66 protein-coding genes are annotated in these 85685 nt (G+C 57.8%); 34 read left to right on the forward strand and 32 right to left on the reverse strand.

The window, feature by feature from the left end; genetic code table 11:
• Positions 1-23: 23 nt before the first annotated feature.
• Genes icmH through ACR0NO_RS13830 form a run of 4 tightly spaced genes read left to right on the forward strand, consistent with a single transcriptional unit; the run spans position 24 to position 6434 of the window.
• Positions 24-1460 carry a type IVB secretion system protein IcmH/DotU gene (gene icmH, locus ACR0NO_RS13815; RefSeq protein ID WP_170666642.1) on the forward strand — a complete coding sequence of 479 codons (1437 nt, stop codon included), beginning with the start codon at positions 24-26 and terminating at the stop codon, positions 1458-1460.
• Positions 1460-5029, forward strand: a complete 3570-nt coding sequence (tssM, locus tag ACR0NO_RS13820) for a type VI secretion system membrane subunit TssM (RefSeq protein ID WP_480724349.1) — start codon at positions 1460-1462, stop codon at positions 5027-5029. Before icmH ends, tssM begins: the two co-directional genes overlap by 1 nt.
• Positions 5029-5715: a type VI secretion system-associated protein TagF gene (gene tagF / locus ACR0NO_RS13825; RefSeq protein ID WP_480724350.1), complete on the forward strand. Its 687-nt coding sequence runs from the start codon at positions 5029-5031 to the stop codon at positions 5713-5715. Before tssM ends, tagF begins: the two co-directional genes overlap by 1 nt.
• Complete coding sequence (locus ACR0NO_RS13830) at positions 5712-6434, forward strand: protein phosphatase 2C domain-containing protein (protein WP_170639703.1); 723 nt, start codon at positions 5712-5714, stop codon at positions 6432-6434. The genes tagF and ACR0NO_RS13830 overlap by 4 nt, the downstream gene beginning before the upstream one ends.
• 33 nt (positions 6435-6467) lie before the next feature.
• On the opposite strand, the gene ACR0NO_RS13835 is transcribed toward ACR0NO_RS13830, so the two are convergent.
• Entirely contained in the window at positions 6468-8660 is a 2193-nt protein-coding gene (locus tag ACR0NO_RS13835) for a serine/threonine protein kinase (RefSeq protein WP_480724351.1), read from the reverse strand.
• Positions 8661-8693: 33 nt separating this feature from the next.
• On the reverse strand, positions 8694-9266 hold the full coding sequence (locus tag ACR0NO_RS13840) for an OmpA family protein (RefSeq protein WP_170639701.1): 573 nt from the start codon (positions 9264-9266) through the stop codon (positions 8694-8696).
• A gap of 168 nt (positions 9267-9434) precedes the next feature.
• Between ACR0NO_RS13840 and ACR0NO_RS13845 the strand changes: the two genes are divergently transcribed.
• The 4 genes from ACR0NO_RS13845 (at position 9435) to ACR0NO_RS13860 (ending at position 17721) form a co-directional block, all read left to right on the forward strand.
• Positions 9435-10274, forward strand: coding sequence for a M15 family metallopeptidase (locus ACR0NO_RS13845; protein ID WP_209253432.1), 840 nt, complete (start codon positions 9435-9437; stop codon positions 10272-10274).
• A 123-nt stretch (positions 10275-10397) separates the two neighbouring features.
• The gene (locus tag ACR0NO_RS13850; RefSeq protein ID WP_480724352.1) at positions 10398-12182 is read left to right on the forward strand and encodes a ShlB/FhaC/HecB family hemolysin secretion/activation protein; all 1785 of its coding nucleotides are present in this window, start codon (positions 10398-10400) and stop codon (positions 12180-12182) included.
• The gene (locus tag ACR0NO_RS13855) at positions 12127-15768 is read left to right on the forward strand and encodes a two-partner secretion domain-containing protein (RefSeq protein WP_480724353.1); all 3642 of its coding nucleotides are present in this window, start codon (positions 12127-12129) and stop codon (positions 15766-15768) included. The genes ACR0NO_RS13850 and ACR0NO_RS13855 overlap by 56 nt, the downstream gene beginning before the upstream one ends.
• A 21-nt stretch (positions 15769-15789) precedes the next feature.
• On the forward strand, positions 15790-17721 hold the full coding sequence (locus ACR0NO_RS13860) for a caspase family protein (protein WP_480724354.1): 1932 nt from the start codon (positions 15790-15792) through the stop codon (positions 17719-17721).
• 2 nt (positions 17722-17723) lie between these two features.
• Here ACR0NO_RS13860 and ACR0NO_RS13865 read toward each other — a convergent pair whose 3' ends face one another.
• Entirely contained in the window at positions 17724-18779 is a 1056-nt protein-coding gene (locus ACR0NO_RS13865; protein ID WP_480724355.1) for an OmpA family protein, read from the reverse strand.
• Between the two features lie 121 nt (positions 18780-18900).
• Between ACR0NO_RS13865 and ACR0NO_RS13870 the strand changes: the two genes are divergently transcribed.
• Both ACR0NO_RS13870 and ACR0NO_RS13875 read left to right on the forward strand, forming a co-directional pair.
• Entirely contained in the window at positions 18901-20406 is a 1506-nt protein-coding gene (locus tag ACR0NO_RS13870) for a caspase family protein (protein ID WP_480724356.1), read from the forward strand.
• A gap of 139 nt (positions 20407-20545) precedes the next feature.
• Entirely contained in the window at positions 20546-21625 is a 1080-nt protein-coding gene (locus ACR0NO_RS13875) for a helix-turn-helix domain-containing protein (RefSeq protein ID WP_480724357.1), read from the forward strand.
• On the opposite strand, the gene ACR0NO_RS13880 is transcribed toward ACR0NO_RS13875, so the two are convergent.
• Entirely contained in the window at positions 21598-22488 is an 891-nt protein-coding gene (locus ACR0NO_RS13880; protein WP_480724358.1) for a LysR family transcriptional regulator, read from the reverse strand. The genes ACR0NO_RS13875 and ACR0NO_RS13880 overlap by 28 nt on opposite strands.
• A 103-nt stretch (positions 22489-22591) precedes the next feature.
• Here ACR0NO_RS13880 and ACR0NO_RS13885 point away from each other — a divergent pair, with 103 nt between their 5' ends.
• Positions 22592-23452 (forward strand): phytanoyl-CoA dioxygenase family protein, encoded by an 861-nt coding sequence (locus ACR0NO_RS13885; protein ID WP_170767539.1) that lies wholly within the window; start codon positions 22592-22594, stop codon positions 23450-23452.
• A gap of 9 nt (positions 23453-23461) precedes the next feature.
• Here ACR0NO_RS13885 and ACR0NO_RS13890 read toward each other — a convergent pair whose 3' ends face one another.
• On the reverse strand, positions 23462-24766 hold the full coding sequence (locus ACR0NO_RS13890) for a UDP-glucose dehydrogenase family protein (RefSeq protein ID WP_480724359.1): 1305 nt from the start codon (positions 24764-24766) through the stop codon (positions 23462-23464).
• A gap of 157 nt (positions 24767-24923) precedes the next feature.
• Between ACR0NO_RS13890 and gmd the strand changes: the two genes are divergently transcribed.
• The gene (gene gmd / locus ACR0NO_RS13895; RefSeq protein ID WP_170675829.1) at positions 24924-26048 is read left to right on the forward strand and encodes a GDP-mannose 4,6-dehydratase; all 1125 of its coding nucleotides are present in this window, start codon (positions 24924-24926) and stop codon (positions 26046-26048) included.
• Positions 26049-26058: 10 nt separating this feature from the next.
• Entirely contained in the window at positions 26059-27036 is a 978-nt protein-coding gene (gene fcl, locus ACR0NO_RS13900) for a GDP-L-fucose synthase (RefSeq protein ID WP_480724360.1), read from the forward strand.
• Positions 27037-27071: 35 nt separating this feature from the next.
• Here fcl and ACR0NO_RS13905 read toward each other — a convergent pair whose 3' ends face one another.
• From ACR0NO_RS13905 to ACR0NO_RS13920, 4 genes are all read right to left on the reverse strand, one after another.
• On the reverse strand, positions 27072-28142 hold the full coding sequence (locus ACR0NO_RS13905; protein ID WP_480724361.1) for a DUF2793 domain-containing protein: 1071 nt from the start codon (positions 28140-28142) through the stop codon (positions 27072-27074).
• Positions 28143-28292: 150 nt separating this feature from the next.
• Positions 28293-29723, reverse strand: coding sequence for a mannose-1-phosphate guanylyltransferase/mannose-6-phosphate isomerase (locus ACR0NO_RS13910; protein WP_480724362.1), 1431 nt, complete (start codon positions 29721-29723; stop codon positions 28293-28295).
• A gap of 40 nt (positions 29724-29763) precedes the next feature.
• Positions 29764-30657, reverse strand: a complete 894-nt coding sequence (gene galU / locus ACR0NO_RS13915) for a UTP--glucose-1-phosphate uridylyltransferase GalU (protein WP_170643338.1) — start codon at positions 30655-30657, stop codon at positions 29764-29766.
• A 404-nt stretch (positions 30658-31061) separates the two neighbouring features.
• A complete protein-coding gene (locus tag ACR0NO_RS13920; RefSeq protein WP_480724363.1) occupies positions 31062-32297 on the reverse strand; it encodes a lytic murein transglycosylase in 1236 nt (411 codons plus the stop codon).
• On the opposite strand from ACR0NO_RS13920, the gene ACR0NO_RS13925 reads away from it, so the two are divergent.
• Genes ACR0NO_RS13925 through ACR0NO_RS13945 form a run of 5 tightly spaced genes read left to right on the forward strand, consistent with a single transcriptional unit; the run spans position 32208 to position 36444 of the window.
• A complete protein-coding gene (locus ACR0NO_RS13925) occupies positions 32208-32453 on the forward strand; it encodes a hypothetical protein (RefSeq protein ID WP_480724401.1) in 246 nt (81 codons plus the stop codon). The genes ACR0NO_RS13920 and ACR0NO_RS13925 overlap by 90 nt on opposite strands.
• Positions 32450-33412: a cytochrome ubiquinol oxidase subunit II family protein gene (locus ACR0NO_RS13930; protein WP_480724364.1), complete on the forward strand. Its 963-nt coding sequence runs from the start codon at positions 32450-32452 to the stop codon at positions 33410-33412. Before ACR0NO_RS13925 ends, ACR0NO_RS13930 begins: the two co-directional genes overlap by 4 nt.
• The gene (locus tag ACR0NO_RS13935) at positions 33409-35496 is read left to right on the forward strand and encodes a cbb3-type cytochrome c oxidase subunit I (RefSeq protein WP_480724365.1); all 2088 of its coding nucleotides are present in this window, start codon (positions 33409-33411) and stop codon (positions 35494-35496) included. The genes ACR0NO_RS13930 and ACR0NO_RS13935 overlap by 4 nt, the downstream gene beginning before the upstream one ends.
• Complete coding sequence (locus tag ACR0NO_RS13940; protein ID WP_170639682.1) at positions 35493-36125, forward strand: cytochrome c oxidase subunit 3; 633 nt, start codon at positions 35493-35495, stop codon at positions 36123-36125. Before ACR0NO_RS13935 ends, ACR0NO_RS13940 begins: the two co-directional genes overlap by 4 nt.
• Positions 36118-36444: a cytochrome o ubiquinol oxidase subunit IV gene (locus tag ACR0NO_RS13945; protein ID WP_419741360.1), complete on the forward strand. Its 327-nt coding sequence runs from the start codon at positions 36118-36120 to the stop codon at positions 36442-36444. Before ACR0NO_RS13940 ends, ACR0NO_RS13945 begins: the two co-directional genes overlap by 8 nt.
• A gap of 8 nt (positions 36445-36452) precedes the next feature.
• Here ACR0NO_RS13945 and crcB read toward each other — a convergent pair whose 3' ends face one another.
• On the reverse strand, positions 36453-36815 hold the full coding sequence (gene crcB / locus ACR0NO_RS13950) for a fluoride efflux transporter CrcB (protein ID WP_170467499.1): 363 nt from the start codon (positions 36813-36815) through the stop codon (positions 36453-36455).
• Complete coding sequence (locus ACR0NO_RS13955; protein ID WP_480724366.1) at positions 36812-37180, reverse strand: fluoride efflux transporter FluC; 369 nt, start codon at positions 37178-37180, stop codon at positions 36812-36814. Before ACR0NO_RS13955 ends, crcB begins: the two co-directional genes overlap by 4 nt.
• A 266-nt stretch (positions 37181-37446) precedes the next feature.
• On the opposite strand from ACR0NO_RS13955, the gene ACR0NO_RS13960 reads away from it, so the two are divergent.
• Positions 37447-39027: an FMN-binding glutamate synthase family protein gene (locus tag ACR0NO_RS13960; RefSeq protein WP_480724367.1), complete on the forward strand. Its 1581-nt coding sequence runs from the start codon at positions 37447-37449 to the stop codon at positions 39025-39027.
• A gap of 3 nt (positions 39028-39030) precedes the next feature.
• Here ACR0NO_RS13960 and ACR0NO_RS13965 read toward each other — a convergent pair whose 3' ends face one another.
• Genes ACR0NO_RS13965 through ACR0NO_RS13980 form a run of 4 tightly spaced genes read right to left on the reverse strand, consistent with a single transcriptional unit; the run spans position 39031 to position 42946 of the window.
• Positions 39031-39687: an ABC-type transport auxiliary lipoprotein family protein gene (locus ACR0NO_RS13965; protein ID WP_170378328.1), complete on the reverse strand. Its 657-nt coding sequence runs from the start codon at positions 39685-39687 to the stop codon at positions 39031-39033.
• On the reverse strand, positions 39684-41000 hold the full coding sequence (locus tag ACR0NO_RS13970; protein WP_480724368.1) for an MlaD family protein: 1317 nt from the start codon (positions 40998-41000) through the stop codon (positions 39684-39686). The genes ACR0NO_RS13965 and ACR0NO_RS13970 overlap by 4 nt, the downstream gene beginning before the upstream one ends.
• A 13-nt stretch (positions 41001-41013) precedes the next feature.
• Complete coding sequence (locus ACR0NO_RS13975) at positions 41014-41820, reverse strand: ABC transporter ATP-binding protein (RefSeq protein ID WP_170639677.1); 807 nt, start codon at positions 41818-41820, stop codon at positions 41014-41016.
• A 1-nt stretch (position 41821) separates the two neighbouring features.
• Positions 41822-42946, reverse strand: a complete 1125-nt coding sequence (locus ACR0NO_RS13980) for an MlaE family lipid ABC transporter permease subunit (RefSeq protein WP_480724369.1) — start codon at positions 42944-42946, stop codon at positions 41822-41824.
• Positions 42947-43198: 252 nt separating this feature from the next.
• Here ACR0NO_RS13980 and ACR0NO_RS13985 point away from each other — a divergent pair, with 252 nt between their 5' ends.
• The 3 genes from ACR0NO_RS13985 to ACR0NO_RS13995 all read left to right on the forward strand — a co-directional run bounded on the left by ACR0NO_RS13985 (position 43199) and on the right by ACR0NO_RS13995 (position 47713).
• Complete coding sequence (locus tag ACR0NO_RS13985; RefSeq protein WP_480724399.1) at positions 43199-45064, forward strand: PAS-domain containing protein; 1866 nt, start codon at positions 43199-43201, stop codon at positions 45062-45064.
• Positions 45064-45765 carry a response regulator transcription factor gene (locus tag ACR0NO_RS13990; RefSeq protein ID WP_480724370.1) on the forward strand — a complete coding sequence of 234 codons (702 nt, stop codon included), beginning with the start codon at positions 45064-45066 and terminating at the stop codon, positions 45763-45765. Before ACR0NO_RS13985 ends, ACR0NO_RS13990 begins: the two co-directional genes overlap by 1 nt.
• Positions 45766-45898: 133 nt before the next feature.
• A complete protein-coding gene (locus ACR0NO_RS13995; RefSeq protein ID WP_480724371.1) occupies positions 45899-47713 on the forward strand; it encodes an ABC transporter ATP-binding protein in 1815 nt (604 codons plus the stop codon).
• Between the two features lie 60 nt (positions 47714-47773).
• Here ACR0NO_RS13995 and ACR0NO_RS14000 read toward each other — a convergent pair whose 3' ends face one another.
• The 4 genes from ACR0NO_RS14000 to ACR0NO_RS14015 form a co-directional block, all read right to left on the reverse strand.
• Positions 47774-49084: an HlyD family type I secretion periplasmic adaptor subunit gene (locus ACR0NO_RS14000; RefSeq protein WP_480724372.1), complete on the reverse strand. Its 1311-nt coding sequence runs from the start codon at positions 49082-49084 to the stop codon at positions 47774-47776.
• The gene (locus ACR0NO_RS14005) at positions 49068-51215 is read right to left on the reverse strand and encodes a type I secretion system permease/ATPase (RefSeq protein ID WP_480724373.1); all 2148 of its coding nucleotides are present in this window, start codon (positions 51213-51215) and stop codon (positions 49068-49070) included. The genes ACR0NO_RS14000 and ACR0NO_RS14005 overlap by 17 nt, the downstream gene beginning before the upstream one ends.
• A gap of 104 nt (positions 51216-51319) precedes the next feature.
• Positions 51320-52156, reverse strand: coding sequence for a SapC family protein (locus ACR0NO_RS14010; RefSeq protein ID WP_480724374.1), 837 nt, complete (start codon positions 52154-52156; stop codon positions 51320-51322).
• Between the two features lie 38 nt (positions 52157-52194).
• Positions 52195-56004: an Ig-like domain-containing protein gene (locus ACR0NO_RS14015; protein WP_480724375.1), complete on the reverse strand. Its 3810-nt coding sequence runs from the start codon at positions 56002-56004 to the stop codon at positions 52195-52197.
• Positions 56005-56232: 228 nt separating this feature from the next.
• Between ACR0NO_RS14015 and ACR0NO_RS14020 the strand changes: the two genes are divergently transcribed.
• The 6 genes from ACR0NO_RS14020 to ACR0NO_RS14045 all read left to right on the forward strand — a co-directional run bounded on the left by ACR0NO_RS14020 (position 56233) and on the right by ACR0NO_RS14045 (position 62098).
• Positions 56233-58281 (forward strand): dockerin type I domain-containing protein, encoded by a 2049-nt coding sequence (locus tag ACR0NO_RS14020; RefSeq protein WP_480724376.1) that lies wholly within the window; start codon positions 56233-56235, stop codon positions 58279-58281.
• A gap of 242 nt (positions 58282-58523) precedes the next feature.
• Positions 58524-59114, forward strand: coding sequence for a TetR/AcrR family transcriptional regulator (locus tag ACR0NO_RS14025; RefSeq protein ID WP_170666613.1), 591 nt, complete (start codon positions 58524-58526; stop codon positions 59112-59114).
• Positions 59111-59374 carry a hypothetical protein gene (locus tag ACR0NO_RS14030; RefSeq protein WP_170549563.1) on the forward strand — a complete coding sequence of 88 codons (264 nt, stop codon included), beginning with the start codon at positions 59111-59113 and terminating at the stop codon, positions 59372-59374. The genes ACR0NO_RS14025 and ACR0NO_RS14030 overlap by 4 nt, the downstream gene beginning before the upstream one ends.
• A 9-nt stretch (positions 59375-59383) precedes the next feature.
• Positions 59384-60535, forward strand: a complete 1152-nt coding sequence (locus ACR0NO_RS14035) for an aromatic ring-hydroxylating oxygenase subunit alpha (protein ID WP_480724377.1) — start codon at positions 59384-59386, stop codon at positions 60533-60535.
• An 18-nt stretch (positions 60536-60553) separates the two neighbouring features.
• The gene (locus ACR0NO_RS14040; RefSeq protein WP_480539047.1) at positions 60554-61027 is read left to right on the forward strand and encodes a hypothetical protein; all 474 of its coding nucleotides are present in this window, start codon (positions 60554-60556) and stop codon (positions 61025-61027) included.
• A gap of 12 nt (positions 61028-61039) precedes the next feature.
• A complete protein-coding gene (locus tag ACR0NO_RS14045) occupies positions 61040-62098 on the forward strand; it encodes a 2Fe-2S iron-sulfur cluster-binding protein (RefSeq protein WP_480724379.1) in 1059 nt (352 codons plus the stop codon).
• Positions 62099-62496: 398 nt separating this feature from the next.
• Here the strand turns inward: ACR0NO_RS14045 and guaD are convergent, their stop codons facing one another.
• The 5 genes from guaD to xdhA all read right to left on the reverse strand — a co-directional run bounded on the left by guaD (position 62497) and on the right by xdhA (position 70213).
• The gene (gene guaD, locus ACR0NO_RS14050; RefSeq protein ID WP_480724380.1) at positions 62497-63825 is read right to left on the reverse strand and encodes a guanine deaminase; all 1329 of its coding nucleotides are present in this window, start codon (positions 63823-63825) and stop codon (positions 62497-62499) included.
• A gap of 63 nt (positions 63826-63888) precedes the next feature.
• The gene (locus ACR0NO_RS14055) at positions 63889-65490 is read right to left on the reverse strand and encodes a xanthine/uracil/vitamin C permease (RefSeq protein WP_480724381.1); all 1602 of its coding nucleotides are present in this window, start codon (positions 65488-65490) and stop codon (positions 63889-63891) included.
• 43 nt (positions 65491-65533) lie between these two features.
• The gene (gene xdhC, locus ACR0NO_RS14060; protein ID WP_480724382.1) at positions 65534-66412 is read right to left on the reverse strand and encodes a xanthine dehydrogenase accessory protein XdhC; all 879 of its coding nucleotides are present in this window, start codon (positions 66410-66412) and stop codon (positions 65534-65536) included.
• Between the two features lie 3 nt (positions 66413-66415).
• Positions 66416-68734 (reverse strand): xanthine dehydrogenase molybdopterin binding subunit, encoded by a 2319-nt coding sequence (gene xdhB / locus ACR0NO_RS14065; protein WP_480724383.1) that lies wholly within the window; start codon positions 68732-68734, stop codon positions 66416-66418.
• 15 nt (positions 68735-68749) lie between these two features.
• Positions 68750-70213, reverse strand: a complete 1464-nt coding sequence (gene xdhA / locus ACR0NO_RS14070) for a xanthine dehydrogenase small subunit (protein WP_480724384.1) — start codon at positions 70211-70213, stop codon at positions 68750-68752.
• Between the two features lie 154 nt (positions 70214-70367).
• Between xdhA and ACR0NO_RS14075 the strand changes: the two genes are divergently transcribed.
• Positions 70368-71270 (forward strand): LysR family transcriptional regulator, encoded by a 903-nt coding sequence (locus ACR0NO_RS14075; RefSeq protein WP_170643360.1) that lies wholly within the window; start codon positions 70368-70370, stop codon positions 71268-71270.
• 42 nt (positions 71271-71312) lie between these two features.
• Here the strand turns inward: ACR0NO_RS14075 and ACR0NO_RS14080 are convergent, their stop codons facing one another.
• Positions 71313-72545, reverse strand: a complete 1233-nt coding sequence (locus ACR0NO_RS14080; RefSeq protein WP_480724385.1) for a urate hydroxylase PuuD — start codon at positions 72543-72545, stop codon at positions 71313-71315.
• Positions 72546-72646: 101 nt separating this feature from the next.
• Here ACR0NO_RS14080 and ACR0NO_RS14085 point away from each other — a divergent pair, with 101 nt between their 5' ends.
• On the forward strand, positions 72647-73561 hold the full coding sequence (locus tag ACR0NO_RS14085) for a LysR family transcriptional regulator (RefSeq protein ID WP_480724386.1): 915 nt from the start codon (positions 72647-72649) through the stop codon (positions 73559-73561).
• A 12-nt stretch (positions 73562-73573) separates the two neighbouring features.
• Here the strand turns inward: ACR0NO_RS14085 and uraH are convergent, their stop codons facing one another.
• Positions 73574-73927, reverse strand: coding sequence for a hydroxyisourate hydrolase (gene uraH, locus ACR0NO_RS14090; protein WP_480724387.1), 354 nt, complete (start codon positions 73925-73927; stop codon positions 73574-73576).
• A 146-nt stretch (positions 73928-74073) separates the two neighbouring features.
• On the opposite strand from uraH, the gene puuE reads away from it, so the two are divergent.
• A complete protein-coding gene (gene puuE / locus ACR0NO_RS14095) occupies positions 74074-75486 on the forward strand; it encodes an allantoinase PuuE (protein WP_480724388.1) in 1413 nt (470 codons plus the stop codon).
• Positions 75483-75968 carry an ureidoglycolate lyase gene (locus ACR0NO_RS14100; RefSeq protein WP_170666600.1) on the forward strand — a complete coding sequence of 162 codons (486 nt, stop codon included), beginning with the start codon at positions 75483-75485 and terminating at the stop codon, positions 75966-75968. The genes puuE and ACR0NO_RS14100 overlap by 4 nt, the downstream gene beginning before the upstream one ends.
• A 173-nt stretch (positions 75969-76141) precedes the next feature.
• Here the strand turns inward: ACR0NO_RS14100 and bhcD are convergent, their stop codons facing one another.
• From bhcD to bhcA, 4 genes are all read right to left on the reverse strand, one after another.
• A complete protein-coding gene (gene bhcD, locus ACR0NO_RS14105; protein ID WP_480724389.1) occupies positions 76142-77107 on the reverse strand; it encodes an iminosuccinate reductase BhcD in 966 nt (321 codons plus the stop codon).
• A gap of 111 nt (positions 77108-77218) precedes the next feature.
• The gene (gene bhcC, locus ACR0NO_RS14110; RefSeq protein ID WP_480724390.1) at positions 77219-78382 is read right to left on the reverse strand and encodes a 3-hydroxy-D-aspartate aldolase BhcC; all 1164 of its coding nucleotides are present in this window, start codon (positions 78380-78382) and stop codon (positions 77219-77221) included.
• 42 nt (positions 78383-78424) lie between these two features.
• The gene (bhcB, locus tag ACR0NO_RS14115; RefSeq protein ID WP_480724391.1) at positions 78425-79393 is read right to left on the reverse strand and encodes a beta-hydroxyaspartate dehydratase BhcB; all 969 of its coding nucleotides are present in this window, start codon (positions 79391-79393) and stop codon (positions 78425-78427) included.
• A complete protein-coding gene (bhcA, locus tag ACR0NO_RS14120; RefSeq protein ID WP_480724392.1) occupies positions 79393-80583 on the reverse strand; it encodes an L-aspartate--glyoxylate aminotransferase BhcA in 1191 nt (396 codons plus the stop codon). The genes bhcB and bhcA overlap by 1 nt, the downstream gene beginning before the upstream one ends.
• Positions 80584-80751: 168 nt before the next feature.
• On the opposite strand from bhcA, the gene bhcR reads away from it, so the two are divergent.
• The gene (gene bhcR, locus ACR0NO_RS14125) at positions 80752-81588 is read left to right on the forward strand and encodes an HTH-type transcriptional regulator BhcR (protein ID WP_170675794.1); all 837 of its coding nucleotides are present in this window, start codon (positions 80752-80754) and stop codon (positions 81586-81588) included.
• Positions 81589-81595: 7 nt separating this feature from the next.
• Here the strand turns inward: bhcR and ACR0NO_RS14130 are convergent, their stop codons facing one another.
• The gene (locus ACR0NO_RS14130) at positions 81596-82438 is read right to left on the reverse strand and encodes a bifunctional allantoicase/(S)-ureidoglycine aminohydrolase (RefSeq protein ID WP_170639647.1); all 843 of its coding nucleotides are present in this window, start codon (positions 82436-82438) and stop codon (positions 81596-81598) included.
• Positions 82439-82981: 543 nt separating this feature from the next.
• A complete protein-coding gene (locus ACR0NO_RS14135; protein WP_480724393.1) occupies positions 82982-84826 on the reverse strand; it encodes a DUF3604 domain-containing protein in 1845 nt (614 codons plus the stop codon).
• A 655-nt stretch (positions 84827-85481) separates the two neighbouring features.
• On the opposite strand from ACR0NO_RS14135, the gene ACR0NO_RS14140 reads away from it, so the two are divergent.
• Positions 85482-85685: sulfatase-like hydrolase/transferase (locus tag ACR0NO_RS14140; protein WP_480724400.1), on the forward strand; the 204-nt coding region annotated here is incomplete at its 3' end.

The raw sequence follows: 85685 nt of genomic DNA on the forward strand, positions 1-85685 counted from the left end.
GCCTTAGGGGAACAGGTCAAAGAATGTCCGACAAAGATCCATTTGCCGAACCGGACGACACCGACAAGACGGTCATTCGCCCCAATCCCGGTGGGCGACGTCAGGCGGGTGGCATGCCGCAACAGCCGGCTCCGCAGCAACCAGCCGGATATCCCGATCCGATGCAGGTGGCACAGCCCGATCCTATGGCGCAACCGGCGCAGGGCGGCGCGGGATACGGGGTGCCTCAACCCCAGACGCCTCAATCCCGGCCTGCCTCGGGCGGGGAAGAGGTTGCGACCACCGGTATGAACCGGCTGAACGCCTGCGCCGCGTCGCTGTTTTCTTTGATAAGCCGTATTCGCAACCGTGCGCAGCATATGGACCCAGACAAGCTGCGCCAAAGCGTTGTGGCCGAGGTACGCGCGTTTGAAAATGCCGCTTTGCAGGCAGGCATTGCAGCGCAGACCGTTAAGATCGCACGCTATGCTTTGTGCGCGACTTTGGACGACGTTGTTTTGAATACACCATGGGGGGGTCAGTCCAGTTGGGCGACCCAATCGCTGGTCGGCACCTTCCACCGAGAGACCGTCGGCGGTGATCGCTTCTATGACCTGCTGGCACGTCTCGAACAGGACCCGGCCAATAATATTGAGCTGCTGGAATTCGTCTACATGTGCCTTTCGCTTGGGTTCGAGGGGCGTTTGCGCGTCGAACAAGGCGGCGCGGACAAGCATATGCAAATCCGGCAGGGTTTGGCGCGGATCATTCGCGCGCAGCGTGGTGACGTGGAACGGGATCTCGCTCCGCATTGGGAAGGGGTCGATAAACCATACCGCGCCCTCAGCCTTTGGAAGCCGGTCTGGATCGCTGTTGGAGTGACTGCTCTGCTGCTGCTGATCGAATTTGGCGGGTTGTCTTATCTGCTGTCCAACAAGACCGAAAACCTTGTGGGGCAGATGTCGGTGATTGATGCTGGCCGGGTGACAGAGCTGCAGCGCCGTGCTCCACCGCCTCCTCCGCCACCACCGCAAGCCCAGCCGCAGGTCGAAAAGGTCGTTGCCTTCCTCCAGCCCGAGATCGACGAAGGGCTGGTTGAGGTCTTTGAGAAAGGCAACACGCTCATTATTCGGATCAAGGGATCGGGCATGTTCGGGTCGGGTTCTGACCACTTGCAGGACAAGTTCAAGGAGCCGGTGCGCCGCGTGGCTGTTGCGTTGGACGGCGAACCCGGAGGGGTCATCGTGACTGGGCACTCAGACAATGTGCCGATCCGCTCATCGCGCTTCCCGTCCAACCTCGCTCTGTCTCTGGCACGGGCCAAATCGGTGATGAACCAGATGGCGGGTGAGATTTCCGATCCCGACCGCCTAAGTGCCGAAGGCCGTGCCGATAGCGAACCGATTGCCGACAACTCGACCCGCGAAGGTCGGGCGACGAACCGCCGGATTGAAGTCCTGCTGGTTCAGGAGGAGAACTGATGATCCGCCGCGTTCTAAGATATGTTTTCATGTCGATCTATACCGTGCTGTTCTTCACGGCGACGGTTCTGGCCGGATGTCTGTACTATTTCGGCCCCTGGATCGGCTCCGATGAGTGGCGGCCGCTGGACGGGGTCGGGACGCGCCTGATCTGGTGCGGGGTGATCTATCTGGTCTTCTTCCTGATCGGTCTGACCATTTTCCTGTTGCGCCGACGTCGCGAAAAGAAGCTGACGGAGGAGATCACTGAATCCGTCGCCGATGGCGGCGACATGATCGATAGCGAGATTACCGAGCTTCGCGGCAAACTGAAAACCGCGATGGCGGCTTTGCGCAAGTCAAAGAACGGGCGGCGCCATCTGAATGAGCTGCCCTGGTACGTCATGATCGGCCCTCCGGGGGCTGGCAAAACGACAGCGATTGTGAACTCGGGCCTGAACTTCCCGCTGGCGGATGAGCTGGGCAAAACCGCGATTGGCGGTGTCGGCGGTACGCGGAACTGCGACTGGTGGTTCACCGAGAACGCCGTTTTGATCGACACGGCCGGGCGTTACACGACGCAGGAAAGCGACGCGGAGGTCGACAATGCGGCGTGGATCGGGTTCCTCAGCCTGCTAAAGAAATACCGCAAGCGGCAGCCGATCAATGGCGCCATGATTGCGATTTCCCTCTCTGACCTGTCCTTGCAGGACGAGGTCACGCAGAAAGAACACGCCAAGGCCGTCCGTCGCCGACTGGAAGAGCTGCGTGAAAAGCTCGGTGTGCGGTTTCCGGTGTACATCCTGTTCACCAAGGCCGATCTGATCGCAGGTTTTGCCGAATTCCACGACAATCTGGGCAAAGAAGACCGCGAGCAAGTCTGGGGCTTTACTCTGCCATTGGACAAGTCGCGCAGCGAGCAATCTCCGGTCGCGGCTTTTGATGAGGAATTCGCCCTGCTTCTGGGTCGTCTGAATTCGCAGTCCTTGGAGCGGATGCAGACCGAGACGGACCCGCAGCGCCGCGCGCTGATTGCCGGGTTCCCGATGCAGGTCGCCTCGGTTCGCAAAGTGGCGCATGAGTTCCTGACCGAGGTTTTTCAGGACAGCCGCTATCAGCACCGCCACATGCTGCGTGGGGTTTATTTCACGTCGGGCACGCAAGAAGGCACGCCAATTGACCGTCTGATGCTGGGTATGGCGCGGACCTTTGGGATCGGCCGTCAGGCCATCGGTTCAGGGCAGGGGTCGGGTCGGTCCTATTTCTTGACGCGCCTGTTCGATCAGGTGATCTTCCGCGAGGCTGGGCTGGTCAGCGCCGATGACAAGGTGGAAAAGCGCTACAAGATCACCAAATGGGCCTCGATTGCCGCGACTATTATTGCCGCCGTCACGGTCGGGGCTTTGCTGGTGCGCAGCTTCATGGGCAATACCGATCTGATCGCCGAGGCGCAGGAGGGTGTATCCGCCTATCAGGCCGCCGCCGCCACCTTGCCGCCCAGCCCCGTTGGCGACACCGATCTGGTTCCGGTCGTGCAAGCGCTCAACACGCTGCGCGATCTGCCGGCCAACCCGACGCTATCGGATCCGGACCCTGAAACACGTCTCACCTACGGTCTCTATCAGGGCGACGTGATCGGCACACAGGCGGCGCAAACCTACCGCGCTGCGTTGAACCAGCGTCTGTTGCCGCGTCTTCTTCTGCGTCTGGAAGAGCAGATGAGCGCCAACATCAACAACCCCGATGTGCTCTACGAGGCGCTGAAGGTCTATCTAATGCTAGGTCTACAAGGTCCGATGAACCAGGATCTGGTCAAAGAATGGATGAACATTGACTGGAGCGTGTCCTTCCCCGGCCCATCGCGTGAGGAATTCCGTGCGGATCTGAACGATCACCTCGACGCCATGCTGAGCCAGCCGATGCAAGAGATCGCCCTGAATGGTCCAATGGTCGATCAGATTCAGGGTATCCTGTCGGAACTCCCACTGGCGCAGCGTGTCTATAACGGCATCGTCTCCAGCCCCGCGGCCACAGCGCTGCCGGAGTGGCGGATCACCGAAGTGGGCGGCCCCGCTGTTGGTCGCGTTCTGGTGCGGTCCTCCGGGAAACCTCTGAACGACGGGATTGAAGGTATTTTCACCTATAATGGCTTCAATAACGTCTTCCTTGGTGAGGCGATTGGCGTCGCCAAACGCGTGCAGAAGGAAAGCTGGGTTCTGGGACCCCGAGGTGAGGCTGAACAAACCGAGCAGGCTCTTGCTGCCCTCAGCCGTGATGTTCTGGACCTCTACTACAACGACTACATCGCCCGCTATGATGCGATGCTGGGGGATATCGACATCGTACCGATGGAAAGCCTCAGCCACGCAGTTGAGGTCACCAATGTGCTGTCAGGCCCGACCTCGCCTATCGTGAATGTCCTGAATTCGATCTCGGATGAGACGCAACTGACCGAAAACCGGTCAATTCTCTCGGGCAACGATGCGATCAGCGAAGGCGTTTCCGGTGCCGCCGCGATTGAGCTGCAATCCGCGACCTCAGCCCAGACACAGATCCTGTTGGAGGCCCTGGCCAAAACCAGTGGTGTCAATGCCGGCGAACCCGTGCAAGCGCCGGGGCAGTATGTCGAGGACCGCTTCGATTGGTTGCATCAATTGGTTGAACGGCAAGAGGGTCAGCCTTCGCAGCTGGACATGCTGATGGGGTCGCTGACAAGCGTATATCAGGAGCTGAACAAAATGTCGTTCAGCGGTGTCTCTGGTGGTGAAACCGGGCAGGCTCTGCAGCAGTTCCAGCAAGAGGCCGCCCGTATTCCCGGCCCAATGGAACGCTGGGCGCTACAGATCATCGATGGCTCGTCCGGGATTACTTCGGATAGTACCCGTTCGTCCATCAACGCGCGGTGGCAATCGACTGTTCTGCCGTTCTGCGAGCAGGTTGTCGGGGATCGCTATCCGTTCAACCGCCGCTCGGGTGCGGATGTTGCGATGGGTGACTTTGGCAAGTTGTTCGGTCCGCAAGGTCTGATCGACTCGTTCTTCAACGAAAACCTCGCCAAACATGTGGATATGCGCACGCGACCATGGTCGTGGAAGTCCGGGGTCAATGCGACCGATCTGGGCATCAGTCAGGCGGTTCTGACCCAGTTTCAAAATGCCGCCGAGATCAAGGAGGCATTCTTTGCGGCAGGCCCGCAGCCGCAAATCCAGTTCCAAATTATGCCCGAGGCACTGGATCCAAAGGCCAAAGGCGTCAAGCTTGAGATTGATGGCCAAGTGCTGGAGTTCAAACATCGCGGTGGGCTGCCCTCACCCCTCGCCGTGACATGGCCGGGCTCGGTTGGGCTGGCGCGCGTCAGCTTTGAGCCGGAAAAGCGCAATATCGAAAGCGTTCTGTCCAAGGACGGCCCCTGGGCCTGGTTCCGCCTGCTGGACGCGGCCGAGGTAAGGCGCACCAATGTGTCTGACCGCAAGAAGGTGATCTTCAATGTCGGTGGTCGCATCGCAATCTTCCAGTTGCAGTCGGGTTCGGTCATCAACCCGTTCGCTTTGCCGGCGCTGCAGAAATTCAGCTGTCCCAAGTCGTTCTGATGCAAACAGGCGGGTTTGGTGCATTCGGCAAGATGCCCTCGGTCGGAGATTTCTTCCGCCTCGGGGTATCACACGCGTTTGTACAGCCGTGGGATGAGTGGATACAGTGCAGCATGTTGGCTGCGTCAGAAGCTTTGGGTGAGGCATGGGATTCCCACTACATGTCTGCTCCGATCTGGCGGTTTTGCCTGTCTCCGGGGCTGGCTGGCCCGCAAAAGATGCTGGGGGTTCTGATGCCTTCGGTGGATCGGGTCGGACGTCGGTTTCCTTTGACCTTGGTTGCCGGGGTCTCGAACGAAGGGTCTGCTGCGTTGGCGCATTTCCGGGCAGCTGAGGTCTACCGACAACTTGAAGATCTGGCGCTTGCCGCGCTCGAAGATGACATGACCCGCGACAAACTGGCCGAGGGTTTGGCCGCTTTGCCAGCCCCAACGCAGCAACCGACTGCGCCTGTGCGCGCACATGGTAACACGATGGTGCTGACCCGCGGGGAAGTCTCCGACAGCTTGTTGCCTGATCTGGCGGCGGGCTTGATGTCGCAAAGATATCGCACCCCAAGCGTTTGGAGCACTGAAATCGGCGGCGTCCCCCGAATGATGATCTGCGAAGGTTTACCGGATGGGGCAAACATGCAAGGCTTGTTCAACTTACACGCCGCATTGTGGACCGAGGCACGACCAATATGAATTCAAGTCACCGCGTTCGGTACAGTGCACGCAGCCATGTGGGCCTAAGGCGTAAGGTCAACGAAGACGCGGTGCTAGCGCTGCCCGAGGAAAGCCTCTGGTTGGTGGCTGATGGGATGGGCGGGCATGACGCGGGAGACTATGCCAGCCGATTGGTCGCGGATATGGTTGCCGCAATCCCGCCCGGTTTGGCCCCAGCAGATAGGTTGACCGCATTGCGGGACGCAATCCAGCGCGCCCATGCCGTGATCCGACAAGAGGCAGATGCCCGAGGTGGCGGCACGATTGGTACGACGGTTGCGTGCATGATGCTGGCCAATGGGCACTTTGTCGGGCTTTGGGCTGGGGATAGCCGTATTTATCTGCTGCGTGAGGGCAAGATCCAGATGCTTAGCACCGATCACTCGGTCGTGGCGGATCTGGTTCTGGCCGGTCAGATGAGCTGGGACGAGGCAGAGCAGCACCCTCAATCCAATGCGATCACACGGGCCGTGGGCGTTGGGGATGTTCTTGAATTGGACAAAGTCCGTGGCGAAGTGCAGTCGGGCGATCGTTTTCTGATCTGCTCAGACGGCCTTAGTAAATACGCAACGTTCCCGATGTTGGAGAAAGCGCTGTCGGATATGCCGATCGAGACCGTCTCGGATCAGTTGATACAGGTGGCGCTGGATGGAGGCGGGGCCGACAACATTACCGTGATTGTCGTCGACATCCTTTAACTTCACATTTTGACGCAGGAACGCCGCCGGAGCCTATTGCTCTAGCGTTGTCAGAATGCGGCTGTCCAGAGATAGAATTTGCGTTTCAACATTGCGGTCCTGCTCGCGCAAGGCCTCGGCATAACCTGCAGCGGATTCTGCCGTTGGGCGTATGGTGCTGAACAGTTGATTGTCGGTATGCAGAACGATCACCTTGCTTTTCCCCAGCGCGGTGTCATCGACCTGAAAGGCGATGCCGCCATTGTCTTGGCTTTCATCAATCGAATAGGCCACACGGACGGAAATCGGCCCGGACTCTCCGTCGCGCAGAGAGGCGATATCGTTGTCTTGGCGGGTGACGTTGGGCAGCAGGTGGAACACATTGCCTGACACATCCAAAACCGAGACGGACAGATACCCATCCTGAACATCGTCGGGCAGGTCGACATCAATGACCGGGTTTTGCCCGACAATGAAGTCTCCAGTCGGATTGGGGGCGTTGCCTTGCTCTCCGTTGAAGAACGCGATCGAGATATCGCTGGCAGGTGCTGAGGGCAGGAAATTCTCGATCAGACACAGGGTCGGGTTCAGCAGCGTGACCTGCTCAAGATCGATAGGGCGTGAACCAGCGAGGGCCGTCAGCGCGGTGTCCAACCCAACAAAACTGTCCCTTGAGGCCAACGTTCCGCCAACCTTGATCGGTGTTTCGGGGCCGTAGCCCGTGCTGGGTGCGTCGATCAGTTTCAACGCGCCGCAATCGGCCAGACCGGACAGGATGGGTCGGACCTCATCCGCGGACAGGAACAGCGACTCCAACTCGATATCTGCGGTGCCTTGTAGCCCGGCGGGCAGACCGGCGGAGTAGAGCTGCTCTAGCTCGGCATGTAGGGCCTGATCGGTGGTTTGTCCGGTCAGTCGGGCCTCATTGCCTTCGACCACGAAACGCCACTCGTCCAGATCCATTGCCGCGTCGATGACACCGGTCACCGCTGTTCCCCAGGTGTCGGAAATGTCGCCCGAGGCCAATGTGAGATCAACATCGCCCCCTTCGGATGTGATCTCGCCTGTCATGGCGTCCCGCACAGTCTCGGACGGAACAAAGCCTACGGCACGAGGGGCCTGACCGGGTCGTTTATCAGCCACCAGAGTATAGGGCGATACGGTTGGGTATTGCGGTGCAAGGAAGCTGTCAAACAGTCCGCCGAAATAGCCACCGGCACCAATGCCAACAACCGCAAGCGCGCCGACTGCAGCCACCACGCCTCCACGCGAGGACTTGGCAGGTTCAGCTTTGGTCGGGCTGGCCTTGGATTTCGGTTCCGGTTGCGTAACCGGGGCAACGGATGGCGCAGCGGCAGGGGCCGCGCGCGGCGCGATCACGGTTGCATCGTCCAGATCGTCTTGAAGCGCGGCCGATCCGTTCCGGGCCGCCGCCAGGGCGCGTAGAACATCTCCGGCGCTCTGGTACCGATCATCCGGGTTCGGAGCCGTCATCTTGTCGAGGATCGACTTTAGCGGCTCCGGTACGTCCTGAGTATTCAGCGGCTCTTTCTTGTTTTCGACCACTTCCAGCAGGTTGCGCCCGGCATCAGCTTTTTGCCCCCGGAAATTGGCCAGCAGCAAGGCGCCCAGAGAATAAATATCGGTGCGCTGGTCGGTTTTGCCTGAAAGTTGCTCGGGCGCGGCATAGGCGTATTTCCCGGCAAACTCACCGCCCACAATGGTTTCGGCACCCGGGTTTGTATCCTTGGCGATGCCGAAATCAATGATCACGGCCTGCCCCGGATCGCCATCGCGCAGGATGATATTGTCGGGGCTCAGATCGCGGTGAACGATGTTGCGGGCATGGGCGGCCTCAAGCCCCTCGCAAACCCGTTTGCACACGGTCAGCACGTCGCCCGCCGACATAGGGCCGGTTTTGAGCTTCTGGTCGAGGCCCGGTCCGTCCACATAATCCATCACCAGATAGACATGCCCGTCGGCGGTTCGGTTGTTTTCAGAATAGCGGACAACCGCGTCGTGGCGGATGTCGCGGATTTCTTCTTCGCGGGTCAGCAGGACCAGATAGTCATCATTGCTGGAAAACTCCGCTTTCAGAACCTTCAAAGCGGCAAGCCGCCCCGAAATCTCGGAGCGGGCTCGATAGACGTCAGAAGTACCGCCCCGCCCAAGTATCGCTTCGATCCGATAGGTATTGTTCACCAGATCGCCCGGCTGAAACAGGTCGCCTGCGCGGGAGTCCGTCATGCTGTCCTCGGTTTAGTTAGAGTGGTGGTGTAATCAGCCGAGGGCCTGGAATTCAACGCGACGGTTTTCGTCGGCGCGCGGATTGTCTTTGTTCAGAGGTTCAGCCTCGCCAACACCCAGCACCTCCAGCCGCTGTTCCGAGATGCCGCAATCGCCGACTAGGAAGCGTTTGACCTCTTTGGCACGCAGCAGCGACAGGTTCTGGTTGTATTCGGCGGAGCCTGCACTGTCGGTATGGCCGATGATCTGGAAAACGTTCACATCCACGTTCTTCATCGCCTGACACAGCGACGAAAGCTTGGGCTTTTCATCCTCGCGCAGCGCGGCCGACGCGAAATCGAAGCGGATCTGGATGTTGACCTGATCCTCGCTAGCGACCGGCTGGTATTCGGTCGGTGCGGCGGCAACGGTGGTTTCAGCTTCGGCCTCAGCCGTTTCGCCGGAATTCGACGGCACGATGACAAGGCCGCGCGTCTTCTGCTTGTTGAACGCGTCGGTGATTTCGTCTGCCGTCAACTCGCCTGACTGCGCCAGAGCAAACTGAGCGGTACACAGGACGGCGAATGCCGAGGTCCCGATGAACTTCCATGATGCAAATGCGGACATAACCCTAACCTTTCCGTGTTTGAGGGGAAGATTAGCCCCCCACCAGACGACCGACAATGAAGAATGTCACACAAGCGCTGGACATTTTTAGGTCAATAGCGTGACATCACGCGCCCAGCCTTTTAAGTTCATCTTATAAGGTGGCAGAATACAGGAAACATCAGGCAAATGCGCATCGTTCCGGCGATCATTCTTGGAGTGGCCATCATACTGGCTCCGATCATCTGGTACGTCTTTCCTTTGGTCGTCCCACTTGACGAGAATTTCGAAGGTCCCGCCATCGACTCAGGCGCCCGGATCGAGATCGAGATGCTCAGCCAGCAGCTGGATGATATGCGCGAACAGGTTGAACGACTTTCGCTTGAGGTGTCGCGCACCCAGAACGGTGCCGGGATCGTGCCGCAGGACAACTCGGCGGCGGATGACTATGGGTTTGACCGCTCCTCGCCCAATGAGATCATTGACGCCTATGCGCAGGTTGTTCTGATCGCCAACCGCAACAAGGTGAACCGGGAACTGGACTTGGCCGGATCGTCCTTCTTGCGCGAAACATTCGGCCTGCCGCGCGAGGATTTGACGGATGAATGCCAGTCGATGACCAACCCGCGGCTTGAGGAGCTTCTGGTGTTGGAAGAGGTCGGGCCGGTTCGGGTGCGGATGCTAAAACCTGCGGTTGATTCACTGCGGGCTGTATTTGAGAACATTCAACGCACCGACCCCGACCTTTATGCGCGTATCAATACGGCTGGGTCGTTGTGTGTGCGCCGTATTCGCGGGGCGACGTCTTCGGCTTCGGCTCATGCTTACGGTCTTGCAGTCGACCTGAATATCGACGGTGTTCTGGATACGCTGGGCGACGGAAAAACCCAGTTGGGTCTGACTATTCTGGCCGATTTCTTCCGCGAGGAAGGCTGGGTCTGGGGTGCTGCCTGGGGCCGTGAGGACTCGATGCATTTCGAGGTCAGCCGTAACAAGATCGAAGAGTGGCTTGAGGCCGGGCTGCTCTGATCGCGCTTCTCAAGCGGTTTGTGAAGTCCGTCACAGACGCAATGGGGTGCAAAGTAAATAAAGCGTTATCTGTTCCAAAGGGGGCTGCGGAATGTTGAGAACGACCTTGCCATGGTCCCTTCGATGGGATTTGCTCGATACGTTTCTGGCTCATTGGTTCGGGCCGGTACGGGTGAAGGGTGTTTTTCTGACATGACGCGGATTTGTCGTTTTCTGGTTTTGGCTTCCTGCGTCGTGATCGCGTCGACTGTGTTTTCTACGGTGGCGCAGGCGCAAAGCGCGTCGAACCTTGCGCCGTCCACCTTTCAACCTCAAAACCAACGCAGCACCGGACCTGTGACCGTAGCGCGCGATCCGGGCGCGCCGGTGCCCGAAGGCGCAGACAGGCTGTTTGTGACCGTTGGTCAGGTGCGGATCGAAGATGGTCTGCCTCAGATGGAGGCGGCAAATGCGGCTTTCATTGAACGCCTTACTGGCAAGCGCGTGGCCGTGTCCGAAATTTTCGCCGCCACCAACCGATTGGAAAGCGCCTATACCAACGCGGGTTTTGTCCTTAGCCGGGTGGTCCTGCCTCAGCAGACCCTGCGAGATGGGGGCACGTTGCGCATCGTCGTGATCGATGGCTTCATCGAACGCATTGATGCCGAAAAAGTGCCTCAGCAGGCGCGTGAGCGGGTGGTGATGATTACCAAACCTCTGATCGGCAAACGGGGCGTCAAGCTGCAACAGATTGAGCGCGCGCTTTTGCTGGCCGGGGATACGTTTGGCGTGCGATTGGCCTCGACCCTGTCGGCGGGCGATGCGCGGGGCGGTACCATTCTGACGCTGGATGGTGAGTTCAAAGAGATCACCGGCTCTTACGGCTTTGACAATACGCTGTCGGACGAGCTTGGGCCGGGCAACCTGAACCTCGGCCTTGAGGTCAACGGCGCGCTGGAGATGGGAGAGACCTTCTATTTCCGCGTTGGCGGTTCGCCCAAACGGTTCTTCTCAAGCGATGCGCAGTACCGGATTGCGGCAGCAGGGGCGGTCTTTCCGATCGGATACGACGGGATGACGTTCAACGCCGAATACACGCTCAGCGAGGCGCAGCCGGACGCAGAACTGGTGCCAAATACCAGTAAATTCGAACGCTTTTCCTTGCGGCTCTACTATCCTTGGGTGCGCTCGCGGCGTCACAATTTGTCGTCGCAGCTGATCCTGGACCGGATCAGCGACTCGCAGGATCTGATTGCCAGCTCAGGGTCGCTGCCGGTCTATGACGATGACCTCAGCGTCTTGCGGGCCACGCTGGATGCAAGCTGGACCTATGACAATGGCTCGTTTCTTTCTGCCGGGGCTGTTCTGTCACGCGGGCTGGATGCGTTCGGGGCCAGTGCCTCGGTCGGGGCGGGGGATACGCCCTTGTCACGGCAAGGCGCCAGTGCGCAATTCACCAAGCTTGTGCTGTCGGCGCAGTATCAGCGTCCGTTGAATGCCAATTGGTCGGTGAATGTGAATGGCCGGATTCAATCCAGCTTTGGCGATCCGCTGGTCACGTCGGAACAGTTCAGTGTTGCCAGCTCCAGCGAGTTGTCGGCCTTTGACGCGGGCGACCTGCGCGGGGACAACGGCTGGGTCGCAAGGGCCGAGCTTGGCCGGTCGCAGCAGACGCAGATTGCCGGCTTTCCGATCCTTTTCAAGCCCTATGTTTTTGGGGCCTACGGCGTGTTAGGTTTGGAACAACCCACTGTTCTGGAACAAGGCACAACCCGGGCATATGCCTACGGTCTGGGCTTTGATGTGTTTACGATTGAGGACTCGACCTATCGGTCCGGGTCAGTACGAGTGGAATATGGGAGGGGGGAACGTGATGACCTCGGAGAAGATGGAAACCGTTTCAGCATCACTGCCAGCCGCCGCTTCTGATGGCAGCGCAGCCATGACAGTTTCACGCCGCATTCTTTTGTCGGCCTCGGCGGTGCTGTGGGGGACGACCGCGCTGGCGCAATCCCTCCCGACCGGAGGGACGGTGGCTGCGGGTGATGTTGCGATCAGCCAACCCAGCGGTACTCAGTTGAACATCACGCAGGGGTCGAATGCGGCCATCGTGAATTGGAACGGGTTTTCGATTGGCCCCGGCTCGACCGTGAATATCAATCAGCCGGGCGCGCAAAGCGTGATTCTGAACCGGGTGACGGGTAACACGACTAGTCAGATCCATGGTCAGTTGAACGCCAACGGACAGGTGCATCTGGTCAACCCGAACGGCATTTTCATCGGCCCGAATGGCCATGTGAATAGTGGGGGCTTTGTGGCCTCGACCCTGAACATCTCGGACGACGACTTTCTGAACGGCCGCTATCACTATAACGGCAACGGAGCCTCAGCCGGGGTCGAGAATGCGGGCACGATTCAGGTTGTTCCCGGCGGCTATGCGGCCTTGATCGGCGGCAAAGTGTCGAACGCGGGTGTGATCCGAGTGCCGATGGGCAAAGTGGGGCTGGGCGCGGGAGAGCAGGTTACGCTCGACGTGTCCGGTGATGGGTTTCTACAAGTTGCGGTTCCTTCGAACAGTGATGACGCTGCGATGGAGGCTCTGGTCACCAATTCAGGCCGGATCGAGGCGGATGGCGGAGTCGTTCACCTCAAGGCTGCCAGCGCTCGTGATGCGGCGCGCCGGGTCGTGAATATGTCTGGAGTGATCGAGGCGCGCTCGGTCGGTGGCGTGTCCGGAGCAGTTGTTCTGGGCGGCAGCGGCGGTGCCGTGCAGGTGTCGGGCCGCATTGATACCTCGGCACGGGTTACGTTGGTCGAGGCCTCTCCGCGCCCGGTGGCCCGCGATCAGAACGGTGGGTCGATCACGATTACCGGTGAAGCCATCGAACTGGCCGGAGCGGCCCTGAGCGCTGACGGTGCAGGCACAGGACAGGGCGGAGAGATCCGCGTTGGCGGTGACCTGCAAGGGGGCGGCGATCTGCAACGGGCCAGCACCACGCTGGTCGACAGCGCAACGGTAATCAGCGCCAATGGCGGAGATCAGGGTAATGGCGGCCTGATCATCGTCTGGTCGGACGACTATACATCTTTCTCGGGCTTCAACTCGGCCCGTGGGGGCGATCTGGCCGGTGATGGTGGTTTCGTCGAAGTATCGGGCAAACTGGCGCTCAACTATGAGGGTCTGACCGATACGCGGGCACCGTTTGGTGCATATGGCACGCTGCTGCTGGACCCCACGAATATTACGGTTTCCGACACGGCAACGGGTCCTGGTTCAGTCACGCCTGGTACAATTGAAACGAACCTTGGCTTCGGCAACGTCACTTTGACGACCGCAGGAAGCGGCACTCTGCAGCCGGATGGAGACCCTATCGACCTTGGTGGCGATGACTCACAGGTAGGCACCATCACCGTCGACGACCCGATCACGTGGGGTAACGGCTCTAGGCTAACGCTGCTTGCCAATGATTCGATCACAATCAACGCGGCGATCACCGCGACAAGCGGCGAGTTAGAACTGAACGCCGCCACAACGATTGGTACCGGCGCAGGTGGTACAATAAACGTCGATACCTTTACGCTTACGAATGGTGCCTGGTCACAGGTAAGTTCCACGCTCCCGAGTTTCTCAGCGGGCACGCTCGATATTGCGTCCGGCGCAACATTCACCCGTGCACTCGGTGGCACTGGCGCCGCCGGGTCGCCATTTCTGCTAACGGATGTGTTTGGCCTTCAAGGCATTTCGGACGGCAACAACTACGCCCTGGCCAATTCTATCAGTGCCGCGCCACTCAGTTCTTTCGATCCAATCGACTATGCGGGTGGTACACTTGAAGGCAACGGATTTTCGATTAACGGCCTCACCATTTCGACCAGTTCGTTCGGCGGACTGTTCAACAATCTTGACGGCAACGTTCAAAACCTGCGCATCAATGGGGCCAGCGTTTCCTCTGGAGGCGGCGGTATCTTAGCAGGAACAAATGGCGGCACGATTTCCGGCGTTTCGGTATCCGGTAGCTTTAGCAGTAGTGACGAACAGGCCGGTGGTCTTGTAGGTTTCAACGATGGCACAATCATAGACAGTTTCTCGACAGCTAGCGTTACCGTCGCCACGACCGAGGCCAACCTGGTTGTCGCGGGCGGTCTGGTCGGCGAAAACAACGGAACCATCACTCGGTCTCACGCTACAGGAACCGTCAGTGGCTCTACGGCGGGCGATTTCTCCGTTGGTGGCCTGGTGGGTGACAACAACGGCCTTGTTCAGGATTCCTATGCAACCGGAAGTGTTTCAGGCACCAACCAGAGTTCAGCGCCCGGAGACTCGGCAACCCTGGGAGGACTCGTAGGCTTCAACAATGGCGGCACAGTTGCCCGCAGCTATTCAACTGGCGGAGCGAGTTTTTCCGGCCCCAACATACCCACACTCGGTGGGTTAGTCGGTTCAAACTCTGGATCTGTTTCAGGTTCCTTCTGGAATACCGATACCTCCGGTCTGGCTACTAGCGCCGGAGGCACAGCACTCACCACAGCACAGCTTCAGGATACGGTCGGGTTCTTTAACCTTGCGTCGGCTCAAGGGTGGGACTTTACCAATACGTGGGCGCCTGGAGCGAGCGGGTCAGAAGGCGGGACAAACCCACTGCACTACACGACCTCACCGGTCCTGTTCGTGGTGCCTGACACACTTCTCATCCCCGAAGGTGAGGCTGAAACGACGACAGGCACGGGCACAATTTCTGGTGGCCCGTCTGTCTTTCGGTTCGGGCCGTCGGGTGACTCGCTGGATACGTCGCCGATCTTTGAGACTTTGACGTTTGCCAGCACCGAAAACGGGACCACGACTTATACCGTGGATACAAGTTCCCTCCTGAGTATCTCGGAGGTGTTCTATACCGTTTCTGCGCTGCCTGGCACGGCAATCATCGGGAACACGGTCATTCCGACCCCGCCGACCCCAACCATTGAGATTACCCCGACCGTGGATACGACCATCACTGGCGGCGGAGGTGGCGGCGGTGGTACCACGACCACAACGACAACCGAAGCAGAAGCGGCGCTTGGTACGGTCGAGAATGCGTCGCAGGATTTTGACGAGGTCATCTCTTCCTGTGCGGAACAGGGCAATAATGTCAGCGCCTATCTGGCCTGTATCGCCGATGCGATGGACGAATACGCCTCGGACCTCGATGCGATCGTGCAGGGTTTACCGCCGGGTCTGGAATCCGTTGGTGATATCATCCGTGGCGCAAGTGCTGGTATTCGCGCGGCGGGCGAAGATGCCAACCGCCGTCTGGCACTTGCCACCACTGCCGAGGAGCGGGAGACGATCCGCCGCGAGGCTGTGCAGGAAGCGCGCCGTCAGATCCGTCAGGCGCAGCGCGAAATCCGCAAGGCGATCACATTGATACGAGCAACCGACCCCGAGCTTGTCAGTATCCAGAACCAGCAGGTAGATACAATCGTGGCAGCTGTTGGTCAGGCCGAGATTGGCCTGTCGCGCGCCATCGGTCTTTAACCCCATGGAGGCTCTGCGCCCATGTTCCTGATCCGTCTTTGTGCGGCCATGCTTTTGACCCTGTTCAGCGCGCTCGCGGCGCTGGCCGACAAACGCGTGGCGCTGATCATTGGGAACTCGGACTACCAGACGGTCGGGGCGCTCGACAATCCGATCAACGATGCCTCGGATCTGGCCATCGCGCTTGAGGGGCTGGGGTTCGACGTGTTCCTGGGCACCAATCTGACACGGAATGAAATGCTGTCTCTGGCTGAATCCTATGGCGCGACGGCTGCGGATTCTGATGTCTCGCTGCTGTTTTATGCAGGCCACGGGTTTCAGGTGGACGGGCGCAACTATCTGGTTCCGGTCGATGCTAATCTGACCAGTGCCGCGGATATTCCGGAGCAGACCGTGGCTATGGAGGAGTTTGTCTCACGGATGGAGCGGTCCGACGGCATTCGATTGGTGTTTCTGGACGCGTGCCGCGACAACCCGTTCGAAGATGGTGTGCTGAGCGTTGACGAAGGGCTGGCCCGTGTCGGCAGCGCCGCCGATTTCCTATTCGCATACGCCACGCAGCCCGACAACGTGGCCTTCGACGGCACCGGGCGGAACAGTTTTTTCACCGAAGCACTTCTAAGCCATATTTACACGCCGGGTCAGGATATCTCGGACCTGCTGATATCGGTCCGTAAGGATGTGCTGGCTGCGACTGGGGGGCGGCAGATCCCGTGGGACAATTCCTCGCTGACGCGGCAATTCCGGTTTGACAACAGCCCGGTGACAGCATCCGAAGAGACCTTGCTGTGGCAGGTGGCGGCCAATGCGCAGGATGCCTCTCTGATGCAGCTCTATATTGACCGCTACCCACAGGGCGCGCATGCCACTGAGGTTTTTGCGTTTCTGGATGAGGCCGGGCAGGGCGGCACCCAGACCCGTGCGCTGAGCGTCGAAGACCAGGACGAACAGGCCGAGCGTCTTTGGAAACTGGCTCAACGCAGCCGGATGCGGCCTCTGCTGGAGTTTTACCTAGAGCAATACCCCGATGGCAGCCATGCCGCACAGGCGCAGCGGCTAATCGCCTCGATCCCGCGGCCCGAGGACAGCACACCGGGTGGCATTTGTGAGCGGCTCGCGACCCATCCCCGCGACCGCACAGCCAGTATCACGGGCGTTCCGTTCAGCCGGTTGCAGGAAAATGCGCTGACGGCCATTCAGGCGTGCAGCGCGGCGGCGGCCCAGTCGCCTAAGCTGTCGCACTATGTGGCGCTACTGGCGCGCGCGACGATTGCTGCGGGGGATGTGGAGCGTGCCGTGACCCTCTACAAACAGGCTGCTGCCGAAGGGGATTTGCGGGCGATGGTGTCTTTGGCGCAACTGCATGAAAGCGGCACCGGCGTCCCTCAGGACATGGGGACAGCGCTGGACTTGTATGAGCGCGCGGCGGCAGGGGGCAGCGCCGATGCCATGATCAACCTCGCCGTCACCCTGTTTGAAGGCCAGATCGTTCCTAAAGACGACGCGCGCGCCGTCGCGCTTTTGCAGCAAGCCGCTGACGGTGGGTCGGCCAAGGCGACCTTCAATCTTGGGGTGCTGGCGCAAGATGGTGCTGCCGGCGAACCCGAGCAGGCATTGGGCTACTTCCAGAAGGCAGCGCGTGATGGTGAATATCAGGGCTATCTGGCAGCAGCGATCCTTCTGGATGAAGGGCGCGGCGTGCCTCGTGACCCGCTCGAGGCCGCGCGGATGCTTCTGCGCGGAGCTGCCGAGGACAACGGAGCGATCCTCCATCAGCTATCCCTCGCCTCAGACCAATGGTCGCGCGACACCCTGATGGAGGTTCAACGGCTGTTGCAAAAGGCAGGCTATTACAACAGCACCATCGACGGTGTGCCGGGGCCGAATTTCATTTCGGCCCTGCGGCAATGGCGCAGTGGTGGGTTCGACCCGATCATTCTGGCTGAGAACTGAGTTTAGTTGACGGGCACAAACTCAATCCGCCGATTGCGGCGCTTGCCGTCTGCGGTGTCATTCGACACAACCGGGCGGCTTTCACCATAACCAACCGTCAATAGACGTTCCGGAGCGATGCCCTGATCGACCAGATAGGTGTTGACCGCCTGCGCACGACGTTCGCTGAGAACACGGTTGGCCTCATCCGAACCATCGCTGTCCGTGTGTCCGCCGATCTCGATCTTCAGGTCCGGGCAACGGTCGACAATGTCATGTAGATTACTCAGCAGCGGAATCGAGTCATTGGTCAGCCGCGCACTGCCCGAGTTAAAGTAGATATTGCCGGTGCGCGACAAAATCTCCATCCGCCCCTCACAGGCCTCACGATCCAGATCACCCTTGGTTTCCAGCGCGGCCGCGCCCGGTGTGGCCGAGGCGACCTCAAGCTGAGGCGGCGTGCCGGGTTGGGCGCGGTCGAACACGAACCCGAAGCTGACAAAGCCAAAGGGCAGGATATCAACACCGGCGGCTTCTTCGAGCTTGCCGCGTCCTTCCTCAAGATTGAAGTCGGGCAGGGCAATCGCAATCGGCGTCGTATTGGCCACAGCCACGCGGTCATTGTCGACCAGAGTGATGGCTACCTGCGCCACGCTGTCCTTTTTCACCCCATGCAGGGATAGGCTATAGGGCAGGTCGATGATCTTGTGCCGGGTCTGGTGCAGATCGACCAGTTGTTCAGGCGGCAATTGGGCGGTGATCACAGCCTCGGGGAAGTTGAAGGTTTCGAAAAACAGGAACCGCATGCGCACGTTGCGCAGGTCAATCTTGGTATCAACGCTGTCCATCTGAACCCGGATATCGGCGCCACCTTCGGGGCTGATCACGCCCGTCAGGGTTGCAAAGCCGCTGTTTTCGGCAATCGCGTTCTTTTTGACCGACAGAAACTGCAGTTCCGAGGCTTCGGCGTCCAGTTTCCAGCCATGCTCAAAAGGATCGGCGCTTTGACCCCACGCCGTGTTTGCAAATACCAGTGCTGTCATCGCAAAAGCATTTCGCATCAAGTTTAAACGCGGCATGTGTGAACCTCTTCCTAGTCTTGATACTTTAATTGGGATATTTCAGGCCACGGCCATAAGAAAGCCAAAAAACAATATCAGAATATTTCGGGGCTGAGTGGTGCCCAAGGGGTCACGGACCATGAGACCAGAAAAAGGCAAAGAACCAAAGGTGCAACGCGTACTTAGAACCCTAATTGCGATGATCGCAATGCTCTGGACCGGTTCGGCTTGGGCCGAGCCGCGAATCGCGCTGGTGGTTGGAAACTCCGACTACGGTTCAGTCTCGGCCCTGGACAATCCAATCAACGATGCGCGGCTGATGGCGGAGAAGCTGACCGCGCTCGGGTTCGAGGTGCGGCATCTGTCCGACAGCACCCAGATTGAAATGAAGCGCGCCATTGCCCAGTTCGGGCGAGACCTGCGCAAGGGCGGCGAAACCGCCGTGGGCCTGTTTTACTATGCGGGTCACGGGGTGCAGTCTTTCGGTTCGAACTATCTGTTGCCCGTGGATGTGTCGCTGTCTGATCCGGCCGATCTGGACCTGATGGCGGTTGAGGCGCGTTCGGTCCTGCATCAGATGGCCTCGGCCAACAACAAGACGAATATCGTCATCCTGGATGCTTGCCGGAACAACCCGTTCGAGGATCTGGCAGATATGGATGACAATGGTCTGGCAGAGATGAAAGCTCCGACCGGTACTTTTCTCGCCTATGCCACCGATCCCGGCGGCGTTGCGTTGGATGGCGAAACCGGCAACAGCCCGTTCACGCTGAGCCTTGCGCAACATATCGACACGCCCGGCATGGCGATCGAGCAATTGTTCAAGAAGGTGCGCGTTGATGTTCTCAGCGAAACGCGGGGGCTGCAAACGCCTTGGGATACCTCGTCCTTGACGCAGGATTTCGCCTTTGCACGTGCGAATGAAACACTGATCGCGAAACCGGAGCAAACCGAAGAAGAACAGTGGCAGGAAGCCGTGAACAGCCGTGACCCGGTGAAGATCATGCTGTTTCAGCGGGCCTATCCAGACAGTATTCATGCATCGCAGTCCAATGATCTGCTGCAGACGATTTTGGCCGAGTCCTTTGGAACTCTGCCCACGCCCACGCCATCGCAAGAGGCTCCTGAAGCGACCGAGACGGACCGTCTGATGTATGAACTGGCGCAGGTCGACGATTCGATCCATTCCTATGAAGTCTATCTTCACAGCTTTCCGAGTGGCGCATTTGCCGATCAGGCGGTCGAACGTCTGGCGGCTCTGCAGTTGGAAAGCGAGACCGTGACTCGCAAGGCCGAAGCCAATGTCGAGGCGCCCGAGGCGCAGAACTCGGGAAGTATTGATGCCGGAGCAGCGGTCACCATGAAATCTATCCTGACGTTCGGCAACACCCATGTCAGGGGTAAGTCGATAGAAGAACTGGTCGCAGGCTCGCCTCAGTTCCCGCCGATTGACGGGCTGCCGGATGAGTTGTGGAAAGATCAGAATTGTTCGAGTTGCCACCAGTGGACGCATGAGGCCCTGTGCGATCAGGCTCAGACCTATGTCAAACGCCCAGCGGCAGGCAACGTGGCCAAGCAGCATCCGTTTGGCGGTGGTTTGAAGGTCAACCTGCGCCGGTGGGCGATGGGCGGTTGTCAGGGATAAGTCTGCCTTAAGGTTTAGATCAGCGACCGGGCTTGGTTGCGCGCCCATTTGGTCGAATTTTCCAATGCAAGTCGGGAAAGCTAGTGATCCAAATGGAAAACCCCTTGTGAGTGGTCGGAAATAGCCGAAGAATGCGGGTATGAAGCCCAAACCTGTCACATCCGAACCTGATGATGAGGCCGAAGATCTCGGGCCGCGCAGCATCTATGATGGTGACCCGGAGGATGAGGATGATCTGTGGTTTCTCCCCCCCGAGGATGACTCGCCACAGGATGATTTCCTGACCCCTGGCCCTCGGGCAGATCAGCGGCAATTGTTCGATCCCAGAGAGTGGCAGGCCGCGCAATCCGGGTTGTCGTATGAGCTTGCGGATTTGGCGGTGACCTTTGGCGCGCTGGATGAGCGGCTGCGGGCGGGGCCGGAAGGGTGGACCCATCGTCTGGCCTTGCTGGATGTATCCGATCTGGGCTGGTGGACCGGTGACCGGATCAGTGTCGAACGTTTGGCGCTTTGGACGAGTCTGCGGATCGGCGCGACCGGTGATGATGTGCAGTCCCTGTATCGGGCAGGTTGGGCGGTGCGCCGCCTGTCATCAGGTGCGGCACCTTCCCATGATGGCTGGGAGGCCGGGCTGACCGCCTTTCTGGACCGAATGGCGCAAGGGATCGAAGAGGTGCCGGAGGCCATTGCAGACCTGTCGGACGTGATGCGCAGCGTCGAGGCGCTGCACCCCGTCACGCAGGCCGCAATCGCCTTTCATGCATGGCGGGCCGTGTCCCAAGGACCCGGTCAGGATACGGAGGCGGCTGTCCTTGCGGCGCGGCATGCGGCCTCGATGGGGCGGGGCGGGGCGCTCTTCATGCCGCTGGCGCTGTCCGGGCCGGGCGCGCTGCGTGGTGTTGGGTCGCCCGAGGAAAAACTGGCCGCCTGGATTGGCGGGGCAGGACAGGCGGCCCTCGCAGCCTTGTTGCATCTGGACCGGATCAACGTGTGGGAGGCGCGGGCGAAGGAGGCAACAGCCGACCTCAGCGGTCGAACGCCGCCGTTGCTGATTGAAGCGCTGCGCGCCTGGCCTATGGTATCTGCTCCTCTGGCTGAGGAACTGACCCAGGCCTCGCGCGCTGCGGTACAGCGCAACATCGACCGCTTTAGCCGCCGCGGTTTGATCCGAGAAGTCACCGGTCAGGGGCGTTACCGCGTTTGGACGGCAGCGCTGTAGTCCAGCAACCAGTCGCGAAACAGGCGGGCCGGTCGGCGCAAATCTGTACGAGAGGGATAGATCAGGTGATAGGCCTCTTGCCCGCTGACCTGCAGGTCAGGTAAGCAGGACACCAGTCCTGAGCCCTCTATAATACGGTCGGATGCGGGCGCGCGGGCCAATGCTATCCCAAGCCCGCTGGCGGACAGCTCGGCCGCCATGATCGAGTTGTCGGCAAAGAAGAACCGGGCCTGCCCTGTCGGCAAACGCAACGCTTCGAACCAATAGAGCCAACTGGCTCGGTGGGTCGATACTTCGATCAGGGTGAATTGCAGCAGGTCCTGCGGTGTGTGGATCTGTGCGGCGATCTCGGGCGGGGCGACGGGAAATAGAACCTCGCGGAGCAGTTCGTCTCCTTCTGTGCCAAACAGCGCAGGGTTGCCAAACACGATCTGTAGATCGGTGAACTGGTTGGTGAAATCCGAATTCGCATTGCCGGTGGTCAGCGAAAGATTGAGATGAGGTTGCGTGGCCTGAAACGCGGGAAGGCCTTTGGCCAAGACACCATGGGCAAACAACAAAACCGACTGAACGTATAACCTCTGTTCACGCGTCTCACCGAAAAGGCCGGTGGTGGCTGTTTCCAGCATCAGCAGCGATTGCTGGACTGAGGGCAGATAGGCACGTCCTGCTTCCGTCAGCGTGACTGCATGGGCATGGCGGTGAAACAGAGGCGTGCCCAACCGAGTCTCAAGCGCCTTGACCTGTTGGCTGACGGCGGCTGGCGACATGTTCAGCTGCGATGCTGCGCGGGAAAAGCTCTCTGTACGGGCGGCTGCTTCGAACACGCGTAGCCAATTGAGGGATGGGATGCGGGGCAACATGTAGCGCAGGCTAAGCTAGACTTATCCTGACAGGCAAGAGGTTTGGTTTTGACCTGTCTCTCCTCGCGGATACCCTTTGCGCACACGGCAAATAGGTGACCCAATGGCGACGACTCTAACGCAGCAACAATCCGACCAGTATTGGGAGGATGGCTATCTCTTTCCCCTCTCTGTCTTTTCCGAAGGTGAGGCTGCCGGTTTCCGGACCGAGCTGGAACAGATTGAGAGCGACTGGCTGGATGCGGATTTGCCCTTGCCCTTGAACACCTACAAAAGGGTCAATGCGCATCTGGTCATGCCACTGGCGACGCGCATCGCGCAGGATCCCCGCGTTCTGAATGTGGTTGAGGGCGTTCTGGGCCCTGATATCCTGATCTGGTCGGCCGAGTTTTTCATCAAGGAGGCCAACACCGTGCAAACGGTTGGTATGCATCAGGACCTCACCTATTGGGGCATGGGGGAAACGCCGGATCAGGTCACGGCCTGGATCGCTCTGTCCCCGGCGACGGTAAGTAGCGGGTGTATGGATTTCGTGCGCGCCAGCCACAAGAACCCGATCTTGCCGCATACCGATACATATTCGGAAACGAACCTGTTGTCCCGCGGGCAAGAGGTGGCCGTCGAAGTTGCCGAGACGGACAAGACCCACATCGAACTCGCGCCCGGTCAGATGTCGCTGCATCACGGGCTGACGATCCACGGTTCAGGGCCGAACCAGTCCGAGGACCGGCGGATCGGGTTGGCTATCCGCTATCTCAGTCCCGGAGCACAACAGCTGGTGGCGGATCGGGACTATGCACTGCTGGCGAGAGGCTCGGACAAACACAGCAATTTCGTGCCGGTTCAAGCACCTACAGAATTGTTCTCATCCGACGCATTAGCAACGTATGAGCAAGTGCGGCGGGATCAGAGCAAAGCACTGGCCGAAGGGGCAGACGCGTCGGTTCCGCTTTATGCGGGTTGAGACGGGCGGTTAACGCCCGACCCCCACATAAGTTTCAAAACCTGCTTTTTCGACACTGTCCTGAGAGTAGACGTTGCGCAGATCCACCATGCGCGGCGTCTTCATCGCACCGCCAAGTTCGCTTAGGTTCAAGGCGCGAAATTCGTTCCATTCGGTAAGAAGAACAACGACGTCGGCATCTTTGGCCGCTTCGTATGGGTCGTCAAACCAATCCACGCCGGGCAGCAGCGCCTCGCCCTCAGCACGGCCTTGTGGGTCGACCACGCGTACTTTGGCCCCACCACCGATGAGGGCCGGAATGATGGTCAGGGACGGGGCGTCGCGCATATCGTCGGTGTTAGGTTTGAATGTCACCCCCAGCACGGTCACGGTCTTGCGGTTGAAACTGTCTTCGCAAGCGTCGCGGATCTTGTCGATCATTCGCTTTTTCACACCGTCATTGACGCGGATCACGGCCTCGGTGATCTGCATCGGATGCGCGTGTTCCTGTCCGATCCGGGCCAGAGCTGCGGTGTCCTTCGGAAAGCACGATCCGCCATAGCCGGGGCCGGCATGCAGGAATTTATTGCCGATCCGACCATCCAGCCCAATCCCGCGCGACACCTCTTTGACGTCGGCGCCCACTTTCTCGCACAGGCCGGCGATCTCGTTGATGAAGGTGATCTTCGTCGCGAGGAAGGCGTTGGCGGCGTATTTGATCATCTCGGCGCTTTCCAGATCGGTGGTCAGGATCGGGAAATCTCGCAGGTAGAGCGGGCGGTAGATCTCGGCCATCACCTCGGCAGCGCGGTCGTTTTCCACGCCGACAACAACTCGGTCAGGGCGCATGAAGTCGTCGATCGCGGCCCCTTCGCGCAGGAATTCCGGGTTCGAGGCAACATCGAACTGCGCGTTTGGGTTTGCGGTAGTGACGACCTGCTGCACCTTGCGATTGGTGCCGACGGGTACGGTGGATTTTGTCACGATCACCGCATAGTCGGTCAATGCATTAGCGATCTCTTCCGCTGCTGCCATCACATAGGTCAGATCGGCGTGACCATCCCCGCGTCGTGTCGGTGTGCCGACTGCGATGAAAATCGCATCCGCTCCGTCCACGGCGTCTTGCAGGTTGGTCGTAAAACTCAGCCGCCCGGCGGCCACATTCTTGGCCATGAGGGTGTCCAGCCCCGGCTCATAAATCGGAACCTCACCGGCTTGCAGCAACTGGATTTTATGCTCGGACGTATCGACGCAGATCACATCATGGCCGAAATCCGAAAAACACACTCCTGACACCAAACCCACATAGCCGGTGCCTATCATCGCAATACGCAAGCTCGAATTCCTTTTTTGTCTCGGCCGAAATGCGCCTGCACAATCAAAGAAATCGTGGTCAGGTGCAATGCCAGATTGTCGCCTTGGGTTGCATTCCATACGCTCTTACTGTTTTTGAGACTTCGAACAGAAGCATTTGTGGAAACGAGGCACAGTTATGACCAAAACGGCATTGATCACCGGCATTACCGGTCAGGACGGATCGTATCTGGCCGAGTTCCTTCTGGAAAAAGGCTATGAGGTGCATGGGATCAAGCGGCGTGCCTCCTCGTTCAACACGCAGCGGATCGACCATATCTATCAGGACCCACACGAGCCGAACCCCAAGCTGCATCTGCACTATGGTGATCTGAGCGACACGTCCAATCTGACGCGTATTATCCAGCAGGTTCAGCCTGATGAGGTCTATAACCTTGGGGCCCAATCGCATGTGGCGGTTAGCTTCGAGTCCCCCGAATACACGGCTGATGTGGATGCGATTGGGACGCTGCGCCTGCTCGAGGCGATCCGGTTTCTGGGACTGGAGGAGAAGTGCCGCTTTTATCAGGCCTCCACGTCCGAGCTTTATGGGCTGGTGCAGGAAACGCCTCAACGCGAGACCACGCCGTTCCACCCGCGCTCGCCCTATGCGGTCGCCAAGCTCTATTCCTATTGGATCACGGTCAACTATCGTGAGGCCTACGGGATGTATGCCTGCAACGGCATCCTGTTCAACCACGAAAGCCCGCGCCGGGGTGAGACCTTCGTGACCCGTAAAATCACGCGCGGCCTGGCGAATATTGCGCAGGGCCTCGAAGATTGCCTGCATATGGGCAATATCGACAGCCTACGGGACTGGGGCCATGCCAAGGATTATGTCCGCATGCAGTGGCTGATGCTGCAGCAGGACGCGCCCGAGGATTTCGTGATCGCGACTGGGGTGCAATATTCCGTGCGTCAGTTCATCGAATGGTCCGCCGCCGAGCTGGGTGTGACGCTTGAATTCACTGGTGAAGGTGTTGATGAAATTGCAACCGTCAAAGCGGTAGAGGGCGACAACGCTCCGGCACTGAAACCCGGGGACGTCGTGATGCGGATCAACCCCCGCTATTTCCGCCCGGCTGAGGTGGACACCCTGTTGGGTGATCCGTCCAAAGCCAAACAGAAACTGGGCTGGGTGCCGGAGTTGACGGTACAGGACATGTGCGAAGAGATGGTGCGCGAAGACCTCAAAACAGCGCAGCGCCACGCACTGCTGAAGCAACACGGCTACGAGATGCCCGTGAGCTTGGAAAACGGCTGAGGAACCGACCATGCGGAAAATTTACGTAGCAGGGCACCGCGGCATGGTTGGTGGTGCCATCCTGCGCAAATTGCAGGACCGGCAGGCCGCAGGCAAGGCCCTGAGCCTCATCACCCGCACGCATTCCGAACTGGATTTGACCGATCAAGCCGCGGTGCGCGCTTTCATGCGGGCTGAGAAGCCCGATGTGGTTGTGCTGGCTGCGGCCAAGGTCGGTGGCATTCATGCCAACAATACCTTCCCGGCCGATTTCATTTACAAAAACCTGATGATCGAATGCAACGTGATCAATCAGGCATTTGAGGCCGGAGTCAAACACCTACTACAACTTGGAAGCTCGTGCATCTATCCGCGCGCGGCTGAACAACCGATGCGCGAAGACGCTCTGCTGACGGGTATTCTGGAACCCACCAACGAACCTTACGCGGTGGCTAAGATCGCCGGGATCAAGCTGTGCGAAAGTTATAACCGGCAGCACGGTGTTGACTATCGCTCGGTCATGCCGACCAACCTCTATGGTCCGGGCGACAATTTCCATCCTGAAAACAGCCATGTGCTGCCCGCACTGATCCGCCGTTTCCACGAAGCGCAGCGGGACGGTTTGGACGAGGTGATGATCTGGGGTACCGGCAAACCCCGCCGTGAATTCCTGCACGTGGATGACATGGCCGAGGCGTCTCTATTCGTGCTGGACCTTCCGCGTGACGTCTACGAGGCGAACACGCAGCCGATGCTCAGCCATATCAACGTCGGGTGCGGGTCTGACATCTCGATTGCCGAGCTTGCGGCGCTGGTGGCGAAGGTCACGGGCTTCAAGGGGCGGATCACGCAGGATACCTCAAAACCCGACGGGACCCTGCGCAAGTTGATGGATGTGTCACGTCTAGCGGATATGGGATGGACGGCCTCGATCGGGCTTGAGGACGGTATTCGCGAAACCTACGCTTGGTTTCTCGAACAGTCTCAGGGCGATCTTCGCGCGAAATAGAAGCCCGAACCCCAAGGCCCGGGCCCCATTTTACCTCAGAACCAACGTCCAATCGCGGCAAGAGACGGCGCTAGGGTTGTTGCATCTGATGTGGTGGAAAGCACCTTGAAAACGGCCTGGCTGGTCGAGGGTTCGTCGGCCCCGATGAACCGCCCCGCGCTGCCACCGCTGCCACTGACAGACGGGGTCGCCGCGAAAACGACCGGGAAGGTCCACGTCTCCGTGTTGCTAGCGAAAAGCGCGCCTTCAGCAATGTTACAACCTGTGGCGGTCAGGGTTGCGGTACAAATCTGAGTGCCATCGGCGAAACGGACATAGTCGCCCGTTGTGGTGCTGCCGCGTTCGATCACTGCACCCGTCGGAGCGCCTGCGTTTTCCGACACCGACCCCAGCAGATTGCCGGGCCCGTACCCATAGTCAGCCCGCATCAAGCGTCCGGCCGTTGTATCCGTGGGGCTGTTTTGAACGGCGGCGCCGCTGGCGATACCCGTGGCGGGATCAAGGCGCAGGGCGTCTGTCCAACTGCCGCCGTCCGGTGACACCTTGATCGAAAACCCGGTGCTGCCGGAAAGGCCCATCTCGGCGTGACCCGTCCAGTTGGATTGAAACAGCAGCGACGCGGTTTCGCCAGAGGCGGACTTGTTGATCTTCAGCTGATGGCCTCCGCCCTCATGGCTCAGCAAAGTTGCAGGGCCACGAACGGATAGGCGGTTGGTGCTGTCATAGCCGGTGGCAACGCCTATACCGGGCAAGTTCGTGGTCTCGACCGGAGGGGTGATCCACGCGCTACCGTCCCACAGTTTCACCTGCCCATCCGCCTGATCCCAAGCGCGCCAGCCCGTCTGTGGGGCTAGGAAGTGCCAGGCGGCATCAATCCAGGCGGCCAATTCCCCTGCGTGACCGTCCCAATCTCCGGTCGGGTTCGCGCTCAGCCCATGAATCTCACCCTGTTCCGGGGCGACGGGTGGATTTGTGCTGCTGGTCGACACAACGCTCAGCTGCACCACGAGGTCCAACTGGCGCAGGGCCTCGTTGTGAGTGACATGTTTCTGCGCTTGAGACGGCTGCAAAAACGGCAGGTTCAATCGGGGTGAGGTCTGAGACACGGGCGTCCTCCTTAGGCTGTCGGTCCGACATTTCGTTGCGCGCTACCCTGCCGCAGGGCGCATGAAATCTATCTGACCGCAGCGAACGCCCGGAGGTTTTTCCATTTACCTTTTTGTCTGAACCTAGTGCAAGAACCTGAATTAAACAGTTTAACTGCGTGAATAGATATCCTCGTAGCGGATGATGTCATCCTCACCCAGATACGTGCCTGTCTGGACCTCGATCAGAACCATGGGCACTTTGCCGGGGTTTTCCATCCGATGGACCGCACCCAGAGGAATGTAGACAGACTGGTTTTCAGAAACCAGACGCTCTTCCTCGTCGATTGTGACCTTGGCAGTGCCTTCCACCACGATCCAGTGTTCGGACCGATGGTGATGCGATTGTAGGCTGAGCGCCGCGCCGGGATGGACGTGGATGCGCTTGACCTGAAACCGGTCGCCGATCACCAGGCTTTCGAACCAGCCCCAAGGGCGGTGGTCCACTGGCAGGGATTCGGCCTGCTTCGCGCCTTTGGTCTTCAGCGCGGTCACGGCCTTTTTGACGTCCTGCGCCTTGTCCATGCTGGCGACCAGAACTGCGTCGGGCATGGCGACGGCGATCACGTCTTGCAGACCCAGCGCAACAACTTCCTGCGCCGGAGATTCCGAGCGGACCAGCACGTTTTGACAGTCAATCGCCGTGACTTCACCAGAGGTCGCGACGCCATCTGCGTCGGGATGGGTCAACTCTTGCACTGCGGACCAACTGCCAACATCCGACCACCCGGCCGCATAGGGCACAACGCTCAGGTTGTCCGCTTTCTCCATCACGGCATAGTCGATCGAGATATCTTCGACCTGAGACCATGCCTCGGCATCCAGTCTGAGGAAGCCAAGGTCACTTTTGGCGTTTTCGACAGCGTTTTTGACAGGACTCATCAGGGCAGGGGCGTGCTGCTCGAACGCGGTGATGATGTCGCGAACGGCGAACAGGAAGATGCCCGAGTTCCACAGATAGCTGCCATCGGCCAGCATGGATTCGGCTGTTTCAAGGTCGGGTTTTTCAACGAACCGATCCAGAGAGACCGCACGGATTTCGGGCGTTTGGCTCAGTTTCAGGTAGCCATAGCCGGTTTCCGGCCGATCCGGGGTGATACCGAAGGTCAGCAGATCACCACGCTCGGCAATCGCACTTAAACCTTCGGTGACGGCGTCGTGAAATGCGTTGGAATCGGGCACCACGTGGTCAGATGGGGCGACCAACATAACCGCATCCGGGTCGATTTCATTCAGGAACAAGGCTGCGGCCAGAACGGCGGGCGCGGTGTTGCGTCCTTCGGGTTCGATCAGAACCGGGCCGGGGTCTATGCCGATCTCAGTCAATTGCTCCGGCACGACGAACCGAAACGCCTCATTCGTAAGGACTAAAGGTTTGGCGTAAGGCGCAGCTTCAGGCCCACGCATTCTGAGGGCGCAATCCTGCAGCAGGCTGTTTTCGCCGAGCAAGGGCACGAACTGCTTGGGATAGCTTTTCCGCGAGAGCGGCCACAAACGGGTTCCAGAACCCCCGCACAGAATTACTGGGTATACGGTTGTCATGATCGCGCAGCGTCTTTCATTTGCGTGTCTTACCGCCCCTTTACTGGGCAGCTTTCTCAGCCGAGACAAGGTCGTGCAGATACGCGCTAAGGTCATCGCGCAGATCATCGCGGGCCAAGGCAAATGCGACGGTTGCTTGCAGGAACCCAGCTTTAGATCCGCAATCAAAGCGTTGACCGTCAAATTTGTAACCAAAGACAGGAACACCGTTGCGGATATCTTCGGCGATGGCGTCGGTCAGCTGGATCTCTCCGCCGCTGCCCTTCTTCTTTTGGTTCAAGTTGTACAGAACCGACGGCCCAAGCACATAGCGTCCGATGACTGCGAGGTTGGAAGGCGCGTCCTCAGGCTTGGGTTTTTCGACCATGCCGCGCGTACGCACGACCGTCCCCACATTGTCACCCACATCCAACACCCCGTAAGAGCTGGTTTGTTCTGGCGGAACCTCCATCGCGGCAACCATATTGCCGCCGGTTTCTTCATAAGCTTCGATCATCTGCTGCAAACAGGGCTTGTCGGCGGCGATGACGTCATCGGGCAGCATGACGGCGAAAGGCTCATCCCCGATCAGGCGGCGCGCGCACCAGACCGCGTGGCCAAGCCCAAGCGCCTTGTGCTGGCGGATATAGGCGATCGCGCCGCTTTCCATGTTTGTCGCATTGAGCGTATCCAGCAGCTTGTCCTTGCCTTTGGCTTTCAGCTCTTGTTCCAGAACGAGGTTATGGTCGAAATAATCCTCAAGTGCAGATTTCCCGCGGGACGTGACAAATATGAACTCGGTGATCCCAGCGGCTCGGGCTTCGTCGATGGCGTACTGGACCAGAGGGCGGTCAACCAGCGTCATGATTTCTTTCGGGACGGATTTCGTCGCGGGCAAAAAGCGTGTTCCAAGTCCTGCTACGGGGAAAATCGCCTTGGTGACCTTGCGTGTCATAGTGCCTCTCAATCTAGTTGCCCCTCTTGGTCGAAACCAATCGGGTTATTCCTCTTAGGCTTTGGGGCCAGATCATTCAATATTACCCGAAGGGCCTGAGCTTAAATCGGTCAGATCGTGCCATGGCGGGAACAGCAAGTCAAAAGACAGTTATGTTGCCAGTTTCTGGTTGCTTGGGCTGGCATCTCAAGCCGCGAGGTCGCTTCGTTGAAGCGCTCCAGTATCGCGTTCTTGGCGATGTATCCATAACGGGTTGATTCTAAACAGCCGCGCCAAGCCTGTGCGATACGTCCGGACAATGGAAAGACCGTGCATCAAGCCAATTTGGGCAAGCCTGTCAATTGACCTTAAAAAAGCAACGATAGTGAGGAACAATAAACATTGTTGACTTAGACTGGGGATGGTTACTGCCCAAGTTCAGAGACAAGCGCATTGTTAGGGAAACACGTCTCGGCCCGACCTTGCGTTTTCTGCCAGCGCCCGATTGAGCGCCGCGTTTTGAAACCTGGCAGCCCATCTGCACCGCCGACATCATGGCCAAGGTGTTCCAACCCTCTTTGCATCGAAGCAATTTCTGATCGGTATAGCGTGTCAACCCGACCCCAGCGCGCCGTGAAGTCTCCGACACCGAATGCAATCCGATCCCCGACATGACCCACGAACAAGGCGTATAGATCGCTTTTGTTGTACTCTTTCAGGACATAGAAATTCTCGGTCACCAAAAACGCCGGCCCGGTTCGACCTGCGGGCATCACTAGGAACCCTTGGGCGGGCAGTTCATGCGCTGGAAACGGGCGGCCGGATGTTCGCGTCATCCCCATCGAGGCCCACTCCTCGATCGCGCGCCCCTGATCAGGACCCTCCAAAGCGCAGCTGACTGTATCAGGCACAACAACCTCAAACCCCCAATCACGGCCCGAAATCCAGCCATGCTGCGACAGGTAGTTGGCGATCGAGGCGATCGTGTCCTCTTCGGATTGCCAGATATCTGCGTTGGCATCGCCGTCTCCGTCCACGGCGTAAGTCAGAAAACTCGAAGGCATGAATTGCGGCTGCCCCAGCGCTCCGGCCCAGCTGCTTTTCATCTCACGACCGTTCAAATGCCCTGCTTCCGCGATTTGCAAAGCGGCCAGCAACTCGGCTGTGAAATATTGCGAGCGGGTGCTCATGAACCCCTTTGTCGCGAGGACCTGAAACGCGTTGTGAGGGATCGCCACTTGGCCATAGCCGCTTTCACGTCCCCAGATGGCGAGGATGATACGGGCTGGAACGCCGGTTTCGGCCTCGACACGGGTAAGCACCGCGGCGTGCCGTTTGGCCATTTTGCGCCCCTGAGCGGTCGCGCCCTGCAAAGAGCCGGCTTTGAAATAGCGCGCCGGTGCTCCGAATTCGGCCTGTGATTGTGGCTTTAATGACTGCGGAGGGCTGCCCGGGGGCACCAGATCGGGAAGATCCCATTTCAAGGTCACGCCGGACAGCGTCTGTGTCATGGTCTGGCGCGAAACGCCTTTGGCACGGGCTTGCGGCCACACCGTTTCCTGCAACCAGTTTTGAAACTGACGCTCAACCTTGGCGCGATCTTGCGCGTTGACCGCCAGGGGCTGGATGGCAAGGCAAAAAATCAAAACGAGAATACGCATCGTAGCCAAGCTGTGTCCCGACGATGCCTGCAAGTCAACCGAAACCAGAGCACCATTGGTGCCAGCTTGAAGGCTTCGATCAAAAGCCTTGAGAAATCCCTTGCCTTTGTCGATAGTTGCACTGAAACGGATGCGAAAGAGGACAGTCGCCTATGACCAAGGTCAGAACGGCCCTCATATCGGCGGCGGTGCTGATGGCCCTAGTGGTGGTGGTGTCATCGGCCCGGACCGCAGGCGCCAGTGACAGCTTCATGGATCCTCAGGGACCAATCGCGGCGGTGCAGAAGGCACATCTTTTGCGGGCAACGTGGTTGATTTTGATCGCTGTTGTGCCTGTTCTTGTTCTGGTTCCGCTTATTGCGCTGCGTTATCGGCGTCGGAAGGGCGGTACAGCTGCTTACAGGCCAGATTGGGACTTCTCGCCCCGGCTCGAGATGGTGATGTGGGGCGTTCCGGTGGTGATCGTCACGATTTTGTCGATCTACCTGTGGAAAGCGACCCATCGTCTGGACCCTTACGCGGCTCCCTTTGGCGATGAACCTGCCGTTCAGGTTCAGGTCGTGGGCCTCGATTGGAAGTGGTTGTTCATCTATCCCGATCTCGGGATCGCGACCGTGGGTGAGGTGGGAATTCCCGTCAAACAGCAAATCGCTCTGACCCTGACAACGGATACTGTCATGCAGTCTTTCATGATCCCTGCCTTGGCCGGGCAGATTTACGCGATGCCGGGCATGACCACTCAGCTGCATCTGGTCGCAGATCAACCCGAACAGATGCAGGGCGAGAATACGCAATATAACGGGCGCGGCTTCACGAAACAGAAGTTCGAAACGCTTGCCCTGTCGGCGGAAGACTTTGACGCTTGGGTCGAAGGCGTGCGCCAGAACGGCATCGTGTTGGATGCGGCGACGTATAGGACCGTCGCCATGCGCTCGGACCGGGATGAGGTGCAACAGGCTCTCGGAACCTCAGATATGCCTGAAAACGCGTTATACTTCCGCTTGGACGATAGCGATTTGTTTCAGTCGATTCTGCATCGCTATCACTCTGGCCAAGCCCTGCCGCACGATCAGCAGCCGGGCACGACATCATACGGGCAGGGGATCGGCCAATGACTTCAGACACCGGGTTCTTCGGCCGCCTCAGTTGGGACGCGTTTCCAATCGCGGGGCTGATCCAGAACCCCAACGCAAATGAGATCGTTGCCAATGCCGCCGCCGCCGTGGTCATAGTTGGAGCGGCTGCCGTTGTCTTTCTGCTGACGTGGTTTCGGCTGTGGGGGCCGCTGTGGCGCGACTGGCTGACCAGCGCCGACCACAAGAAAATCGGCATCATGTATATCGTCTTTGCCATCGTCATGCTGGCCCGCGGTGTGCTGGAAGGCGTTGTCATGCGCGCTCAGCAGGCGGCTGGGCCGGGCGACGGTTTCCTTGAGGCCGAGCATTTCGCCGAACTCTTCAGCACGCACGGCACGATCATGATTTTCTTTGTTGCTGTGCCCTTTGTCTTTGGCATCGCGAACTACGTCATCCCGTTGATGATCGGCGCGCGGGACGTCGCCTTTCCGGTGATGAACCAGATCAGCCTGGGGCTGACGGTCTCGGCCGGCATGATGCTGATGGTGTCGCTGGTGGTCGGAGAATTCTCGACCGGGGGATGGACCGCTTATCCGCCCTATACCGGGGCCGCGTTCAACCCTGGTGTAGGGCCCGATTACTGGATCTGGGCCATCGTCGTGTCGGGGATCGGAACGACACTGACCGGGATCAACTTTGCCGTCACAATCTACAAGCTGCGGGCTCCCGGAATGACCTTCATGCGGCTGCCGATGTATTGCTGGACGATAATCTGCAGCTCGATCCTGATCGTCTTTGCGATGCCGCCGCTCGGGGTCGCGGCCTTGTTGCTGGCCGCTGATCGGTATTTGGATTTTCATTTCTTCACCAACGACCTCGGCGGCAATATGATGAACTATGCCAACCTGTTCTGGCTGTTCGGCCACCCTGAGGTCTACCTGCTGGTCCTGCCCGCCTATGGCATCTATTCCGAGGTCTTCGCGACCTTCTCGGCCAAGCGCATCTATGGCTATACCTCGCTGGTGATTGCCACCATGTCGATTGCGGTCCTGTCCTTCACAGTCTGGCTGCATCACTTCTTCACCATGGGCCAAAGTGCGCTGATCAACGCCGTTTTCGGCATCGCGACCATGCTGATTGCCATTCCCACCGGAGTGAAAGTTTATGACTGGATGGCAACGCTCTGGCGGGGCCGTATCCGGTTTTCGGTCCCAATGCTCTATGGGCTGGCTTTCCTAATGCTGTTTGTCATTGGCGGCCTTAGCGGAGTGATCTTGGCCAACCCAACCGTTGACTATCAGGTCCACAACACCCTGTTTCTCGTGGCGCATTTCCACAATGTTCTGCTGCCCGGCGTGCTGTTTGGCTTGCTCGCGGCCTATAACTACTGGTTCCCCAAGGCGTTTGGGTTTCGCCTAAATGAAGGGTGGGGCAGGGTGACGGTTGCGCTCTGGACCGTTGGATTCATGCTGACCTTCCTACCGCTTTACTTTGTCGGCCTGATGGGCATGCCACGCCGGTCGTTCAGTTGGGAGGACCCGAGCTTTCACCCTTATATGATCGTCGCGGTGGTCGGAGCATTGGTCATCACAGCCGCGCTGCTATCGGTTCTGGTCCAGCTTTGGGTCAGCATCCGCGATCGCGACAAAACCCGCGTTCCTGTGGGCGACCCATGGGATGGCCGCTCGTTGGAGTGGTCCATCCCGGCACCGCCACCGCCCTACAACTTTGCGATCATCCCGCAAGTAACCGCGCGGGATGACTTCGCCACCGCCAAAGAGCGCGGCACGGCCTACCCCACCCCTGACGCCTATGAGGATATCGATGTACCGCGCAATACCGGGATCGGGTTCATCCTCTGCGTGACCAGCGGCATCTGGATGTTTGCGCTGGTCTGGTGGATCTGGTGGCTGGCAGCGCTGATGACGGTTGCTATGATCCTTGCCTTCATCCTCTGGACCTTCGACACCAGCACCGAAATCACCATTCCCGCCGAGGAGGTCCGCAAGGAACACGAAGCCTGGCTCGCACTGGTTCACAGCGAAACCGCCGTGGATCGCGACCACGAGACAGCGACGGATAACCGAGGCCTTGCCCGACCAGATATGGAGGCGGTGACATGAAACGTGCCCCGACCCATAGCTATCCCGGCATCAACCTCGGTGAACGCCACGCTAGCGCTCATAAAGCGTCCGAAGTCGTCACCTTCGGCTTCTGGGTCTTCCTGATGAGCGATCTGGTCTATTTCGGCCTGATGTTCGCGATCTACATCACCATGATCGACGCGCAGGCGGGTGGTCCCGGCCCGCACGAGCTGTTCGACCTCAAAAGCATCTTCGCGCAGACCATGATCCTGTTGACCAGCAGCCTGACCGTTGGGTTGGCCATGCTGGCTCTGAAATACAACCTGCCACGGTCAAAGATCATTCTGTGGTTCGGAGTAACGCTGTTCCTTGGCCTCAGCTTCCTTGTGCTGGAGGTCCGGGACTTCATGGCAATGGTCGAGAAGGGCGGTATCCCGCAGCGCAGCGGCTTCCTTTCTGCCTTCTACGGGCTGGTGCCATTGCATGGGCTGCACGTGGCGGCGGGCTGTGTTTGGTTGATTGTTTTGGGCATTCAACTGCGGGTCATGGGCATGACCGATCTGGTCATCTCACGCGTCGTGCGGCTTGCTTTGTTCTGGCACTTTCTCGACCTGATCTGGATCGGCATCATCACAATCGTCTATTTCGGAGGTCTGACCTATGGATAAACGCTCCGAAATGCACCGACGCGAGCGGCGGCGCTATGTCATCGGCTATGGAGGTTCGCTGCTTTTAACACTTGCGATGTTTGGCGTTGCGCAGGTGTTTGGTATTGAAACGACCGGAGTGTATCTGACCATCGGTCTGTTGGGTCTGGCGCAGTTGATCTTTCAACTGGTCTATTTCCTGCACATAGATCGTCGTCGCAGCAGCCGCGAGGATCTGGATCTGATCCTATTCTCGACCCTTGTTCTGTTGATTATCATTCTCGGAACGGTCTGGATCTTGGGCAACCTTGCGGTCCGAATGCATATGCACGCAATGTAGCCGGTACGTCAGCGTGTTATGACGAGACCCAACCACAACGCGCCCCAACACATCACAAGGCTGACGACGATATTGCCTGCGGCCAGAGCCAGAGTTTGCTTGCGTCGCAGCTCTAGCGATTGATAGGCGAAGCTGGAAAAAGTGGTAAACCCGCCGCAAAAGCCGAATACCAATCGCTTTTCCTCCTCGCCCATGTCGACGGGGCCTCCCAGATAGCCCAGCCACAGCCCAAGCAACAGGCTGCCAAGCACGTTCACTATCAAGGTTGAGAGAGGGAGGTCATGCGTGATCCGCAACGCCACCCAATGACGAAGAACAGCACCCAAACCACCGCCTAAGCCAAACAGAGCATGCAGGTACAGATCCGTCATGCGGACCCCCGACCTGCATGGAAACGCCGCCCAAGGGCCTCACCGGCGATTGCGGCACCCAGGCCAACTGCAATCTCCAACCCAGCCGCTGTCACTGCTGCCCCAAGCGTGTTTGCAGCCAACCGTTCAAGTTCGGCGACGAATGAAGAGAACGTAGACAGACCACCACAAAATCCGACGGCTCCGAGGTGCAAAACATGCGCGTGAACCCGATGGCGAATGGAATACAGCCAGCCAAGGACTAAACAGGCGAAAACGTTGATCCCGAACGTTGCAGTCAGGACCGAAGCGCCCGGGATTTCTACTGAAAAAAGCTCTCGCACCACGGAACCCAGCGCGCCGCCGACAAAAACGGCCAGAAACATCAAGGCACGTCCTTGTTTCGTTGGTTTAGAGTCTTGCGCGCTCACTCTGCCTGCCCTTTGTGCCAACCTGTTAGGCGTCGCGCCCCAAAAACATCAGATCGATCAAACTCGTAACGCGATTTCACAAACGCGTCTCCTTTGATTGCAAACTGTCTGAGGGCTTGCAATCAAATGCCAAGCTGTTTCACTTTGATTTAGCATTTTCGGTTTTGATCTGAATGGATTTTACGCCGCACTCCAAAACAACCCACCCAAGGAGATCAGGAATGGTTGTACGCAGGCTTTACTACTTTCTCAGCTTCGTCTGTTTGCCTCTGGTTCTGCTTTTGGGCTTTGTCTGGCATCCGGTGCATTGGCTCCTGATCATTCTGATCCCCTATGCGGTGATCGGCATGTACGACATTCTGACCACCAAGCATAACGTGCTAAACAACTATCCCGTGCTGGGCCATTTCCGGTACATGTTGGAGTTCGTCAGTCCCGAGATCCGTCAGTATTTCGTGGAAACCAACGAAAGCGGTCGTCCCTACAACCGGATCGTGCGCAGCCTGATTTACTCCCGCGCCAAAGGTCAGGTCGATACACAGGCCTTTGGTACGCAATACGACATCACAACCGTGGGCTATCACCGTGCCAATCATTCGCTGGCCCCCAAACACGTGGATGAAAGCGAAGAACGTATCATGTTGGGCGGGCCGCAATGTGAAAAGCCGTATAGCGCGTCGCGCCTGAACGTCTCGGCTATGAGTTTCGGGGCGCTGAGCGCCAACGCCATTCGGGCTTTGAATGGTGGGGCAAAAGATGGCGGTTTCGCCCACAACACGGGTGAGGGCGGGTTGTCTCCGCATCATTTGGCCGAAGGCGGTGACATTATCTGGCAGATTGGCACCGGCTATTTCGGTTGTCGGACCCCCGATGGCGGGTTTGACAAAGACAAGTTCGCAGAAAAGGCCACTAAGGACGTGGTCAAAGCGATCGAGATCAAACTGTCTCAGGGGGCTAAACCCTCGCATGGCGGGGTGCTGCCCGCGGCCAAGGTCGACAAAGAGATTGCTGAGATCCGGGGCGTACCGGAGCATCAGGACGTCATTTCCCCGCCGGTTCATTCGGCCTTTGACGGCCCGACCGAGCTGCTCGAATTCGTCCAACACCTGCGTGAGATGTCAGGCGGAAAACCGGTCGGCTTCAAGCTGTGCATCGGCAACCCGTCCGAATTCATGGCAATCTGCAAAGCGATGTTGGAGACTGGGATCCTGCCCGATTTCATCACCATTGATGGTTCCGAAGGGGGCACGGGGGCCGCTCCGGTCGAGTTCACGAACCGTCTTGGAATGCCGCTGAACGAGGCGTTGATTTTCGTGAACAACTGCCTGAAGGGCGTAGGCCTGCGTGACAAAATCCGCATCATCTGTTCGGGCAAAGTGGCCACGGGCTATGATCTGGTCGAAAAATTCGCTCTGGGGGCCGATATCTGCAACGCCGCGCGTGCCATGATGTTTGCGGTCGGCTGCATTCAGGCCCTGCATTGCAACACCAACCGCTGCCCATCCGGTGTGGCGACCCAAGACCCGATCCGGGGGCGGGCGGTAAACGTGCCGCAAAAGCGCAAGCGAGTACATCGCTACCACGATGCCACTTTGGAGAGCTTTCGCGAACTGCTGGGTGCAATGGGGAAATCAACCGTGGCCGAGCTTCACCCCCGTGACATCCTGCGCCGGACCGCCGACGAGCGGGAGCATTCCTACGCGCAAATGCACACGATCCTGGACGAGGGCGCACTGCTGTCAGATGCTATACCCGCTGAATTTGCCGATGATTGGAACCGTGCGTCAGCCCAGCATTTCTAGGGTCTATTGCAACGACGGTCGGGGATTGTTGGCCGCATGCGAGTGGATTTTACGCACGCTCCACTCCACGGCATCGCGCATGGTCTTGCCGAGCGCGATGTCGAAAGCCTCTACCAGATCAGGGGTTTGATCGCTGGCCGAGACGACATATTCGCGGAATGAGCTTGAGGCGATGATTTTGTCTTCGAACTCGTCGATGATCTTGATGTTCATCCGCACCTCGACCCTTACCGACGTGGAATCCTCAGTTTCCGATACGACAAGACCCTGAAACTCACGCAAGTCCGGTTGAATGACATAGTCCGCGCGCAGTCCGACCGTAGATCGACCCACCGCAGCAACCTTGCCTGAGTTCTCAAAGCTCTCGACCATCAGCGCCTGCACGATCAGCGGCGCGCGATCGACCCAGCGCGCTTGCGGCAGGTATTGCACCTGAAGCGCAGTGGGCTGAATGGCGATCTGGTCAGTGTTGACGGCGGCCGTCGCCGTCGGTTCTTGCACAACGATCTGCTTTTGGACCCGGGGCAGCGAAGAAGAAAACGTGCTTTTGGGTGTCAGCAGATACAGGTTGTTGGGTTTTGAGGCCTGTCGCAGCGTACCAAGACCGGCGCAGGCCCCCAGCAACGTCAAAGACAGGGTCAGAAACAGGGTCCTAATCATTGACGGAACTCCGATGCTTGGGTGCCCAGCAGGAACCGTGCCGGGTCGCGTTCTATTCTGTCAGCCAAGCGGTCGAGGGAAATGACCAGCCGCTGCGCCTCTTCGACAAAACGGACGAATTGAGGCAGGCCAACGCGTAGGAAGTTCGACACCTGCCGGCTGTTGTCTTGTACGATCTTGTCGACCGTTCCCAGCAGCTCCTTCGCCGAGTTCGAGGCGCTGAGGACATCGTCCGAGATCTGGTCGATTTTATTGGTAATGTTTGAGACGGTCTCGGTCACCTGATTGGCTGCTTTGCGGATGTCTTCAGCCACAGGAGCCACGTCTTCGTCTATCACCCGGTTTGCTGTGTCAAAGGCACGCTCGGCCGAGGCCAATACGCCCTTGGTCGAGTCCATCGCGGTGGTGATTGACGCCAGCGTGGTGTTGGCGTTCGCCACAGTTTCGGTGATCACTCCTAGCGAGACACTGGCCTCATTCGACAACCGCGTCAGGTTCTCGGCCAGTTCCGAGCCGCGCTGAATAAAGGGCTTGATGTCTTCTGCCATGACGCTGTTTGCCGTCGTCAGGGTTGTTTTGGCTTCATCCAACGCGCCTGTCGCCGAGTCCGCCGCCGTTTTGACTGATTGCAGTGTCTCGTTTCCGGTCTGAAGCGTGGTTTCAGCCGCAGCGATCAGCGGGTCGAGACGTTTGGTGAACTCACCGATATCCTTGGCCGCATTGCCGATATTGCCGGAAACGGTTTCAAAATCCGACATCGTCTTGTCCAGACGCCCGGTGGCGGACGCGAGGTTTTCGAGAATATCTGAGACGGCCTTGCGGTTCTTTTCATCGACGACCGAGTTCAGCTCTTGCAACAGTGTGATGGCTTCATCCAAAACCTTCGGCGCGCCTTCGAACAGAGACTGAATTGTACTGCGTTTGCTTTTGATCACGCTGTTTTGCGGCAGACGCGCGGCCGTAGTCGATCCTCCGGTCAGTTCGACATAGCCGACGCCGGTAACGCCAAGCGACTGCAATTGGGCGATCGTGTCTTCTGTGACGGGGATATCTGCATCGACCTCAATCCTCACCCGCACTTTCGAGGGGTCGTCATCATCCAGATTTAATGAGATCACCTGACCCACAGGAAGGCCGTTGAAACTGACCCCGCCAGCGGCCGACAGGCCAGAAACGTTGTCGAACAACACGTCATAGTAGGCGTATTGGCGGGTCACCTCGAACTTGGCGAGCCATAGGAAAAAGCCAAAAGCCCCTAATAGTGCTGCAAGGGTAAATGCGCCGATTAGAATATAGTTCGCTCGGGTTTCCATCGCCTTACCTGCCTTACCCCTTCTGCTGCGCCGCGCGGGCGCGGGGGCCTGTGAAGTATTCCTGAACCCAAGGATGGTCGACCTTGGTCATCTCTTCTATCGGACCTTCAACCAGTACGCGTTTTTCTGCAAGTACCGCGATGCGGTCGCAAATCGCATACAGACTGTCCAAATCATGGGTGACCATGAAAACCGTCAGGCCCAATGCCTGCTGCAACTCTCGGATCAACTCATCATAGGCGGCGGCACCGATTGGGTCCAAACCAGCAGTGGGCTCATCTAGAAACACGATCTCGGGGTCCATGGCCAAGGCGCGAGCCAGCGCGGCCCGTTTGCGCATCCCGCCCGAAAGTTCGGATGGAAACTTGCCGCAACTCAGCTGTGGCAGACCCACTAGGCTGATCTTCAATGCGCCCAGAGATTCCATCAGTTTTTCGCTCAGGCCAGTATGTTCGCGCAGCGGGGCCATGACGTTCTGCAAAACGGTGAGCGAGGAAAACAGCGCACCATCCTGAAACGCCACGCCCCAGTGGCGTTCGATACGGCGGCGGTCTTCCTCGGGGCCATTCAGGACATCTACGCCCAGAACCTCGATGCTGCCTGCCGCTGGCGTGTTCAGCCCCACAATCGTCCGCAGCAGTACCGATTTACCGGTGCCCGAGCCGCCAACGATGCCCAAGACCTCACCCCGCCAGACATCGAGATCCAGATTGTCATGGACAACCTGCGGCCCGAACTGATTGCGCAGCCCGCGCACGCGGATCACCGCCTCGCGTTGCGCATCTGCCTGAGTGGTCTGATGTTGCACCGTGCCGTCCATGTCAGATCCCAATCTCAGAGAAGAAGATCGAAAACAGGGCGTCGATGGCGATCACCATGAAGATCGACTGCACGACCGAGGCCGTGGTGCGCTGACCCACGCTCTGGGCCGAGCCTTTAACCTGCATGGCCTGCCAGCAAGCGATCACGCCAATGACCAGCGCGAAGAAGGGCGCTTTGATCAACCCAACCGCCAATTGCCAGACATCTGTGCTTTCGTTCAAACGAGTAACGAACATGCCGGGGCTGATGCCAAGGTCGATCCAGCTCATCAATCCGCCGCCGAAAAGCCCCGCAAGATCGGCGACAAAACCCAGGATTGGGAGCATGATCAAAAGGGCCAGGACACGCGGCACCACCAGCACCTCGATCGGGTCCAGACCCAGCGTGCGCATGGCGTCTATTTCCTCCTGCACCTTCATCGACCCGATTGAGGCGGTAAAGGCCGACCCCGACCGACCGGCAACGATGATAGCAGTCAGAAGGATCCCAAGCTCACGCAGAACAGAGATCGAGATCAGCTCGACCACGAAGATCTCGGCCCCGAATTGTTTCAGCTGCGTGGCCCCCTGAAAGGCCAAAACAACGCCGATCAAAAATCCCATCAACGCCACGATGGGCAGGGCTTTGAACCCGGTTTCCTCCATATGCGTAAACAGGGCAGCTCGGCGCAGACGCCAAGGCATGACCAGTGTGCGCCCAAGCCGATGCAGCGTTAGACCTAGGAACCCCAAGATCGAGAGTGTGTCCGTCCACGCGCCAACTGTTTTTTGACCCACGCTGGCGACCCAATCCACGGCATTGCGAGGCGGGGCAAGTTTTCCGGGATGGTCTGGGATGTTCTGCGAAACGGTCTCGATCAGTGCGGCATGGGCCGGTTGAACACCTCGGAATTCCAGTTGCGCGCCAGCCGTCGTGAACCGCTTGGCAAGATCCGCAACCAGCCACGCGCCGCTTGTATCCAATGCTTCCACATCCGATAGATCCAGCGTAACATGCCCTCCCTGTGGCTGAATGCCTGCAAAAGGCCCCTCGACCGGAGCAAGCAATTGGGTCAGCATTTCGCCTGCAATACGGATCCGAGTGCCATCGCTTTCGCGTTCGGCAGAAATGGTTGGGCTGCTCATATCTGTATGTGATGCAAAAAAGCCTGAATCTGCAATGGTTGTATGCCTTTGTCGCCGGATTTACAAATCCAGCATTGCGCCGCTGCGACACGTGCAGCTTGCACGCCACGGTTGTTCGGCGCGGACCTGCTTGCCGGTTTTGGGACAAATCAGCCGGCTGGGCGTTCGCCTCTACACCAAGTCTAAATCAGATGCTACGGATAGGCCGCAGGGAGGGCGATCTTGACCGTTAGCGAGACACGCATCAAAGCGATGACGACTGCCGGGCTGAATTTGATCGGTCAGGCACTGTCGATCTACGACAACAAACTGCGTCTTGTTCTAAGCAATCGACGCTTTCAAGAGATGTTCGGTCTTCCCGACGACCTTGTGCAACCCGGCGCGTTGTTTCGTGACACGATTCACTTCCTCGTCACCCGCGGAGAATACGGGGCCGAGGGCGATGTGGATGAAATGGTGCAGCAGCGCGTCGAGCAAGCTATGGCGTTTGAGCCGCATTACATGGAGCGTGTCCGCCCAAACGGGCAGGTTGTCGCTGTTGAGGGATCGCCTCTGCCGCAGGGTGGTTGGGTTGCAGTGTACACAGATATCACAGGCACGAAACGCGCCGAAAACTTGCTGCGCGCCCGATCCGAGGAGCTTTCGGACCAGCTGCTCAGCCATACTGAGGAGCTTTCGGCCACCAACCGTAAGCTTGCCGCCACCATCGCCGCGTTGGAGGAGGCCAAGCGCGAACTGACCGAGATCGAAGCCCGCACGCGCATGACGACCGAGATGATGCCCGCCCATATCGCGCATCTCGATGTCGAAGGGCGCTACGACTACTCAAACCGGCGGCTCAGCTCGGTGCTACCGGGTCGCCCGTCGGATATTCTGGGGCTGCATATCTCCGACGCGCTTGGCCGACACGCCTTTTCAAGGGTCGAGCCGCATCTGTCAAAAGCCTATGGCGGCGAAACCTCCGTTTTTGAGTTCACGGAAGAACAGGATTCCCGCCGCATTCGCGTGTCCTTTACCCCTGATGGGGAAGGTGGCGTCTACATCATGTCCGTGGACATCACCGAGGAAACCCAAACCCGCGTTGCGTTGCAACAAACGCGCCGCCGCGAGATGGCCGCGCAGATGACCAGCGGGTTAGCACATGATTTTTCCAACTTGCTGACCATCATTCTGGGGATGCAGGGGCGGCTGGATAAGATGAACCTTCCCGATGAAGCGCATGAGTTGATTGCGGCGACCCGTCAGACTGCGCAGCGCGGTGGGCAGCTTTTGAACCGGATCGCGGATATGACGGGGAACCGGACGCCGCAGCCCAAGGCGACGGATATGCTGCAATTGCTTGAGGACCTGCGTATTCTCGCCTCGCCTTCCCTGCCGCGCGGGGTGGGGCTGTCGGTGGTCAACACTCTGCCGGATCAGGCCCTGATGCTGGATCCCGGCATGGTGCAGGATGCCTTGCTGAATTTGGTGCTGAATGCGCGCGATGCTTGCGGCAACAATGGTCAGATCACCATCAGCGCTCATGCGATTGGCGCGATTTGGGTGGAAATTACGGTCTCTGATACTGGGCCGGGGTTCTCGCCCGAAGCGCTGGACAAAGCCCTCAATCCGTTTTTCACCACCAAGGGCAGTGACGGATCCGGCCTTGGTTTGCCAATGGTCTATGACACGGTGAAACTGGCCGGAGGGGACCTGAGCCTGAAGAACACACCCTCGGGCGCGTCGGTTGTATTGCGGCTTCCGTACCGCCCTGCGCCCCCCATGCGCGGCGGAATGGTTCTGCTGGTCGAAGATAATCAGGACTTGCGCCTCCAGTTTCGTGACATGCTGATCGACTTTGGGTTTTCGGTCATCGAGGCAACCTCGGTCGACGAGGCATTGACGCTGGTGAGCGAACTGGACGACATCGTGCTGGTCCTGTCCGATATCCGGTTGGAAGGGGAGGCAACCGGGCTGGACCTGATGGAGCGTCTCAAACCCCGGCTGCCATGTATCTTGATGACGTCGTTGCCATCGACTGATCCTGTGTTGAAGCGCGCGATCGGTCGGGTGCCCGTCTTGCACAAACCGTTCACTCCCAAACAACTTTCGGCTTTGATCCGAACCGAGGCTGCGTGATGACCCAACCGTTGGTGACCATTCTCGACGATGAGCCCGAGATCCGCCATATTCTGACAGAGACCCTGCAAGACGCAGGTTTTCGAACCCAGAGCTTTTCACGCGCCCGCGAATTCGAGGCTGCGTTAAACCGAGTGACGCCCGATGTCTGCCTGGTCGATCTGTCTCTGCCAGATACAGATGGTCTTGCGCTGGTGCATCGTCTAGCCTTGGAGCAGGGCGCCGCAGTCATCATCATTTCAGGACGCGCGCAGGTGCAGGATCGGGTCACCGGGTTAGAGCTTGGGGCTGACGACTATATCACCAAACCGTTCGACCCTGCTGAGGTCGTGGCGCGCGTGCGGGCGCGGTTGCGGGCGCCAAAAGGGCAGGTGGCGCATTCGGATACGGCCAGTTTCAACGGTTGGGTCGCGCATTTTGACCGCTATGTTCTTGAGGATCAAAACGGCGCAGAAACCGGTTTCAGCCATGCAGAAGGTGAAGTGCTGCGTCTGTTTCTCGAAAGTCCGAAACGTCTGATTAGCCGTGCCCAGATGCAGGAAACGCTGGGCGGCGCAGCAGGTGAGAGCTTTGATCGTGCAATGGATGTGCGTATTTCCCGCCTAAGAACCAAGCTGGGTGAAGATCCCAAAAACCCTCGATTGATCAAAACGATTTATGGCGCAGGCTATATTTTCCTGGGCGATGTGGTCTGGCATTGAAGGTCCCGGTGCGCGCATTTGACCCTGCTTCAAGTATATCTGCAAGGGTGGGCTGGAATCTTGGGCTTGTCCTGATTAACTAAAGCGACCTCGACGACCGAGGGGCAGAGGTACAAGGCACCTCTGTTTAACCGTGCGGTTGCCCGATAAGGGCGGCGACACCGACGATCTGGAGTGTGAAATGATCGGCAAGGCCTGGGCAAAATGGCGATCGGGCTATATCGGTCGGCTTGTCGTGGAAAGTCTGCGCAAGCAAGGATGGATGTACGGCATCGCGATGGGTGCGATGGTAATCGTTGCTGCCACGACCGCTGGTACGGCTTGGATGATGGAGAACATCGTTGATGCCATGACCACCCCGGAAATGAGGTCTCAGGCACATTGGATCGCGCTTCTTGTTGTCGGGTTGTTCGGCGCTAAGGCGTTCGCTTCCTATATTCAGTCGATTTTTTTGGCGCGCGCGGGGAACCGAATTATCGCAGTCCAGCAGGAGCGGTTATACAATCGGCTTCTACAGCGCGGCATTGGGTATTTTGCCGAGATTGAATCCTCGAACCTGTTGATGAGGGTCACCGCAGGGGCGGGTGCCGCGCGGAACCTGGTAAACATCATCGTGACCAGCTTCGTACGCGACGCGCTGACGCTTGTTGGTCTGGTTATTGTCATGATTTATCAGCAACCGCTGCTTTCCGTGCTGTTTTTCGTCGTTGGTCCAGTTGCTTTGATCAGCGTGCGCTACCTTTTGAAGAACGTACGGCGAATTATGCAGGCCGAGTTGAAATACCTTTCCGAGATCATCCAGGTCCTTCAGGAAACGTCGAACGGGATCAAAGTTATCAAGGTCTTCAGCCTTGAAAACCGCATGACCGATCGGATGAACACTGCGATCAAACGCGTCGAGAAACGTTCGAACGACATCGCCTCTTTGCAGGCCATCGCCAGCCCGCTGATGGAATTTCTGGCCGGTCTTGCTGTTGCCGGCATTCTGGTTGTCAGTACTTTGGGGATCGGAGGGTCTGAGCCTCCGACGGCGGGTCAGCTGATGTCGTTTATCACGGCCCTGCTGATGGCCTATGAACCCGCCAAACGCTTGTCGAAAATGAGGGTTTCGATCGAGACCTGCATGGTACCGATTGGTCTGATGTTCGAGCTTCTGGATGAACAGGATTCTATGCAGGAGCATTCAGAACCTAAAGAGATGGTTAAAGGTCCGGGCGAAATTCGCTTGCGTGATGTGACCTTCGGGTATCAGGGGGCAATACCCGTTATCAAGGATATGGATGTCACTTTCGAAGCAGGAAAAACCACGGCCCTCGTAGGCCAATCCGGCGGAGGAAAGTCCACGATTTTCGGCCTGATCATGCGATTTTATGATCCTAATCAGGGCTATGTCGAGATTGACGGCCAGGATTTGACCGAGGTCAGCTTCGCATCGCTTCGCCGAAAAATATCCTATGTCGGGCAGGACACGTTCCTGTTCTCGACCACCGTCATGGACAATTTGCGCTATGTCGCGCCTGACGCGACCGATGAAGAAATTGTTGCTGCGGCACGCGCGGCACATGCTCATGATTTCATCAGTCAACTGCCTGAGGGCTATGACACTCAGGTTGGCGAAAACGGAGCTTTCCTGTCTGGAGGTCAGAAACAGCGGATCGCAATTGCCCGGGCAATTTTGCGCAAAGCGGAAATCCTTCTGCTGGACGAAGCCACAAGTGCGCTCGACGCAGAATCCGAAACTTTTGTTAAAGAGGCGTTGGACAAACTGACGGAAGGGGTCACGACAATCGTAATCGCCCACCGGCTATCGACGGTTCTGGAAGCGGACAACATCATGGTCGTTCAGGATGGTCAAATCGTTGAGCAGGGGACCTTGAATGTGTTGTTGGAAGAAAATGGTGCATTCAAACGCCTGTTTGATCAGCAATTTAAAAAGCCTACTTCCTAATCGGTCTGCGTCTTCCCGCGACTTCAATGTATTGAAAGTGATGAAATGATCAAGCCTGCACTATTCCCGCAGCGCTTGATCTTTAATCTTCACGACCGGTTGGATCAAGTAGTCCAGAACGGTTTTACGCCCAGCCAGAATATCGACCTCGGCAACCATGCCGGGAATGATTTCAACAGCAAGCCCCGAGGCGTCGAGCATCGTACCATTCGTCCGGATCTCAATGACAAAGACCTCTTCATCATTGCGTTCAGACCGGGTGATAGTGTCTGCACCAATACGAACAATTTCCCCGTCCAGCCCGCCGTAGCGGGCGAAATCATAGGCGGTGATTTTGACTTTGACGGGCTGTCCAGCGTGAAGAAACGCGATATCTTGCGGGCGAACATAGGCTTCGACCAGTAAACTGTCATCCAGTGGAACGATCTCGACCAACTCCTCCCCGGTGCGCGCAAGACCACCAATCGTGTTACGGTGGATGCGGTTTACGATGCCGCGCGCCGGAGATTGAACCTTTGCGCGGGACGCCCGATCCTGCAAAGCTGGTAGCATTGGTTCTAGAGCGGACAGTTCAGCGGTTGCGACGGCGAGGTCGGTCAGAGCATTGCTCCGAAATCTCCTGCGCGCCGCTCGAATTCGGTCGTCAATCTCTTCCAGACCGGTTTTTAGTCGACTGGTCGCAGCCTCGGCTCTGACCCGACGACCCTTCCATTCCGCCTCGCTGCGCCTTAGCGCCAAAAGTGTGGTCGCGGGTTCCATTTTGCTGGCGACCAGAGGCGCCATCATTGCCCTTTCCTCAGCCAGAACATTCAATGTCTCTTCGGCGGTGACCTGATCCACCAATCCTTCTTCGTATTCCTTATGGCGTTGTTGTTGCTGTCGCAGCAAAATATCAACTTCAGCCTGCAGTTCGGCTTGCCGACCCTGATACAAAGCCCTTTCAGATTGAACGACATCTGGGGCGCCTGTGACGAGCGCAGCGTCAAACTGAAGGTCCCGCCCCTCGATCTCGGACTGTAGCCGCTGGATCCGAGCCATCAGGCCAAAAGCACGTTGTTGTTCCTGATTCAACTGACTGTCGATTTGGGTCGTGTCGAATTCCATCAACAAGGTGCCGGCTTGAACCACTTGACCTTCTCGCACGTGCAGTGCCTTCAAAACACCTGGCTCTGTTGCTTCGATGATCTGGATGTCTCCAGATGGCACGATCCGGCCATCCACGCGGGTTACGTCGTCCAACTCGGTCAGATACGCCCAAAGCCCGGTCGTGAGGAGGCATGCGAGAATTGCCACAAGCAGAAGAGAGTTTCGCAAAGGTGAAGTTCCGCGCGTCGCGCGTGCCAATGAGGCAAGATCATGATGCTGCGACATTCAGGTGCCTCCTGTTTTGACTTGCATGTTGTGAAAGAAGGCTTTTGGGCCCGTCTTTCGCAATTTGACCGTCGGCAATGACAATAACGCGGTCCACCAATTCCAAGAGGCTAGGACGGTGCGTGACGATCACCATTGTCGTGTCCGGGGTCGCCTGCTTGAGGCGGGTCAGAACGCGCGCTTCGGTTTGAACATCTATGGCGCTCGTTGGCTCATCCAGCAGTAAAACCGATGGCTTGCCAATCATGGCTCGCGCCAAGGCAATCGCTTGTCTTTGCCCACCAGAAAGCCCTTCACCCCGTTCCGCAAGCTGTTGATCATAGCCTGCTGGATGGCGAGCTACGAAGTCTTCAACTCCGGCAATATACCCGGCTTCAACTACTTCTTCGTCGTTTGGTCTGATAGCGCCACTGGCGATGTTTTCGCGGATAGAGCCGGAAAACAGCCAAACATCCTGTAGAACAGAGCCGACACCGCGCCTAAGGTCGCCTGGGTCAATTTGCCGAATATCCAACCCATCCAGCATGACCGACCCGACCCGAGGCGCATAGAGGCCCAGCAACAGTCGCGCAATTGTGCTTTTGCCCGAGCCAATTTGGCCAAGAATTGCGACTTTCTCACCGGGGTTGATGGTGAAGGAAACACCTTTCAACGTATCTTCGGATTGATCCGGGTATGTGAAATGAACGTTGCTAAACGAGATTGCACCTTTGAAGCTTGAACGACTGATCCAGGTTTTGCCTTCTGGTCTCTCGCTATCTGCTCGCATAATCTGGTTGAGGTTTCGAAAAGCGCTGCGCGCCTGATTGTACCGCGTCAAAGTTTGCGCCAATTGCCCCAGAGGGGCCAAGGCACGGCCGGTCAACATGACAGCGGCGATCAAGGCACCCATGCTGGCTTTTCCTTCCATGACCAGGAACACACCATAGAAAACGATCAGAACTTGCGCCACCTGTTGCGTGAGGCCGGTCAGGTTCAGGGCGAATTGTGTAATTGCGCGACTGCGAACGCCGTGACTCGATTGTCGTTCTATCGCGCTTTCCCAACGGGAGCGCATCTGACGATCAGCAGAGGTGGTCTTTATGGTTTCAAGGCCAGAGACGGCCTCAACAAGAACCGATTGTTTGGATTGACCATCCTTGAATTGGCGTTCGGCCAACCGTGATAGCAAAGGTTGCGCGAGCAAGCCGGTCAGCAGCACGATAGGTACCGCCATCGCAGGAACGATGGCCAGTGGGCCGCCCACTAAGTAGATCACCAAGACAAACAGAGCGATAAAGGGTAGGTCGACGATCGCAACCAGTGTTGCGGACGTGAAAAACTCGCGCAGAGTTTCGAACTCGCGAACTGTATTTGCCATCGCGCCGGTCGATCCGGTGCGAGATTTCATTCGAATATCGAGTAACTTGTCAAAAATGCGCCGTCCCATCAGCCGGTCAGCCTTTTGACCGGCCTGATCAATGAAACCAGCTCTTAGGATCTTGAGTAGGAAATCGAAACCAAGAGCGAGGCCCACGCCAATGGTGAGTGCAATCAGAGATTCCGTTGCTTCGTTGGGAAGAACACGGTCATAGACGACCATAATGAAGATAGAAGTTGAAAGCCCTAGAAGATTGGCGAGCGCTGCTGCGAGAATGACTTGGCAATAGGACCATCGACTGGCCGCCAAAGCAGACCAGAACCAATGTCCAGACCTTTGGGCCTCGTTATTCTTCAAGATATCTTGATGGTCTCGGCGAAATAGAATTGCGTAGCCGGTATACGCTTTTTCCAACTGTTTCTGTGGAATTGTTCCGGTTCCCGGCCCTATGCAAGGGTCGTACACCAATAGCATGCCGTTGTCGCTGCGCCCATGATAGACAACGGATCGTCCCCCCTCCAGGAACAGTATGGCTGGTGACAAGTCGTCATCCAGTTTGCTCAGCAAGCGCGTGCCATACCCTGCCTGAAGACCGCTTTGTCGTGCAAGCGCCAGTGCATCACTTATCGAGAGGCCATTTTCCAATTCTGACTGCGCCGCAAAGAGAGACGCTTTTGTTATTGGGCGTTCAAGTGTCTCACCCACATGCAACATACACGTCTCGAGTTCTGTCAAACGTGATGTCTCCGGTTGGGTTTCGCGCCGCGTCATGAATCAGTTCCTCTCTTGCAAGTTAGGGCAGCGAAGAAATTGCGTTTGTCCGCTGATTGGGTCTATTTTCGGTTTTGGGCGCGCCTTATGGCGACAAGGGGTCGCTAGACATAAGCTTGTATCTCCGAATTCGGACCCCAAGAGGTTTCCCTCGTTTGCGCATCGGCCAATGCAGACAACAAGCCTTCGGCATCGGCCGTCCGCTCAAAGTTCACGGAGCTCGGATTTCGTGTCATTCGTGACTGTGCTTGGGTCAGCCAAGCTATCTGAGACAGTGAGATTTGATGCGCGTAGACTAGCCGCAGAGCGCCACAAGCTGTCAGTGTGGCCAGTTGCTTGTTAGTCAGACTGTTCAACCGATCGGGGGAGATCCCCCAACAGCCCTTTGGTAAAATGCAGCCTTTGTATTGGGTCAGTGGCTCCATTATTTTCATACCCGCAAGTACGTCACAAATTTGCTTTGTGGTTTGTGCTGACGACATTCGACCTTGGAAGAACGTCATTACGGCTTCAAGATTGGAAGAAAGCGCTCCTGTTTCACGGTAGAACGCCTCATCTCTGGGGTCATCACTGATCAAGCCAAGGGATTCGTCGACGAGCAATTGGAATTGAGCGTCCTTGACCTGCCCACCTCTTGGCATTGGTTCGGCATCGAAAGGCGGGCACCTCATCGCAGAGGGCAAGTAGGGCGCCAACCATATGCCTGTTTCAGACACAAATGGGTTTTCAGCCTCTTCTGTCAGGGAAAACACTGCGACTGGCTCTACCCCGCTCGCCGTTTTGCGGAACACAAGCGGGAAAGCAGCCGCTACGGGGAAAACTTCTGCCGCAACAACTGAACACTCAGTCACGCACCTTGTATGGTCAAAGGAGGTGAAGCGTTTCCAGAACTTGTGACCATACCTCTGGAATGAGAGGGGTTTGAGGTGGGTTTTTGACATGGCTGCCTTCCAAGCTCTCGGCCAATCCTAGAAAAGGGCTAGGCGGTGGCACCTGTGGGATCGGTGTGCAGGATATTGTCTGCACTCAGGCTGCTCAGATCATTCAGACCATCGAACACGGCGAGCGTATCAACAGTGACGTCGTCTGACGCTGAGAAGTTGGCTTTGACGAGCTTGGCGTCGGTTCCATCGGTTGTCAGGGCATAGATCTCGTCTCCGGCCTGCGCTCCGACCAGGCTCTCCAATGCCAATTCAATGGTGCTGGCCGTGAGGTCGCTGAGGATGGTCGTAAAGCCGATGAAGCCTGTATCTATTCCCAGATTGCCGCCTTGGCTCAGGAACTCCACGTCCGTTCCCGTGCCTCGCAACGTGGCGACGTCGAGGCCCCTGAACATCAGGGCATCTGCGACTTCCGTTGCAGTTCCGGTGCTAAACCCCGTGATGATATCCGTGCCATTGATTGCAGGGTCTGCTTCGAACACAACGATGTCTCGGCCAGCTTCCGCAAGGTCAATCGTATCGTCGCCGTCGCCCCCTCTGATGATCGTATCCACATTGCTTGCGTTTATGGCATCGTCAGTGGTCGTCCCTGATTGGTAGAAAGAGTCGCCTCCGTTTGGCGTGACGATCTTCAGCTCAAAGGGTTGATTGATGTCCTGAATGTCGACGGAAAACTGCACGAGAGGGGCCGAAATGTCGGAGAAACTGAGTGTGGCTCCGGCGAAATTGACGAAACTGGGGTTGGCTGTGTTCACGGCAAGAGGCAATTGCCCGTTGAATATGATGGAGCCGCTGTCAAAGGTGACCTGAGCGGAGTCGAATTCCAATCGCATGTCTACAAATAACCCGCTCGACAGATCACGGTCGGCTTCCGAATAAACCGCGAACTGGACGGTTGAGCCGCTTCTGCCGACTTCCGAGATGACATAGGCTGCGGGCGTATGAGCTGTGGCGTCAGCACTCACCGGAAGGGGATCAGGCCCTCCCGATACTGTTGCTTCTGCCGAGAAGCTCAGATCCGTCCCGGCCGTCGTGCCGGCAAAAGCGGAGGCTGCGATAGGCGCAGACCATGTTCCATTTGCGGCGACGGTTGCGGTGCCAACGGATGTACTGCCCAACAGGATGTCCACAGTCTGCCCAGCGGCCAGACCGACCGAAGAGCCGCTGACTGTAATCCCGGAACTTTGCGCATCAGCAAGAGAGATCGCCCCATTGGTTCCAATCGAATCGAGGCTCAAGGATGGTCGGAAATCGGTTGAGAAGGAACCTGTTGCCGCGTTGGAGGTATTGCCAGCAGCGTCGTCAACCGATGCCGAGACCTGAAAGCTTGTGCTGTCTGCCAAGGCCGCGAGATCGCTGGTTGGAATATCCGCACTCCAACTTCCGCTCATTGCGGTGGCTGTATAAGTCTCGCCGTCCAAGGTGATGGTTACAGTGTCCCCGTTATCGGCCGTTGTTGTGCCTGAAACCGTCAGGTCCTGCCCACGTTCCACGACATCAAGAACGGCTCCGATTGACAGTGGATCGAGGGTAATGCTGGGTGCCGCAAAATCAGTTGTGAAGCCCATTGTGGTTTGGGACGTGTTTCCAGCTGCATCAGCCACGGTCGCGGTGATGGTATAGCTTTCCTGATCCTCAAGTCCCAAAAGATCAGACGCACTTGTAACCAACGTCCAATTGCCACCGGTGACGGTTGTCGTCTCGCTGATGTCAACCGTGCCGTCGGCGCGGGCGATCGTGATAGACACGACAGCCCCAACGCCTGCATCGCTTGTGCCCGAAATGGTCAGATCTGTTGCCCGCTCGGTGGCGTTCATGATCGAGCCGTCCGAAACACCCGTGATCGCTATGGTTGGATCAGTGAAATCTGTATCGAAGCTGCCTGTCGCCCGAACAGCCGGGTTTTCGGCGATGTCTGAGACATCTGCCGTCACGGCAATTGTTGTTCCGTCTGCCAAGAGTGCCAGATCAGCGGCTGGTACGGTAACGGTCCACGACCCGCCCGAAGCCTCGGCCGTGTAGGTGAGCCCATTCATCCCAACGGTTACGGTTTGATCGTTTTCAGCTGTGGTGGAACCCGAAATGGTCAGATCGGTTCCGCGCTCTGCCGCATTCATGACAGCACCGTCCGAGAAACTGTCGATGGTCACCGTCGGAGCGCTGACATCCTTGGCCAATTGCGCCGTTGCTTGAGGCGCTACCAGCCCGTCCACGTCAGACACATTGGCTGTTATCGTAAAATCGCCGCCATCGGACAGAGACGCCAGATCGGCTGTCGGGACGGTTATGCTCCAGGTGCCACCCGAAACGAGGTCCGTATAGGTCTGGCCGTTCAGCACGACGGAAACCTGCTGGTTGTCGCCAACATTTCTGGTTGTGCCTGAAATGGTCAAATCTGAACCGGTCTCGGCGGCGTTCAGGATATCACCTACGGACAAGGGCGAAATGGCAATGGATGGACCAGAGAGGTCGACGGGCACCGTGGCCGTCACGGTGGTCGCCGGGTTGCCAGCCGCATCCGCGAGCGAAACACTGATCTCTGCCGGGGTGCCCGTCGTCAACCCGCCAAGATCCGCGTTGGGAATAGTGACCGACCAACTGCCGCCAAGCGTCGTGCCGGTAAAGGACTGCCCATCCAATACAAGCGTTACAGTTTGGTTGTCCTCAGCCGAGGTCGCCCCGGACACGGTCAGATCGCCGGTTACATCAATAAGGTCAATGGACCCTCCGCCGACCGGATCGAGCGTGAGAGTTGGAGCCGTGAAGTCTGTATCGAAGCTGTTACTGGCTTGAACGGCCGGGTTGCCAGCGCGATCCGAAACATCCGCTGTCACGCTGATGGTTGCCCCATCCGACAAGGCTGCCAGATCGGCGGCTGGAACAGTTGCCGACCATTGGCCGTTGGACACCGTGCCGGTATACGTCTGGCCATTCAGAGAGACGCTCACCGACTGCCCATTCTCCGCGTCCGTTGCGCCGCTTACGACAAGATCAGTTCCCTGCTCGGCGGCGTTCATGACAGCGCCATCCGAGAAACTGTCAATGCTGAGTGTTGGTGGGATGGTGTCTACGACGACGGTTGCCGTCGATACGGAGATCTCGTCCCCCAAGGTATCAAGCATACGAACGGTCACGGTCGATTGGCCTTGGGCCAGGGCGCTCGCCTCGGGCGCTGTGAGGGTGACGGTCCAGTTCCCTTCGGAATCCGGTGTTACGGTCTTGGTCACGGAGCCAATCGTAACCTCGACCGAAGTCGCATCGTCCGGCGCAGTTGCGTTGGTCAGAGTGTTATTGAGGGAGGTGGCCTGCAACTCTGCCAGATTCAGCGTCGGGAAGTTTGGCGTAGGGGCTGGATCGTCCCCGCCGCCTCCGCCACCGCCACCGGCCGCCGCAGCACCGGCGAGACCAAGACCCGCCGCCGCAGCACCCATTCCGCCCAGACCGCCTGCCGCTGAGGCAGCTCCGGCCTCGGCGACGGCGCTGAATTCGACGATCTGTGAAACCATCACCTCGGCGATCATGATCGAGCCGCTTTCAAGGACCTGAACATGTTCAGCCGCAACAACCATCGTGCGGCCGTCGAGCATTTTCAAAAGAACATCCCCATTGTCCATCAGCTTTGCAGATTTCACACCCGGGATCGTATCCGCGAATTGGAACGCATAGAGTTCCTCAACCGTCGCCTGCGCAAAAGCCGGAAGGGCCAGCAAGGTCGACACCAAACCGCCCGCAATGCCGCGCCCGGATAGTTTGCGCAGATTGCGTTCGATCCACGAGCGTTTGTGTCGATCACGGTCTGCCCCTGAAAGATCGGCTGGCGTATCAGTATGGCGCTCAGGTGTCTTCATCGTCTTGCCCCTCAGATTTGGTGTCCGCGATCCTGGGAAGGCCGTCCCCGACATGACGCTTTGTTCATCTGTCTTGCCTTCCGGTTACCACCGCGGGCGAACCTGGAAAAATTGAGTTAAACTGAAGCCGAACTCCTCGTTTTCACCACATTCCCGCTTTTGTTTCGGTCTGGGCATCAGATCATCCTCAGGTCATTGCCAGGGGTGGCATCGAGGGTGATCAAGGTGATGCTTCAATTCGAAACTGTGGTTGCAACGGGAAGCCCGGCGCTCGATTCAGGTATCGGCGATACGGCTTTAAAAACGTTTAACGGGGATACGTATCTCTATTCCGTCACCGGTCCGTTCGGTGGCTTTGCCGCCTGGCGCCTCACCGAAGGGGCCGGGCCGCAGCTTGTAGATACGGTCTATCACAGCGGTCCGATCCTGTATCAGGTGGGGCGGACGGGTGTGCCAATCACCTTGGGCGCTGAGGACCAGCTGGCCCTTGATATCAACAATGCAACGGGTTTGGTGGGGTATACGCTCAACGCGGATGGCACCTTTGGCGATCTGCAGGAAACCGGTACACTCGTCGGTGGCGGAGACATCTCGGCGATGACGCAACTGGACGTCGGAGGGCAAAGCTATCTGACCCTTGCGTATGAAGATACCGATCAGATCGGCAGCTATGAGATCAACCCAGACGGCACGCTTTCGGTCGTGTCGTTGGTCTCAGGCCAAGCCGATTCGATGCATGCTGCTACGGTCGGGTCTGAGCAATTTGTGATCACCGCGAACGCTGTAAATAGTGAAATCGTCGTGTTTGACGTTTCCGCAAGCGATAGCAGCCTCTGCGCTCTGGACAACAGTGCCGCTGTTTCAACGATGGGAATCTCTACGCCCACGGCGATTGAGGTGGTCGAGGCCTATGGGCAATCCTGGGTCATCGTGGCGGGGTCGGGCAGCAATTCCCTCAGCGTGATGGGATTGCGCAGCGATGGTCGGTTGATCCCCAAGGATCATGTTCTTGATACGTTGAATACCCGGTTTGAATCCGTGCAGGACCTGTCGGTGATCGAGGTGAATGGCCGTGCGTTCATCGTGGCGGGCGGCTCCGACGATGGCGTCACCCTGTTCACGTTGACCCCGAATGGAAAGCTGATCTATCTGGATAGCCTTGCCGACACGTTGGATAGCGGGTTGGGGAACGTCCAGACCCTGAGCCTCGCCCATATCGGTGATGAGCTTCAGGTGCTTGCAACCTCGCAGCAGGATCCCGGGGTGACGCAGCTGAGCGTTTCTTTGGCAAACCTTGGCGTCGTTCGGGATGGTAGCGGGCCGGTTATGGGCACGGCGCAGGACGACATGCTCAGCGCGGGGGTGCTGGATGCCCAACTGTCCGGTGGGGACGGAGACGACATCCTCATTGCTGGTAGCGGTGAGACGACGCTGACAGGCGGGGCAGGGGCCGATATTTTCGTCATGCAATATGGCAGCGACCCTACGACGATCACGGATTTCGAAGCCGGTACCGATCGGTTGGACATGTTCGACTATCTTCTGCTGCGCACCCCCGATCAATTGACCTTTATCGCCACATCCCAAGGGGCCGACATCCAGTATCTGAATGAGGTCGTCCACGTGATTTCCTCAACCGGCACGCCGTTGACGAAAGAAGAGGTCTTTGGCTCCGGGTTTGGCGGGCCAGATCACATTCCGGTGGATTTCGGTACGTTCGGCGGGTTGGAGCCTGCAAGCTCGGACGGCATTCAGGGCCGCGTGAGCGTCGATTCTGAGGCCGCCAATCCGGGCCTTGCAGATGCTGAGGTCAAGTTCAGGCCGACCGGAGGCGGCCCCGTCACCGCAACCACGGATGAGACCGGACGCTTCGATCTGAACGTTCCGAACGGGACGTTGGTCGGAGAGCTGGAGGTCGTCAAAACCTATTCAACAGCGAGCGGACGGGTCAACGCCCTGGATGCGTTGCAGGTTCTGCGGATCTCTGTTGGTTTGGATCCGACATGGGGCCCGGCGGCTCCGGAAAACCTGATCGCCGCCGATATCACCCAAGACGGAGCGGTCAATGCACTAGACGCGCTTTCCATCTTGCAGGCAGCGGTTGGGCAAACCTCTCCCTATCCCGCGAAATGGGTTTTTCTAGACGCGGATGCCGACCTCTCGGGGATAACGCGAGATGCGGTGAACTATGACACGCAGATGGATATCACTGTCCAAGATGGTTCGTTTGCGGTGGATATGACTTCTATTCTTCTGGGAAACATCGAGTCGTTGTGACGGTGTTCTGCGGCCATTTTGCCCGGGCTCAGCATTCTTTCCTTAACCGGTTTGCGGTCCTGCTAAAAAAGCTGAGGGGCGGGTTGTCGCATTCGAGACCGCAGAGGATGATGGCTGGCCATTCGCTCTACCACCCCCCCCAAATACAATTTTTTTCACGAGTTGGTCTCAAAGTAAATTGTCATGGTTGACAAACAATCCTCAATCATTATTTGTCATCAGTGACAATTTATGGGGCCGCAATGCCAAGACCATCTCTGAAAGACCAGCGATCTCAGGAAATCCTGGATGCGTACCTCACGTGTGTGGCGCGGTTCGGCCTTGACGGCGCGACTCAGGAACGGATTGCAGAGGAAGCTGGCGTCAAACGCCCCCTGCTGCGCCACTATCTTGGCAATAAGGACGAAATGATTGCCGCACTTGCCGAGTACACGCTTGAAGGCTTTGCGATGTCACTCGACGGCCTGCGACAGGCCTTGCCAGACAGAGCAACGCCAACGGATCTTGTGGACGCTCTTTTTGCCGAAAACAGCGGAACTGATCCGCGGTTGATGTTGGCGTATCAGGCGCTGGTGACTGTTGTTCCAGATCGCCCCGAATTTCGGCAGGATCTTTTGGACAGCCTAAGTGCCTTCTTTGACGTGGTTGAGGATGTCCTGAGGCGAGCCGCCCCAGACGCGCCGGATGCAAGCATTCGCGCCGTGACTCAGGGTATTTCCGCAATCTTTGTCAGCATGGATGCCCTGTCGCCACTCGAGCCGCCCAAAGTCTGGCGCGCGGAATTGAAACTGGCGGCTTCTTTGCTGGCCTCAACACTAGAGGCCGAGCGATGAACCACTCCAGAACCGCGAACTATATTGCTCTGCCTATCCTGTTGGCTGCTGCTGTCCTGGGTTACTACTGGGTCTGGGGGCTGCTCTTCCTGTGGTGGACTATTCCGACCATCCTGAATGGTCAGGCCTTTCTAGTGTTCGAGATCAACCGAGACGACGATCCAGTTCTATTCTGGGCCATTGCCTGCCTCTGGGCCTTGTCAGGACTGATGATGCTCGCCGCCAGCTTTTTTCCGCAATACGCCCATCTGATGACCTGAGGGAACAAGATGACCAAAATGTATCATCATCTGCCTGTCGAAGCATATACCTCGCAGGATTGGTTCGACCAAGAACAACAACAGATCTTCTCACGCACCTGGCGTTTTGCAGGATTGGTTGAGGATATCGAAGGCCCGGGGCACTATCTGTCGGTGCAGGCAGGTCTGAACAACCTGTTTGTCGTCATGGGGCGCGATCACCGGCTGCGGGCCTTTCACAATATTTGCCGCCATCGCGGTACGCAGCTTATCCGCGCGGTCGGCAAGACGCAAAAGGCGCTTACATGTCCCTACCACGATTGGACCTATGATCTGGAAGGCAACCTGATCTCCGTCCCCGATGAGGCGTCCGAATTTCCCGGTGGTGTCGATAAATCCTGCCTTGGCCTCAAACCGGCCAGCGTAGACGTCTGGCGCGGTATGTTGTTCGTTCATCCTGATCCGAACGCGCCCACGCTTGCGGAATGGTTCGGCGAGGTCGATCCACTCCTTGGCCCGCACAAACCCGAGGAATTGGTAGAGTACAGGGAAGGCCGGAACACCTATGAGATCAAGGCCAATTGGAAAATCGTTGTCGAGAATTACATCGACGTCTATCACCTGAGCCACCTGCACTCGAACACCCTGCACATGTATGATCATGCCAAGGCAGAATACGGGTGGAAGGGGCCGCACTATCACTTTTGGGAGCCCCCGTCAGCGGAGTACGCCAAGGACCACGAGGCGAACTTGCCGATGCCGCGCGCGATCCCAAAGCCCCATGTCGGCGCCTGGGTTCCAATGCTCTTTCCCGGCATTGGTATCGGGGCCAGTGAGGAAAGCTGGAACCTGTTTATCATTACGCCACTGGCGCCGGACCTGACGCGTATCGAAAACCGCACGAAGCTGGCCAACGTATCAGACTGGGCGTTTCAGAAACAGCAGTGGAAAAGCTGGGGCTTTTGGAAGAACTTTGGCGGTGCGAAGTACCAAGGGGACGACGTCGCTGGCGAAGACGATCCGATGGCATCCGGAGATTTCACGACCGAGGATATCTATGCCTGCGAACAACAACAGAAGTCTCTGAAAAGCCCTTATCTGGAAATCGGCCCGGCCGCGATTGGTGAAAGCCCGATTACCCAGCACCAGAAAGCCGTGTTGGAGTTCATGAAGGATGATTGAACAATGCGGAGATCGCTCATGACGCCCGTTCAAGCCACCCTGACAGGCGTGGTCATCGCGTCGGCTTTGGTGCTGACAGCGCAAGCAGAAACGCCTGAGGAGATCTCTGCCCGTGTCATTGCGGCTCAAGACGAAGATAGCCTTCTGGCTACGTGGGACAGTTGGCATCCCGAAGCCACACACCGGATCGTCCTCAAATACGGTACCGAGCAGGAAGATGATGTCTTCACTTACCGTGTGGGGGACGTTACCGCCGCTACCGATGCTGAACTCTCCAAGGATCTGGCAGAATACAAGGAAACTGAGCGATCCACGCCCAGAATGACCACCCGCACCGAAGATGAGGTCCACCACGTAACCGCAGTTACGGATGTTGAATATGATTGGCAGGGATATGCCGGAAAAATGCGTCAAACAGATGAGTTTGCCTTTGAACCTTACCTTGGCGGGATGGTGATCCGGTCATTGACCACAACCTATGACTACCGGTGATTGGGTGTTCTAATGCAACGCAACTTCTATACATTGACCGTATCTGACATCCGCACAGAGAACGGCGGTGCAGCCACAAGTGTCACTTTAGATGTCCCTGCCAGACTGGCTGATCTGTTTAAATGGACGGCAGGACAACATCTTACGGTCAGATTTCTGATCGAAGGACAGGAGCATAGGCGCAGCTACACTATCTCAAACCCTCCTGGATCCGCACTGCGCATCACTGTGAAACGTGTGAAAGACGGGATCGTGTCGAACCATATCGGTGATGCTCTGTCGGTAGGGGATATAATCGAAGTCATGCCCCCTTTTGGACAGTTCACCTTAACGCCCGGACCCCTTAAACGCCGCACGCACTATTTCTTTGGCGCGGGAAGTGGCATCACGCCTTTATACGCGATGATCAATGCGGTTTTGACGGACGAGCCGCATTCCGTTTCGCATTTGGTCTTTGGCAATACCAACGCGAACAGCATCGTTTTTCGGGACGAGTTGGAGCAAATTCAAGCGCGATACCCGAAACGCTTTTCTGTGCGACATGTTCTGTCTCACCCCTCCTTGTTAAGTTGGTTCAGCCCTTGGCGCACGGGTCGGTTGGATGCAAACGCCGTTCACGCCGCTATTGCCGAGGCTCCACCTGTAGCGCAGGACGTGCAGTACTGGATCTGCGGTCCGGGCAGCATGAACACTGACCTGCGAGCGGCGCTCAAGAATTTAGACGTGCCGGACGACCGCATTCACACGGAAAGCTTTGGTGGCGATGTCAAACCCGATCTCAGCGAATCAGGGGTCGCGGCGACAGCCCGCATAAATCTGCATGGTGCATGGCATGACGTACCGGTGGCTGCGGGTCAAACCATACTGGAAGCTGCCCAATTGAAAGGTTTAAATCCACCATACAGTTGCCAGTCCGGTGTTTGTGGAGCCTGCGTTGCCCGCCTTACCGAAGGGGTCGTCCATATGCGGAACCGCGTTGCACTCGAAGACGAAGATATCTCAAAGGGACTCGTTCTTTGCTGTCAAAGCGTAGCGACGCAAGAGAGCATCACGTTGAAGTTTGAGGAGTAGACTCGGGATCGCGACAATCGCAGGCAAAAACGAAGCAATAAGATTAAAGCCCTGCACCGCAGGGTAAGCGATTGTTAGTGTTTGCCGCGGGAACATCAAAGCTCCTTACTGACCCGTATCCTGACCTAACTTACTGGTATTTGTGGTCAATTCGCATAAGATAATGCCGTCACCTGCCTTTCTAATCGATGTGTGGAATGACGGGTAACAGATCGGTTTGTCATGGGAACTAAAGGATTTACTGGGCACCTTGGGCATCCCGAGCTAGTTATCTAATGCGGTGAGGAACTTGGTCGCGTGTTGCTGCTGGGTCTAGCCCGGATCGAGCAAGTCAACTGATCCGGGCTTTCAATCAAAGACCGTCGCGGGCTGGAAATGGGCCCGCGTTACAGTTGCCGCTAGGCAGGGACTTTGGCTCGTTCAGGTTGCGGCCCTGCAACCTTACTGGGTGTTCCCGACACATAGACTTCCTCGATCGCGCGGTCGTCTCCCATCATCTGCAGAACGAAAAGCTCTTGCGCTAGGCTCTCCACGCGGTCCATGCGAAGAGCCATGGCCGGGGTGCTGCGTGCGTTTAGAACAACGACATCCGCTTCGGTTCCCGGGGCGAGCGTACCGATTTTGTCTTCGAGGCCCAGAACGCAGGCATTGCCGCGGGTTGCCCAATGGAACGCTTGCAAAGGATGCAGGGCTGTCCCTTGCAGTTGCAGGATCTTGTAGCCTTCGTTCAGGGTTTGCAGCATCGAATAGCTTGTGCCTGCGCCAACATCCGTTGCGATCCCATTGGCGATCCCGCGCGCGCTCAGCCCGGCATGATCAAACAGGCCGCTGCCCAGAAACAGATTCGAGGTTGGGCAGAACACGGGATGCGCGCCGGTTTCAGCAAGCGCGTCGATCTCACGCGGTTCAAGATGGATGGAGTGTCCGAGCAGAGTTCTCCGTCCCAGCAAACCGTAGGACTCATAGACATCCAGATAGTCCCGGGCTTGCGGGTAGAGTTGTCTGGTGAAGGCGATCTCGTCCTTGTTTTCCGACAGGTGTGTCTGGATGTGGCAGTCGGGATGCTCTTGCGCCAGCATCTGGGCCATGGCCATTTGGTCCGGGGTCGAGGTGATCGCGAACCGGGGCGTGATGACATAGCCGTTGCGTCCCTTGCCATGCCAGTCGGCGATCAGAGCTTTGGTGTCGTCATATCCGGATTGCGGCGTATCCTGCAGCGTCTCGGGCGCGTTGCGGTCCATCAGGACCTTTCCGCCAAGCATACGCATGTTGCGTCTGGTTGCCTCGGTAAAGAACGCGTCAGCCGAGGTTTTGTGGACCGAGCAATAGGCAACCGCCGTCGTGGTGCCATGCGCGATCAACTGGTCATAGAACGCCCGCGCCATGGTCGCGCTGTGTCCGTCCGAGACAAAGCGGGTTTCTTCGGGGAATGTGTAGGTGTTGAGCCAGTCCAAGAGCTGTGCGCCCCACGAGGCGATCACCTGCACTTGAGGGACGTGGATATGGGTGTCGATAAACCCCGCCATCATCAGATGAGGGCGATGGTCCGTCACAGGCACGTCTTCGGCCTTTGCGCTGATCGTCGAGAATGGGCCGGTGTCCTGAATGATCCCGTCCCGGATCAGCAGCGCGCCGTCCTCAAGATAGGTATAGGCGCCGGTATCTTCGCCGTTCTGGGGCTCACGATGAAAGGTCAGCAGACGACCGCGCAGCAATCTCTGTGTCATGGAATGTCTCGTATGTCGTGGGAAAACGGGTAGGGGGCAGCCCTGAGGCTGCCCCATCATGGATCAGGCCTGTTGTGCAGGTGTATCGTCGTCGATCAGATCGGGCTCATCTGGAACGATCACGCGATGCTCAAGATCCTCTTTAGGGGCGAGCATCGGGTAGAGATACAGGAACCCGCCGACGATCAGATAGCCGATGGTAATCCCGTCGAACTGTGGCAACTGCAGCGTGTAGGAGTGGATGATCCCTACCGCCGACATAAGCCCGCCAGCGACGGCAAACGCCCCTGCCATCCGGAACCGGCCGTCAATCACGTCGGCCACAATGGCCCCCCAGATCAGACCAGTGATGATCGCACCCTGGCTAAGCGCCAGATGTCCTTCGTAATGGGCCCCCTCCATCAACAGCGCCGCGGTCAGGCCCTCGTCACCCAGCGCTGGCAGGCCTTCGACACCGCTACTGCGCAGCGCGTTCATCAGTGACCCCCATTTGACCATCAGGAAGGCCGAGATATGAGGCAGGATCGCGAAAGATACCGCAGCCATGTGCATCGGCTTCACCGCCCATGCCGTGTTGGTGATCAGGCTGACGGAGACAAAGACCAAAACAGGTGCCGCGGCCGCAATCGGGATCAGGCCCGCAAGGAAGGATAGGAAGCCAAGGAAAGCGGCAGCCGCGATCACGACGGCCACACCCACGATGTAGCCCGCATGTGCATCAAGCCGCTTGTAGGCCGGATGACCGACATAGACTGTCGTCGGGAATGGAGAGCCAAACAGCGCGCCCAGCATCGTGCCCGCGCCATCCGTTACCTGGCACAGCCCGACAGGGTAGTGATCGCCCGCGGCCTCGGCGGATTCCACGTTGTTCATGGTTTCGATGAAGTTGTAGATCTGGACCGGGATTAGCACCAGAAACAGCTCAGGGTTGGCGAACAGGTACTGCACACCGGCGATGAGGTCACCGAAATAGGGGATTGGCGGGTAGAAGCCGATGCCGCTTGTGTCGATTTTCGATTCACCAAGGATGATGGCAATCACCGTGCCGGCCGCAATCGCAACCAGACCGGCAGGCACGTTGCCCGGCAGGCGGAATCGCCCGATCAGGCCCCAGAGAATAAACAGCAACGAGGTAAAACCGATAATCGGGTTCTCAAACACCTCGGCCAGCGGGACTGAGCCGATAAAGACCAGCGCAATGCCGCATAGCGTGCCGAGCATCCCGGCGCGCGGTGTAATCCGCTTAAGGTAGGGACCCACAAACGCCCCCAGGGCTGCGACGATCCCTCCCATGAAGCCCGCGCCGATACCGACCTGCCAGGCCAGCATCGGGTCGTTGGTGGCCCAGTAAATGGGTCCGATCACACCGAAAAGATAGACGAACATAACCGGGGTCGAGATGCCGTAGGGCAAGGCGGTGACATCTTCGCCCTTTTTGGTGGCCGCCCATTTGGCGAGAAACGTGTAGACCGCGACACCGGCCAGGATTGCTATGGCGGCACCGGGTACGATGCGGCCAAAGACGATCTCCGCTGGCATCTGGAACACGAACTGACAGACCCCGGACAGGATCAGCAGGTTCACTAGGTTATCCGTAAAAAGCGCCCAGAAAGCGCTGAAGTCGCTGCGGGTAAACAGCTTGTATTCGTAGGTCCTCCCGTCCATGACGGTCTCCTCCTCTGATAGGACCGGAATTGCCTGGTGGATGTCAGGCGGATCTCCCTCTCCGGTCGTGATGTTGGCCCACAAGAGGCGCCTTGGTTGCCCCGATTGGGGCGGTCGCGGCAGTTTCAGAGGTCAGTTCAGCCATCACCTCGGCCACCACGAAGGCGGCGATGACGCTGGGCCGCTTATCGCGGCTACCGCTTGCCCCGATGGGGCATCTCAAATGTTCGATGGATTGTCCGTCACACTGTTTATGTGCCCAATTCCTCAGCTTAATCCGCTTGGTCGCGGATCCGATCATCCCGACATAGGCCGCATCCTGACGTTCAAGCGCGGCGGTGGTCAGCAGGAAATCCAGCCCGTGATCATGGGTCAGGACGATAAAGGCGCTGCCCGCAGGCGCACTGAGGATTTCGGCTTCGGGGATTGCACTCAGCCGGGTTTCAACATCCGCATTGCAGAGGTCGATTTCCTCGGTCCGTGTGTCAACGAGAATGCAGCGCACAGGCAAGTGCTGAAAAAGATCCGCAAGCGCGCGTCCCACATGACCCGCCCCCATCACGTAGATATGCGGCAAGGCATCGTCGCGCCGCGCCGCCCGGTCGGTTGCGGCCCCCTTGTCCGAGGACCGCATGCGGGTCAGTTGCAATTCAACCCGTCCCCCGCAGCATTGGCCGATTTCGGGCCCGAGCGGCAAATCCATATCCTGGTGAAGCGACCCGTCCCGCAGCATGTCCCGCGCAGCGTTGATGGCCATGAACTCCAATTGCCCACCGCCGATGGTTCCCCAAAGCGTGTTTGGTGCCACGAACATCTCTGTCCCTTCGTTGCGGGGCGAAGACCCGCGCACACGCGTCAGCGCGATACGGATCACGCTGCTTTGTTCGGACAGAAACGTCTTCAGGGACTGCGCGGCGGGCATCGCTTAGAAACCGTTTTGAAGGCGGGCAACGGCCATGAGTACACGCTCGGGCGTGGCTGGGGCGTCCAGGCGCGGACATTCCCGGTAGTCGGCGACGGATGCCACGGCCATCGACAAGGCCTCGAACACCGAAATACCCAGCATGAAGGGCGGCTCACCTACGGCTTTGGAGCGTTTGATCGTCAACTCCCGGTTTTCCGACCAACCGGCGAGTTTCACGTTGAAGATACGCGGGCGGTCCGAGGCCAGCGGGATCTTGTATGTCGACGGAGCATGCGTGCGCAGGCGACCGGCATCATCCCACCAAAGCTCCTCGGTGGTCAGCCAGCCCATACCCTGAACAAAGGCCCCTTCAACCTGACCCTTGTCGAGAACGGGGTTCAGTGAGCGTCCGACATCGTGCAGCACATCCGTGCGGTCGACCTGGTATTCTCCGGTCAGGGTATCTATGGTCACTTCCGAACAGGATGCGCCATAGGCGTAGTAGTAGAACGGGCGGCCTTGGCCCTTGTCCCGGTCCCAATGGATCTTGGGGGTTTTGTAGAACCCGGCTGCCGACAACTGCACCCGCGCCAGATAGGCCTGTTCGATGAAGGCGTCAAAGGGCAGAACCTCTTCGCCGATATGGACATGATTGGCGAGAAAGATCACCTGCTCAGGGCTCACATCCCATGTTTCCGAAGCGAATTTCACCAGCCGTTCCTTGATCTGCTCGACAGCATTCAACGCGGCCATTCCGTTCAGATCGGTGCCGCTGGAGGCTGCGGTGGCGGATGTGTTCGGGACCTTCTCGGTCGTTGTCTTGGTGATCTTGATCCGGCTGAAATCAACCTGAAAGGCCTCGGCCACCACCTGCGCGACCTTGGTGTTGAGGCCTTGCCCCATTTCGGTGCCGCCATGGTTCAAGTGGATCGAGCCGTCCTTGTAGACATGCACCAGTGCGCCGGCCTGATTGTACCACGTCGCCGTGAACGAGATGCCGAATTTCACCGGCGTCAGCGCGATCCCCTTTTTCAGGATCGGCGAGGATTGGTTGAAGGCGATAATGTCCTGACGGCGCTGGCGGTAGCCCGAGGTCTCCTCCAGTTCTCCGACCAGCCGGTCCAGAATGCTGTCTTCGACCACCTGATGATAAGGCGTCACGTTCCGGTCTTCGGTGCCATAGAAATTGGCCTTGCGCACATCCAGAGGGTCCTGTCCCGTGGCATAGGCAATCTCTTCGATCATCCTTTCCGCCGCGATCACACCCTGCGGCCCGCCAAAGCCGCGGAATGCAGTGTTTGAGACCGTGTTGGTTTTCATCGGATGGCTGCGCAGGCGCACATTCGGGTAGAAATAGGCGTTATCTGCATGAAACAGCGCCCGGTCGGTCACAGGCCCCGACAGATCCGCCGAGAACCCGCACCGGGCGGCAAAGCTGCTTTCGACAGCCTGTATGCGCCCCGCATCGTCAAAGGCCACGTCATAGTCGATCACAAAATCATGGCGTTTGCCGGTCGCCGTCATGTCCTGATCCCGGTCGGGCCTGATCTTGACGGCGCGGTTCCACTTTTTCGCGGCCATTGCGGCCACAACGCAGAACAGGTTCATTTGGCTTTCCTTGCCGCCAAAGCCACCACCCATGCGGCGGACATTGACCACAACGGCGTTGGACGGCACCCCAAGCACATGGGCCACCATATGCTGCGCCTCAGACGGATGCTGGGTCGAACAATGCACGACCACATCATCATCCTCGCCCGGAATGGCAAAGGCGATGTGACCCTCAAGATACATGTGATCCTGACCGCCAACGCGCATCCGGCCCTTAATCCGATTGGGGGCCGCAGCCTGAGCCGGGGCAACATCCCCTCGCTCCAGCTTGAGGGGGGCGGTGACATGCGGGTAGCCGGCGTTCTGGGCCTCAATCGGGTCGAGCGCATGGGGCAGGGGTTCGTATTCGACCTCTGCCAGCGCGGCGGCGCGGCGTGCGATGTCGCGGGTCTCGGCTATGACGGCGAACAGGGGTTGGCCGTGAAACTGAATGGTATCGGTTGGGAAAACCGGTTCGTCGTTCAGATGCGTCGGGCTGATGTCATTGATCCCCGGCACGTCATCTGCCGTCAAAACCCCAACAACGCCGGGTGTTGCCAGAACCTTCGCAAAATCAATGCCAAGCAGTTTGGCATGGGCCACGTCGGACACGCCAAGATAGGCGTGCAGCGCGCCTTGGGGCAGGGCGATATCGTCGGTGTAATCGGCCCCTCCGGTAACATGCTTGATCGCGCTGTCGTGGTTGATGTCGGTGTGGGTGGCCCCCACGATGGAAACGGTGTCTTTCATTGTGTCGTCTCCTTGTTACGCACAGGCCAGTTGAACGGGGGTGTCGGTCTGGGCGTCATGTTCGAGAAAGAACCGACGCAGCAGGTTCTGGGCCGTCAGCATCCGATAGTCGGACGAGGCTCGCCAATCGGTCAGGGGGGAGAAATCCTGAGCCAGAGCCGTTGCCGCCGCTTCGAAACTTTCCCGCGACCAGGGCTGACCGTTCAGAGCGGCCTCGGCAGTTGCTGCGCGTTTTGGCGTCGCGGCCATGCCACCCATAGCGATGCGGGCGTCGCGGATGATGCCATCTTCAACCGACATATGAATGCCCGCCGCGACCGAGGAGATATCCTCATCCCGGCGCTTCGAGATCTTGTAGGCGGCGTTCAGGTCTTTTGGCTGGGGCAGGGGAACGCAGATGCTTTCGACAAATTCGTCCAGCTGTCGATCCTGTTTGCCGTAGTCGATGAAGAAAGTCTCTAGCGGCATGGTCCGGACATCCGACCCTCGGCGCAGCGTGATTTCCGCTCCAAGCGCGATCAGGACGGGCGGGGTGTCCCCGATGGGGGAGCCATTGGCGATGTTGCCGCCCACTGTGCCCATATTGCGCACCTGCCACCCGGCAATACGATCCCAGTAGGAGGTTAGGTGCGGTAGATGCTGGGACAGCAGATCTTGGCAATCGGTGTAGCTGGCACCTGCTCCGATCAGCAGGTGCTGGCCCTGTTTTTTGACCGTTTTCAGGCCTTCGAGATGTCCGGTAAAGATCGCCGGTCCAATGTTGCGCAGGAATTTCGTGACCCAAAGGCCCACATCCGTTGCGCCCGCGACGATAGTGGCCTCTGGGTAAGTCTGCAGGCATTCGGCCAGATCATCCACGCTGGAGGGAAGGATGCTCAGATTGTCCTTCGGACCCGAGACGACGCGGCGACCGTCTTTCAGTGCTGCCAGACGACCTGTCATGGCCTCGCGTTCGGTGTTCAGGTGGTCCGAGGCCGGGGTGCCATAGCGACTAACAGCAACAGCCGCCCGAATGATCGGCTCATACCCGGTGCAGCGGCACAAATTGCCCTGCAAGGCGGTTTCGACCTGCGCCTCTGTTGGTTCGGGCGTTTGCATCCACAGCGCGTAGAGCGCCATGACGAAGCCCGGCGTGCAGAACCCGCACTGGCTGCCGTGATGATCAACCATGGCTTGCTGTACCGGATGAAGGTGACCGTCGGGGCCGGACAGATACTCAACCGTCACGACATGGCAGCCGTCCAAAGAAGCGAGGAACCGAATGCATGCATTCACTGGGGCATAGGAAAGACCTGTCCGCCCAAGCCGCCCGACAAGCACGGTACATGCACCGCAATCCCCTTCGGCGCAGCCTTCCTTGGTGCCGGTCAGCCGACGCTCGAGACGTAGAAAATCCAGAAGAGTCTGGTCGGCTGATACGTCTGGAACGGATACATCCTTGCCATTCAGGACAAATCGGATGTCAGTGCGCGGCGTCATGCTAATCTCCCTCTACACCTGCCTTCGGGTGGGTCGCCGCAGGACCATAGAGTCAGAGATTGAGTCTTAAAATCGTCGGAAATGACAAATACTTTCAACAAAACGTTGAAAAAGAAATCCCACCGTCGCAGTCTTCCCGCAGGGGGAGGAATGAATGTCATACATCGAAAGCTTGCGGGTCTTCGTGAGGGTGATGGAGCTGGGAAGCATCACGTCCGGCGGCCGTGACCTGCGGCTGACACCCGCGGTGGCCAGCAAACGTCTGAAAGAGCTGGAGAACCATCTGGGCGTGCGCCTGTTCAACAGAACAACCCGCTCGATGACGGCAACAGAGGTCGGCGAGGTTTTCTATGATGAGGCCAAGGCCGTTTTGCTGGCACTGGACCACGCCGAGGCGCGCGTCGCCAGTTTTTCGGACGCCCCTCGAGGCGCAATCCGCATAACAGCGCCGTTGGGGGTGGGACGGAGGATCGTAGCGCCTTTGGTCCCGGATTTTTCGGAGCGTTATCCAGAGACCGAGATCCGCATGCGACTGTCCGACCGCAAAGTGGACATGATGGCCGATGGTTTGGATATTGCGTTCTTTATCGGAGAGCCGGGCGATTCCACTATGAAACTGCGGAAATTCGCGGATTGTGACCGGCTGCTATGTGCCTCGCCCGAATATCTGTCAAATTTCGGCGTACCCAAAACGCCGGATGACCTATTGCATTCTCAGCACAATTGCCTGCTGCTTCGCTATCCCAGATCGCCCGAGTATTTCTGGACTTTGAACACCGACATGGGCCCGCGCAAACTTGAGGTTCGGGGCAAATACGATGCGGATGATGGCGACGTCCTGACGGATTGGGCTTTGGCAGGCAAGGGGATCGTCAACAAACCGCGCTTTGATGTGAAAGAGTATCTCGCGTCAGGCCAGTTGGTTGAGGTTCTACCCGCGACACCGCCATTGCCGACCATCTTCGGCTGCCTCTATCCGCATAAAAAACTTCAGGATCCCAAAGTACGCCTGTTCGTCGAACACATCGCGAAAAACAGCAAAAGGTTCTTTGGATAGAGCAGCAGGCGTGGCCCTGTATCACCTGCTACACGTCGGGATCTACTGGCCTCTGACTTCACGCACCCATGCGATGATGGTCTGACGGGCTTCATCGTCCATTTGAACCGCAGCTGGCGGCGGCATCGCGTGGCTGATCCCGGCCTGCAGATAGATTTGATCAGCCTGACGGGCGACATCGCCGGGCGTTTCAAGATACACTTTCTTGGGCGCCCATTTCATTGTGCCGTAGACCGGCTCGCGTGCGTGACACATGGAGCAATTGCCAAGAACCGAGTCATAAGCGGCCTCGAACCCCTCGGCCGAGGCGAATTTCTGTTCATAGGGTGTCAGTTCGCGCGCTTCCGCATCTTCCCATGTCTCGCCGGACCGGACCGAGGACAGCCATGCAATCGCGATCATCAGAAGGACCGTGACTGCCCAGGTCCAATGAGGGCCTGTTCCAGTCGCATGCATCGTGTTGAAGTAGTGGCGAATGGTGACCCCGGTCAGGAAGATCAGGCTTGCAATGACCCATGAATACTCGGTGCCGAAGGCCAGCGGGTAGTGGTTCGACAGCATCAGGAACACGACCGGCAAGGTCAGATAGTTATTATGGGTCGAGCGTACCTTGGCAATCTTGCCGTACTTGGCGTCCGGTGTCCGACCTGCCTTGAGGTCTGCGACCACGATGCGCTGGTTCGGCATGATCTGAAAGAACACATTGGCCGTCATGATCGTTGCGGTAAACGCCCCAAGATGCAGCAGCGCGGCCCGTCCGGTGAATATCTGGTTATAGCCCCAGGACATGATCACCAGGATCACGAACAACAACAGCATCAGAATGGTGGGATGATCGCTCAGCTTGGATTTGCACATTTGGTCATAGAGCAGCCAACCGATGGTCAGTGACCCGCCCGAGATCAGAATTCCCTGCCACAGCGCCAGATCGACCTTGGTTGGGTCCAGCAGGAACAGCTCTCCTCCGACCCAATAGATAATCATCAGAAGCGCGGCGCCGGACAGCCATGTGGTGTAGCTTTGCCATTTGTGCCAGGTCAGATGCTCGGGCATCCGGGCGGGGGCCACCAGGTATTTTACGGTGTGGTAAAACCCGCCCCCATGGACCTCCCATTCTTCGCCATAGGCCCCATCCGGCAACGCTGGGTTCGGCTTAAGCATTAGGTCCAATGCGATAAAGTAGAAAGATGCCCCAATCCACGCCATCGCAGTGATCACATGCAGCCAGCGGACGGAAAAGGCGATCCACTCCCACATTACGGCCAGATCATACATGGGTTTGCTCCTAAGATTCTTTGCTTCCGCTCACTCTATGCGAGACTGCTTTGTTCTGGTATTGCTAGCAAAGACCAAGCAGTATCAAAAAATGCAAAAAAATGTCCTATCTAGATAACATCAGAACCTTTGTCCGAGTCTACGAGTTGGGCAGTATGTCCGCCGCAGGCCGTGATCTGAGGGTTTCTCCGGCTGTCACCTCGGCGCGAATATCGCAACTGGAAGAGCATCTTGGCGTGCGGCTCTTTCAACGCACGACGCGTAGCCTGACGCCGACAGAACAGGGACAATCCTTCTATCGGGGGGCTGCTGAGATCCTTGAAGCCGTCGAAAATGCCGAGGCTCAGATCGTCAATATTACCGAGAATCTAAAAGGATCCCTCTATGTCGCCGCGCCATTGGGCGTCGGTCGCAGGCTGATCGCGCCGCAGGTGCCAAAGTTTCTGGCCGAGTACCCCGAGGTCAGTGTCAGGCTGAGGCTCACAGATCGCAAAGTCGACCTGACAACAGAAGGTCTGGATCTTGCGTTTTTCCTAGGGCAGCCCGAGGACAGCAACTTGCGCATTCGCAAGATCGCAGATGTTGAAAGAGTGCTGTGCGCATCCCCAAAATACATCAAAAAACGCGGAATGCCGGCAAGTGGAGACGATTTGATCGCCGACAATCACGAATGCCTCAACCTGCGCTTTCCGGGCGCGACCGAGTTTCAATGGCTTCTCAGGACTCAAACAGGGCCAAAGCGATTCCGTGTCTCTGGCCGCTATGAATCGGACGATGGCGATGTGTTGACGGATTGGGCACTTGCGGGTCACGGGATCGCGCTTAAGCCGATCTTTGAGATTGCACAGCACCTTACGGCCGGAAATCTGGTTCCGGTCGCAACAGAAACGCCGCCGGAACCCATTCAGATGGCGTGTCTGTTCACACACCGTCGTATGCAAGACCCCAAAACGCGGCTTTTCATGGAGTTCATCATAGAGCGTATCGGATCCTCGATCGCCGCTGCGAACACCTAGAGCGACAAGGCCTCAGCTGCCGCGGTAGGTCGAGTATCCAAAAGGGGAAAGAAGCAGAGGCACATGATAGTGAGACTGTTCGGACATCCCGAACCGGATCGGTATCACATCCAGAAAGCGAGGGTTCTCGGGCGGCGTGCCCGACGCGTCAAGGTACGCGCCGGCATAGAAGATCAGCTCAAACTCGCCCGTTGAAAACTCGGATTGCGGCAGAATCTGTTCGTCGGTTCTGCCGTCGTCATTTGTTACCAGTGCTTTCAGCAAGGTGCGGTCTGTGCCATTGATGCGGTACAGCTCGATTTTCAGTCCTTCGGCGGGACATCCCCGCGCAGTATCCAGGACATGTGTGGTAAGGTAACCGGTCATTTGTGCCACTCCTAAAGTTGCTTATTCCTTAGTCTGTTTTCTCGTCCGAGGGCAAAGCCAGACTATCCGAAGCTGCTTTTCGTATTTTTTGAAAAATTTCTTTGATTGTCCGGAGTATTGAGGAACTCAAGAAGAAGGAAACAGATGTGAAGCCTTATCCACGAGATATGACCGGCTATGGCAGTCAAATGCCGAAAGCCAACTGGCCGAATGGGGCCCGGATCGCGATTCAGATCGTATTGAACTATGAAGAAGGTGGCGAAAACAACATCTTGCACGGTGATGCCGCTTCCGAGGCGTTTCTGTCCGAGATCACCGGCGCGGCCCCCTGGCCGGGGCAGCGACACTGGAACATGGAATCGATTTACGAATACGGCAGCCGTGCCGGGTTCTGGCGTGTTCACCACCTTTTGCAGGACCTGCCTGTGACCGTTTATGGCGTGGCGACCGCTCTGGCACGTGCCCCGGCGCAGGTTGCGGCGATGAAGCATGCAGGCTGGGAGATCGCGAGCCACGGGCTGAAATGGATCGAACACAAGGATATGGATCCGCAAGATGAGCGTGCCCAAATCCGCGAAGCCATCCGTTTGCATACGGAAGTCACCGGCCAGCCTCCGCGCGGTTGGTACACGGGTCGGTGTTCCATGAATACGATCGATCTTGCCGCTGAAGAGGGTGACTTTGCCTATATCGCGGACAGCTATGCCGATGATCTGCCCTATTGGATCAAGGCAGGGCGCAAGGATCAGCTGATCGTGCCCTATACGATGGATTGCAACGATATGCGTTTTGCGATTCAGGCCGGATACACAAATGGCGAGCAGTTCGAAAGCTATCTGAAAGACAGTTTTGACATGCTCTATGCCGAGGGCACGGTGGGTATGCCGAAAATGCTCTCGATCGGGTTGCACTGCCGCTTGATCGGTCGTCCGGGTCGCGCCATGGCGCTGAAACGCGCGCTGGACTATTTCAGACAACATGATGGTGTCTGGTTCGCGACGCGTGAACAGATTGCCGATCACTGGGCAAAGGAACACCCGCCGATGCAACGCCTCACCCCGTCCGAAATGGACCAGCCTACCTTTGTGTCCGAATTTGGCGGCGTGTTCGAACACAGCCCATGGATTGCCGAAGGCGCGTTTGACCTTGAACTCGGACCGACCCATGACAATGCGGCCGGTGTCCACAATGCGCTTGCGCGTGTATTCCGCACCGCCACGTCCGAACAGCGCCTTGGCGTCCTGACGGCGCACCCGGATCTGGCGGGCAAGCTTGCCGCCGCCGGGCGGCTGACCAAGGAAAGCACGGCGGAACAGGCCGGGGCCGGTCTGGATATGCTGACAGATGAAGAACGCGAAACCTTTACCGCGTTGAATGAGGCCTATACCACCAAATTCGGCTTTCCCTTCATCATCGCCGTCAAGGACAACACGAAGGCCAGCATCTTGGAGGCCTTTCACCGCCGCATTAACAGTGATCGGGACACCGAGTTCGACGAAGCCTGTCGTCAGGTCGAAAGGATCGCCGAGCTGCGCTTGATCGAGAAGTTCTCGGAATGACCATCGAGCTGAAGCTGCAGCCCCTGACCTCCGATTCCTTTGCGCCGTTTGGAGATGTGATCCAAGCGGGGGGTGAAGTGGACAAGTACATCAATCAGGGCAAATGCGCCCGCTATCATGACCGCGCGGAGTTGGATTTCCAGGACGGCCGCGCCGGGATCAGCGTGTTCCAGTCCGAGGCTTTCAGCCTGCCGATCAGGTTGGATATGATGGAGCGTCACCCTGAGGGCAGCCAGGCGTTTCTGCCATTGTCCGAAAAGCCGTTCGTTGTGGTTGTGGCCCCCGATGAAGACGGAAAACCCGGCCACCCGATTGCGTTCAAAACTGCGCCGGGGCAGGGGGTGAATTATCACCGCAACACGTGGCACGGCGTGCTGACGCCGCTCCATGATCCGGGGCTTTTTGCGGTCGTGGATAGAATTGGAACTGGATCTAACCTGCAGGAGCATTGGTTCGAGATACCATTCCTTGTCGTCGAATAGATCGTCTTAAGATGCGCAGGGTATCGCAACTTCCCTGCGCATGAGGCTGGCAATCCAGCGAAAATTCAACGCCTAGCAAAATCTTCCGGGTGGAATGACATTGGCCGGGGCACGAACCCCGGCCGTTGCAAACCGAGGGGCGACTTGCCGCTCGGAAACAGGTACCAGCGAGGTCAGAAATCAACCTCGATAGCGATCCCTCTTTCTACGGCAAGGTCGACCACCGCTGCAGCCACCGCAAGATCCTGCAGGCCAACGCCTGTGCCGTCGAACAATGTGATCTGATCATGCGCCGATCGACCCTCATGCGTTCCATTGATGACCGCGCCAAGCTGAGCGACGTCGCTTTGGCTGATCAGGCCTTCGGCGACGGCGTGCTGTGCCTCGCCAATGGTGACAGATTGCGCGACCTCGTCTGTGAAAACGCGCGCCTTGGCCAACAGGGCGGATTCGACCTCTTGCTTGCCTTTGGTGTCTGTTCCCATGCAGGCCACATGCGTTCCGGGGCTGACATGGTGCGACATCAACGACGGCGCAAAGGCCGAAGTGATTGAGATGATCACATCCGCTTCGGTCATTCCGTCAAGTTCGACCGCCTCAAACGGGACGCCTGCCTCTGCAGCGACTTTCTCGATATTGGGCAGCATTTCCGGGTGGTAATTCCAGCCAATGACCTTTTCAAAGCTACGCTGTTCCAGCGCGGCGCGCAGTTGAAAACCGGCCTGATGGCCCGCCCCGATCATGCCAATCACTTTGGCATCTGCGCGGGCCAGATGTTTGATCGACACGGACGAGGCCGCCGCTGTGCGCAGCGCCGTCAGCAGGTTGCCGCCAACCATCGCCGAAGGTTTGCCGGTGTCGGGATCGAACAGGAAAACCGTGGATTGGTGGTTGATCAACCCGCGTTTCTCAAGATTGTTCGGCCAGTAGCCACCGGCCTTCAGGCCCAACGTCAGGCCGGCTCGGTCAAAACCACCTTTGAAGCCATATAGAGCGTCTTCGTGGCCGATGGCCTCACGCACGACAGGGAAGTTATAGGCATCACCTGCGGCCATCGCCGCAAAGACGCTTTCGACGGCATCAAAGGCCGCTTGGCGGGTCATCAATCCGGCGATCTCACGCTCGGGTACGATCAACATGTCAGTCTCCACTTGGAATTCGTTCGCCCGTGCGCTTGTCCTGAAGGGAGAGGCGGCACACGGGCGAGGCTCAGGCTGCTGTCGAGCCAGATTTCTTTGATTTTTTTGGCCTTAGTAGGCGCGGCCGCGGGCGGATACGGGCCAGACGGCCTCGACCTTGCCGTTGCGCACGCCGACATACCAATCATGCACATTGGCTGTTGGGTCGCAGTGACCCGGCACCAGCTTGAGCTTGTCGTTGACCTTGAGAACACCGTCCGTATCCATCACAACGCCATGCTCGTCCGAGCATTTGATGTACTCAACATCGTCGCGCCCAAACACCACCGGTAAGCCGCTGTCTACCGATTGCGCCTTGAGGCCTGCATCGACGATCGCCTTGTCCGCTTTGGCGTGACTCATGACGCTGGTCAGGATGAACAGAGCGTTCTCCCACTCACCCCGGTCGATGCGATTACCGTCCTTGTCCAGAATGCGACCGTAATCGGCATCCATGAAGGCGTAAGACCCACATTGAAGCTCATTATATACGCCAGAGTTGGATTCGAAGTAGTAGGAGCCAGTGCCGCCGCCCGAAACCAGCTCGCAATCGATGCCTTCGGCTTTCAGGCCGTCAACGGCGTCTTTGACCATCGCAATTGCGGTATCCAGCTTTTCCTTGCGCGCATCAAAGCTGTCGAGATGCTGCATCGCACCCTGATAGGCCTGAATGCCGGTGAATTTGAGGTTGTCGGCCGCCTCGACCGCTTTGGCAATTTCGATCACCTGAGGTGTTGTGGTCACCCCGCACCGTCCCGCTCCGCAGTCGATCTCGACGAAGACCTCAAGCTGAGTGCCGTGATCGACGGCTGCTCCGGAAAGATCGGCGACATTGTCAACATCGTCGACACATACGATGATGCGGCTGCCGAGTTTTGGTAGGCTGGCCAGGCGGTCGATCTTGGCGGGGTCACGCACCTGGTTTGATACCAATACGTCCTTTATCCCACCGCGCACGAAAACTTCGGCCTCTGAGACCTTCTGACAGCACACGCCCACTGCTCCGCCGATGCGTTCCTGAAGTTTCGCCACATCGACGGATTTGTGCATTTTGCCGTGGACTCGGTGGCGCATACCGTGGGCCTTAGCATAGTCGCCCATCTTCTTGATGTTGCGTTCAAGCGCATCGAGATCCAGCACAAGGCTGGGGGTCTGGATATCTGCTTCATCCATTCCGGGCTTGGCCGGAATGTCATAGCCTACTTCGAATGCGTCGAGATTGGTCATATCTTTCATGTCCGTATTCCTGTGTCGGGATTGATGTCTGTTGCGACCGGGTCAGGTGTTAAGCCAGGGCAGCTTGTCCAGATCGACATTGCCACCGGTGATGATCAGGCCGACCCGCTTGCCTTTGAACGCGTCGGGGTTCTTGAGGATCGTGGCCAGAGGCACGGCCGAGGACGGCTCCATCACGATCCGAAGGTGTTTCCACGTCAGCTTCATCGCGTCGATGATCTCTTGCTCCGAGGCCGTGTAGATCTCGGAGACGTGGTTCGAAACGAAGTGCCATGTCAGGTCTTTCAGGGGCACCAACAGGCCGTCAGCAATGGTCTTCGGCGCATCATCGGCGATGATGTGGCCCGCCTTGAAACTGCGATAAGCGTCGTCGGCCTTTTCGGGTTCCGCCGCAATGATTGCGGTTTCGGGCGCCAGGGTGGACAGGGTCAAGCAAGTGCCGGACACCATGCCGCCGCCGCCGATGGGGGCAACCACCGCATCCAGACCATCGGTCTGCTCGATGAACTCGCGCGAGCAGGTGCCCTGTCCGGCGATCACCCGCGGATCGTTGTATGGGTGGACAAAATCCCCACCCGTGGCCGCCTGAACCTGCGCGAAAGTCGCCTCGCGCGAGGTGGTCGAGGGCTCACACTCGGTGATTTTGCCTCCATAGCGACGCACCGTGTCTTTCTTGGCCTGAGGCGCCGTGCGCGGCATCACCACGTTGCACGGAATACCGCGCCTCGATGCGGCATAGGACAGGCACGACGCGTGGTTGCCGGAGGAATGGGTGGCAACACCCTTCTTCGCTTGTTCCTCATTAAGGCCGAACACTGCGTTGGTGGCGCCGCGTACCTTAAAGGCGCCCGGTTCCTGAAAGTTCTCGCATTTGAAGAACAGCTGGGCGCCCGTCAATTCGTTCAGGTAGTCCGAGGTTCGAACCGGGGTCCGTCGGATGTAAGGCTCAATCCGGGCATGCGCTTTGAGCATGTCCTGATAGGTCGGGATATACATGGAGAGGTCCTTCATCATGCAGCGTCCTTCTGAACGGCGGCTGGATGGCCGCGATAGTATTCCTGCGCCGCCGCCACGCCCGAGCCCAGTTGGATGTTGAGGCCCAGATCGACCATGCACATTTCGGCTGTCGCGATCCCCGACAAGGCCATGACGTCGGTCAGGCTGCCCAGATGTCCGATCCGGAAGACTTTGCCAGCGACTTCGCCAAGGCCGACGCCAAAGGCCACGCCGTATTTCTCGGCGGCATGGGTGACGATATCGGTTGCGTTGAAACCATCCGGTGTACGGATCGCGCTGACCGTGTCGGAATAAACCGAGGGGTTCGCGGCACAAAGCTCCAGCCCCCATGCGCCAACAGCGGCACGCACCCCTTCGGCGATGCGGGTATGGCGGGCAAAGACGTTCTCCAACCCTTCCTTCAGCAACATGTCGCAGGCCTGGTTTAGGCCATTCATCAAGCCGACGGCAGGCGTGTAGGGATAGGCGTTGTTTGCGTATCCCTTGGCCATATCATGGACGTCAAAGAAGGTGCGGGGCAGGGTGCCGGTTCTGGTCGCCTCCATCGCCTTCTGGCTAAAGCCGACGATCGCGAGGCCAGCAGGCAGCATGAACCCTTTTTGCGATCCGGTGACGGCCACATCGACGCCCCATTCATCAAAGCGGAAATCCATCGACGCGATGGACGAAACACCATCAACGAACAGCAGCGCAGGATGCCCTGCCGCGTTCAGCGCCTTGCGCACAGCAGCGATGTCCGACTTTACGCCAGTCGCCGTTTCGTTGTGCGTGGCAAGAACGGCTTTGATCTGGTGGTTCGCATCGGCGGTCAAGATCTCTTCGTAGCGATCAGCAGGCAGGCCTTGGCCCCACGGAGTCTCGACGATCTCTACATTCAACCCATGGCGCTGGCACATGTCGATCCAGCGATGGCTAAACATGCCGTTGCGCGCGGCCAGAACCTTGTCTCCGGCGGATAGGGTATTGGTCAAGGCTGTTTCCCAGCCGCCTGTCCCGGTCGAGGGAAAGATGAACACCTCGGCGCTGTCGCTTTTCAGAACTTTCCGAACACCTGCGCGGGCAGGGTGCAGGATTTGCCCAAACAGCGGCGACCTGTGGTCGATCGTGGGCATGTCACAAGCCTTGCGCAGGCTTTCAGGGATATTGGTCGGGCCCGGAATGAAAACGGGGTTTTGAAAGCTCATGGATGGTCTCCTTCCGTCGTTGGAGACATCCTAAGGCCAAGCTCCTTGATTTTAAATTTTTTTGAAAACGATTTTCAAAAACTAATAGTCGCGATTTAAATTATAGTTGTCAGTATCTTATGTTTTTCATATGATGAATTAAAATTTCGAAAAAATCCGAAGGTTCTTATGGTTTCTCAAAAAAATGGTGCTGGCTCCCTTCGCAAAGCCAGGGGAAGGCCGCGGGGTTGGGATGACAAAACGGCTCAGAACACGATCAAATCCCTCGACCGAGCGATGGAGGTTTTCGAGTATCTGAGCGAGGCGCAAGGCAAGTCATTGACGATGCTGTCCGACGAAATGCAGCAGTCCCCGGCCACGGTCTATCGCATCCTTGTCACGCTTGAGGGTAGGGGCCTAGTAGAGTTCGATCCCGTCGAGCAGATTTGGCATATCGGCCCCCGTGCCTTCGTCATAGGCTCGCGATTCCTAAGGCGCACCAGCCTTGTTGATCGGGCAAGACCGGTGATGCGCAAGCTGATGGAAGCCACGGGTGAGACGGCCAATTTAGGCATTCAGAAAGAAGGCTCAGTCCTGTTTCTAAGCCAAGTCGAAACGCATGCCAGCATTCGGGCCTTCTTTCCGCCCGGAACACTGTCGCCCATGCACGCATCGGGGATCGGGAAGGTCCTGCTGGCGCATATGGATGAAGACCGGTTGGACAGATTGCTGGCTTCGGTCCAACTGCAGGCGTTCACGGACCGGTCGATCACGACTGTAGAGAGTCTGAAACAGGACCTAACTTCTATCCGTGCGCGAGGCTTTTCGATCGACAATGAGGAAAAGAACGAGGGCATGCGCTGTATCGCTGCGCCGGTGTTCGACGTGAACGGCGAAGCGGTTGCGGGGATTTCCGTCTCGGGACCTACCAGCCGGGTGCGCGAGAACGGGATCGAACAGCTCAGCCGCCCCGTGATTGAGGCGGGCCAAGCGTTGTCTCAGGCCATCGGAGGAACCGTTAGTTGACTGCTCCCTAACGCCGGTTTGCAGCCGATCCAAGGCGCAGCGGCATGTGTCGGTTTACATCCTTATAAAGCAGGTACCGGAACTTTCCCGGACCACCTGCATAACAGGCCTGTGGGCAGAATGCACGCAGCCACATGTAGTCTCCCGCCTCGACCTCGACCCAGTCATTGTTCAACCGGTACACCGCCTTACCCTCAAGCACGTAGAGGCCGTGTTCCATCACATGGGTTTCGAGGAAAGGGATGACCGCACCGGGTTCGAATGTCACCACGGTGACATGCATGTCGTGGCGCAGGTCATTCGGGTCGACAAATCGCGTTGTCGCCCATTTGCCATCTGTGCCAGGCATTGGAGTCGGCGCGATATCGTTTTCATTCAGCACAAGGACATCTGGAGTGCCCAACCCCTCAACGGCCTCATAGGCTTTGCGAATCCAATGGAACCGCAAGGTGTCATCGGAGTGGTTACGCAGGGTCCAATCGCATCCGGGCGGCAGATAGGCATAGCCGCCGGGGGTCAGCTCATGGCGCGTACCTGCAGCGATCAGCGTTGCGGTGCCTTCGACTACGAACAGAACGCCTTGGGCCTCGGGGTCGGTTTCGGGCCGGTCCGAGCCTCCGCCCGGCTGCACCTCCACGATATATTGCGAGAAGGTCTCGGCAAATCCTGTCAGTGGGCGCGAAATCACCCATAGGCGCGTATCGTCCCAGAACGGCAGAAAGCTCGTCACGATGTCCCGCATGGTGCCCTTGGGGATCACGGCATAAGCATCCGTAAACACGGCGCGGTCCGTCAACAGCTGGTCTTGTCCGGGGTGTCCGCCATGGGGTGCGTAGTATTGCTTGCTCATGTGTGCTCCTGAAGAAAAGCCGTACGCGTTTACGTATGCTCCGGTTCTGAGGATCGAACCAGCCGTAAGGAGGCGACAGCTCTCTCTGCAAAAATTTGATAATCATGATAATTGTTTGGGGATTTTGAGGTTTCAATCAGCGTCAGACGATTTCCCTATTTGATCCGCAAGAGGCAGCGTCACACAAATTTGCGTTGGGACTCACGAGCCATTCGGCTTGTACATAGTCTCAAAAAGCTATTCTCTTACACAGCATACTGATGCGCCGCGCGTCATCACTGACCGGTCAACATAGCGATTTTCTTTGCGTGCCTGTCATCGCCCTTGAGGTGAACCCGAAAGCAGCGAGGATTTTAGGACACTGCAGGAGTTGATCCGTTGAATCGGTAGTGGCCAGTACCGACACAAAGCAGTCCCTCGACTGGAGTGTTTCGATGTCTGCTCGAAGCCCTAGGTGGACGTTCGCACAATCCGACTAGCCCGATGTTGCGGCGACAGTAACAGCCGGATTTTTACGACACCAACATAAGGACGAGTTACATTTCAGCCTTTGGGAGTATACCAAATTGGCGAAGTGTAAGCACGTTCCTGCGTTGACGTAGGCACCTCGGCAGGCACCTCGTCTCCAAACCGAACGGCGTCGTAAATTGTCCACCTCGGAGTGGGAATCTCTAGGACACGGGCATAGTAGAAAGCCCTAACTGAAGGATCGAATTCAGGATCCGTCCAAACACTGATCAGCTCCGGAGACCCTATCGAATTGGTAAACGTGCCCGTTGCAACATCCACGGTGTTCCCAACCGCTGGCAGCTTGCCGTCCGCATCAAGTTTTCGGTCTCCCGACCACGCCACGTCATAGACCCGCTCTTCAGTTTCGCCATTGGCATTTAACCAACCTTTCACAATCTGAACTCGGTCGAGATTGCCGGAAAACGGATCTTTCAGCGCAGCAACCAGGAATGTTGGGGCGTCCGCGCCTTCTGTTGCATCTGCGAGGTCCCCTCCCATCGGAACGCCTTTTTCATATCCTATTTCGGCGGGCAAACGAGACCTTGCATCAGCTTCGGTAAAGTCCCAGCCGCCAAAGAAGCGAACTGCAATTCGGCTGCCGGTCGTCCCATAGACTTCTTTCCGTTCCATTGCGTCGAATATTGCTTCGCGCGTGTTATCTTCGGCCCAGACTGCGGCGTAACCAGACGCTGCCATTTCCCATCCAAGAATTCTTGTCGTATCGAACTCACCAACGACGTGCTGCCAACGACCGGGCTCGGGTTCGACGCCAGAATGTTTGCCAAAGAAGTTGTCTTCTTCCGCCGTTGCCAAAGCGGTATGGCTGTCTGTCGAACCTACCACTCCGAATTTGTATGGATTTGTGCCTAGTTGAGCCTCAAGCTTCAGTCCGTTCTTCAGAGCCTCTCGGGCATACTCGTACTGAAGCATCCAATCCTCTTTGGGCGTTGGGCCGAGGTTGGATTTGTCCCAAGTTTCATAGTCCGCGAACTCATCGTTTGGGCTTAGAAACGGATGCGTTTCTCCGTCACCTTTGATTTGGGTGATCTCATACATCGGCTCCCACTTGGCACGCCGCTCCGCGTAATCTTCTGTCAAAGGCTCACCCGTTTCAGGGTTTGTCTCGACCGGAAACATCAGGCCGTTAGAGACGTTGCCGTTATGAGCAAGGGCCAGTACACGACCACCAGTCTCTTGTTCATATGTTTCCATCCAGTCCCACAATCTTTCCGGATTAAAGGTTTCTGCGGTTGTGAAGGGCAGCATTTGCCGCGCGCGAATGGCATCATCTCGGTAGATCACATTGCGGTGGAGGTTGTTGCCAGCTTCTGTGGACGTCCATTCGTATCCAATGAACGCAGTGAATGTGCCAGGGGCGTTGTGATGATCCGCAGTTTGCGTGAACTCGTCCCATATGGATTGTACAAACCTGCGATCTGAAACAGCCTCGGGCAGAGCATCCCCGGTGATGCCAGCAAAGGTTTCAATAACTTCCATGGTTGCACCCAAAGCGACGTCTCCGCCGGCGTTGAGGCGTTCGTTCCAGTCTCGAAGCGTTGGGTCACGCATCAGTGTGGAGTTCCCCGCCACGATCTCATTCATAGCCCCCATGGCATCAGAGTGATCGGATACGACAAGCCAATCGAGCGGACGCGACAGCTTCACACGGAGGCCATGCGATGTTGTGACTTCCTCACCACGTGCAAACCTATAGGCATCGTCTGGGCTCAGAATGACGCCAAATCCGCGGGCGTCGAGCGAGTTTGACGTGTGCAGGTGAGTGTCACCCCATAGCGGGCGTGTCGGAAAATCTCGACCTGCATACGGCGAAAAATCTGTAGGCGCTGGTTCACGCATATCATCAACTGATATGGTCATCTCTCCAACTTGCCCGCCTTGTGCAGCGTCTTGAGCATTTGAAGAGCTTGCTATGAACGCTGCGGAAACTATTGCTGTCGATGTCTTAAGAAAAATCTTCATTTGAACCTCCCAGCCGAGCTGAATTCTAGTCTATGGCAACATCTGACCCGGCTGTTCGTCAAGGAAAACAAGGGTTTTTTATGTGAGCTTAGAGATTCCGGGTGAGGTTCGACTAGTCCCGGACCGCAGCTTCGCCCAAAACTTTGACGCTCGGACGCGGTGAAAAGCGCACCTACGAGTGGACGTTCTTGACGACTGGTGACTTGGCTCGCCAGTCTTGAAACCGAGATTTTGATCCGAGGCGTTGCCGTAAAGAGTTTGTCGCGAACATTTCTAATGTCCTTATCCGTTTTAATCTGCCTCGGTCGTTTCGGCTCAAGACAAACCCAACATCATATTCATATTTCAAGATAATTTTGGCTGGGGCGAACCAGGGCTCACGGAGACGGCATAATCCGTGTCGCGGCGACCCCCGAGATGGACACCCTCGCTGCGGAAGGATTTCGACTCACGAACTTCATCGTGGGAAGCGAGTGCACACCGTCCTGCGCAGTGCCCATGACAGGACGTTACGGTCAACCATACCGTCCCAGTTGGGGGTGGCGATTACGGTCTGACTCAGTGGGAAATCACAATTGCAGAGATGCTGAAGGTGGTAGGCTACAACACAGCTATGTACGGCAAGTGGAACCTTGACTGGACCGAGGGGCGCTATCCAACGAATCAAGGATTCGACGAGTTTTACGGTGTTGAAACCACGGACGTTACAGTCTGGCGCACGCTTCCGGGATTTGCTGAAGCCAACATGGAAGAGCCA

The organism is Ruegeria sp. CL3 (assembly GCF_056536505.1).

Coding starts and splice junctions, on each gene's coding strand:
- ACR0NO_RS13960 (WP_480724367.1), top strand. CDS start 37,447: ATGGTTGTACGCAGGCTTTACTACTTTCTCAGCTTCGTCTGTTTGCCT.
- bhcA (WP_480724392.1), bottom strand. CDS start 80,583: ATGAGCTTTCAAAACCCCGTTTTCATTCCGGGCCCGACCAATATCCCT.
- ACR0NO_RS14025 (WP_170666613.1), top strand. CDS start 58,524: ATGCCAAGACCATCTCTGAAAGACCAGCGATCTCAGGAAATCCTGGAT.
- ACR0NO_RS13940 (WP_170639682.1), top strand. CDS start 35,493: ATGAAACGTGCCCCGACCCATAGCTATCCCGGCATCAACCTCGGTGAA.
- galU (WP_170643338.1), bottom strand. CDS start 30,657: ATGACACGCAAGGTCACCAAGGCGATTTTCCCCGTAGCAGGACTTGGA.
- ACR0NO_RS14075 (WP_170643360.1), top strand. CDS start 70,368: ATGTCATACATCGAAAGCTTGCGGGTCTTCGTGAGGGTGATGGAGCTG.
- xdhA (WP_480724384.1), bottom strand. CDS start 70,213: ATGACGCCGCGCACTGACATCCGATTTGTCCTGAATGGCAAGGATGTA.
- ACR0NO_RS14020 (WP_480724376.1), top strand. CDS start 56,233: ATGCTTCAATTCGAAACTGTGGTTGCAACGGGAAGCCCGGCGCTCGAT.
- ACR0NO_RS14080 (WP_480724385.1), bottom strand. CDS start 72,545: ATGTATGATCTGGCCGTAATGTGGGAGTGGATCGCCTTTTCCGTCCGC.
- ACR0NO_RS14005 (WP_480724373.1), bottom strand. CDS start 51,215: ATGACGCGGCGCGAAACCCAACCGGAGACATCACGTTTGACAGAACTC.
- ACR0NO_RS13935 (WP_480724365.1), top strand. CDS start 33,409: ATGACTTCAGACACCGGGTTCTTCGGCCGCCTCAGTTGGGACGCGTTT.
- bhcR (WP_170675794.1), top strand. CDS start 80,752: ATGGTTTCTCAAAAAAATGGTGCTGGCTCCCTTCGCAAAGCCAGGGGA.
- uraH (WP_480724387.1), bottom strand. CDS start 73,927: ATGACCGGTTACCTTACCACACATGTCCTGGATACTGCGCGGGGATGT.
- tssM (WP_480724349.1), top strand. CDS start 1,460: ATGATCCGCCGCGTTCTAAGATATGTTTTCATGTCGATCTATACCGTG.
- tagF (WP_480724350.1), top strand. CDS start 5,029: ATGCAAACAGGCGGGTTTGGTGCATTCGGCAAGATGCCCTCGGTCGGA.
- ACR0NO_RS13975 (WP_170639677.1), bottom strand. CDS start 41,820: ATGGACGGCACGGTGCAACATCAGACCACTCAGGCAGATGCGCAACGC.
- ACR0NO_RS14035 (WP_480724377.1), top strand. CDS start 59,384: ATGACCAAAATGTATCATCATCTGCCTGTCGAAGCATATACCTCGCAG.
- ACR0NO_RS13880 (WP_480724358.1), bottom strand. CDS start 22,488: ATGTTGCCCCGCATCCCATCCCTCAATTGGCTACGCGTGTTCGAAGCA.
- ACR0NO_RS13850 (WP_480724352.1), top strand. CDS start 10,398: ATGGGATTTGCTCGATACGTTTCTGGCTCATTGGTTCGGGCCGGTACG.
- gmd (WP_170675829.1), top strand. CDS start 24,924: ATGACCAAAACGGCATTGATCACCGGCATTACCGGTCAGGACGGATCG.
- ACR0NO_RS13920 (WP_480724363.1), bottom strand. CDS start 32,297: ATGCGTATTCTCGTTTTGATTTTTTGCCTTGCCATCCAGCCCCTGGCG.
- ACR0NO_RS14135 (WP_480724393.1), bottom strand. CDS start 84,826: ATGACCATATCAGTTGATGATATGCGTGAACCAGCGCCTACAGATTTT.
- ACR0NO_RS14045 (WP_480724379.1), top strand. CDS start 61,040: ATGCAACGCAACTTCTATACATTGACCGTATCTGACATCCGCACAGAG.
- ACR0NO_RS14130 (WP_170639647.1), bottom strand. CDS start 82,438: ATGAGCAAGCAATACTACGCACCCCATGGCGGACACCCCGGACAAGAC.
- ACR0NO_RS13945 (WP_419741360.1), top strand. CDS start 36,118: ATGGATAAACGCTCCGAAATGCACCGACGCGAGCGGCGGCGCTATGTC.
- guaD (WP_480724380.1), bottom strand. CDS start 63,825: ATGACACAGAGATTGCTGCGCGGTCGTCTGCTGACCTTTCATCGTGAG.
- ACR0NO_RS13990 (WP_480724370.1), top strand. CDS start 45,064: ATGACCCAACCGTTGGTGACCATTCTCGACGATGAGCCCGAGATCCGC.
- ACR0NO_RS14100 (WP_170666600.1), top strand. CDS start 75,483: ATGACCATCGAGCTGAAGCTGCAGCCCCTGACCTCCGATTCCTTTGCG.
- ACR0NO_RS13830 (WP_170639703.1), top strand. CDS start 5,712: ATGAATTCAAGTCACCGCGTTCGGTACAGTGCACGCAGCCATGTGGGC.
- ACR0NO_RS13965 (WP_170378328.1), bottom strand. CDS start 39,687: ATGATTAGGACCCTGTTTCTGACCCTGTCTTTGACGTTGCTGGGGGCC.
- xdhC (WP_480724382.1), bottom strand. CDS start 66,412: ATGCCCGCCGCGCAGTCCCTGAAGACGTTTCTGTCCGAACAAAGCAGC.
- ACR0NO_RS14010 (WP_480724374.1), bottom strand. CDS start 52,156: ATGTCAAAAACCCACCTCAAACCCCTCTCATTCCAGAGGTATGGTCAC.
- bhcD (WP_480724389.1), bottom strand. CDS start 77,107: ATGTTGATCGTACCCGAGCGTGAGATCGCCGGATTGATGACCCGCCAA.
- ACR0NO_RS13885 (WP_170767539.1), top strand. CDS start 22,592: ATGGCGACGACTCTAACGCAGCAACAATCCGACCAGTATTGGGAGGAT.
- ACR0NO_RS13875 (WP_480724357.1), top strand. CDS start 20,546: ATGAAGCCCAAACCTGTCACATCCGAACCTGATGATGAGGCCGAAGAT.
- ACR0NO_RS13835 (WP_480724351.1), bottom strand. CDS start 8,660: ATGACGGACTCCCGCGCAGGCGACCTGTTTCAGCCGGGCGATCTGGTG.
- ACR0NO_RS13855 (WP_480724353.1), top strand. CDS start 12,127: ATGACCTCGGAGAAGATGGAAACCGTTTCAGCATCACTGCCAGCCGCC.
- ACR0NO_RS14015 (WP_480724375.1), bottom strand. CDS start 56,004: ATGAAGACACCTGAGCGCCATACTGATACGCCAGCCGATCTTTCAGGG.
- bhcB (WP_480724391.1), bottom strand. CDS start 79,393: ATGAAGGACCTCTCCATGTATATCCCGACCTATCAGGACATGCTCAAA.
- ACR0NO_RS13985 (WP_480724399.1), top strand. CDS start 43,199: ATGACGACTGCCGGGCTGAATTTGATCGGTCAGGCACTGTCGATCTAC.
- icmH (WP_170666642.1), top strand. CDS start 24: ATGTCCGACAAAGATCCATTTGCCGAACCGGACGACACCGACAAGACG.
- ACR0NO_RS13980 (WP_480724369.1), bottom strand. CDS start 42,946: ATGAGCAGCCCAACCATTTCTGCCGAACGCGAAAGCGATGGCACTCGG.
- ACR0NO_RS14000 (WP_480724372.1), bottom strand. CDS start 49,084: ATGTCGCAGCATCATGATCTTGCCTCATTGGCACGCGCGACGCGCGGA.
- crcB (WP_170467499.1), bottom strand. CDS start 36,815: ATGACGGATCTGTACCTGCATGCTCTGTTTGGCTTAGGCGGTGGTTTG.
- ACR0NO_RS14085 (WP_480724386.1), top strand. CDS start 72,647: ATGTCCTATCTAGATAACATCAGAACCTTTGTCCGAGTCTACGAGTTG.
- ACR0NO_RS14040 (WP_480539047.1), top strand. CDS start 60,554: ATGACGCCCGTTCAAGCCACCCTGACAGGCGTGGTCATCGCGTCGGCT.
- ACR0NO_RS13840 (WP_170639701.1), bottom strand. CDS start 9,266: ATGTCCGCATTTGCATCATGGAAGTTCATCGGGACCTCGGCATTCGCC.
- ACR0NO_RS14030 (WP_170549563.1), top strand. CDS start 59,111: ATGAACCACTCCAGAACCGCGAACTATATTGCTCTGCCTATCCTGTTG.
- ACR0NO_RS13870 (WP_480724356.1), top strand. CDS start 18,901: ATGAGACCAGAAAAAGGCAAAGAACCAAAGGTGCAACGCGTACTTAGA.
- ACR0NO_RS13970 (WP_480724368.1), bottom strand. CDS start 41,000: ATGGAAACCCGAGCGAACTATATTCTAATCGGCGCATTTACCCTTGCA.
- ACR0NO_RS13930 (WP_480724364.1), top strand. CDS start 32,450: ATGACCAAGGTCAGAACGGCCCTCATATCGGCGGCGGTGCTGATGGCC.
- ACR0NO_RS13865 (WP_480724355.1), bottom strand. CDS start 18,779: ATGCCGCGTTTAAACTTGATGCGAAATGCTTTTGCGATGACAGCACTG.
- ACR0NO_RS13860 (WP_480724354.1), top strand. CDS start 15,790: ATGTTCCTGATCCGTCTTTGTGCGGCCATGCTTTTGACCCTGTTCAGC.
- ACR0NO_RS14055 (WP_480724381.1), bottom strand. CDS start 65,490: ATGGACGGGAGGACCTACGAATACAAGCTGTTTACCCGCAGCGACTTC.
- ACR0NO_RS13955 (WP_480724366.1), bottom strand. CDS start 37,180: ATGTTTCTGGCCGTTTTTGTCGGCGGCGCGCTGGGTTCCGTGGTGCGA.
- bhcC (WP_480724390.1), bottom strand. CDS start 78,382: ATGAAAGATATGACCAATCTCGACGCATTCGAAGTAGGCTATGACATT.
- ACR0NO_RS13910 (WP_480724362.1), bottom strand. CDS start 29,723: ATGACAACCGTATACCCAGTAATTCTGTGCGGGGGTTCTGGAACCCGT.
- fcl (WP_480724360.1), top strand. CDS start 26,059: ATGCGGAAAATTTACGTAGCAGGGCACCGCGGCATGGTTGGTGGTGCC.
- ACR0NO_RS13845 (WP_209253432.1), top strand. CDS start 9,435: ATGCGCATCGTTCCGGCGATCATTCTTGGAGTGGCCATCATACTGGCT.
- xdhB (WP_480724383.1), bottom strand. CDS start 68,734: ATGAAAGACACCGTTTCCATCGTGGGGGCCACCCACACCGACATCAAC.